107 protein-coding genes and 2 pseudogenes (1 of these 109 cut by a window edge) are annotated in these 115343 nt (G+C 37.0%); 66 read left to right on the top strand and 43 right to left on the bottom strand.

What is annotated here, in order from left to right; all coding sequences use genetic code 11:
• From ABC371_RS18280 to glnA, 36 genes and pseudogenes are all read left to right on the top strand, one after another.
• A protein-coding gene (locus ABC371_RS18280; protein ID WP_412898101.1) for a DNA translocase FtsK crosses the window boundary here: on the top strand, positions 1–2277 show its 3' portion. 54 nt of this gene lie to the left of the window's left edge; only the last 2277 of its 2331 coding nucleotides appear in the window; the start codon falls outside the window, past its left edge; it ends in the stop codon at positions 2275–2277.
• A 169-nt stretch (positions 2278–2446) separates the two neighbouring features.
• The gene (locus ABC371_RS18275; RefSeq protein WP_412898100.1) at positions 2447–3172 is read left to right on the top strand and encodes a GntR family transcriptional regulator; all 726 of its coding nucleotides are present in this window, start codon (positions 2447–2449) and stop codon (positions 3170–3172) included.
• A gap of 107 nt (positions 3173–3279) precedes the next feature.
• Positions 3280–4383 (top strand): BMP family lipoprotein, encoded by a 1104-nt coding sequence (locus tag ABC371_RS18270; RefSeq protein WP_412898099.1) that lies wholly within the window; start codon positions 3280–3282, stop codon positions 4381–4383.
• A 147-nt stretch (positions 4384–4530) separates the two neighbouring features.
• The gene (locus tag ABC371_RS18265) at positions 4531–6057 is read left to right on the top strand and encodes an ABC transporter ATP-binding protein (RefSeq protein ID WP_412898098.1); all 1527 of its coding nucleotides are present in this window, start codon (positions 4531–4533) and stop codon (positions 6055–6057) included.
• On the top strand, positions 6054–7124 hold the full coding sequence (locus ABC371_RS18260; RefSeq protein WP_412898097.1) for an ABC transporter permease: 1071 nt from the start codon (positions 6054–6056) through the stop codon (positions 7122–7124). The genes ABC371_RS18265 and ABC371_RS18260 overlap by 4 nt, the downstream gene beginning before the upstream one ends.
• 1 nt (position 7125) lies before the next feature.
• On the top strand, positions 7126–8079 hold the full coding sequence (locus ABC371_RS18255; RefSeq protein WP_412898096.1) for an ABC transporter permease: 954 nt from the start codon (positions 7126–7128) through the stop codon (positions 8077–8079).
• 179 nt (positions 8080–8258) lie between these two features.
• Positions 8259–9539, top strand: a complete 1281-nt coding sequence (gene yfmF, locus ABC371_RS18250) for an EF-P 5-aminopentanol modification-associated protein YfmF (RefSeq protein WP_412898095.1) — start codon at positions 8259–8261, stop codon at positions 9537–9539.
• The gene (gene yfmH / locus ABC371_RS18245; RefSeq protein ID WP_412898094.1) at positions 9539–10828 is read left to right on the top strand and encodes an EF-P 5-aminopentanol modification-associated protein YfmH; all 1290 of its coding nucleotides are present in this window, start codon (positions 9539–9541) and stop codon (positions 10826–10828) included. The genes yfmF and yfmH overlap by 1 nt, the downstream gene beginning before the upstream one ends.
• 52 nt (positions 10829–10880) lie before the next feature.
• Positions 10881–11606: an elongation factor P 5-aminopentanone reductase gene (gene ymfI / locus ABC371_RS18240; RefSeq protein WP_412898093.1), complete on the top strand. Its 726-nt coding sequence runs from the start codon at positions 10881–10883 to the stop codon at positions 11604–11606.
• An 86-nt stretch (positions 11607–11692) separates the two neighbouring features.
• Positions 11693–11935 (top strand): DUF3243 domain-containing protein, encoded by a 243-nt coding sequence (locus ABC371_RS18235; RefSeq protein ID WP_136378404.1) that lies wholly within the window; start codon positions 11693–11695, stop codon positions 11933–11935.
• A 153-nt stretch (positions 11936–12088) separates the two neighbouring features.
• Positions 12089–12874 (top strand): YmfK family protein, encoded by a 786-nt coding sequence (locus tag ABC371_RS18230; RefSeq protein WP_412898092.1) that lies wholly within the window; start codon positions 12089–12091, stop codon positions 12872–12874.
• A 106-nt stretch (positions 12875–12980) separates the two neighbouring features.
• Positions 12981–13889: a helix-turn-helix domain-containing protein gene (locus tag ABC371_RS18225; protein WP_412898091.1), complete on the top strand. Its 909-nt coding sequence runs from the start codon at positions 12981–12983 to the stop codon at positions 13887–13889.
• Positions 13890–13978: 89 nt separating this feature from the next.
• Entirely contained in the window at positions 13979–14557 is a 579-nt protein-coding gene (gene pgsA, locus ABC371_RS18220; protein ID WP_412898090.1) for a CDP-diacylglycerol--glycerol-3-phosphate 3-phosphatidyltransferase, read from the top strand.
• 17 nt (positions 14558–14574) lie between these two features.
• Positions 14575–15813: a competence/damage-inducible protein A gene (locus tag ABC371_RS18215; protein WP_412898089.1), complete on the top strand. Its 1239-nt coding sequence runs from the start codon at positions 14575–14577 to the stop codon at positions 15811–15813.
• Between the two features lie 147 nt (positions 15814–15960).
• Positions 15961–16415, top strand: a pseudogene (locus ABC371_RS18210) (GNAT family N-acetyltransferase).
• An 86-nt stretch (positions 16416–16501) separates the two neighbouring features.
• Positions 16502–17416 carry a VOC family protein gene (locus ABC371_RS18205; RefSeq protein WP_412898088.1) on the top strand — a complete coding sequence of 305 codons (915 nt, stop codon included), beginning with the start codon at positions 16502–16504 and terminating at the stop codon, positions 17414–17416.
• Between the two features lie 86 nt (positions 17417–17502).
• Positions 17503–17685 (top strand): hypothetical protein, encoded by a 183-nt coding sequence (locus ABC371_RS18200; RefSeq protein ID WP_116350514.1) that lies wholly within the window; start codon positions 17503–17505, stop codon positions 17683–17685.
• Between the two features lie 272 nt (positions 17686–17957).
• Complete coding sequence (recA, locus tag ABC371_RS18195) at positions 17958–18998, top strand: recombinase RecA (RefSeq protein WP_412898087.1); 1041 nt, start codon at positions 17958–17960, stop codon at positions 18996–18998.
• Positions 18999–19530: 532 nt separating this feature from the next.
• Positions 19531–21093 (top strand): ribonuclease Y, encoded by a 1563-nt coding sequence (gene rny / locus ABC371_RS18190; protein WP_136380332.1) that lies wholly within the window; start codon positions 19531–19533, stop codon positions 21091–21093.
• Between the two features lie 138 nt (positions 21094–21231).
• A complete protein-coding gene (locus ABC371_RS18185; protein WP_412898086.1) occupies positions 21232–22026 on the top strand; it encodes a TIGR00282 family metallophosphoesterase in 795 nt (264 codons plus the stop codon).
• A 315-nt stretch (positions 22027–22341) separates the two neighbouring features.
• Positions 22342–22602, top strand: a complete 261-nt coding sequence (gene spoVS / locus ABC371_RS18180; RefSeq protein WP_003181955.1) for a stage V sporulation protein SpoVS — start codon at positions 22342–22344, stop codon at positions 22600–22602.
• Positions 22603–22711: 109 nt separating this feature from the next.
• Entirely contained in the window at positions 22712–23635 is a 924-nt protein-coding gene (locus ABC371_RS18175) for a dipeptidase (RefSeq protein ID WP_412898085.1), read from the top strand.
• 328 nt (positions 23636–23963) lie between these two features.
• Complete coding sequence (locus ABC371_RS18170; protein WP_412898084.1) at positions 23964–25700, top strand: 2-oxoacid:acceptor oxidoreductase subunit alpha; 1737 nt, start codon at positions 23964–23966, stop codon at positions 25698–25700.
• A 1-nt stretch (position 25701) separates the two neighbouring features.
• A complete protein-coding gene (locus ABC371_RS18165) occupies positions 25702–26568 on the top strand; it encodes a 2-oxoacid:ferredoxin oxidoreductase subunit beta (RefSeq protein ID WP_412898083.1) in 867 nt (288 codons plus the stop codon).
• 252 nt (positions 26569–26820) lie between these two features.
• Positions 26821–28350, top strand: a complete 1530-nt coding sequence (gene miaB, locus ABC371_RS18160; protein WP_412898082.1) for a tRNA (N6-isopentenyl adenosine(37)-C2)-methylthiotransferase MiaB — start codon at positions 26821–26823, stop codon at positions 28348–28350.
• A gap of 1 nt (position 28351) precedes the next feature.
• Positions 28352–28783 (top strand): regulatory iron-sulfur-containing complex subunit RicA, encoded by a 432-nt coding sequence (gene ricA, locus ABC371_RS18155; RefSeq protein ID WP_412898081.1) that lies wholly within the window; start codon positions 28352–28354, stop codon positions 28781–28783.
• Between the two features lie 341 nt (positions 28784–29124).
• Positions 29125–29667 carry an outer spore coat protein CotE gene (locus ABC371_RS18150; RefSeq protein WP_412898080.1) on the top strand — a complete coding sequence of 181 codons (543 nt, stop codon included), beginning with the start codon at positions 29125–29127 and terminating at the stop codon, positions 29665–29667.
• Between the two features lie 121 nt (positions 29668–29788).
• Positions 29789–32386: a DNA mismatch repair protein MutS gene (gene mutS, locus ABC371_RS18145; RefSeq protein WP_412898079.1), complete on the top strand. Its 2598-nt coding sequence runs from the start codon at positions 29789–29791 to the stop codon at positions 32384–32386.
• Positions 32387–32414: 28 nt separating this feature from the next.
• The gene (mutL, locus tag ABC371_RS18140; protein ID WP_412898078.1) at positions 32415–34310 is read left to right on the top strand and encodes a DNA mismatch repair endonuclease MutL; all 1896 of its coding nucleotides are present in this window, start codon (positions 32415–32417) and stop codon (positions 34308–34310) included.
• Between the two features lie 192 nt (positions 34311–34502).
• A complete protein-coding gene (miaA, locus tag ABC371_RS18135; protein WP_412898077.1) occupies positions 34503–35450 on the top strand; it encodes a tRNA (adenosine(37)-N6)-dimethylallyltransferase MiaA in 948 nt (315 codons plus the stop codon).
• Between the two features lie 92 nt (positions 35451–35542).
• Positions 35543–35770 (top strand): RNA chaperone Hfq, encoded by a 228-nt coding sequence (gene hfq / locus ABC371_RS18130; protein ID WP_412898076.1) that lies wholly within the window; start codon positions 35543–35545, stop codon positions 35768–35770.
• 416 nt (positions 35771–36186) lie between these two features.
• A complete protein-coding gene (gene spoVK, locus ABC371_RS18125; protein ID WP_412899389.1) occupies positions 36187–37113 on the top strand; it encodes a stage V sporulation protein K in 927 nt (308 codons plus the stop codon).
• A 242-nt stretch (positions 37114–37355) separates the two neighbouring features.
• Positions 37356–38621: a GTPase HflX gene (gene hflX / locus ABC371_RS18120; RefSeq protein ID WP_412898075.1), complete on the top strand. Its 1266-nt coding sequence runs from the start codon at positions 37356–37358 to the stop codon at positions 38619–38621.
• A 15-nt stretch (positions 38622–38636) separates the two neighbouring features.
• A complete protein-coding gene (locus ABC371_RS18115; RefSeq protein ID WP_412898074.1) occupies positions 38637–39917 on the top strand; it encodes a methionine gamma-lyase family protein in 1281 nt (426 codons plus the stop codon).
• Positions 39918–40024: 107 nt separating this feature from the next.
• On the top strand, positions 40025–40426 hold the full coding sequence (locus ABC371_RS18110; RefSeq protein WP_412898073.1) for a MerR family transcriptional regulator: 402 nt from the start codon (positions 40025–40027) through the stop codon (positions 40424–40426).
• Between the two features lie 53 nt (positions 40427–40479).
• Positions 40480–41814 (top strand): type I glutamate--ammonia ligase, encoded by a 1335-nt coding sequence (gene glnA / locus ABC371_RS18105; protein ID WP_412898072.1) that lies wholly within the window; start codon positions 40480–40482, stop codon positions 41812–41814.
• Positions 41815–41897: 83 nt separating this feature from the next.
• Here the strand turns inward: glnA and lexA are convergent, their stop codons facing one another.
• Entirely contained in the window at positions 41898–42524 is a 627-nt protein-coding gene (gene lexA, locus ABC371_RS18100; RefSeq protein ID WP_412898071.1) for a transcriptional repressor LexA, read from the bottom strand.
• 408 nt (positions 42525–42932) lie between these two features.
• On the opposite strand from lexA, the gene ABC371_RS18095 reads away from it, so the two are divergent.
• The 4 genes from ABC371_RS18095 to ABC371_RS18080 all read left to right on the top strand — a co-directional run bounded on the left by ABC371_RS18095 (position 42933) and on the right by ABC371_RS18080 (position 46152).
• Positions 42933–43163 carry a DUF896 domain-containing protein gene (locus tag ABC371_RS18095; RefSeq protein ID WP_412898070.1) on the top strand — a complete coding sequence of 77 codons (231 nt, stop codon included), beginning with the start codon at positions 42933–42935 and terminating at the stop codon, positions 43161–43163.
• An 87-nt stretch (positions 43164–43250) separates the two neighbouring features.
• Positions 43251–45254, top strand: coding sequence for a transketolase (gene tkt, locus ABC371_RS18090; protein WP_412898069.1), 2004 nt, complete (start codon positions 43251–43253; stop codon positions 45252–45254).
• Between the two features lie 145 nt (positions 45255–45399).
• Positions 45400–45840, top strand: a complete 441-nt coding sequence (gene sirA / locus ABC371_RS18085) for a sporulation inhibitor of replication protein SirA (protein ID WP_412898068.1) — start codon at positions 45400–45402, stop codon at positions 45838–45840.
• Between the two features lie 90 nt (positions 45841–45930).
• Positions 45931–46152, top strand: coding sequence for a YneF family protein (locus ABC371_RS18080; protein ID WP_412899388.1), 222 nt, complete (start codon positions 45931–45933; stop codon positions 46150–46152).
• A gap of 90 nt (positions 46153–46242) precedes the next feature.
• Here the strand turns inward: ABC371_RS18080 and ABC371_RS18075 are convergent, their stop codons facing one another.
• The gene (locus ABC371_RS18075; RefSeq protein WP_412899387.1) at positions 46243–46632 is read right to left on the bottom strand and encodes a VOC family protein; all 390 of its coding nucleotides are present in this window, start codon (positions 46630–46632) and stop codon (positions 46243–46245) included.
• 167 nt (positions 46633–46799) lie between these two features.
• Between ABC371_RS18075 and ABC371_RS18070 the strand changes: the two genes are divergently transcribed.
• Together ABC371_RS18070 and ABC371_RS18065 are read left to right on the top strand one after the other, a co-directional pair.
• Positions 46800–48548 carry an ABC transporter transmembrane domain-containing protein gene (locus ABC371_RS18070; protein WP_412898067.1) on the top strand — a complete coding sequence of 583 codons (1749 nt, stop codon included), beginning with the start codon at positions 46800–46802 and terminating at the stop codon, positions 48546–48548.
• A 3-nt stretch (positions 48549–48551) separates the two neighbouring features.
• Positions 48552–50336, top strand: coding sequence for an ABC transporter ATP-binding protein (locus ABC371_RS18065; RefSeq protein ID WP_412898066.1), 1785 nt, complete (start codon positions 48552–48554; stop codon positions 50334–50336).
• Positions 50337–50347: 11 nt separating this feature from the next.
• Here ABC371_RS18065 and ABC371_RS18060 read toward each other — a convergent pair whose 3' ends face one another.
• Positions 50348–50518 carry a Spo0E family sporulation regulatory protein-aspartic acid phosphatase gene (locus tag ABC371_RS18060; protein WP_412898065.1) on the bottom strand — a complete coding sequence of 57 codons (171 nt, stop codon included), beginning with the start codon at positions 50516–50518 and terminating at the stop codon, positions 50348–50350.
• Positions 50519–50727: 209 nt separating this feature from the next.
• On the opposite strand from ABC371_RS18060, the gene ABC371_RS18055 reads away from it, so the two are divergent.
• The 3 genes from ABC371_RS18055 to ABC371_RS18045 all read left to right on the top strand — a co-directional run bounded on the left by ABC371_RS18055 (position 50728) and on the right by ABC371_RS18045 (position 52381).
• Positions 50728–51435, top strand: coding sequence for a cytochrome c biogenesis CcdA family protein (locus ABC371_RS18055; RefSeq protein ID WP_412898064.1), 708 nt, complete (start codon positions 50728–50730; stop codon positions 51433–51435).
• 44 nt (positions 51436–51479) lie between these two features.
• Positions 51480–51839 (top strand): response regulator, encoded by a 360-nt coding sequence (locus ABC371_RS18050; protein WP_412898063.1) that lies wholly within the window; start codon positions 51480–51482, stop codon positions 51837–51839.
• A gap of 77 nt (positions 51840–51916) precedes the next feature.
• Positions 51917–52381 carry a CcdC family protein gene (locus ABC371_RS18045; RefSeq protein WP_412899386.1) on the top strand — a complete coding sequence of 155 codons (465 nt, stop codon included), beginning with the start codon at positions 51917–51919 and terminating at the stop codon, positions 52379–52381.
• A 27-nt stretch (positions 52382–52408) separates the two neighbouring features.
• On the opposite strand, the gene ABC371_RS18040 is transcribed toward ABC371_RS18045, so the two are convergent.
• A complete protein-coding gene (locus tag ABC371_RS18040) occupies positions 52409–52840 on the bottom strand; it encodes a DUF2621 domain-containing protein (RefSeq protein WP_412898062.1) in 432 nt (143 codons plus the stop codon).
• A 121-nt stretch (positions 52841–52961) separates the two neighbouring features.
• Between ABC371_RS18040 and ABC371_RS18035 the strand changes: the two genes are divergently transcribed.
• Positions 52962–54227 (top strand): SpoIID/LytB domain-containing protein, encoded by a 1266-nt coding sequence (locus ABC371_RS18035; protein WP_412898061.1) that lies wholly within the window; start codon positions 52962–52964, stop codon positions 54225–54227.
• 17 nt (positions 54228–54244) lie between these two features.
• Here the strand turns inward: ABC371_RS18035 and ABC371_RS18030 are convergent, their stop codons facing one another.
• Positions 54245–54640 carry an Hsp20/alpha crystallin family protein gene (locus ABC371_RS18030; protein WP_412898060.1) on the bottom strand — a complete coding sequence of 132 codons (396 nt, stop codon included), beginning with the start codon at positions 54638–54640 and terminating at the stop codon, positions 54245–54247.
• Positions 54641–54789: 149 nt separating this feature from the next.
• On the opposite strand from ABC371_RS18030, the gene selA reads away from it, so the two are divergent.
• The gene (gene selA, locus ABC371_RS18025) at positions 54790–56190 is read left to right on the top strand and encodes an L-seryl-tRNA(Sec) selenium transferase (RefSeq protein WP_412898059.1); all 1401 of its coding nucleotides are present in this window, start codon (positions 54790–54792) and stop codon (positions 56188–56190) included.
• A 44-nt stretch (positions 56191–56234) separates the two neighbouring features.
• Here the strand turns inward: selA and ABC371_RS18020 are convergent, their stop codons facing one another.
• Positions 56235–56378 carry a small acid-soluble spore protein P gene (locus ABC371_RS18020; RefSeq protein WP_412898058.1) on the bottom strand — a complete coding sequence of 48 codons (144 nt, stop codon included), beginning with the start codon at positions 56376–56378 and terminating at the stop codon, positions 56235–56237.
• A 124-nt stretch (positions 56379–56502) separates the two neighbouring features.
• Here ABC371_RS18020 and ABC371_RS18015 point away from each other — a divergent pair, with 124 nt between their 5' ends.
• A complete protein-coding gene (locus ABC371_RS18015; protein ID WP_412898057.1) occupies positions 56503–56757 on the top strand; it encodes a hypothetical protein in 255 nt (84 codons plus the stop codon).
• Positions 56758–56796: 39 nt separating this feature from the next.
• Here the strand turns inward: ABC371_RS18015 and sspO are convergent, their stop codons facing one another.
• The gene (gene sspO / locus ABC371_RS18010) at positions 56797–56946 is read right to left on the bottom strand and encodes a small acid-soluble spore protein SspO (RefSeq protein WP_412898056.1); all 150 of its coding nucleotides are present in this window, start codon (positions 56944–56946) and stop codon (positions 56797–56799) included.
• A gap of 221 nt (positions 56947–57167) precedes the next feature.
• On the opposite strand from sspO, the gene acnA reads away from it, so the two are divergent.
• The 6 genes from acnA to ABC371_RS17980 all read left to right on the top strand — a co-directional run bounded on the left by acnA (position 57168) and on the right by ABC371_RS17980 (position 62014).
• The gene (acnA, locus tag ABC371_RS18005; protein ID WP_412898055.1) at positions 57168–59876 is read left to right on the top strand and encodes an aconitate hydratase AcnA; all 2709 of its coding nucleotides are present in this window, start codon (positions 57168–57170) and stop codon (positions 59874–59876) included.
• A gap of 137 nt (positions 59877–60013) precedes the next feature.
• Positions 60014–60535 carry a TlpA family protein disulfide reductase gene (locus ABC371_RS18000; RefSeq protein WP_412898054.1) on the top strand — a complete coding sequence of 174 codons (522 nt, stop codon included), beginning with the start codon at positions 60014–60016 and terminating at the stop codon, positions 60533–60535.
• Between the two features lie 161 nt (positions 60536–60696).
• Positions 60697–60828 carry an FbpB family small basic protein gene (locus ABC371_RS17995; protein WP_116350479.1) on the top strand — a complete coding sequence of 44 codons (132 nt, stop codon included), beginning with the start codon at positions 60697–60699 and terminating at the stop codon, positions 60826–60828.
• 100 nt (positions 60829–60928) lie between these two features.
• Positions 60929–61066 (top strand): acid-soluble spore protein N, encoded by a 138-nt coding sequence (locus tag ABC371_RS17990; protein WP_335369401.1) that lies wholly within the window; start codon positions 60929–60931, stop codon positions 61064–61066.
• Between the two features lie 158 nt (positions 61067–61224).
• Positions 61225–61458 (top strand): small acid-soluble spore protein Tlp, encoded by a 234-nt coding sequence (gene tlp, locus ABC371_RS17985; protein ID WP_412898053.1) that lies wholly within the window; start codon positions 61225–61227, stop codon positions 61456–61458.
• Between the two features lie 130 nt (positions 61459–61588).
• Entirely contained in the window at positions 61589–62014 is a 426-nt protein-coding gene (locus ABC371_RS17980) for an acyl-CoA thioesterase (protein ID WP_412898052.1), read from the top strand.
• Between the two features lie 40 nt (positions 62015–62054).
• Here ABC371_RS17980 and ABC371_RS17975 read toward each other — a convergent pair whose 3' ends face one another.
• On the bottom strand, positions 62055–63242 hold the full coding sequence (locus tag ABC371_RS17975; protein ID WP_412898051.1) for a CapA family protein: 1188 nt from the start codon (positions 63240–63242) through the stop codon (positions 62055–62057).
• Between the two features lie 103 nt (positions 63243–63345).
• On the opposite strand from ABC371_RS17975, the pseudogene ABC371_RS17970 reads away from it, so the two are divergent.
• Positions 63346–63531, top strand: a pseudogene (locus tag ABC371_RS17970) (alpha/beta hydrolase family protein); the annotation flags it as partial.
• A gap of 43 nt (positions 63532–63574) precedes the next feature.
• Here ABC371_RS17970 and plsY read toward each other — a convergent pair.
• Positions 63575–64186: a glycerol-3-phosphate 1-O-acyltransferase PlsY gene (plsY, locus tag ABC371_RS17965; RefSeq protein ID WP_412898050.1), complete on the bottom strand. Its 612-nt coding sequence runs from the start codon at positions 64184–64186 to the stop codon at positions 63575–63577.
• 317 nt (positions 64187–64503) lie between these two features.
• Between plsY and ABC371_RS17960 the strand changes: the two genes are divergently transcribed.
• The 4 genes from ABC371_RS17960 (at position 64504) to ytvI (ending at position 70787) form a co-directional block, all read left to right on the top strand.
• Positions 64504–64917, top strand: a complete 414-nt coding sequence (locus tag ABC371_RS17960; RefSeq protein WP_412898049.1) for a CoA-binding protein — start codon at positions 64504–64506, stop codon at positions 64915–64917.
• Between the two features lie 219 nt (positions 64918–65136).
• Complete coding sequence (gene parE / locus ABC371_RS17955) at positions 65137–67119, top strand: DNA topoisomerase IV subunit B (RefSeq protein ID WP_412898048.1); 1983 nt, start codon at positions 65137–65139, stop codon at positions 67117–67119.
• Positions 67120–67126: 7 nt separating this feature from the next.
• Positions 67127–69571, top strand: a complete 2445-nt coding sequence (gene parC, locus ABC371_RS17950) for a DNA topoisomerase IV subunit A (protein WP_412898047.1) — start codon at positions 67127–67129, stop codon at positions 69569–69571.
• A gap of 160 nt (positions 69572–69731) precedes the next feature.
• Positions 69732–70787 (top strand): sporulation integral membrane protein YtvI, encoded by a 1056-nt coding sequence (gene ytvI / locus ABC371_RS17945; protein ID WP_412898046.1) that lies wholly within the window; start codon positions 69732–69734, stop codon positions 70785–70787.
• A gap of 30 nt (positions 70788–70817) precedes the next feature.
• On the opposite strand, the gene ABC371_RS17940 is transcribed toward ytvI, so the two are convergent.
• Positions 70818–71999: an alanyl-tRNA editing protein gene (locus tag ABC371_RS17940; RefSeq protein ID WP_412898045.1), complete on the bottom strand. Its 1182-nt coding sequence runs from the start codon at positions 71997–71999 to the stop codon at positions 70818–70820.
• Positions 72000–72126: 127 nt separating this feature from the next.
• Here ABC371_RS17940 and ABC371_RS17935 point away from each other — a divergent pair, with 127 nt between their 5' ends.
• The gene (locus ABC371_RS17935) at positions 72127–72384 is read left to right on the top strand and encodes a hypothetical protein (RefSeq protein WP_412898044.1); all 258 of its coding nucleotides are present in this window, start codon (positions 72127–72129) and stop codon (positions 72382–72384) included.
• A gap of 86 nt (positions 72385–72470) precedes the next feature.
• Here ABC371_RS17935 and ABC371_RS17930 read toward each other — a convergent pair whose 3' ends face one another.
• From ABC371_RS17930 to ABC371_RS17915, 4 genes are all read right to left on the bottom strand, one after another.
• Positions 72471–72815 (bottom strand): hypothetical protein, encoded by a 345-nt coding sequence (locus ABC371_RS17930; protein ID WP_412898043.1) that lies wholly within the window; start codon positions 72813–72815, stop codon positions 72471–72473.
• Positions 72816–73695: 880 nt separating this feature from the next.
• Positions 73696–74547: a pirin family protein gene (locus ABC371_RS17925; protein WP_412898042.1), complete on the bottom strand. Its 852-nt coding sequence runs from the start codon at positions 74545–74547 to the stop codon at positions 73696–73698.
• An 86-nt stretch (positions 74548–74633) separates the two neighbouring features.
• Positions 74634–75200: an NADPH-dependent FMN reductase gene (locus ABC371_RS17920; RefSeq protein WP_412898041.1), complete on the bottom strand. Its 567-nt coding sequence runs from the start codon at positions 75198–75200 to the stop codon at positions 74634–74636.
• A gap of 4 nt (positions 75201–75204) precedes the next feature.
• A complete protein-coding gene (locus ABC371_RS17915; RefSeq protein ID WP_412898040.1) occupies positions 75205–76272 on the bottom strand; it encodes an LLM class flavin-dependent oxidoreductase in 1068 nt (355 codons plus the stop codon).
• A 506-nt stretch (positions 76273–76778) separates the two neighbouring features.
• Between ABC371_RS17915 and ABC371_RS17910 the strand changes: the two genes are divergently transcribed.
• On the top strand, positions 76779–77126 hold the full coding sequence (locus tag ABC371_RS17910) for a winged helix-turn-helix transcriptional regulator (protein ID WP_412898039.1): 348 nt from the start codon (positions 76779–76781) through the stop codon (positions 77124–77126).
• 321 nt (positions 77127–77447) lie between these two features.
• On the opposite strand, the gene ABC371_RS17905 is transcribed toward ABC371_RS17910, so the two are convergent.
• Together ABC371_RS17905 and ABC371_RS17900 are read right to left on the bottom strand one after the other, a co-directional pair.
• Positions 77448–78227 (bottom strand): SDR family NAD(P)-dependent oxidoreductase, encoded by a 780-nt coding sequence (locus ABC371_RS17905; protein ID WP_412898038.1) that lies wholly within the window; start codon positions 78225–78227, stop codon positions 77448–77450.
• Positions 78228–78500: 273 nt separating this feature from the next.
• Positions 78501–79208: an HAD family hydrolase gene (locus ABC371_RS17900; RefSeq protein ID WP_412898037.1), complete on the bottom strand. Its 708-nt coding sequence runs from the start codon at positions 79206–79208 to the stop codon at positions 78501–78503.
• Positions 79209–79436: 228 nt separating this feature from the next.
• Here ABC371_RS17900 and ABC371_RS17895 point away from each other — a divergent pair, with 228 nt between their 5' ends.
• Entirely contained in the window at positions 79437–80453 is a 1017-nt protein-coding gene (locus tag ABC371_RS17895; protein ID WP_412898036.1) for a TIGR00341 family protein, read from the top strand.
• 100 nt (positions 80454–80553) lie between these two features.
• On the opposite strand, the gene ABC371_RS17890 is transcribed toward ABC371_RS17895, so the two are convergent.
• The 11 genes from ABC371_RS17890 to ABC371_RS17840 form a co-directional block, all read right to left on the bottom strand.
• Positions 80554–82089 carry a carboxypeptidase M32 gene (locus ABC371_RS17890; protein ID WP_412898035.1) on the bottom strand — a complete coding sequence of 512 codons (1536 nt, stop codon included), beginning with the start codon at positions 82087–82089 and terminating at the stop codon, positions 80554–80556.
• Positions 82090–82486: 397 nt separating this feature from the next.
• Positions 82487–83317, bottom strand: coding sequence for a TPM domain-containing protein (locus ABC371_RS17885; RefSeq protein WP_412898034.1), 831 nt, complete (start codon positions 83315–83317; stop codon positions 82487–82489).
• Positions 83311–84390 carry a TFIIB-type zinc ribbon-containing protein gene (locus ABC371_RS17880; protein WP_412898033.1) on the bottom strand — a complete coding sequence of 360 codons (1080 nt, stop codon included), beginning with the start codon at positions 84388–84390 and terminating at the stop codon, positions 83311–83313. Before ABC371_RS17880 ends, ABC371_RS17885 begins: the two co-directional genes overlap by 7 nt.
• Positions 84391–84425: 35 nt before the next feature.
• Positions 84426–85715, bottom strand: a complete 1290-nt coding sequence (locus tag ABC371_RS17875) for an SPFH domain-containing protein (RefSeq protein WP_412898032.1) — start codon at positions 85713–85715, stop codon at positions 84426–84428.
• A 217-nt stretch (positions 85716–85932) separates the two neighbouring features.
• Positions 85933–87098 (bottom strand): IS3 family transposase gene (locus tag ABC371_RS17870; protein WP_412896705.1). Its coding sequence is split into 2 segments (ribosomal slippage): positions 85933–86816 and positions 86816–87098, totalling 1167 coding nucleotides; the frame shifts between segments, so codons are not numbered across the junction.
• Positions 87099–87202: 104 nt separating this feature from the next.
• Positions 87203–88018 carry an alpha/beta hydrolase gene (locus ABC371_RS17865; protein ID WP_412898031.1) on the bottom strand — a complete coding sequence of 272 codons (816 nt, stop codon included), beginning with the start codon at positions 88016–88018 and terminating at the stop codon, positions 87203–87205.
• 96 nt (positions 88019–88114) lie between these two features.
• On the bottom strand, positions 88115–88567 hold the full coding sequence (locus ABC371_RS17860) for a CBS domain-containing protein (protein WP_412898030.1): 453 nt from the start codon (positions 88565–88567) through the stop codon (positions 88115–88117).
• A 91-nt stretch (positions 88568–88658) separates the two neighbouring features.
• Positions 88659–89870 carry an ABC transporter permease gene (locus tag ABC371_RS17855; protein ID WP_412898029.1) on the bottom strand — a complete coding sequence of 404 codons (1212 nt, stop codon included), beginning with the start codon at positions 89868–89870 and terminating at the stop codon, positions 88659–88661.
• Positions 89867–90547, bottom strand: coding sequence for an ABC transporter ATP-binding protein (locus tag ABC371_RS17850; protein ID WP_412898028.1), 681 nt, complete (start codon positions 90545–90547; stop codon positions 89867–89869). The genes ABC371_RS17855 and ABC371_RS17850 overlap by 4 nt, the downstream gene beginning before the upstream one ends.
• Positions 90531–91793 (bottom strand): biotin/lipoyl-binding protein, encoded by a 1263-nt coding sequence (locus tag ABC371_RS17845; protein WP_412898027.1) that lies wholly within the window; start codon positions 91791–91793, stop codon positions 90531–90533. Before ABC371_RS17845 ends, ABC371_RS17850 begins: the two co-directional genes overlap by 17 nt.
• A 218-nt stretch (positions 91794–92011) precedes the next feature.
• Positions 92012–94507, bottom strand: coding sequence for a DEAD/DEAH box helicase (locus ABC371_RS17840; RefSeq protein WP_412898026.1), 2496 nt, complete (start codon positions 94505–94507; stop codon positions 92012–92014).
• Positions 94508–94654: 147 nt separating this feature from the next.
• Here ABC371_RS17840 and ABC371_RS17835 point away from each other — a divergent pair, with 147 nt between their 5' ends.
• Together ABC371_RS17835 and ABC371_RS17830 are read left to right on the top strand one after the other, a co-directional pair.
• Positions 94655–95806: a glycosyl hydrolase family 18 protein gene (locus tag ABC371_RS17835; RefSeq protein WP_412898025.1), complete on the top strand. Its 1152-nt coding sequence runs from the start codon at positions 94655–94657 to the stop codon at positions 95804–95806.
• A 55-nt stretch (positions 95807–95861) separates the two neighbouring features.
• Positions 95862–95996 (top strand): hypothetical protein, encoded by a 135-nt coding sequence (locus ABC371_RS17830; protein ID WP_412898024.1) that lies wholly within the window; start codon positions 95862–95864, stop codon positions 95994–95996.
• Between the two features lie 33 nt (positions 95997–96029).
• Here ABC371_RS17830 and ABC371_RS17825 read toward each other — a convergent pair whose 3' ends face one another.
• Positions 96030–96947, bottom strand: a complete 918-nt coding sequence (locus ABC371_RS17825) for an SDR family oxidoreductase (protein WP_412898023.1) — start codon at positions 96945–96947, stop codon at positions 96030–96032.
• Between the two features lie 129 nt (positions 96948–97076).
• Here ABC371_RS17825 and ABC371_RS17820 point away from each other — a divergent pair, with 129 nt between their 5' ends.
• A complete protein-coding gene (locus tag ABC371_RS17820; RefSeq protein ID WP_412898022.1) occupies positions 97077–97241 on the top strand; it encodes a hypothetical protein in 165 nt (54 codons plus the stop codon).
• Between the two features lie 44 nt (positions 97242–97285).
• Positions 97286–97429: a hypothetical protein gene (locus ABC371_RS17815; protein ID WP_412898021.1), complete on the top strand. Its 144-nt coding sequence runs from the start codon at positions 97286–97288 to the stop codon at positions 97427–97429.
• A gap of 36 nt (positions 97430–97465) precedes the next feature.
• Here ABC371_RS17815 and glgA read toward each other — a convergent pair whose 3' ends face one another.
• From glgA to gndA, 15 genes are all read right to left on the bottom strand, one after another.
• The gene (glgA, locus tag ABC371_RS17810) at positions 97466–98902 is read right to left on the bottom strand and encodes a glycogen synthase GlgA (protein ID WP_412898020.1); all 1437 of its coding nucleotides are present in this window, start codon (positions 98900–98902) and stop codon (positions 97466–97468) included.
• 12 nt (positions 98903–98914) lie between these two features.
• Positions 98915–100021, bottom strand: a complete 1107-nt coding sequence (glgD, locus tag ABC371_RS17805) for a glucose-1-phosphate adenylyltransferase subunit GlgD (protein ID WP_412898019.1) — start codon at positions 100019–100021, stop codon at positions 98915–98917.
• Positions 100022–100045: 24 nt separating this feature from the next.
• Entirely contained in the window at positions 100046–101203 is a 1158-nt protein-coding gene (locus ABC371_RS17800) for a glucose-1-phosphate adenylyltransferase (protein WP_412898018.1), read from the bottom strand.
• Complete coding sequence (glgB, locus tag ABC371_RS17795; RefSeq protein WP_412898017.1) at positions 101200–103143, bottom strand: 1,4-alpha-glucan branching protein GlgB; 1944 nt, start codon at positions 103141–103143, stop codon at positions 101200–101202. The genes ABC371_RS17800 and glgB overlap by 4 nt, the downstream gene beginning before the upstream one ends.
• A gap of 422 nt (positions 103144–103565) precedes the next feature.
• Entirely contained in the window at positions 103566–104579 is a 1014-nt protein-coding gene (locus ABC371_RS17790; RefSeq protein ID WP_412898016.1) for a glycoside hydrolase family 15 protein, read from the bottom strand.
• A gap of 289 nt (positions 104580–104868) precedes the next feature.
• On the bottom strand, positions 104869–105396 hold the full coding sequence (locus ABC371_RS17785) for a hypothetical protein (RefSeq protein ID WP_412898015.1): 528 nt from the start codon (positions 105394–105396) through the stop codon (positions 104869–104871).
• Complete coding sequence (locus ABC371_RS17780; RefSeq protein ID WP_412898014.1) at positions 105386–105769, bottom strand: hypothetical protein; 384 nt, start codon at positions 105767–105769, stop codon at positions 105386–105388. The genes ABC371_RS17785 and ABC371_RS17780 overlap by 11 nt, the downstream gene beginning before the upstream one ends.
• Positions 105770–106024: 255 nt before the next feature.
• Complete coding sequence (locus ABC371_RS17775) at positions 106025–107002, bottom strand: ring-cleaving dioxygenase (RefSeq protein ID WP_412899385.1); 978 nt, start codon at positions 107000–107002, stop codon at positions 106025–106027.
• A gap of 188 nt (positions 107003–107190) precedes the next feature.
• Entirely contained in the window at positions 107191–108102 is a 912-nt protein-coding gene (gene larC, locus ABC371_RS17770) for a nickel pincer cofactor biosynthesis protein LarC (protein WP_412898013.1), read from the bottom strand.
• Entirely contained in the window at positions 108103–108858 is a 756-nt protein-coding gene (gene larB, locus ABC371_RS17765) for a nickel pincer cofactor biosynthesis protein LarB (protein ID WP_412898012.1), read from the bottom strand.
• Positions 108859–108932: 74 nt separating this feature from the next.
• The gene (locus ABC371_RS17760; RefSeq protein ID WP_412898011.1) at positions 108933–110405 is read right to left on the bottom strand and encodes a gluconokinase; all 1473 of its coding nucleotides are present in this window, start codon (positions 110403–110405) and stop codon (positions 108933–108935) included.
• Positions 110406–110520: 115 nt separating this feature from the next.
• Positions 110521–111321 carry an ATP-dependent sacrificial sulfur transferase LarE gene (gene larE, locus ABC371_RS17755; RefSeq protein ID WP_412898010.1) on the bottom strand — a complete coding sequence of 267 codons (801 nt, stop codon included), beginning with the start codon at positions 111319–111321 and terminating at the stop codon, positions 110521–110523.
• Positions 111322–111400: 79 nt separating this feature from the next.
• Positions 111401–112171 (bottom strand): SDR family oxidoreductase, encoded by a 771-nt coding sequence (locus ABC371_RS17750; RefSeq protein WP_412898009.1) that lies wholly within the window; start codon positions 112169–112171, stop codon positions 111401–111403.
• Positions 112172–112256: 85 nt separating this feature from the next.
• Positions 112257–113525, bottom strand: a complete 1269-nt coding sequence (locus ABC371_RS17745) for a nickel pincer cofactor-dependent isomerase, group 22 (RefSeq protein ID WP_412898008.1) — start codon at positions 113523–113525, stop codon at positions 112257–112259.
• Positions 113526–113708: 183 nt separating this feature from the next.
• Positions 113709–115121 carry an NADP-dependent phosphogluconate dehydrogenase gene (gene gndA / locus ABC371_RS17740; RefSeq protein ID WP_412898007.1) on the bottom strand — a complete coding sequence of 471 codons (1413 nt, stop codon included), beginning with the start codon at positions 115119–115121 and terminating at the stop codon, positions 113709–113711.
• Positions 115122–115343: the final 222 nt, after the last annotated feature.

The following is a 115343-nucleotide window of genomic DNA, read 5'->3' as shown; positions in this document are numbered from 1 at the left end:
CTAAAATATGAATTGCTAGGCTTATTATTGCTAGCTCTAGCATGTATTGGTTTAGCTAGACTTGGAACAGTGGGGACAGGATTAGTCTATTTATTTCGATTTTTCCTTGGTAACTGGGATATTCTTGGATTAATCGGGCTTTTACTCGTTTCAATTTATATCATTTGGAACCGAACATGGCCGCAAATGATAACTCGGCAATTGATTGGAGTCTACTTAATCATTAGTGCATTGCTCCTTTTAAGTCATATTCCATTATTTAATTTGCAAACAAATGAAGGTAAATTCACGGATCCTAGTGTTATCAAAAATACATGGAGTATGTTTTGGGCGGTTGTTAATGGAAATACGAGCACAACAGATTTAGGGGGAGGCATGATTGGTTCAATCCTCTTTGCTGCCTCGTATTTTCTATTTGATGAAGCGGGTACGAAGATAATTTCCGTCTTTTTGATTGTGATTGGTGGTGTGCTTGTTACCGGTAAATCGCTCCACGATACCATTGCGAAAATGTTTGGTCCTGTTTTTACATTTTTTAAGAATCAATGGATTGCATTTGTGGACGATATCAAAAATTGGTCACAGCAACGAAAAAATCAGCCTAAAAAAGAAAAACGAAAAAAGAAAAAAGAGACTCAAAAACGAGATGTTCATGCTTCACAGGAAGAGCAGGTTGAAGATGAACCGGTCGAAATCCCAATTGAGCCGATTATCTCGAACTTTGCAGATAAGGCATATACAAAAGACCAAGAGATTCAACACGATAAACATGAGCAAAAACATCATGCAAGCGAAGATGACCATGATGAGAAAATGCCAATTACCTTTACTGAAGGTGAACTGGAGAATGTAGATTATGAATTACCACCTATTGAACTTCTTCATCCACCAAAACAAACCAGTCAAAGTGCGGAGCATGAAAATATATATGAAAATGCTAGAAAACTAGAAAAAACATTTCATAGCTTTGGTGTAAAAGCAAAGGTGACAAAGGTTCACCTCGGCCCCGCCGTAACAAAATATGAGGTATACCCTGATGTTGGGGTAAAAGTAAGTAAAATTGTTAATTTAAGTGATGACCTAGCACTAGCATTAGCTGCAAAAGACATTCGGATTGAGGCACCAATCCCTGGTAAATCGGCTGTAGGAATTGAGGTACCTAATTCCGAAATAGCAGTAGTATCACTTCGTGAGGTGTTAGAGGATATTGAACCTCAGCGCTCAGATTCTAAGTTGTTGATTGGGCTAGGACGTGATATCTCAGGTGAGGCTAAATTTGCTGAACTTAATAAAATGCCTCACTTACTAGTTGCAGGTGCTACGGGTAGTGGTAAGAGTGTATGTATTAATGGCATTATAACAAGTGTACTAATGAGGGCTAAACCACATGAAGTGAAAATGATGATGATTGATCCGAAAATGGTTGAATTAAATGTGTACAACGGAATCCCTCATTTACTAGCACCAGTTGTGACAGATCCCAAAAAGGCTTCACAAGCACTTAAAAAAGTTGTAAATGAAATGGAACGTAGATATGAGTTATTTGCGCATACCCATACGAGAAATATTGAGGGCTACAATGAATATGTCCGTCGTCACAATATGGAAGAGGAAGCGAAACAACCAACTCTTCCTTACATTATCGTGATTGTAGATGAGTTAGCAGATTTAATGATGGTAGCTTCATCAGATGTTGAGGATTCTATCACACGATTAGCACAAATGGCTCGTGCTGCTGGAATTCATTTAATTATCGCAACACAGCGACCTTCAGTTGACGTAATCACAGGGGTTATTAAAGCTAATATTCCCTCACGAATTGCATTTAGTGTTTCTTCCTCAACCGACTCTAGAACAATTCTAGATATGGGTGGAGCGGAAAAACTATTAGGACGAGGAGATATGCTATTTCTACCTGTAGGAGCCTCAAAGCCTGTGCGTGTACAAGGTGCGTTCTTATCAGATGATGAGGTAGAAGAGGTCGTAAATTTTGTTATTTCTCAACAAAAGGCTCAGTATCAAGAAGAGATGATTCCTACAGACACAGTTGAAACGACTGAGGAAGTTGATGATGAATTATATGACGATGCTGTTCAACTTGTTATTGAAATGCAAACAGCGTCAGTATCGATGCTTCAAAGAAGGTTTCGAATTGGATATACGAGAGCCGCTAGACTGATCGATGCAATGGAACTTAGGGGTGTTGTTGGTCCATATGAAGGTAGCAAACCAAGAACGGTCCTTGTTACAGCAAAAAATGAAGATGTTGGAAGTTAACTCTATTTAATTGAACTTCCAAAAAAGAAGGGCAATTGCTCTTCTTTTTTTTCGACAAATTTGGCAATTGTTATTTATTTCTTTCAAAAAAAATGATATAGTTATCTCGGATTAATATCGGTCTAACATCAGAGGTCTGATGACTTTACATAAAATGGAGGAACTGCAGATGACTATCAAGTTAGATAATCGACCGTTGTATTTGCAAGTGATAGATCAGATTAGACTTGATATCGATAACGGAGTCTACAAAGAAAAGGAAAAGCTACCATCAGAGTTTCTCCTAGCAAAACAATTAGGTGTTAGCAGAGCAACTTTAAGAGAAGCATTACGAATTCTTGAAGAAGAGAATGTCATTATTAGAAGGCATGGCGTTGGAACTTTTGTTAATGCAAAGCCTCTTTTTAATTCTGGAATTGAGCAAATTAGTAGTATTACAGATATGATTATTCAAGCCGGAATGTCACCTGGTACTATCTTTTTGTCTAAAACGGTCAAAGGACCGACTGATGGTGATATTAAGGGATTTAGTTGTTTGGAAAATGAAGAAATAACTGTGATTGAACGGGTACGTACAGCAAACAATGAGCCTGTTGTGTATTGTATTGATAAAATACTTAGTAGAAATTTACCGTCTAGCTATTCACATGAAGAATCTATCTTTGATTTATTAGAGAAAAAAGCAGGAAGAAAAATCACATATGCTGTGACTCATATTGAACCGATTGGGTACCATGAGACCATTTCTCCTATTTTAAATTGTGATCCGGAAACTGCCCTTTTGTTATTAAAACAAATGCATTACGACGAAAATGATAAACCTGTATTATTTTCACAAAATTATTTTAGAGCTGACAAATTTTCCTTCCATGTTGTTAGAAAGCGTGTATTATAAAGGTGATAGAAATGCACTTTTTAAGGAGGTGAATAAGTAGTCCGTTACTAACAAATATACTAAAGTAAGAATTTGTTTTAATTAAAATTTTTTTAGGGGGTTAAATCATGTTTAAAAAGAAAGCAGGTCTAGGTCTTGCATTTCTTCTTGCAGCTGGAACATTACTAGGTGCATGTGGAAGCGCAGATGAAGAAGGTACAAGTAAAGGAAATGGCAAAGGTGCTGACCTAAAAGTAGGTATGGTTACGGATGCTGGTACAATTGATGATAAATCCTTTAACCAAGGTACATGGGAAGGAATCTTGGCTGCGGAAGATGAGCTTGGCATTCAAACAAAATATCTTAAGCCAGCTGGTACTACTGAAGCAGAATACTTAAAGGAAATGGGTAATCTTTACGATGCAGGTTATAAATTTATTGTAGCACCTGGGTTCAAATTTGAAACCGCTATATTCCAAGCGCAATCAAAATATGAAGATGCTAAATTTGTAATTCTAGATGGTAACCCACATAGTGGTGACTTTAATCCTGCTGTCGCTGACAACACTGTGGCTGTATTTTTTGCTGAACATGAATCCGGTTTCTTAGCTGGTGTAGCTACTGCTCTTGAGTTAAAAGAAGGAGAAGCAGGATTTATCGGTGGTATGGAAATTCCAGCTGTGCAAAAGTTTAACTGGGGATTCCAACAAGGTTTAGCTTATGCAAATGAAAACTTAGGAACAAATTTCACAATCAAATCAGACAACGTAGTATATCAAGGTTCATTTGATAACTCAGCGGCTGGTCAGCAAATTGCTGCACAAATGTTTGATCGTGGTGTAAACGTAATCTTTGCTGCTGCTGGTGGTGTTGGTGTTGGTGCCTTTACTGAAGCTAAGAACCGTGCAAAAGCAGGAGAAGAAGTATGGATGGTTGGTGTTGACGTAGACCAATATTCTGAAGGAATCTATGAAGGTGAAAAATCAATTACTTTAACTTCTGCCATGAAGAAGCTTGCTCACGCAACTCAAGAACTAATTGAAAAAGAGTTAAATGGAGAATTCCCTGGTGGAGAAACGTTAACCTACGATGCAAAAAATGATGGTGTAGGTATTCCAGATGAAAATCCAAACTTAAGTGAGGAAACAGTTAAGCAAGTTAAAGATATTTTTGAAAAGATTAAATCAGGTGATATTAAAGTCTCAGGTGAACAAGGCGATTTAATCAAGTAAGTTTAGTTTAAGAAGAGACGGTTTTTATCCGTCTCTTTTGTATATAACCTACAAGGTGAACGAAATACATCTTTCTACATTTTTCAGATGTGGAAAGGGGACTCCTAATAAAAAGGATATGAGTCTAGAAAAAAGGTGAGTGCTACTATGGAATATGTTGTAGAAATGCTGAATATTAGGAAGGAATTTCCCGGTATTGTAGCAAATGATAATATCACTCTCACTTTAAAAAAGGGAGAGATACACGCTCTGCTTGGTGAAAATGGGGCAGGAAAGTCCACGCTTATGGGTGTTTTATTTGGTATGTATCAGCCTGAGCAAGGAATTATTAAAGTAAATGGGGAACAAGTGCATATTAATAACCCTAATGTGGCAAACCGTCTCGGTATTGGAATGGTGCATCAACACTTTAAACTAGTAGATAATTTTACGGTTACTGAAAATATCATTTTAGGAAGCGAACCAATTAAGAATGGCGTCGTTCTTGATATTAATAGTGCCGCAAAACGGATTGAAGAACTATCTAAATATTACGGACTAAATGTAGACCCTCATGCTAAAATAGAAGACATTTCTGTTGGGATGCAGCAGCGGGTTGAGATTATGAAAATGCTTTTCCGTGAAGCAGATGTGCTCATATTTGATGAGCCTACAGCTGTATTAACACCAAACGAAATAGATGAATTAATGAAAATTATGCGTAATTTGATTAAAGAAGGAAAATCTATCATCATCATTACACATAAATTGAAGGAAATAAAAGCTGTCGCAGACCGCTGTACAGTTATTCGTCGTGGAAAATACATTGGAACAGTGAATGTGGCCGAAACAAGTGAAGCAAGCTTAGCAGAAATGATGGTAGGTCGTCATGTTTCCTTTAATGTAGATAAAGAAGAAAGTAAACCAGGTGAAGTGGTTTTAGAAATAGATTCTCTTTCTGTAAAAAATAATCGAAAAGTTTTAGGATTAAAGAACTTTTCTCTATCCGTACAAAAAGGAGAAATTGTCGGAATCGCTGGTGTAGAGGGAAATGGTCAATCGGAGCTAGTTGAAGCGATAACAGGTCTTCGTAAGGCTGAATCAGGTAGAGTTTTATTAAATGGAGAAGATATTACGTCTCTATCGGTTCGTAAAAGGATTGATAAAGGGATTGCCCATATTCCTGAAGATCGACAAAAACGTGGCCTTGTTTTAGATTACACGCTCCAATCCAATATGGTCTTAGAGGTTTATAATAAACCACCATTTTCAAAGCATGGTCTATTAAAATTTTCTGCAATGAAAGAATATGCAAAGAAAATCTTAGAAAATTTTGATGTGCGTTCAGGTGAAGGCGAAGTTTCTATAGCAAGAACCTTATCTGGCGGTAACCAACAAAAAGCAATTATTGGACGTGAACTTGAATTAGATCCTGACTTGCTTGTTGCAGTCCAACCAACCCGCGGCCTTGATGTAGGGTCAATTGAATATATCCATAAACGGTTGATTGAGCACCGTGATAAAGGTAAAGCAGTACTTTTAATTTCACTGGAACTAGATGAAGTATTGCAGTTATCTGATCGCATTGCCATCATAAATAATGGGGAGCTCATTGGGGTTGTCAATGCCTCTGAAACAAATGAAAATGAGGTTGGCCTTATGATGGCTGGTGTAGGTAAGGAGAGAAGTGTATGAGAACCACAATTGTTTCATTGATTGCCGTGCTTTTAGGTTTAATCGCTGGCGGAATCTTAATGCTTTTCATTGGAAGCAATCCCTTTGAAGGGTATGGTTACTTGTTCCAGGGAGGTTTAAAAAACATCTCGAGAATAGGTGATACTTTAGCTACAGCATCACCCTTAATCTTTACTGGTTTATCAGTTGCTTTTGCATTCCGTACAGGTTTATTTAATATCGGAGCTTCTGGCCAGATGCTAATTGGTGGCCTTGTTGCGACTGCTATTGGTTTAACATTTGACTGGTCAAGACCAATTCTCCTACTCGTTATGATTTTATGCGGTTTTCTTGGTGGAGCTCTTTGGGCGTTTATTCCTGGATTGCTTAAAGCCAGATTTAATGTACATGAGGTTGTTTCAACAATCATGATGAACTGGGTTGCTTATTGGACTGTGTATTATGTTGTACCTGGATATTTTAAAGGTGAATTTCTAGAAACAGAATCTAGAAAATTAGCAGATGAAGCAACATTACGCGTACCATTTTTAACTGAAATGTTCCAAGGCTCCTATATTAATCTTGGTTTGTTCTTAGGTATTATTGCGGTTATTATTGTTAGTTTTATCATTAATAAAACAACTTTAGGTTTTGAATTAAAAGCGGTAGGGTTTAACCGCCATGCTGCTGAATTTGCAGGGATGCGAGTAAATTCAAATATTGTATTATCCATGCTCATTTCAGGTGGATTAGCAGGACTAGCAGGTGTTGCGATGTACACAGGAAATGCAACGAGCATGCAAATTGGAATTTTACCGTCCCAAGGCTTTGATGGAATTGCTGTAGCTTTATTAGGAGCTAACAATCCGATTGGTGTATTCTTTGCTGCTGTATTCTTTGGAATCCTTTATTCTGGAACAGGTTTTATGAATGCGATGACAGAAATTCCACCAGAAATTGCAAACACAATTATTGCGATTATTATTTATTTCGCTGCTACTAGTATTTTAATCGAACGTTTATTGAATAAATTCATGAAGCGCCGAAATAATTCAAAAAGTAAAGCTGTAAAAAAGGAGGAAGCGTAATATGTGGGCTATAATTGAACAGATCTTTCCATATGCAATCGTATTTACAATCCCTCTTCTTATTACAGCGCTTGGAGGATTATTTAGTGAACGAAGTGGTGTTGTCAACATCGGGTTAGACGGTCTAATGATTTTTGGCGCTTTTGCTGGTTCACTCACCATTTATTATCTTCAAGGAGTAATAGCAAATCATAGTTTAGTATTATGGATTGGCTTACTCGCAGCAGTCGTTGTAGGGATCCTCTTTTCTCTATTACATGCATTCGCAAGTATTAACTTAAATGCCGATCAAATTATTAGTGGTACTGCAATTAATATGATAGCCGGTGCATTAACGGTATTCTTAGCAAGAAATATTACAGGTAGTGGAAATATCCGTATTACTAGTGGTTTTGCCCCATTTGATGTTCCTGGCCTGGCTTCAATTCCTGTTATCGGGGATTTGTTTTTCACAAAAACATATGCAACAACTTGGTTTATCTTGCTAGTTCTATTATTTAGTGCATTTGTATTATTTAAAACAAAAATAGGCCTTCGGTTACGTTCTTGTGGCGAATTTCCACAAGCTGCAGAAGCTGCAGGTGTTAATGTAAAAGGTATCCGCTACCTTGGAGTTATACTTTCAGGCGCCTTCTCAGGTTTAGGTGGAGGACTTATTATTGTGACATATGCAGGTGAATTTACTGGAAACGTATCTGGTTTGGGATTCTTGGCCTTAGCGTCATTAATCTTCGGACAATGGAAGCCACTTGGCATTTTAGGAGCGACCTTGTTCTTTGGTTTCGCAAGTACTGTTGCCAACGTTTCACAGGTTATTCCAGAGCTTGCAGTAGTTCCACCAATTCTCTTAAAGATTTTCCCTTATGTGGTTACTTTAATTGCATTGGTTCTATTTTCTAAATCTTCACAAGCACCTAAGGCTGCTGGAGAACCATTTGATTCAGGTAAACGATAATATTATTTCTAAAAGGAATGGCTGAAAAGCCATTCCTTTTTTTGTAGGAAATTTTTGGACCAAAACTTGAAATTATTGCTAATATGAGGTTATAGTGATTTTAAGACTAATTAAATGGTTTTAGTTGAAAAATAGCCATATATGGTTTTGTTATGACTTAAAAAGGAGGCTATGTTTACATGTTTTTATTGGACGAATCTGAACATAAATTAAATGGTTTGACACTCCACACAATTAAAACAGATAAATTTAAAACGAATACCATTGTATTAAGAATGAAAGCCCCGCTTCTGGAGGAATACGTAACCCAGAGGGCATTGCTCCCGTATGTCTTACAAAGTGAAACACCTAGCTATCCCTCAACAACTAGTTTACGCTCTTATTTAGATGAATTATATGGAGCTGTATTGTATGTGGATTTAGCTAAAAAAGGTGAAAATCACATTATTACATTTTTTGTTGAAATTGCGAATGAAATATTCTTAAAAGATCAAACACCACTCCTTGATAAAGCGATTGCATTGTTACAAGAGATTGTCCTTTCTCCTGTCACTGAAAATGGAGCTTTTAAGAGTGGAATCGTGGAAAAAGAGAAACGTAGCCTTAAGCAACGTATTCAAGCCGTTAATGATGATAAAATGAGGTATTCAAACTTACGCTTAGTTGAAGAAATGTGTAAGGATGAACCTTATCATCTTCACGTAAACGGAAGAATTGAAGACATTGATCAAATTTCAGCACAATCCTTATACGATTATTATCAAAAAGTAATCGAAGAAGATGAGATGGACTTATATATCATTGGTAATATTGAACCCGATAAGGTAAAGGAAGCTGTTTCTTCAGCGTTTGTATTTACGGATCGAAACAAGCGTCCATATACAGAAAAGGAAGCAAAACAGGTCGTAAAAGTCAATGAAGTCATTGAAAAACAAGATGTTAAACAAGGGAAGCTAAATATTGGCTATCGAACAAATACAACCTATAGTGATCCTGATTATGATGCCCTTCAAGTATTCAACGGGATATTTGGTGGATTTTCGCATTCAAAGTTATTTATTAATGTACGTGAAAAAGAAAGCTTGGCCTATTATGCTGCATCAAGGGTAGAAAGTCACAAAGGTTTATTAATGGTGATGTCTGGAATCGATGTTTCTAATTTTGATCGTGCTGTAACCATTATAAAGGAACAAATGCAAGCGATGATCGATGGTGATTTCACAGATGAAATTATGACTCAAACAAAAGCTGTCATCAAGAATCAACTGCTTGAAACCATTGATACGTCTCGAGGAATTGCGGAGGTCCTGTATCATAATGTTGTTTCTCCAAAACCAAGAAAGCTTGACGATTGGATTTCTGGAATTGAAGCTGTAACGAAGGAGGAAGTAGTCAATGTGGCAAAAAAAATTGAACTTGATACCATCTACTTCCTTACAGGATTGGAGGGAGGCAGGTAATGGAAAAAATCGCATTTGATCAACTTCAAGAGGTTCTTTTTCATGAGAAGCTTGAAAATGGGCTAAATGTCTATATCCTTCCTAAAAAGGGATTTAACAAAACTTATGCTACATTCACTACAAATTACGGTTCAGTGGATAATCAATTTGTACCATTAGGTAAGGATGAGTTTGTTCATGTACCTGATGGAATTGCTCATTTTTTGGAGCATAAGCTTTTTGAAAAAGAAGATGGCGATGTATTCCAAGATTTTAGTAAACAGGGTGCATCGGCCAATGCGTTTACTTCATTTACCAGAACTGCTTATCTTTTTTCAAGCACATCCAATGTCGAATTGAATCTTAAGACATTGATTGACTTTGTTCAAAGTCCTTATTTTACTGAAAAAACGGTAGAAAAAGAAAAGGGAATTATTGGTCAAGAAATTACAATGTACGATGACAATCCTGATTGGCGACTATATTTTGGTGTCATTGAAAATATGTATAAAAATCATCCGGTACGAATCGACATTGCAGGAACAATTGATTCCATCGCCAAAATAACAAAAGATATGCTTTATGAATGTTACGAAACCTTCTATCACCCGAGCAATATGGTTTTATTTGTTGTTGGTTCAATTAATCCGGAAAAAATAATGGATCAAATTCGTTCAAACCAAGCACAAAAGGATTACAAGGATCAGCCAGAAATTAAGCGCCATTTTGAAGATGAACCAATTGAAGTTAATGAAAAGAAAAAAGTACTAAAAATGAATGTTCAATCCTCCAAATGCATGGTGGGTGTAAAAGCTTTAAATCCGTCACGTAAGAGCGATCAATTACTTAAACAAGAATTATCTTTAACAATTATACTGGATTGGCTGTTTGGCAAAAGCTCGAAGCATTATCAGGAATTATATGATGAGGGCTTAATTGATGACACATTTACGTATGATTATACGGAAGAACAAGGGTTTGGTTTTGCAGTCGTTGGTGGTGATACACCTAACCCTGATGAATTATCATCCAAAATTAGAAATATTATGTATTCCAGTAAAAACGAAGGAATCACATCAGAAGAACTGGAACGTGTCAAAAAGAAAAAGATTGGGGCGTTTTTACGCTCTTTAAATTCACCTGATTATATTGCAAATCAATTTACAAGGTATGCATTTAATGAAATGAATTTATTCGATGTCGTTCCAATGATGGAAAATTTAACAGTCGATGATATAACAAACACGGTAAACGAATTCTTTGATGAAATTCGAATGACTGAGTGCCAGGTTGTACCTAAAAATACGTAAGCACAAAAAAGCATCCTTTTGTGAAGGATGCTTTTTTAAGGGGAAATGAGTAATGAAAAAATATGCATTAGTGACAGGTGCGAGTGGGGGAATTGGAAGTGCCATTGCAAAAGAAATTGCCGGTCTTGGCTATTCGTTATACCTTCACTACCATGAAAATGAACAATCTATAAAAAAAAGTGCAGAGGAATTAGCTTCCAAAGGTGTGGAAACATTCCTGATTCAGGCAGATTTAAGTTTGCCAAACGGTGTGAACCATTTAGTTAACCAAATTCAACATCCAATTGATGCAATTATTCATAATTCCGGTAAGAGTGTGTTTGGACTTATGACTGATTTTGACGAAAAGACAGTAGAACAAATGGTACAGCTTCATGTGAGTACACCGTATATGTTAACAAGAGCATTACTTCCAAACATGATCACAAAAAAAAGTGGAAATATCATCGTCGTATCCTCGATTTGGGGGATCACGGGTGCCTCCTGTGAAGTGCTTTATTCTATGGTAAAGGGTGGGCAAATCTCATTTGTAAAAGCTTTAGCAAAGGAAGTTGCGCTTAGTGGCATTAGAGTTAATGCTGTTGCACCAGGCGCGATTGATACAAACATGCTTAAGGAATTTACTCCAGAAGATATCGAAGGCATTAGCGAAGAAATTCCGATGGGTAGAATTGGAGAACCAAGTGAGGTCGCAAATGCGGTTGCTTTTCTACTTTCGAATAAAGCTTCTTATATTACTGGTCAAGTGTTGTCCGTCAATGGTGGTTGGCATTGTTAACTTTATTTTAGCATTCATTATTTACGAATAAATAACACAACAAACGACAAACTAACATTGTAATAACCTAATAAGGAGGGTCACTTATGTCAGTACTAGACAATTTTGAGGATTGGAAAAATTTTTTAGGTGATCGCTTGCAGCATGCTAAATCTGAGGGAATGGATCAAAATGTGATCAATGATATGGCTCATCAACTAGGTGATTACCTTGCAAGTGAAGTAGAGCCGAAAAATGCTCAAGAAAAAGTATTAAGAGACCTTTGGACAGTTGCTTCTGAAGAGGAGCAACAAGCAATTGCCAACGTAATGGTGAAGCTTGTTCAATAGGTTACGCAGTGTTTTTAAAATGAGAGAGGACTTTCCTCTCTTTTTTATTTTTTTACCCCTCTATAAAATGTGAATTGATTAGTTTATAATAAAAGTGATGCACAGTTTCACAATTGGAAATGATAAACACCAAGCGAGGGGCTGGGATATATTTTGGAGAAAAAAGAGTGGTATTTGGAATATGAAATTGCAAAAAATCGCCCAGGACTACTTGGGGATATATCTTCTTTATTAGGAATGCTTTCGATAAATATTGTCACAATAAATGGTGTAGACGATCGTAGAAGGGGAATGCTTTTATTAAGTGATAATAAAGAGCAAATTGAAAGACTTGAATCAATTTTACATACAATGGACACGATAACCGTTACAAAGCTTAGGGAACCTAAGCTTCGTGATAAGCTTGCGGTAAGACATGGACGATATATACAGCGCGATGCAGATGATAAGAAAACATTCCGGTTTACTCGGGATGAATTAGGGCTTCTTGTTGATTTCATGGCCGAGCTCTTTAAGCAGGAGGGGCATAAGCTGATTGGAATACGTGGAATGCCAAGAGTAGGTAAAACCGAATCTGTCGTGGCTGCAAGTGTTTGTGCGCATAAAAAATGGTTGTTTGTATCCTCGACTTTATTAAAGCAAACAATGAGGAATGAGTTAATTCATGATGAGTATAACGTCGATAATCTTTTTATAATCGATGGTATAGTTTCTACAAAGCGTGCAACTGAAAAACATTTACAGTTAGTTAGGGAGATCATGAGACTTCCTGCAGTTAAATTGGTGGAGCATCCTGATATATTTGTCCGTAATACCGAGTATACATTAAAGGATTTTGATTATATCATTGAACTTCGAAATGAACCTGAAGAAGAAATTACATATGATATGGAATACCAACAGTTTTCTGAGACTAATTTTTCAGGTTTTGATTTTTAATTTTTATGTAAATATACTAGCAATACCTTTACTGTGAAGGATAAAAATGCTAGTATTATGAACGCGAATATGTGAATAGGTATCCGAGAGTTGGTAGGTGAATAAAATGACTGAATTAGGTTCTCGACTTAAAGAAGCAAGAGAACAAAAAAGTTTAAGTTTGGATGATTTACAGCAAATAACGAAAATCCAAAAAAGATATTTGGTTGGTATTGAAGAGGGAAATTACTCCGTCATGCCAGGTAAATTCTACGTCCGTGCATTCATTAAACAATATGCAGAAGCAGTCGGGCTAAATCCTGAGCAATTATTTGAGGAATTTAAGTCGGAAATTCCTGGTACATATAATGATGATATTCCTGAACAAATTTCTAGAGTGCAATCGAGAAAACAAATTTCTACGACAAGTTCAAAAATCATAGATAAGGTGCCAATCATTATATTAGCTCTTTTCCTACTTGGTGGAGCGATGACGATCTATTGGTTTGTATCCAAAAAAGATGTTGCTGAGGAACCGGAGACAAAACTTGAGAGTCAGGAAACCGAATATGATGAATCAAAAGATCCACCTCCTGTTCAGGATGAGAAAAATGAAAAACCGAACGAAGAAGAACAGGTAGCCGGTGAAACGGATAATGCCCCTGCCCAAGAAGAGACACCAGTCGAAGAGACTCCAGCGCAAGAGCTAGTCGAAATTGAAAAACGCAATAGTACCGCAACTTATGAGTTGAAGAATACGGATTCATTTAAGGTTAAAGTTACTGCTACCGAAGCTGGCCAATCATGGGTAACGTTGCAAAATCCTCAAAATGAAAGGTTTATATACGAAACAATTGCAAATGGTGCAACAAAAGAGGTTGATTTAACAAATCAATCAGAAGTGATTTTAACAGTTGGTAGGTCTTCGGATCTCACAGTAGAAATTAATGGTGAACCTTTTACGTACCCATTTGACACCGGACAAATTGTTCGTCAAATCATTACGTTAAAGTACACTCCAGGAACCGAGGAATAACAAAAAGTCATCATTATGATGGCTTTTTGTTTCGTATAAGTGTTATTATCACTATTATAGATATTTAGTACATGTTGGAGGTATGAATTTTGAATTTACCAAATAAAATTACAGTGGCAAGAATTTGTCTAATTCCATTATTTTTAATTATTATGTTTGTTCCGTTTGGATGGGGCGATGTTTCGATCGGCTCAATGTCCATTCCCGTTTCACATTTAGTCGGTGCAATTATTTTTATTGTGGCTTCTAGTACAGATTGGATTGATGGTCACTTAGCAAGGAAGCATAATTTAGTAACAAACCTTGGAAAGTTTTTAGACCCACTTGCAGACAAGCTTCTAGTATCCGCAGCGTTGGTCAGTTTAGTCGAGTTTGGCTTAGCACCAGCCTGGATGGTTGTTATTATCATAAGTAGAGAGTTCGCGGTTACTGGCTTACGTCTTTTATTAGCAGAGGGTGGAGAGGTTTCAGCTGCGAAAATGCTAGGAAAGATAAAAATGTGGGCTCAAGTTGTAGCTGTTTCTGCATTATTGTTACATAATTGGCCGTTTGAATTTCTATCCATTCCTTTTGATATGATTGCGCTCTGGGTTGCCGTCATATTTACGATTGTTTCAGGATGGGATTACTTCGCGAAAAATAAAGGGGTTTTTGCAAACTCCAAATAGGATGGTGAGATTCTTAAATGAATGCTGAAATAATTGCTGTAGGCTCTGAACTCCTTTTGGGTCAAATTGCAAATACCAATGCACAATTTCTCTCCAAACAGCTTGCTGAGCTTGGAATTAATGTTTACTTCCACACAGTTGTTGGTGACAATTCCGAACGTTTAGAGAAAGTGATTAAAATAGCACAATCACGTTCCGATTTAATTATTTTTACCGGCGGATTGGGTCCAACAAAGGATGATTTAACAAAAGAAACGATTGCAAGGGTTTTAGGAAGACAGCTTGTATTTGATGAAACAGCCCTACGTAGTATTGAAGATTTCTTTAAGAAAACAAATCGCCATATGACTGAGAATAATAAAAAGCAAGCTCTTGTCCTCGAGGGCTCTGAAATCCTTCCTAACGATCATGGAATGGCACCTGGAATGGGACTAGAAGTCGATAAAATCACGTACATGCTTTTTCCAGGTCCCCCTAAAGAGCTTAATCCAATGTTCCTTACATACGGTGCACCTTTCTTATTAAAAGCATTAGGTGTTGTTGAACGAATTGAATCTAGAGTTTTGCGTTTCTTTGGTATTGGGGAATCGCAGCTTGAAACAGAGATTGAAGATTTAATTGATAAACAAACAAACCCTACGATTGCACCATTGGCAAGTGATGGCGAAGTTACCCTTCGTTTAACAGCTAAGCACAGCTCTCTTGACGTTGCAAATAGATTATTAGATGATACCGAGGCACAAATCCTGAAGCGAGTAGGCAAGTTCTTATATGGCTATAACTCGACTTCACTAGTAAATGAACTTATGAATAAACTAAAAGCGTCTGGGCTAACGATAGCGAGTGCTGAAAGTTTAACAGGTGGCTTGTTCGCGGAAGAATTAACTAATTTAGCCGGCTCTTCAGCAGTTGTGAAGGGTGGAGTTGTTTGCTATACAAATGAAGTGAAGGAACATGTGCTACATGTGAAGAAGGAAACTCTTGATACCGAAGGGGCTGTTAGTCGTTCAACAGCCCTACAGCTTGCTGAGAACGTGAGGAAGCTCCTAAATTCCGATATAGGGATAAGTTTTACTGGTGTAGCGGGACCAAGTGAATCGGAAGGGAAACCGGTAGGTACGGTATATATCGGGATCTCCTATTTAGACCAACCTACAGAGGTATATCCATTACAATTAGCTGGTTCACGTCAAGGAATCAGAACTAGAACCATTAAATATGGGTTCTATTATTTGCTCCAATTATTAAACAAATAAGGAAACTAGTTTTTTCACAAAAGGCGATCTTGATAGATCGTCTTTTTTTATGGGAATAGAAGGAAAATACTCAATTTAGTTGAACTATTAAGTATTTATACTAAAGTGTGTTATATCTTAGATTTTTTAAAATGGGGGGTGTTTGAGGTGTATCAGTATTTTAATGGTTTCATAATTAAGGAAGGTACAGAAGGTGTTCCTGCAGACAATGTTGAAGCCCTTTTTAAGATGCCGGATGGGTGAAAAATACTCCAAATTGGCAAAAAGAAAAATTTTCGTTGATATTTCGAAACTCTACATGGGCATTTACAGTGTGGGATCAGGAACAAATGATTGGTATGGTTCGTGTCATTTCAGACAAAATAATGGCAGCTACTATTATGGATTTAGTTGTTTTATCGGATTATCGTGGAAGAGGAATAGGTAAGAAGCTGGTTGAACTTTGTGTTCAAAAACTCCCACATGGGGATTGGTTTGCTCACACTTCAGCTACTAATTTTAGTTTCTATCAAAAATGTGGATTCGAGGTTAAAGACCCTACTATGAATGGTACCTGTGCTTTTTATGGATATAAACAAGCACGAATAGATGGGCATAGGTAATAACGGTGTTAGTTTTTAACAAAATACAAGGAAAACCAAAGTGATATGGGTAGAATAAATAATAAATACAAAAGGGGTGCAATGAAATGACAAAAACGAATCAAAACATCGTTCCGCATTTATGGTATGACAAGGAGGCGAAAGAAGCGGCAGAGTTTTATACTTCCGTTTTTCCGAACTCGAGCATTACGAATGTAACCACACTCCACGATACGCCATCCGGAGATGCCGATTTAGTCTCATTTGAATTGTGGGGACAAAAGTTCATGGCAATTAGTGCGGGTCCTTATTTTAAATTTAATCCATCCCTATCTTTCTTCGTAAATTTTGACCCTTCAAGAGATAAAGATGCGAGCGACAAACTGAATGAGGTTTGGAGCAAATTAGCCGAGGGCGGCACAGTACTTATGCCACTTGATAAATATCCATTTAGTGGGAGGTATGGTTGGATTCAAGATAAGTATGGCTTGTCTTGGCAGTTAATCCTTACAAATCCAGATGGTGAAGAGCGGCCAACGATTATACCGTCATTCATGTTTACTGGAGATAAATGCGGTAAAACAGAGGAAGCTCTAAATTTTTATTTATCTGTATTTAAGAATTCAAAACAGGGCAATTTGGTCCGTTACTCTAAGGGTATGGAACCGAACAAAGAAGGAACAATTATGTTTTCTGATTTTAGACTAGAAAATCATTGGTTTGTAGCAATGGATAGTGCTGAGGACCATGAATTTAATTTTAACGAGGCCATTTCATTTATGGTATATTGCGACACACAAGAAGAGATTGATTTCTATTGGGATAAGCTGTCTGCCGTTCCTGAAGCCGAACAATGTGGCTGGCTGAAAGATATGTATGGAGTGTCTTGGCAGATTGTGCCACGAGAAATGGATGAGATGATGAACAATGGCACTCCAGAACAAATTGAACGCGTTAATAAGGCTGTTCTAAAAATGAAAAAGTTTGATCTTGCCGAAATACAGAAATTATACAAGGGATAATGCCAATACGGCCGAAGTTAAATTATTAGAAAACAAGGGGAATATCATATAAAATGATCATAATGAAACAACGAGGAGGAAAATCGATGGTAGATGACAAGCAAACTAAATCAACAACATCTTCAACAGATGGCTATGGAGCGTTGAAAGAACTAAATGGTGTAAAAAAATTAAAAAGCTTGGACATTGACAGTTCCTCAGGATTTGTCTGCGATGTCAACACTGGGATATGTGGTCCGATAAAACCAAAGGAAGAAGATAAAAAATAGTCCTTTTACCGATTGGATGAAATAAATAGATAATGGGCGTAAGTTGCATATGCTTACGTTTTTTATGGTTATTATAATTTTATTTGAAAGACTAAAATTAAAATTTGATGGTCTTTATAACTTTGAAAATATAATTTTCAACTATTAATAATTGGATTTAAGGGAAAAAACTATTAATAAAAATAAGCGAATAAATGTTCGACTTTTTGCTTGGCAAATCGAACAAAACATTGTATAGTAATAGTAGTTTCACGAATAAAGGAGGAAAAATAGTGAGTGATCGTCAAGCGGCCTTAGAAATGGCACTGAAGCAGATAGAGAAACAGTTTGGTAAGGGCTCAATCATGAAGCTCGGAGAACAAACAGATCGTAGAATTTCCACTATATCTAGTGGTTCACTAGCAGTAGATGTAGCATTAGGTGTTGGAGGATATCCAAGAGGACGGATAATTGAAATATATGGACCAGAAAGCTCTGGTAAAACAACTGTGGCACTTCATGCAATTGCTGAAGTACAAAAAACTGGCGGACAAGCAGCGTTTATTGACGCGGAACATGCGCTTGATCCAGCATATGCACAAAAATTAGGTGTAAACATTGATGAACTATTATTATCTCAGCCTGACACTGGTGAACAAGCATTAGAAATTGCTGAAGCATTAGTGCGAAGTGGCGCAGTCGATATTTTAGTAGTTGACTCTGTTGCAGCACTTGTTCCAAAAGCAGAAATTGAAGGTGAAATGGGAGATTCCCATATGGGTCTACAAGCCCGCTTAATGTCACAAGCATTACGTAAGCTTTCAGGTGCAATTAATAAATCAAATACAATTGCAATTTTCATTAACCAGGTCCGTGAAAAAATTGGGGTAATGTTCGGAAACCCAGAAACAACTCCAGGCGGACGTGCGCTTAAATTCTATTCTTCTGTAAGACTAGAGGTTCGTCGTGCGGAACAATTAAAACAAGGTAATGAACTTGTTGGTAATAGAACAAAAGTGAAGGTTGTTAAGAATAAAGTAGCACCACCATTTAAAACAGCTGAAGTAGACATTATGTACGGAGAAGGAATTTCAATTGAGGGCGAAATCATTGATATCGGTTCGGAACTTGATATCGTCCAAAAGAGCGGTTCTTGGTATTCTTATAAGGAAGAGCGCGTTGGTCAAGGGCGTGAAAATGCAAAACAATTCTTAAAAGAAAACCCTGAGGTACGTGATGAAATTCTTCAACAAATTAGAAATCATTATGGTCTTGATGGTGTTGTAGTAGCACCTGCAGATGAAGAGCAAGAAGAATTTGATTTACAAGACTAAGGAGGATGGAGACACAGCATTTGTGTCTCTTCTTCAATTTCTCCATCATCTCATCTCACTCAAATTTTGAACCCAAAAGAAACCCCGTCTTAGCTTCATAGAACGCGAATATAGACAATTCTGCTACACAAAATTTCCATTTTCATGCAACACTATTTTTGACAGCTCTTGACAATAAAAATTCACACATTTACAATTAAAATGTATATTTTACATTTTGTTAGAATTAAAACGTTAGAAGCAAAACTCGGTTTGAGCTTTTGCTATTCAGACCCGGAGTAGTTTAAACTGCTTTCGGATCGTAACCTAAGACTCTGAATTAGCTTAAAAAGCCTTTGCGCTGTATGTTATCTAACTTTATTCAGCACAGGATAATCCATGCTTAATAAAGGTAAAGGCTCTGGCGTATATATGCAATTTTTTGAGTTAGCTCGAAAAACAGGGTGCAAATACGCAGGGTGCGTTTGATTAATGTACATGCCGACATTTTGATCTAGCAAGAAAAAGTTCATAGCAAGAGGAGGTGAAGAAGATGGATCCCATTTCTATAATCATCTCCGCTTTGTTTGGCCTTATCGTCGGTGCGATTGTTGGCTTTTATGTTCGTAAATCTATTGCCGAAACAAAAATTGCAGGAGCAAAAAGTGTTGCCGAACAAATTATTGAAGATGCCAATAGAGAAGCAGATTCAGTAAAGAAGGAAGCACTGTTAGAGGCAAAAGATGAAATTCACAAACTTCGCACAGAGGCAGAAAAAGAAATCCGTGATCGAAGAAACGAACTACAAAAACAAGAAAATCGTTTATTGCAAAAAGAAGAGAACCTTGATCGCAAGGATGAAACCTTAGATAAACGTGAATCCATGTTAGAAAAGAAAGAGGATTCTCTCGCTCAAAGACAACAGCATATTGAAGAGATGGAAAGCAAAGTGGAAGAGATGGTGCATAAACAACAAGTTGAACTTGAGCGCATTTCTAGCTTAACACGTGAAGAAGCAAAGCAAATCATCCTTGAACGTATTGAAAATGAACTTTCCCATGATATAGCGATGATGGTGAAAGAGGCAGAAAATCGTGCAAAGGAAGAATCTGATAAAAAGGCTAAAGAAATACTTTCGCTAGCTATTCAAAGATGTGCCGCTGATCATGTCGCAGAAACTACAGTATCTGTAGTTAACTTGCCTAATGATGAGATGAAAGGTCGTATTATTGGTAGAGAAGGACGAAACATCCGTACACTTGAAACATTAACGGGTATTGACCTCATTATTGATGATACACCAGAGGCAGTTATTTTATCTGGCTTTGATCCAATTCGCCGTGAAACAGCGAGAATCGCACTTGAAAAACTTGTTCAAGACGGACGTATTCATCCAGCACGAATTGAAGAGATGGTTGATAAATCAAGACGTGAAGTTGATGAATATATTCGTGAAGTGGGTGAACAAACAACCTTTGAGGTTGGTGTTCATGGACTCCATCCTGATTTAATTAAGATTTTAGGTCGCTTGAAGTATCGTACAAGCTATGGCCAAAACGTCTTAAAGCACTCAATGGAAGTATCATTCTTAGCAGGCTTAATGGCTGCTGAGTTAGGTGAAGATGAAACACTTGCTCGTCGTGCTGGGCTATTACACGATATCGGTAAAGCTATTGACCATGAAGTAGAAGGTAGCCACGTTGAAATCGGTGTAGAATTAGCTACGAAGTATAAAGAGCATCCAATTGTAATCAATAGTATTGCTTCCCACCATGGTGATACGGAACCAACATCTATCATTGCTGTCTTAGTTGCAGCAGCTGATGCTTTATCTGCCGCAAGACCTGGTGCTAGAAGCGAGACACTTGAAAACTATATACGTCGCCTTGAAAAGCTAGAGGAGATTTCTGAATCATATGATGGTGTTGAAAAATCCTTTGCTATACAAGCTGGACGTGAAGTTCGAATTATCGTAAAACCTGATGCAATCGATGACTTAAATGCTCATCGATTAGCCCGCGATATCCGTAAGCGAATCGAAGAAGAGTTGGATTATCCGGGTCATATCAAGGTAACCGTTATTCGTGAAACAAGAGCGGTTGAATACGCAAAATAAAGTGGTCTTTTTGACCACTTTATTTTTTTGCTCAAAACTTTTAGAAAAGTTACAACTGGCAAATACTCTAAAAAAGTGGCCTTTGACATTGAGATTTTTCGCTTTTTGTGCTTCACTTGATATGAAAGGGGCTTTTACATGAAGATTTTATTTATTGGTGATGTCGTCGGCTCACCAGGAAGAGATATGATCCGTGAATATCTCCCAAAACTAAAGGCAAAATTCCATCCAACACTTACCATCGTGAATGGTGAAAATGCAGCATCGGGACGTGGGATTACCAAAAAAATATACAATCAATTTCTAGAAAACGGTGCCCAAGCTATCACTCTGGGTAATCATACATGGGACAACAAAGACATTTTCGAGTTTATTGATACAGCTAAAAATATGATTCGTCCAGCTAATTTCCCCGAAGGAACTCCTGGTCAAGGAATCATGTATAGTAAAGTGAATGGACAAGAGGTTGCGATTATTAATTTGCAAGGGCGAACATTTCTCCCGGCTATTGACGATCCATTTAAAAAATGCGACGAATTAATTGAACAAGCCAAAAAGCGAACTTCCATCATTTTTGTTGACTTTCATGCGGAAGCTACTAGTGAGAAAATTGCAATGGGCTGGTATCTTGATGGACGGGTTACTGCTGTCGTTGGTACACATACACATGTGCAAACAGCGGACAATCGAGTTTTACCACAAGGCACTGCATTTATCACTGATGTCGGTATGACGGGGCCATACGATGGTATTTTAGGTATGGATAAAGAGGCTGTCATTCATAAATTTAAAACGGCTTTACCTACACGATTTGAAGTCGTTCAAGGAAGAACCCAATTAAATGGAGTTCTCGTAGATGTAGACCAAAAGAGTGGAAAGGCAAAAGGGATTCAACGAATTCTCATTAATGACGATCACCCATTTTTTGACTAAATGTTTTTAACCAAGATATTTATATATCTTGGTTTCTTTATGTATTGAACAAGTTTTTGAATTTTTAGAAAAAACTTAGAAACAAGCAGGAATACTGGTAGTTTCTAGTGAATATAGTAGTTATGGGATCATTATTCGTTGTTCAACAGGACTTGGGAATCCTGGTTGAATAAAGACAGCCACTGGTAAGTCCAACGATCATGTTAGAATCTTAGAGATATACTCAAAGATCGCAAATTTATCAGTCGTTATTAGTTTGTATGGTTCTACCGGTCACTCAGGGAAACATTGTAAAGAACAAGGAGGAAAGTAGAAATGGAAATATTAAAAGTTTCAGCAAAATCTAATCCTAACTCTGTAGCTGGAGCCCTTGCAGGTGTATTGCGCGAAAGAGGAGCTGCAGAAATCCAAGCGATTGGTGCAGGTGCATTAAATCAGGCAGTGAAAGCAGTAGCGATAGCCAGAGGGTTTGTAGCACCGAGTGGAGTGGACCTAATTTGTATTCCGGCATTTACAGATATTCAAATTGATGGTGAAGAAAGAACTGCTATAAAATTAATCGTTGAACCACGATAATCGTATGTCCTTTAGTATAAAGTGGTCAAGTGACGGATAGTAGCCTGTTTGTCTTAAAAGACAAACAGGTATTTTTGTGTAAAATAGAAAGAAAAGGGAGTTGATTAATTTGAAAATATTTGATGCGCATTCCGATGTTTTATATAAAATGTGGATGGATCCTACCATTGATTTTGCCGACTCGCCGAAATTACATATTACATATAATCAATTAAGAGCAACAGGCGGCAAAGTGCAATGCTTTGCGATCTACATTCCTGAAGAAGTAAGACCGGAAAGTCGGTTTGAAACAGCGTTAGAAATGGTAGAAATTTTTTATAAGAGAGTAATTGCCCCTTCCCCGTTATTAAAAGCGGTACGAACAAGAGAGGACATATTGGCCTTGAAAGAGAATGAGATAGGCGCTTTCTTAACGCTAGAAGGATGTGACGCAATTGATCAAAGTATAGTAAAGCTTCAAACGCTAATAAGGCTTGGTGTGTCATCTGTTGGGTTAACATGGAATTACGCTAATTTTGTTGCGGATGGCATAGGAGAACCTCGTGGAGGCGGGCTATCAAGCTTTGGGAAAGAGGTTGTGAAGGAGCAAAATGAGGCTTTAATTTGGACAGATGTATCCCATTTATCAGTCAAAGGGTTTTGGGATGTCATGGAAGTAGCGGATTATCCGATTGCCTCTCATTCAAATGCAATTGCAATTTGCAATCACCGACGGAATCTTCAGGATGATCAAATACGCGCACTTATACAAAAGAACGGCATGATTGGAATCACGTTTGTCCCGCAATTTTTAAGAAATCAGGGAAATGCATCTATAGATGATGTATTAAAGCATCTTGACTATATTTGTTCATTAGGTGGGGAAAACCATGTAGGATTTGGATCTGATTTTGATGGTATAACAGAAACAACCTTTGGACTTGAATCCTTCAAAGGGTACGATGTTCTTGTAAATAACTTGTTAAAACATTACACAGAGACCCAGGTGAAAAAATTCTTATACCATAATTTTATAGAGCATTTACCTGTGTAATATTAACCCATATTCAAACTGAATAAAATGAAATTAATTGAAAAATAACAAAATATACATTTTTCTTCATAATTTGCTTACTAAGGGTTGCTTTTTTTCGTTGATAGGTCTAGAATGAAAGCGTTTAGTACATATCCAACATTATAAATTTAGACAGTTTTTTTCAATTCAATTTTGGTGATTTACTCCCAATTTTGTGGTTGGAAAAGGCCCTGTTTCGAATCGCGAGAATTCACATAAAAAATCAACTACAGCAGAGTTGGAAAGTGCTTTACACTTAAACCTATAAAAAATCTTATATAGAACGTATTCCAAAGGGGTGTAAGTCATGATCAATCAACTTTCGTGGAAAGTTGGCGGACAACAAGGGGAAGGAATCGAGAGTACAGGGGAAATCTTTTCCATTGCTTTAAATCGTTTAGGCTACTATTTATACGGTTATCGCCACTTTTCATCACGTATTAAAGGTGGTCATACGAATAACAAAATTCGCGTAAGTACAACTCAAGTTCGTTCAATTTCAGACGATCTTGATATTTTAGTAGCCTTTGACCAGGAAACAATTGATTTTAATTTTCATGAATTACGAGACGGGGGAGTTGTGTTGGCAGATGCGAAATTCGGACCAACCATTCCTGAAAACACCAATGTTCATTTGTATTCTGTTCCTTTTACTCAAATTGCAACTGAACTTGGAACGTCGCTTATGAAAAACATGGTTGCAATTGGTGCAACTAGTTCATTATTAGACCTCGATTTAAATGTATATTTAAATGTGGTAGAAGAAATCTTTGGTCGAAAAGGTCAGCAGGTTGTAGAAAAGAACATGGAAGCAATCAAAGCAGGCGCTGAATTCCTACAGGATCAACTCAGCGAAGACGTAAAAATGAAGTTAGAAAAAGCGGACGGAAAGCAGCGCATGTTCATGATTGGTAATGACGCAATTGCTTTGGGTGCTCTAGCCGGTGGGGCAAGATTTATGCCTGCATACCCAATTACCCCAGCTTCTGAAATCATGGAATACTTAATTAGTAAACTACCTGAATTTGGTGGAACAGTGATCCAAACTGAGGACGAAATTGCTGCTTGTACAATGGCAATTGGCTCTAACTACGCTGGTGTTCGTGCATTTACAGCATCTGCTGGACCAGGTTTATCATTAATGATGGAGTCAATCGGTTTATCAGGTATTACTGAAACACCACTTGTTATAATTGATACACAACGTGGAGGTCCTAGTACGGGTCTGCCAACAAAGCAAGAACAATCTGATTTAATGGCAATGATTTACGGTACGCACGGAGAAATTCCTAAGATTGTCATGGCTCCTAGTACAGTACAGGAAGCATTTTATGACATAATCGAAGCATTTAACCTAGCTGAGGAATATCAATGCCCGGTTATTTTTCTAACAGACTTACAACTTTCACTTGGTAAGCAATCAGTTGAACCACTTGATTATTCACAGATTGAAGTAAGACGTGGAAATCTACTTCTTGATGATGAATTACCAGAATTAGAGAATAAGGAATATTTTAAGCGTTATGAAGTGACAGAGAGTGGAGTATCTCCACGTGTAGTACCAGGTGTGAAAAATGGAATCCACCATGTAACGGGTGTTGAACATAATGAACAAGGTAAACCATCCGAGGTTGCAAGCAACCGTAAGGATCAAATGGAAAAACGCCTTAGAAAGATTAAAAACATTCAATTCAAGACTCCTGTTCATAAAAATGTGAAACATGAAGAGGCGGACCTTTTAGTTGTTGGTTTTAACTCAACGCGCGGTGCGATTGAAGAAGCAATGACACGCCTTGAGAATGATGGTATTAAAGTAAACCATGCACAGATTCGTTTAATTCATCCATTCCCAACTGATGAAATGTTACCTTTAGTACAATCAGCTAAAAAAGTATTAGTGGTTGAGAATAACGCTACAGGTCAGCTCGCAAACATTATGAAAATGAATGTAGGACATGCGGACAAGATTACTAATTTCTTAAAATATGATGGTAATCCGTTCCTACCTCATGAAGTTCACACAAAATGTAAGGAGTTGTTCTAATATGGCAACATTTAAAGACTTTCGTAATAATGTAAAACCTAACTGGTGTCCAGGATGTGGCGACTTCTCCGTACAGGCGGCAATTCAGCGTGCGGCTGCAAATGTTGGACTTGAGCCTGAACAATTGGCTGTTATTTCAGGGATTGGGTGCTCAGGACGTATTTCAGGATATATCAATGCCTATGGATTGCACGGTATTCATGGACGTTCACTACCGATTGCTCAAGGGGTAAAAATGGCTAACCGTGATTTAACCGTTATTGCTTCAGGTGGAGACGGTGATGGATATGCAATTGGAATGAGCCATACAATCCATGCGATTCGTCGGAATATCGACATCACATATATCGTTATGGATAACCAAATTTATGGTTTAACAAAAGGTCAAACTTCACCAAGAAGTGAAATGGGCTTTAAAACAAAAAGTACGCCACAAGGCTCAATTGAATCTGCACTTTCCGTTATGGAAATGGCACTAACTGCAGGGGCAACCTTTGTTGCGCAAAGCTTCTCAACAGACCTTAAAGATTTGACAGCACTAATTGAGGCAGGCATTAAGCACAAAGGGTTCTCATTAATTAACGTATTTAGCCCATGTGTTACTTATAACAAGGTGAACACATATGATTGGTTTAAAGAAAACCTAACAAAACTAGCAGATGTTGAAGGATATGATCCATCTGATCGTTCTGTGGCGATGCAGACATTAATGAAGCATAATAGTCTTGTAACAGGGCTTATCTATCAGAATACAGAAAAGCCTTCCTATCAAGAACTTGTGCATGGATATAATGAAACTCCACTCGTGCATGCTGATTTGAATTTAAATGAAGAAAAATTCAATAAGCTTGTTGCAGAATTTATGTAATTTGACTATAACCCTACTAAGGATTTTTGTCTTAGTAGGGTTTTTGCTTTAACCTTTACTCACTGTTTTTTGAATGATAAAATAGGTATGTATGTCTTGACTATGAAGTATGTACAAATTTCTACATTTTCTATGGTTTTATTGTATTAAAACTTGTTAAACCTTATACTAGTAAAATGTGTAGGTTTATAGTGTTAAAGAAATTAAAAACTTTACAACAGATCGTTTTTGTAAAAAGGAAGGAGATACCACATGAACGAAAAACAACGTCTTGAAAGTACTCAAGTAAAACCTGCGGACAAAAAATCCGAAAAGGATTACAGTAAGTATTTTCAATCTGTTTATCAACCACCTTCATTAAAAGATGCGAAAAAACGTGGTAAAGAACAAGTTAATTACTTAAAAGAGTTTTCAATCCCTGAGGATATGAAAAATGCAGGAAAAGGAAAACGCTTTTTAATTCGTACGTATGGCTGCCAAATGAATGAGCATGACACGGAAGTAATGGCCGGTATTTTTATGGAAATGGGCTATGAGCCTACAGAAAATACCGAAGATGCAGACATTATTTTACTTAATACATGTGCGATTCGTGAAAACGCAGAAAACAAAGTATTTGGTGAAATCGGACACCTTAAACCATTAAAACTTGAAAATCCAAATCTTTTAATTGGTGTTTGTGGATGTATGTCCCAAGAAGAATCAGTGGTTAATAAAATTCTCGAAAAACATCATTTTATTGATATGATTTTTGGTACTCATAATATTCACCGCCTTCCTCAAATTGTAAAAGAGGCAACGTTCAGTAAAGAAATGGTTATTGAAGTGTGGTCTAAGGAAGGTGACATTATTGAAAACCTTCCAAAAGTACGTAAAGGTAATATCAAGGGTTGGGTCAATATAATGTATGGGTGTGACAAATTCTGTACTTACTGTATTGTGCCTTATACACGTGGTAAGGAACGAAGCCGTCGCCCAGAGGACATTATTGAAGAGGTAAGACATTTAGCAAGACAAGGATATAAAGAAATTACCTTACTTGGTCAAAACGTAAATGCTTATGGTAAGGATTTTACAGATATCAAATATGGTTTAGGTGACTTAATGGACGAGCTACGTACGATTGATATCCCGCGTATTCGATTCACAACAAGTCATCCACGTGATTTTAATGATCATTTAATTGAAGTACTTGCAAAAGGTGGAAACCTGATGGAGCACATCCACCTACCAGTACAATCCGGAAGTTCTCAAGTATTAAAACTAATGTCTCGTAAATATACAAGAGAATCATATTTAGAATTAGTACGCAAAATGAAGGAAAGAATCCCGAATGCTTCCTTTACAACAGATATCATTGTAGGGTTCCCGAATGAAACAGATGAACAATTTGAAGAAACTCTTTCTTTATATAGAGAAGTAGAATTTGATTCTGCCTATACCTTCATTTATTCACCACGTGAAGGAACACCAGCTGCAAAAATGGAAGATAACATTCCAATGGAAGTGAAGAAGGAAAGACTTCAGCGTCTTAATGCACTTGTAAATGAAATTTCTGCAAAGAAAAATCTTGCATACCAAGATCAAATTGTTGAAGTTCTTGTTGAAGGTGAGAGTAAAAACAATCCAGATGTTTTAGCGGGATATACAAGTAAGAATAAGCTGGTCAACTTCAAAGCTCCAAAATCAGCAATTGGAAAAATTGTAAAAGTAAAAATTATAAAAGCAAAAACTTGGTCATTAGATGGTGAAATGATCGAAGAAGCGGTAGAGGTGAACTAAGATGGCACAATACACAAAAGAGCAAATCGTTGACAGAGCAACAGAGCTTGCAAAAATGATTGCAGAAACAGAAGAGGTTGATTTCTTTAAACGTGCAGAAGCACAAATCAATGAGAACAAAAAGGTTCAAGAAATTATTGAGACAATTAAAAGCTTGCAAAAACAGGCAGTTAATTTCCAACACTATGGTAAGTCTGAAGCATTAAAGCAAGTTGAAGAAAAAATTGATAATCTACAAGCAGAGCTCGACAGTATTCCAGTTGTAGAAGAATTCAAAAACTCACAACTTGAAGTGAATGATCTTTTACAGCTTGTAGCACATACGATTTCAAACAATGTAACAAATGAAATCATTACGTCTACTGGTGGCGACTTATTAGCAGGTGAAACTGGTTCAAAGTTGAATAACAAAAGTGGCTGTAGCTGCCATTAATAAATTGAGGCAAAAGCGTAAAGCTTTTGCCTTATTTTTTTTGCTTGCTCACCTCAAGTATTTATTTTTGCTTGTACAGCTTTGAAAAAAAGGTACATAAATGGGCGAACGCGCATACAATGAACTATACGGTAATCGTAAGGTTGATGTATAAAGAGAAGGACATTGCGTTTTTTTTAAAAGTACTTATTTTGAATGGTTTATTCAACTTTTTTTCATGTACTTACAAGTAAGATATCGAAGTACTGCAAAAAGTTTTGAAAAAGAAATCAGTCTTTATCACACTAGTCAAATGTCCCGCATAGGATGAATTGAAGATTGATTGAGGAGGGTTTGTTCGAATGTCTGAATACAGAGAGATTATCACAAAAGCTGTTGTAGGAAAAGGACGTAAGTTTTCGCAGTCTACTTATACAATTTCACCACCACACCACCCATCCAACATTTTAGGATGCTGGATCATTAACCATCAGTATGAAGCGGAGAAAAAAGGGAATACGGTAGAAGTAAGCGGCAGATTCGATGTCAATACATGGTATTCTTTTGGTAACAATACAAAAACAGAGGTTGTTACGGAAACACTTTCATACAAAGATTGCATCAAACTCAAGTATAGAGATGAGAATTTCTTAGGTGATGACTGTGACGTGATTGTTGAAGTGTTGCAACAGCCAAATTGCCTAGAATGCACAATTTCACCTAATGGGAACAAAATTCTTGTAGAGGTAGAAAGAGAGCTTCTTGCAGAAGTAATTGGCGAAACAAAGGTATGCGTCCACGTAAATCCAGATGGTTGCTATGACGACATCAAAGATTGGGATGTAGATGACGAAGAATTTGAGGATTTAAATCCTGACTTTTTAGTAGGGGATTTAGAAGAATAATTGAAACTAGGAGGCACGACTTCCTAGTTTTTTTTCATTTAATGGAAGACAAGTCTCCCCCACCCTATTTTTAAATTATGTTATAATATGAACAGAACTACTGTTGTTGGGGGATTAATAAATGGCAGAATATACGCCGATGATAAAGCAATATTTAGCGATAAAGGCAGATTATCAAGATGCCTTTTTATTTTTTCGACTTGGAGATTTTTATGAAATGTTTTTTGAAGATGCCATAAATGCATCCCAGATTTTAGAAATAACCTTAACGGCTAGAGATGGTGGAGTAAATGAAAAAATCCCGATGTGTGGGGTTCCTTATCACTCAGCCGCTGGATATATTGAACAATTAGTTAATCAAGGATATAAAGTGGCCATTTGTGAGCAAACGGAAGATCCGAAACAAGCAAAAGGTGTCGTCAGACGTGAGGTTATTCAATTAGTCACTCCTGGTACTGTGATGGAAGGAAAGAACCTTTTAGATAAAGAGAATAACTTTTTAGCTTCTATTACCAGTTTTTCAGAGGGTCATTTTGGTTTTGCATTAACTGACTTATCGACCGGTGAAAATAGGGTATCCTTATTGTCTTCAAATTTTGAAGATGTTATTGGAGAAATTTATGCAAATGGTGCTAAAGAGGTAGTTGTTCCATCTGATTTAGAGGAAATGTATAAAAAAGCGTTGATCGAACGCTGTCAGGTTACAATTTCACATGAAGATAATTGTGAAGTAGCAGATCATTTACAACAGCTAACGAATTGCCTTAATGATGAAAAGTTAGTCTTCACGTTTGGAAGATTATTAAATTATTTAATGAAAACACAAAAACGATCACTTGATCATTTGCAGCAGGTTCAGGTCTATTATACAAATCAATTTATGAAAATCGATCTTTATTCTAAGCGTAACTTGGAATTGACTGAAACGATTCGAAGTAAAGGAAAGAAAGGTTCTTTATTGTGGCTTTTAGATCAAACAGTTACAGCGATGGGTGGTCGTTTGTTAAAACAGTGGATTGACCGACCTTTATTAAATAAAAACGAAATTGAAGCACGTCTAAATATGGTTCAAACCTTCATTGAACAATACTTTGAGAGGTTAGAATTAAGGGATTTATTAAAGGAAGTCTATGACTTAGAACGTCTTGCTGGACGAGTAGCCTATGGGAATGTCAACGCAAGGGACCTGTTACAGTTGAAAAAATCGCTCGAACAAGTACCAGGAATTTATAATCTTGTGACCAAGCTAGAGCATCCATATGCAGACAATCTCGAAAATCAAATGGATCTTTGTGAATCACTCACTGATCTGTTACAGAGGTCTATTAAAGAATCACCTCCAATGACGATTAAGGAAGGAGATATTATCAAGGATGGTTTCAATGACATTCTTGATCAATATCGTGATGCAAGTCGTAATGGAAAAACATGGATTGCAGCCTTAGAAAAACAGGAACGAGAAAAAACTGGAATCAAGTCATTAAAAATTGGATATAACCGCGTATTTGGCTATTATATTGAAGTAACTAAGGCAAACTTGCAGTTTTTGCCGGAAGGTATGTACGAAAGAAAACAAACATTAACAAATGCGGAACGTTTTATCACCCCTGAGCTTAAAGAAAAAGAAACATTAATTCTTGAAGCAGAGGAAAAGATTGTCCAGTTAGAATATGATATTTTCCTTACTATTCGTGAACAAGTAAAAGAATATATCCCAAGACTTCAGTCATTAGCTAAGGTGATTAGTGAACTGGATGTCCTTCAATGCTTCGCAACAATTAGTGAGGAGCGCCACTATTGTATGCCTCATTTTTCGGAGGACAAGCTCATTATTAAAGATGGACGTCATCCTGTTGTGGAAAAAGTGATGCAAGCACAGGAATATGTTCCAAATGACTGTGTAATGGAGCAGGGGCATTCATTACTACTTATCACAGGCCCAAATATGTCTGGTAAGAGTACGTTCATGAGACAAATTGCCCTTACTTCAATATTGGCCCAAATCGGTTGTTTTGTTCCGGCAAGTGAGGCGGTACTTCCAATCTATGATCAAGTGTTCACAAGAATTGGAGCTGCGGATGATTTGATTTCAGGGCAAAGTACATTTATGGTGGAAATGCTCGAGGCCAAAAATGCGATTGTGAATGCAACATCTAAGAGCTTATTATTGTTTGATGAAATTGGACGCGGGACATCCACTTATGATGGGATGGCATTAGCTCAAGCAATTATTGAGTATATTCATGAAAATATTGGAGCTCATACTCTATTTTCCACACATTATCATGAATTGACAGATTTGGAAGCAGCACTTGAAAATTTAGTCAATGTTCATGTTAGTGCAATTGAGGAAAATGATAATGTTGTTTTCCTTCATAAGATCAAAGAAGGAGCTGCAGATAAAAGCTATGGGATTCATGTTGCGAAACTTGCGGAGCTTCCAGACAACTTGATTGAACGTGCGAAAGAAATTTTGAATCAGCTTGAACAAGGTGAAAAGCAAGTCGTAGCAACAAGGGAAGATTCGATTGATCTTTCTAATAATCTGCAACTTTCATTTTTTGAGGAAACAAAGGCTAGCTACCAAAAAGAAGAAAAGCCAATCTCTTCAAAAGAAAAGGATATATTGAAAGACATTAAAGAGATGGACATTATAGGTCTTACACCACTAGAAGCCATCAATCGTTTATATGAAATTCAAAAGCAACTTAAAGCATAAAAATAAGCTAAGACAATGAGGTGATGGCATGGGGAAAATCATCCAATTAGATGACCTTCTTTCAAATAAAATAGCAGCAGGGGAGGTAGTCGAGCGCCCAGCCTCTGTTGTGAAGGAATTAGTCGAGAATGCCATTGACGCAAATAGCACAATAATCGAAATTGAAATAGAAGAGGCAGGTCTTTCCAAAATTCGAATTATTGATAATGGAGACGGGATGGATAGCGAGGATTGCGTAAATTCCTTTCATCGACATGCGACAAGTAAAATTAAGGATGAAAATGATTTATTTCGAATCCGTACGTTAGGTTTTAGAGGTGAGGCGCTCCCTAGTATTGCCTCCGTTTCCGAATTGGAAATGAAAACAAGCACTGGGGATAATTCTGGTACTCATATTTTAATTAAGGGCGGACAGTTTGTCTGGCAAAAGGCAACGAATAGTCGAAAAGGTACGGATATTACGGTTTCAAATCTCTTTTTTAATACTCCTGCTCGTTTAAAATATGTAAAAACGATTCATACCGAGTTGGGGAATATTACCGATGCTGTAAATCGAATCGCACTATCACATCCAGAAATTTCATTTCGTTTACTTCATAATGGGAAACGACTTTTATATACAAGTGGAAATGGCGATGTTAGGCAGGTACTCGCAGCCATATATGGTTTAGGAATTGCAAAGCAAATGGTGCCTATACATTTAGAATCCTTAGACTTTACAGTCGAAGGCTTTGTATCTATGCCAGAGGTAACAAGAGCTTCGAGAAACTATATTTCAACTATTATTAATGGGAGATATATTAGAAACTATGCACTTGTTAAAGCTATTCAACAAGGCTATCATACTCTTTTACCTATTGGAAGATTTCCAATTGTATTACTTGATATTAAGATGGACCCATTATTAGTAGATGTAAATGTTCATCCAGCAAAACTGGAAGTCAGGATTAGTAAAGAATCTGAACTTAATCAATTAATTGATGAAGGAATCAAAGAAGTTTTTAAACATAAACAATTAATCCCAGATGCAGCATATCCGAAGAAAAAAGAAGTGCAGAAATCAGAGCAACAAGAATTTGTGTTTCAACATTCGATAAAAACGGAACCCCAAGAGCAGAAACGATATCTTCCTACATTTACGAAGACGATCGACGAGATTCCTATGAAAGCAGAAACGATATCAGAAACACAACCGCATATAAGTCAACCTTCATATGTGAATAAATCTGCTGAATTGGAACACTTAGTGATTGCTGAAAATAAGGATGGGATGGATGTTGCATCGGAAAAAATTGAAGAAACAGAATTCGAAAATTCTGAAGCAACCATAAATCTGGATGAACGTGTGCCGGTCATGTACCCAATTGGACAAATGCATGGAACTTATATCCTTGCTCAAAATGAAAAGGGATTATATATCATTGACCAGCATGCTGCTCAAGAGCGAATCAAATATGAATATTTCAGAGAAAAAGTAGGCGAAAATATTTCGGATCTCCAGGAATTGCTTATCCCTATTACTCTAGAGTACTCGACAGATGAATGTATAAATATAAATGCACACACGCAGGACTTGGAGAAAGTCGGGATTTTCCTCGAACCCTTTGGACATAACAGTTACATCGTTCGGTCACACCCACAATGGTTTCCGAAAGGGGAGGAAAAAGAGGTTATCGAAGAAATAATTGAGCAAGTGCTAAATGATAAGAAAATAGAGATTAAGAAATTGAGAGAAGCAGCAGCGATTATGATGAGCTGTAAAGCATCGATTAAGGCAAATCATCATTTACGGAATGACGAAATATTTGCCTTACTTGAAACTCTTCGTAAAACAAGTGATCCATTTACATGCCCACACGGTCGACCGATCATCATACACCATTCGACCTATGAAATGGAGAAAATGTTCAAACGTGTTATGTAGCGATACGATGATAAGGGTTGAAAACTCGCTGAATTGGCGAGTTTTTACCGTATAAGTCAAAAGTTGTATAAAGTTATGTTAAAATTAGAAATAAATGTTATTTTCTTTGCTGTTTTGGTTATAATAATTTAGTATTCGTCTAATTATCTATGTTACGATAATAGTATGAATTGAAGTAAAGGTAGTGATTGATTGGAAGAATCGAAAAAAGAAAAACTTGTCGTTCTAATTGGTCCAACCGCTGTTGGTAAGACAAAATTAAGTATAGAGCTTGCGAAGAAGCTAAATGCCGAAATCATTAGTGGAGATTCCATGCAAATTTACAAAGGAATGGATATCGGCACAGCGAAAATTTCAATTGACGAAATGGAGGGGATTCCACATCATCTCATTGATATAAAGGAACCCCATGAAAATTTTTCGGTTGCAGAGTTTCAAGCCGCTGTTAGAAAATTAATTTCAGACATACATAGTCGTGGTAAATTACCGATGATAGTTGGCGGGACTGGGCTTTATATTCAATCTGTTATTTATGATTATCAGTTTACAGATGATGCATCAAATCCCGAGTACCGAAAAACGCTCGAACAACAAGCTAATGACAATGGTGTGGATTCACTTTATCAGGAACTAAAAGAGATTGATCCAGAAAGTGCTGAGCGAATTCATCCTAATAATATCAGAAGAGTCATCCGTGCTTTGGAGATTTTTAAATCAACAGGAAAAACGATGACGGAATATATGAAAGAACAGAAGCAAGAGCTAATATATGACGTTGCCCTTGTTGGATTAACAATGGACCGAGACAAATTGTATGACCGAATAAACGATCGAGTTGACCTGATGATCGAATCAGGGCTGCTTGAAGAGGTCTCAACTTTTCATTCTCAAGGTTTACGTGAGTGCCAATCGATCCAGGCTATTGGTTATAAAGAACTTTATCGTTATTTAGAAGGCTTATTATCCCTAGAAGAGGCAATCAGTGAGTTAAAGCAAAATACCCGGAGATATGCGAAACGTCAATTAACTTGGTTTCGAAATAAAATGGATGTAAAATGGTTTGATATGACAGGGAAAAATGGGTTTGAAGAAAAATTTAATGAAATTTATAAATATATAGCAGGAAAGCTGGGAATTTAGGAGAATAGATTATAATATGATTATTCGTTTTGTCCAAAAAAGGGCAATGACCGCTCCAGCATATTGCGGGAAGATTTAGAGGAGGACAGTTCATGAAACAAGCTATTAATATTCAAGATCAGATTTTAAACCAACTGCGTAAGGATGGAACATTTGTAACTGTATTCTTATTAAATGGATACCAATTACGAGGATTAGTAAAAGGGTTTGATAATTTTACAGTGTTATTAGAGACAGAAGGAAAGCAACAGCTTATTTATAAGCATGCGATTTCTACTTTTGCCCCACAAAAAAATATTAAGCTTGAGCTCGAAAGCTAACAAAAAACAACCTTACTTTTAAAGTAGGGTTGTTTTTTTCATCTTGTCTATTTTTTCTTCAAGATTTGAAAAGTGCCTCATATATATATAGTGTTATGGAATATTTTCTGGGAAAGCGCAATCTTTGACAAAAAACAAGAGTCTTTTGTCATAAAAGTGAAAAAAATGTTGAAATAAAAAGGGAAATTTAGTTTGCAATCTAGGTCTAGCTCCAGGCGCCATCGGCTCGAGGTCATAAGCCAATCGCTTCGGAAGGTAAAAAGCACCTTCTGTCAGTGCTCGTCTTATGCTTGTACCGATAGGCGGGCGCGCTTAGCGCTTTTCATATTTCCTTGGGCTTTTGTCACGAAGTGAACCCAGCAGCGTATAATGTACTACAAAATGAGAGGTGAGAGCTCTTGGTTCAACCTATTACAATGAAGAACAATGGACAAATAAATGTTGTTTTAAATGGTGAAAAAAAGAAATTAAAGGTACTTCATTCAACTTCAAAAGAAGCAACTATAATGAAAGTCCAAACAAAGCATGCGGCTCTTGTGGAAATAGAAGAAGAAATGAGCACTCTTGTTGGTATGGAAGAAATGAAGAAAGTGGTAAAAGAAATATATGCGTGGATATACATTAATAAAAAACGTGAAGAACAGGGGTTAAAGGTAGGAAAGCAAGCATTACACATGATGTTTAAAGGAAATCCTGGAACAGGTAAGACCACGGTCGCTCGCTTGCTAGGAAAATTATTTTTGCAAATGAATGTTCTCTCAAAGGGTCATTTGATTGAAGCAGAAAGAGCCGATCTAGTTGGTGAATACATTGGTCATACTGCCCAAAAAACAAGAGACTTAGTTAAAAAGGCAATTGGTGGCATTTTATTTATTGACGAGGCTTATTCTTTAGCAAGAGGTGGAGAAAAAGATTTTGGAAAGGAAGCTATTGATACATTAGTAAAGCATATGGAAGATAAACAACACGAATTTGTTTTAATATTAGCTGGATATTCAAAAGAAATGGATCATTTCCTCTCTTTAAATCCTGGATTGTATTCACGTTTTCCATTAGTCATTGATTTTCCGGATTATTCGGTTGATCAGTTAATGGAAATCGCAGCGAAAATGATGGTGGAGCGGGAATATACCTTTAGTCCTGAAGCAGAGAGGAAATTACGTGATCATTTAATAGCTGTAAAAATGGAAGCTTACCCTGGTAAATTTAGCAATGGACGCTATGTCAGGAATGTAATTGAAAAATCAATACGTTCACAAGCAATGAGATTACTAATCGATGATTCTTACAATAAACAGGAACTTCAAACAATCAGAACACAGGATTTAGTTTTCAAGGAATAAACTTGCCGCCTACCTAACTAGGCGGATTTTTTTATTTCGAATTGGTGTCGTTTCAATATATTTGATATGATAGCTTAAGGATAAGGCGGATGCCACGATTTTTCAAAGGTTCGAGCATAAGATCAAAGACTAAGAACGCCACTTCCTGTGGTAACGTCTTTGTGACCCACCTCGTGTGGGCCTAAAAAAATCGGGCGCAAATACGCCAAGGCGCATTTGATTGTAGAAAGTAGGTAAATTGAATGGCAAACGAACAAAAGAAAGAATTAGAAAAAGCCATACTTGTAGGATGTCAGATTCAAACCGAAGATGAAAATAGGTTTCAATATTCGCTTGAAGAATTACAATCATTAACGAAGACAGCTAAGGGTCAAGTTTTAATGACTGTAACCCAGAAGCGGGAACGTGTCCATTCGGCAACGTATATTGGTAAAGGAAAAGTGGAGGAACTTATTAATCTTGAAGCAGAAATAGAACCGGACGTCATTATTTTTAATGACGAATTATCACCAAGTCAGGTTAGGAATTTATCCTCCAAGCTCGAAGCGAGAGTAATTGACCGAACCCAGCTTATCCTTGATATCTTTGCCTCTAGAGCAAATTCCAAAGAAGGTAAGTTACAAGTAGAATTAGCCCAGCTCCAATACCTACTTCCTCGACTAACTGGTAAAGGGATTGAATTATCAAGACTGGGTGGAGGAATAGGGACAAGAGGACCAGGTGAAACGAAATTAGAAACGGACAGACGTCATATTCATAAACGGATTGATGATATTAAAAATCAATTATCGGTCATTGTGCAACACCGTGAACGATATCGTGAACGGAGAAAGAAAAACAATACATATCAAATCGCATTAGTAGGTTATACAAATGCGGGAAAATCAACATTATTTAATCGGTTAACTGAGGCAGATTCATTTGAGGAAAATTTATTGTTTGCTACATTAGACCCAATGACTCGAAAAATGATTCTACCATGTGGGTTAACAACTCTTCTAACGGATACCGTTGGATTTATTCAGGATTTGCCAACATCACTTATCGCAGCCTTTCGTTCAACTTTGGAGGAAGTGAAGGAAGCCGATTTAATTGTCCATGTAGTCGATTCGTCTAATCCAGATTATTTTAATCATGAAAAAACAGTTTTAAAGCTTTTGGATGAATTAGGTGTAGAATCAATTCCGGTCTTAACCCTTTATAATAAAAAAGATAAAGTCCATTCCGATTTTGTACCGTCATCAACATCTAAGTCTATTTTGGTTAGTGCGTTTGATAAAAGTGATTTAGTGGTGATAAAGACAAAAGTGGAGGATTCCATGATTGAGAATATGGAAGAATACAAGGTTTCATTACCTAGCTCCGAAGGTAGAATATTAGCACATTTAAAACAAGAAACAATCTTAAAAGAACTGCGTTACAATGAGGATTCGGAAAAATACGATTGCACAGGATTTATTTTTCCTAGCCATTCTTTAATGGGACAACTCAGAGATTTCTATTCATAAAGAGGGGAACAAGACATGTTTACAGAATTAGATTATGGTAAACTAATTTCAAATTTAGTAGAAGAGACAGAACAACAAATTAAAGAAGTTCATCAAAAAATAGAAAAAAATATCGATTATAACCAGTATCGTGTACTTAAAAGTTTTCAAAACAATCGAGTGAGTGATTCTCATTTTATCCCATCAACCGGGTATGGCTATGATGATATCGGACGAGATACACTAGAAGCGGTGTACGCTGAACTTTTCGGCGGGGAGGCAGCGCTTGTTCGCCCACAAATTATTTCAGGGACACATGCTATCTCAATCGCACTTTTTGGGATTTTACGTCCAAATGATGAATTGCTTTATATTACGGGGAATCCATATGATACATTGGAAGAAATTGTGGGTATTCGTGGTTCTGGAAATGGGTCACTAAAGGAATTTAATATTGGATATAATACTGTTGACTTAACCGCAGAAGGAAGACCTGATTTTACAGCAATTAAACATGCAATACATGAACATACAAAAATGATTGGGATCCAGCGTTCAAAAGGATATGCAACAAGACCATCCTTTACGATTGCAGAAATAAAAGAAATGGTTGAATTTGTGAAGGAAATCAAGCCTGATGTGGTTGTGTTTGTAGATAATTGCTATGGTGAATTTGTTGAACGCGAAGAGCCTTGCCATGTTGGGGCCGATTTAATTGCCGGCTCACTTATTAAAAATCCTGGTGGAGGACTTGCAAAAACCGGTGGTTATTTAGTTGGGAAAAAAGAGTACGTTGAATCCTGTTCATACCGTATGACATCTCCTGGAATTGGAGCGGAAGCTGGAGCATCTCTTTATACTCTCCAGGAAATGTATCAAGGATTGTTCCTAGCTCCACATACTGTAGGACAAGCATTAAAAGGGGCTGTCTTTACGTCTGCTATTTTAGAAAAAATTGGCCTAAAGACTGAGCCGAGCTGGGATAGTGAACGAACCGATTTAATTCAATCTGTTCAATTTAATGATAAAGACATGATGGTGGCTTTTTGTCAGGCTATCCAGTTCGCTTCACCAATCAATTCTCATGTCACTCCTTATCCAAGTTATATGCCGGGATATGAGGACGATGTGATCATGGCGGCGGGAACATTTATTCAAGGTGCTAGCATCGAGCTAACTGCTGACGGACCAACTCGTCCACCATATGTTGCATATGTTCAGGGTGGCCTTACTTATTCGCATGTGAAAATTGCCATTTGCTTGGCTTTAAACCAACTATTAGTAAAACAGCTTATATCCCTAAAAACAGAGGAGTAATACCTCTGTTTTTTTAAAAATTATCATGTTAGGTTTTCTAACATGAACTTGACAGATAATCTAACATCAATTAAAATCAAAATATTCATTGCAAAGGAGGAGCCCATATGAGTGACGAAATACGACGTTCCATGCCACTCTTTCCGATTGGAATTGTTATGCAATTAACTGAATTATCTGCCCGGCAAATCCGGTATTATGAGGAAAATGGTCTGATTTCTCCTGCAAGAACTGAAACAAATCGAAGACTATATTCATTTAATGACGTTGATCGATTACTTGAAATCAAAAGCTTGATCGAACAAAAAGTCAACCTAGCTGGAATTAAACAATTATTCGCAGTTCAAAACCACCGATCAGAAATCGAAGAAAAACCGGTCGAGCCTGTGAAACATGAAATAACGAATTCTGAGCTTAGAAGATTATTGAGGAATGAATTGCTTCAAGCAGGTCGATTTAAAAAGCAATCTGGTCCTCATCATAGTGATATGTCGAGATTTTTTCATTAATTATGAACATGTAAAAAACTATACTTACAACAAGGTTTGGGGAGGAAGACTTAATGTCCAAATATACGAAAGATGATATTTTTCGTTTAGCAAATGAAGAGAATGTAAAATTTGTTCGTTTACAATTTACAGACATTCTTGGAACAATTAAAAATGTTGAAATTCCTGTAAGTCAGTTAGAAAAAGCATTGAGTAATAAAATGATGTTTGATGGTTCTTCAATCGAAGGCTTTGTACGTATTGAGGAATCAGATATGTACCTTTACCCTGACCTAAACACATGGGTAGTATTCCCGTGGACTGCTGAAAAGGGAAAGGTAGCTCGATTAATTTGTGACATCCATAATGCGGATGGTACTCCATTTGAAGGTGACCCTCGTAATAACTTAAAGAGAGTCTTAAGAGAAATGGAAGAGTTAGGATTTACAAATTTCAACCTTGGACCTGAGCCTGAATTTTTCCTATTTAAATTAGATCAAAAAGGTGAACCTACTCTTGAGTTAAATGATAATGGAGGATACTTTGACTTAGCGCCAACAGACCTTGGTGAAAACTGTCGTCGAGATATCGTGTTAGAACTTGAGGAAATGGGCTTTGAAATTGAAGCTTCCCATCATGAGGTAGCACCTGGTCAGCATGAAATAGATTTTAAATATGAAGATGCTCTTACAGCTTGTGATGAAATTCAAACGTTTAAACTAGTTGTAAAAACAATTGCCCGTAAACACGGTTTACACGCAACTTTTATGCCAAAACCATTGTTTGGTGTAGCCGGCTCCGGAATGCACTGTAACCTTTCATTATTTAAAGGTGGAGAAAATGCATTTTTCGATCCAAACGCAGACCTACAATTAAGTGAGAATGCTAGACATTTCATTGCAGGTGTTTTAAAACATGCACCTAATTTTACAGCCGTTACAAATCCAACTGTAAACTCATATAAACGTTTAGTGCCTGGATATGAAGCACCTTGTTATGTAGCTTGGTCTGCTCAAAATAGAAGTCCACTTGTTCGTATCCCTGCTTCACGTGGTCTAAGCACACGTGTTGAGGTGCGTTCAGTGGACCCATCAGCAAACCCTTATATGGCAATGGCTGTATTACTGGCTGCGGGCTTAGATGGTATTAAGAACAAGCTTACACCACCAGGACCTGTTGATCGAAATATTTATGTTATGAACAAAGAAGAGCGTAATGAAGCGGGAATTGTGGATTTACCATCAACTTTAGCACTTGCTTTAGAAAAGTTAAAACAAGATGAAGTGTTAATTAAAGCCTTAGGCGGACATTTGTTCGAACACTTTATCGAAGCGAAAGAGATCGAATGGGATATGTTTAGAACACAAGTACACCCTTGGGAACGTGAGCAATATATGACGATGTATTAATAAAGAGACCCTTAACACATTTGTTAAGGGTCTTTCATTATGAAAAAAAGACCATTTCAATGAAGAAATGGTCCTTTACATATTTAATGGATAGTACGGTATACACCGATGACTTTTCCAAGAATGGATACATTTTTTAAAATAATCGGTTCAAGCATTGAGTTTTCTGGTTGGAGTCGAATATGGTCTTTTTCTTTGAAGAAGCGTTTTACAGTTGCTTCATCTTCTTCTGTCATGGCAACAACAATATCCCCATTGTTTGCTGAATGCTGTTGCTTAACGATTACGTAGTCTCCATCAAGAATACCCGCTTCAATCATACTGTCACCCATAATTTCAAGCATGAAGATTTGATCATCGTGCGCAGCAAATCGATCAGGTAGTGGAAAATACTCTTCAATATTTTCAATGGCTGTGATTGGTTGACCCGCTGTAACCTTACCAATGACAGGGACATTTACAACATTTGCAGTTGGAATTGTTTCATTTGTATCAGCCTGTAATATTTCAATGGCACGAGGCTTTGTTGGATCTCTTCTTATCAAACCTTTACTTTCCAGTCTGGACAAATGGCCATGAACGGTTGAACTCGATGCTAACCCAACAGCCTCTCCGATTTCCCTTACTGAAGGTGGGTAACCCTTATCTTTTACTTCCTGTTTAATGTAATTCAATATGTCCTGCTGTCTTTTTGAAAGCTTTGTCGTCATCTACACTCATCCCCTTATCTTTATTTTTCTATGTATTAAATTCTCGTTCATCATTCATGATCGGTTTTTAAGTATGTGTCTGTCCGACAAAAACCTAAATTCTTAAGTAGAGTATAGCATGTTTTATTTGATTATACAAACATAAGTTCGAATTTTTGTTGACACAAAACATTTGTTCGGTATATAATAAAAATATAAAATACGAACAAACATTCTGTAGGGGTGGAAATGAACATGTTGAAAAAATTACAAAGTGGATTTATCTATTATGTCTTATTTATTTTATTAAGCATGGGAATGGTTTTTATCACTGCTAGCTAAGTTAAGCAAAGTGGAATACTTGTAAAAAATCTTTTCATTTAGTACTATGAACTATGATTTAGAAAAGATGACACAAGGAGAAATACGATGCTTTCAAAAGATAAACTTAATCGGATCAATGCTCTTGCCAAAAAAGCAAAGTCTGTTGGTCTTACAGATAAAGAAAAAGAAGAACAACAAGAGTTAAGACAAGAGTATTTACGTGTTTTTAGAAATTCAATGACAAATACCTTACATTCGGTAACGGTGGTAGACCCAGAGGGTAATGATGTAACTCCCGAAAAATTAAAAGAGAGCAAACGGAAAAGATTGCATTAACAAAGAATACATAGATTTCTATGTATTCTTTTCTTTTTGTGCATACTACATAAGAACCAACTAATTATTTGAAAGGATGTTTGTTTTATGACAAATTCAATTACGGACTTGTCGATTGCGTCGATTCGAACACTTTCGATCGATGCTGTTGAAAAAGCAAATTCAGGTCACCCGGGGATGCCAATGGGAGCAGCTCCAATGACATATGCTCTATGGACTAGACATATGAAGCACAATCCAAAAAATCCAAAATGGTTTAATCGGGACCGCTTTGTGCTATCAGCGGGACATGGATCGGCACTATTGTACAGTATGCTTCACCTATCAGGCTATGACTTAACAATCGATGACTTAAAGCAATTTCGTCAATGGGGCAGCAAAACTCCTGGACATCCTGAATATGGGCATACAGCGGGAGTTGATGCAACAACAGGTCCTCTCGGGCAAGGTATCGCCATGGCTGTTGGGATGGCGATGGCCGAACGTCATTTAGCTGGTGTATACAATAAAGACTCATTTGAAATAGTAAACCATTTTACATATGCCATCTGTGGAGATGGTGACTTGATGGAGGGTGTTTCAGGGGAAGCTTCATCATTAGCAGCTCACTTAAAATTAGGACGTTTAATTGTTTTATATGATTCAAATGATATTTCTCTAGACGGTGACCTGGATCAGGCTTTTTCAGAATCAATTGAACAACGCTATAAAGCCTATGGTTGGCAGTATCTACGTGTGGAAGATGGAAATGATGTTGATGCGATTGATAAGGCGATTGAGGAAGCGAAAGGAGATTTAACCCATCCTACACTCATCGAGGTTCGAACAACAATTGGCTACGGTTCTCCGAATCGTGCAGGTAAATCAAAAGCACATGGCGAACCATTAGGTGCTGATGAATTAAAATTAACAAAAGAAGCATATAATTGGACATTTGAAAATGACTTTCATGTACCAAGTGAGGTCTATGCACATTTTGAAGAAACCGTGAAAAAGGTCGGCGAACAAAGTGAGCAAGAATGGAATCAATTATTTAACAATTATAAAGAAAGCAATACAGAGCTAGGAAAACAGCTAGAGATGGCGATAGATTGTAGGCTGCCTGAGGGTTGGGAAAAGACGTTGCCAGTCTATGAAGTAGGTAAGAAGCTCGCAACACGTGCATCATCCGGTGAGGCATTAAATGCAATCGCAAATAGTGTGCCACAATTCTTTGGTGGTTCTGCCGATTTAGCTGGTTCAAATAAAACAATGATAAAAGATGCTGCTGATTTTATGCCTAATGATTATAGTGGGCGCAATATTTGGTTTGGAGTTCGTGAATTTGCAATGGGTGCTGCCTTAAACGGCATGGCTCTCCATGGTGGATTAAAAGTATTTGGTGGAACATTCTTTGTTTTCTCAGATTATTTACGACCAGCGATTAGACTTGCTGCATTAATGAAAGTACCAGTCACATATGTGTTTACACATGACAGTATTGCAGTTGGTGAAGATGGACCCACACATGAGCCTGTTGAACAACTACCGGCATTAAGAGCGATGCCAATTTTATCAGTGATACGACCTGCTGATGGAAATGAAACCGCCGCAGCATGGAGACTAGCTATAGAATCAAAAGATATTCCTACTGCACTTATTTTAACAAGACAGAACTTACCGACTCTAGAAGGAACAGCTGAAAAAGCGTATGAAGGTGTATCAAAAGGCGCATATGTGGTATCGCCTGCAAAATCTGGACCACCGGCAGCTCTACTTTTAGCAACAGGTTCTGAAGTAAGTCTTGCTGTAGAAGCACAAAATCAACTCGCAAACGAAAATATTGAGGTATCCGTAGTCAGTATGCCATCATGGGATCGTTTTGAGGCACAATCAAATGAGTATAAGGAATCCGTTATTCCTAAAAACGTAAAAAAACGATTGGCCATTGAAATGGCAACACCACTTGGGTGGGAGAGATACACTGGAGATGAGGGAGATATCCTCGGTATCCACGAATTCGGCGCTTCTGCACCTGGTGAAATTGTGATGAAAGAATATGGGTTCTCAGTGGAAAATGTCGTGAATCGAGTGAAGCAATTACTTCAATAGCGTGAGAAAGGGGTCGAATCCGACCCCTTTTCTTATAAAACACCAATTTCGACAAAACTAGACGATTCTTACTCCAGTTTCAGACAAAAAACACAGACTCTTTCGAATATACTATTCAATATCGATAGTATTGGGAGGAAAGAGTATGAGAGAGTATTACATCTATTTAATAGAAGAAGAATTTGCCACTCATTACTTTGGGCGTGAATCACTAATCTATCATTTGTTTTTAGAATATAATCAATCAAAACAAGAGCGGAAACAAATTTTATATAAACAAATAGAGTTCATTACGAGGTCAATTCCAACAATCCGCATCCAACAAAAAATTGAATCAAGCCTTGCTCATTATTCCTATTATCATCGTCAAAGTCATATGCATACGATAGAATGGAATGAATTTAATAGCTATGCAAAACTAACCATACATAATGATTACATCCATCTACAGTCAACTGGAAGCTTTGAGGCAGAAACGGCCTTTTTTGAAATCCTTCGCAAATATGACCGATGTTTTTTAGCGATGGATTTTTCTGCCAATAAATATGGGTGGTTAAATCCAATAAAGGAAAGAAAGTTTGTCTAAAGACTAGGAAAACATAAAACAAATATTGTATAATTGCTATTGGTTTAGTACACTGTAATGAGACAACATGAAGGAGGAAGTTTTTGTATGATGCAAATATGGTTAGCTATCTTACTAATCGTGGTAGCTTTACTTGGTGGCGTTGCATTAGGATTTTTTATTGCACGTAAATACATGATGACTTATTTAAAGAAAAATCCACCAATCAATGAGCAAATGCTAAAAGTAATGATGATGCAAATGGGTATGAAACCAAGTCAAAAGAAGATCAATCAAATGCTAAAAGCAATGAACGGTCAAATGGACAAGTAATAAAAGTTGGACAAGCTTAGTTTCAACTTCCATAAAAAGCCACTTTATTAGTAAATTTTCACTAATAGAGTGGCTTTTTTGTATTCTTGCCTATAAATCCCGTTGATCCACATTTAATTCGATTAAATTTCCATCCGGGTCCGCACAAAAAATCTGCGCAAAACCACTGATACTATCCGGCTTTTCAAGCACGGTTACATTGTGCATGGAGAGCCAATTTAGCGTGTCATAATAGTTTTCCACTCTTAATGCAAAATGACCTTCACGGCTGCTTAAGCTTTTATCCTTTCGAATCGTTTGAGATTCAGGTAGGACAATTAAATGCAGTTGTTGATTCCCGACCGAATACCAAGCACCAGGGAAATCGAAATTTGGACGTTCAATTTCTTGTAAACAGAGAATATTGCTGTAAAAATCTTTCGCTTTTTCAAGATTCGTTACCGTTAAACTTACATGGTGAAGCTCCTTGTAGCTAATCATCATCATTCACCTCAATTTATGATCTAGAATCAATTATAATAGAAATTTTGAATAAATATAATTCTTTTCACTTATACATCATGAAAAGCTTGGTTACCATCTTCCTACTATTATAAAAATTTGGTAAACTATAAAGACACTTATTTCGTCTTTCGGAGGATTAGTAGATGAAAATCTTTACGGATTTAATGTGGTTTTTTAAGCAGGAGAAAAAATCCTATTTAACGGGTATTTTCTTATTGCTGATTGTTGCTTTGCTGGAGCTAGTTCCACCCAAAGTAATTGGCCTAATCGTTGATTTTATTGCACAAGGAACTCTAACGAAAGAAACCTTATTTAAATGGCTGGCTGTTTTATTGGTAACAGCATGTACCGTTTATATCGTTCGGTTCTTTTGGCGAATCATGATATTTGGTTCATCTGTAAAACTAGCAAGATTATTAAGGAATAGTCTATATGAGCATTTTACGAAAATGTCACAAAGCTTTTTCCAGAAGAGAAGAATAGGTGACTTAATGGCTCATTCGACAAATGATTTACAGGCGATACAACAAACTGCTGGTTCAGGTGTATTAACATTAGTCGACTCACTCGCTACAGGCGGATTTGTTCTATTAACAATGGCCATTACAATAAATTGGAAGCTAACGTTAATCTGTCTGATTCCATTGCCATTTATGGCTCTATCTACGAATTATTATGGGACACTATTACATAGATATTTTCACAAAGCACAGGAAGCATTCTCTAGCCTCAATGATAAGGTACAGGAAAGTGTAAGTGGAATTAAGGTCATAAAAACGTTTGGGCAAGAAGAGGAGGATATTGAATCATTTCGGAAACAGTCAGATGATGTGGTCCAAAAAAATCTTTCTGTAGCAAAGGTTGATGCTCTATATGACCCAACGATTTCATTAATAGTGGGAATTTCCTTCTTTCTAGCCGTTGTGTTTGGTTCTAGGTATGTCCTTGCGGGGGAAATGACGCTAGGGGAATTGGTTACTTTTACGACTTATTTAGGGTTGCTCATATGGCCACTGCTCGCTTTTGGTTGGCTTTTTAATATTGTGGAGCGGGGAAGAGCTTCCTATGACCGTGTCTCAAATCTTCTTGCTGAACCAATGGAAATAACAGATTACGAGAATGCTAGTGAAATGACACCAACAGGTGATATTACGTATTCCATTTCTCAATTTTCCTTTCCAGGAGAGACAAAGCAAACGCTTAAAGAGATCCATTTTAACCTAAAACGTGGCCATACACTTGGAATAGTTGGGAAGACGGGCGCTGGTAAAACAACATTGTTAAAACTGTTCATTCGTGAAATAGAAGGTTATAAAGGCGAAATTATGATTGGCGAAAAAGAAATTAAAGCTTATACATTAGATGCGCTACGTAAGGGAATTGGTTATGTTCCACAGGATCACTTTCTCTTTTCTGCAACAGTTGCCGATAATATTGCGTTTGCTAAACCCGATGCATCAATGACAGAAATTATCGAAGCTGCGAAGCTTGCCAATATTCATGAGGATATTTTACAGTTTACAGATGGTTATGAGACGGTCGTTGGTGAACGAGGAGTTTCATTATCAGGGGGACAAAAGCAACGTATTTCAATTGCAAGGGCACTCATAATGAACCCTGAAATTTTGATTCTTGATGATTCGTTATCCGCAGTAGATGCTAAGACGGAAGAGGAAATCTTACGTGCCTTACGCGAGAATAGAGAAGGAAAAACAACATTTATTACATCACATCGATTAAGCGCGATTCAGCATGCAAACCAAATTCTTGCCATAGAAAATGGCGAAATTGCTCAGCGTGGTACACATGATGAGCTAATGGGAGAAGAAGGCTGGTATCGTGATATGTATCATCGGCAACAGTTGGAGTCTCTTGTTGAGCATGGAGGGTAAAGCATGAACATAATGTCAAAAAAAGAACAAAGACGCACATTAATACGGCTCCTTTCTTACACAAAGTCACATACGAAGGAATTTGCATTTGCATTTGCTTTACTATTATTTGCTACCCTTATGGACATCGTTGGTCCAATCTTAATTAAAATTTTTATTGATGACTATTTAACACCACGTCATCTGCCAGTTAAACCATTAGTTTATCTAGGGGCAATTTATCTTTTTATTCATTTTTCAAAGGTTATCCTTCAATATTTTCAGCTCGTTAAATTTCAGGAAATTGCCCTAAAAATTATTCGTGAAATGAGAGTAGAGGTATTTTCAAAGGTTCACAAGCTCGGGTTGAAATATTTTGATAAGACACCAGGAGGAAGTATAGTATCTAGGGTTACAAATGACACAGAGGCAATCAAGGATATGTTTGTCGAGGTTGTTGCCACGTTTGTACAAAATGGTGTGTTTTTAATCGGTGTTTTTATTGCGATGTTTTATCTAAATGTGCAACTTGCACTGTTTTGTTTGGTAATCCTACCGATTTTATTTATGTTGATGCAAACATATCGAAAATTCAGTTCAAAATATTACCATGATATGAGGGAACGACTTAGTCAACTGAATGCTAAACTCAATGAATCCCTTCAAGGTATGGCAATCATCCAGGTATTTCGTCAGGAAAAACGATTGCTACGTGAATTCGCTGAAATCAATGATGCCCATTATCAAGCGGGAATTAAAAATATAAAGCTTGATGGGCTTTTATTAAGACCAGCAGTTAATTTTATTTATATCGTGACGATTATTTTGGTATTAAGCTTTTTTGGAATCTCTGCACTTGAGAGTCCGATTGAGATAGGTGTCCTTTATGCGTTTGTGAATTATCTTGAACGTTTTTTCGAGCCGGTTAACCATATGATGATGCGTTTATCGCTCCTGCAGCAAGCAGTGGTCGCTTCACAACGGGTATTCGAACTTCTTGATCATGATGAGTTAGCACCTCAAACGGTTGGAAATGAGAACCCATCGATTATAAAGGGTGAAATTGAATTTAAAAATGTTAGCTTTTCATATGATGGAAAGCGAGATGTTTTAAAAAATATCTCCTTTGCAGCAAAAAAAGGAGAAACGGTTGCTCTCGTTGGCCATACGGGAAGTGGAAAAAGTTCAATTATCAATTTGTTAATGAGATTTTATGAGGTTGAACGTGGAGATATATTAATAGACGGGCATTCAATTAAATCCTATGAAAATAATGAACTACGTCAAGAAATAGGTCTCGTTCTTCAGGATCCATTTTTATTTGTGGGAACCATTAGGGAAAACCTTCGTTTAAATAATTCGGATATTACGGACAAAGATATTGAGGATGCAGCTAAATTCGTTCAAGTGGATCAGTTTATTAGAAAACTAGAAGATGGATATGATTATCAGGTTGTTGAACGTGGTTCAACCTTCTCAAGTGGTCAAAGGCAACTATTGGCATTTGCGAGGACAATCGTCAATAATCCGAAAATTTTGGTCCTTGATGAAGCCACTGCGAATATCGATACAGAAACAGAGCACGAAATTCAAAAGGCTCTCGAAAAAATGAGGCAGGGTCGAACGACGATTGCAATTGCCCATCGTTTGTCTACAATTCAAGATGCCAATTTAATTTTAGTATTACATCAAGGAGAAATCGTTGAAAGAGGATCACATCAGGAGTTATTAGCCCTAAAAGGATTATATTACAAAATGTTTTTACTACAGAATGGTAGTGTTGATCACGTTGAAAATGCAGTCATGTAAAAAGCCTCTCATCAATTTGAGAGGCTTTTCTGTGGTCTTCCTGTATTATATTGATTTAAAAGATGATCTAAATCTTGGCTTACTTTAATGGTGGCCGTAGCGGTAAAACCGTGCTTCAAGACAATTTCAACCAGTTCGGTTCTCTTTTGTTCAATTTTAAGTAGAAGTTGTTCTTTAGACACAAGGTAAAACCCTTTCTTTTGTTTTTAAGGTTCTTCATGGACAAGTTATATTATAGTATAACATATAATGGTAATTAGTTAATAAAACTTTTTTGGAAATATATTCAACATACGAAAGTGGAATGACACAAAACGTTCATATTAAAAATTATGAATACGAATGTATTTTTGCTAGAATGGTAATGAACATGAAAATAGGAGTTGTTAAAATGGCAGATGTTAATGTGTTCCTTGCTTTTGGTGCTGGATTTTTATCCTTTATCTCACCATGTTGTTTACCGTTATATCCAGCATTTTTATCGTATATAACAGGAGCATCTGTTAGCGAATTAAAATCAGAAAATGCAATGCTGCAAAAACGGAGTATTTTACATACAATTTTCTTTTTAGTTGGTTTTTCGATTATTTTTGTGATGCTTGGCTTTGGAACATCTTACGTCGGTCAAATTTTTAGCGATTATAAAGATTTAATTCGGCAAATTGGAGCCATTTTCATTATTTTCTTTGGTCTTTTTGTACTTGGCATTATTAAACCAAAGTTTTTAATGAAGGATCGCAAAATTGAATTCAAACATCGTCCAGCAGGATATATTGGGTCCGTTTTTATCGGAATGGCATTTGCTGCAGGCTGGACACCATGTATGGGACCTATCTTAATGTCTGTTATCGCACTTGCGGGAACAAATCCAGATTCTGCAATGCTTTATATGGTCATGTATTCATTAGGATTTTCAATTCCATTTCTTATCCTTTCATTTTTTATTGGACGCTTACAATGGATTCGGAGAAACAGTTTAAAGATAGTAAAAATTGGTGGATATGCAATGATTATCATGGGAGTTATACTGTATTTTGACTGGATGACAAAAATAATTGCATATGCGACTGCACTCTTTGGAGGATTTACAGGTTTTTAGTCGAATAAGTTACAAGATAAGTGTTTTCAAGGAGGACCAGTACAGTGGCTAGAATCTTAGTAGTTGATGATGCGAAATTTATGAGACTTACACTCACAGACATATTAGTTAAAGCGGATCATGAAGTGGTTTCAGAGGCTGAGAACGGTCTTGAAGCCGTTGAAAAATACAAAGAGACAAATCCGGATCTTGTTACTATGGACATTACAATGCCTGAAATGAATGGCATTGAAGCTGTTAAAATGATTAAAGAATTTGACCCGAAGGCTCGAATTATCATGTGTTCTGCTATGGGTCAGCAAAAAATGGTTGTCGATGCAATCTCAGCTGGAGCAAAGGATTATATTGTAAAGCCTTTCGACGAAAGCAGGGTTGTTGAAGCAATTAATAGAGTGTTAAATTAAGTGTAAACCCATTTAAGAAAAACATCTTAAATGGGTTTCATTTGGCTATATCAATTCATTTTATGACGATTAAAGGAATGATTCTTTTGGTTATTGCATCTTCAATTGTCGCAATTATGATGGCAATCTTTGTAACCTTTTTAAGAACAAAATCTTCGCAAAAACCTGCATCTGTTAAAAAGATCATTTTGCCACCAGTTTTTATGAGCACTGGAGCATTCATGTTTATCGTGCCGATGTTTCGTGTCACTCCGCTTGAAATTTTAGAGGCCGTCGTCGTTGGGATGCTCTTTTCTATCCTTCTAATTAAAACATCATCATTTGAAATTAGGGACAATGACATCTATATGAAACGGTCTAAGGCGTTTATTTATATTCTAGTAGGTTTATTAGTAGTTCGGATTGTTTTGAAATCTGTATTAAGTACAACGATTGATTTTGGAGCATTAAGTGGGATGTTCTGGATTCTAGCATTTTCAATGATTGTCCCATGGCGGATTGCCATGTATGTAAAGTATAAAAGACTTGCTTCAGAGCTTTAAAAAACTCGGCATCTATGCCGAGTTTTTTTAGAATAGGTCATTATATGGCGTAACGTCTATTTGCTTTTCTTTTAATGTTTTTAATAAGAATTTATGGTCACGTTTCGGTGTGGCTATGATATAACCTCGAACAACTAGATCCTGCGTAATTTCATTTGCTTTTTCGGCTATTGCAAGTTCCCCTATTTTTCCAGCGATTTTTTGTCTTGCCACATCACGGAAGAGCTCTGGAACCGGCTTTACTAAATCTTCTAATAATGCCTTCTGTTCACTTGGCCACATATGAAGTGTTTGTTCTATGTAATAATCTTGCCAATCTATATCTGACATCCCATCTTCCTTTGGAAGTTTCTTTAAAAACTTTCGAAACATAAAAAAGCCGCCAATTCCAAGAATTGTAATAAAAAAGATTACCCATATTAAAATAAACCATAAAAACCATCCAGATAGCTGCTGCATGAAATTGTTCACCTCATTGGTTCATTATACCTTATTCTGCAATCGTTTGGTAACAGGAAAAGGGTAAATTATATCAAAAATAGACCATTATATATTTTTATTGATTGGGCAATATACGGATATGAAAAAGATTCTATTTTTTACGTTTATACTTATTTTTACATTTGATTTAACACATGGGGATGCAGAAGAACTAGTGCGTGTTCGACTTGAAAATTTTGTGGGGGATGCACAAGAGATTCAGATGAAATTTACAGGAGATTATTTCACTTTAGATCCTACCTTATCATTGCAAGAAGGAGTGAACTATCGGTTATATATAAAAAATGGAAGTCTGTATCTGAAAGGAGGAGAAGTTAACCAACAAGTGGAAAGTAGCTTTTTATTAATCCCCCGTAGTTATAATGAGAAGCACCATGTTTACATCGATGAACGTCCATATCTAGGTGCAATGGAGTTTCAAGTAGAAAATAATCATTTTGTACGTCCTGTTAATCAACTTCCGTTAGAGGATTATTTAAAAGGAGTAGTCCCACTTGAGGTATTTCCCTCTTGGAATATCGAGGCTCTTAAGGCACAGGCACTTGCTGCAAGAACGTATGCTGTCTCCCATCTAAAAGAAGATATGGATGATACAACCTTTTATCAAGTGTATGGGGGATATGCTTGGAATGCACGGACAACAAAGGCGGTTGATGCTACAAAGGGACAGGTCATTACATATATAAATAAGTTAATTGATGCTTTTTATTCGGCAAGTAATGGTGGAATGACAGAGAATAATAAAAATGTGTGGGGAGGGCACACAAGGTCATTTTACCCAATCAAAGAAGATCCATTTGATCCAATCCATCCTTGGGAATTTACACTATCTAAAACACAAATAAATCTTGAAGAAATCGATTGGCAGTTAGTTGATGCATGGGACTCACTCCAAGAAAAGGACAAGGAAATCACAGCTTTTATGAAAAGATCCATAAATCGCCAAGGGTTCCCAGGGGATATTGCCATTCTTTCTATACCTAAATTTGAAGTAAATCATAAGAGATATAAATCGCGCCGCTCCATTACAGGTTCGATTAAAGTTGAATTTTTACAACGATTAATTGATGGGACGGTTCTATTAGGAAATATTTCGCTCGAAGATGTGAATTTAAATCGAATTCGACCGATGATAGGTGGTACCATTTTTAAAAGCTATTATATTGACTCACTTGATTCTGATGATCGTAATTATGTGATGAAGGGAAGGGGATATGGGCATGGAGTTGGGATGAGTCAATGGGGAGCAAGTATAATGGGAGATAAAGGGAAAAAGTATGAAGAGATTATTCAATTTTATTTTCCCGGAACAACGATAAAAAATTTTGAAAAAGTATCAAATTAGAAAGAGTCCTGTAGCTTTTACAGGACTTTTATTTTGATTTTACTTTTCTTCTTTTTACGTTTGCTATTTTTTTTGATGTATATTTCAAGAATTTCATTTCTAAATAGCGCCTCTATTTTCTTATTTTCTAATTCGAAAGGAAGGGTAACAATTCTTTCGGTTAAAATTGTATCGTTTGGAGGTTTTTCGCAGTCTGCCACCTTGATAAGGATGGAGTCGTCTTTGACATTTAGCTGGATTTGCTCTGGCGTATATCCTGATAATTCAGCCTCAATAATGTATTCATTTTGTGTTTCAAACAAATCAATTCGAAATTGATAATCGTCTAATAGGTACGGGTCTTCAAGGAATTGTTTCATCCAGTCCTCTAATCCATGTATGGAGAGAGGATTTGAATCATCGAAATTATTCATGTTATGAACCTCCATGTCATTCTATATTTAGGGTATTCAAGATGAAGGCAGTTCGTGATAATGAAAACGTAGAATAGGTACAAACTGTTGGAATGTCCAGTGAGATTATGTAAGAATAGAAATATGTAAGCTTATGTGGAGGAATCGGCATGAATAATAAAATAAAACTACTTCCGGCCATACATGATCTACAAGCCCATCCATCCTTCGAACAATTTGAGAATCTTCATCAAGTGGAAAAGGATTATTTGACGAGCGTGTTACGGGATGTAGTCACAGAGATTCGAAATGATATCATTCATGAAAAGTGGGATAAACAGATTTCATCAAGAGAAGAAATGATGGCAATTATCTTCAAAGAAGGGGAAAAAGAGCTAATAAACAGAACGAAATACTACTTAACCAAAACAATCAATGCTACTGGAACCGTTTTACATACAAATTTAGGACGAGCTAGGCTTAGTGACCAAGCCATCCAACATGTTGTAGATATCTCAAAAGGCTATTCCAATTTAGAGTATGACATTAGTGAGGGGAAGCGAGGCTCACGCCATTCAATTGTGGAATCCCTTCTTAAGGAGTTAACAGGTGCCGAGAGCGCGATGGTGGTAAACAATAACGCAGCGGCTGTCTTTATTGTTTTGCGTGCTTTAGCTAAAAACCAAGAGGTAATTGTTTCCCGAGGACAACTAGTAGAAATAGGTGGATCGTTTCGCATATCCGCAATTATGCAGGAAAGTGGTGCGAGGCTAGTTGAGGTCGGCACAACCAATAAAACACATCTAGAAGATTATGAGGATGCGATAACTGAGAATACAGCCATGATTCTTAAAGTACACACGAGTAATTTTAAGACAATCGGGTTTACAAAAACAGTTGAGGCTTCAGAATTGGTTACACTAAAAGAAGAAAAAGCCGATCTGGTTATTTATGAAGATCTTGGAAGTGGCGTCCTATACGATTTTAAGCAGCATGGAATAGGTGATGAGCCTGTCATAAGTGAAATTCTACAACAAGGTGTTGATCTTGTATCATTCAGTGGGGATAAGCTTCTTGGTGGCCCACAGGCAGGCATAATCGTTGGGAAAAAGGAATTAATTAATCAATTAAAAAAACATCAACTTGCTCGGGTTTTACGTGTTGATAAGATGACATATGCAGCTCTTGAAGCAACTTTATTTTCCTATTTGAAAGGAAGATTTTCAGATGTACCTACAATAAGAGACATCATAGTTCCGAAAGAGGAAATCATGGACCGCTGTCAGTTTTTTAATCGTTTATTATTAGAAAAAACGGATCAATTTTCCATCCAATTAAAAGAAGATGGATCGCCAATCGGTGGCGGAACCATGCCAGGAGTTGAGGTACCTACTCATGTAGTTTGTTTAACACACTCCGAAAAGTCAGCAGAGGATGTTGCAAAACAGCTACGTCAGCACTCCACTCCAATTATTGTAAGAATTAAAAATAACGAAGTCGTCCTAGATTTTCGGACGATTAGAAAAGAAGAAATCAATGAAATTGTAAAAGCTTTTACCCTTATAGGATAAAAAGCCGCTGACTGTTATGCGGCTTTTTATCTAGACATATCCTTTTACATATCGTGTCCTTGGTTATGTTTTTGTCTTGTATGGTTACGATTTTTTACTTTTTTTGAACCACTCAGTGGTTGTGGCTGACTTCCGGTACTTTGCCCACCGTTTGCTCTAATATCCTTGAATGTATTTTTTTCACCCATGTTTTATCCCCCCTTATGTAATAGGATTGTATTTTTCCACTTTTTTATGCGATTGTGTTCCGAATGATTTTTTGGAAAAAAGGTAAGCTATAATTGCACGAATTACCTTAAGGGAGTTGAAAAAATGCCGTATCATAAGGATAAACAACAAGCGTTCCAAGCTGCACAGCAAGGGACAGAGCAAGCAAAAGATGTTTATGCGAATATCGTCAACAATGATCCTGACTATGGTACTCATCTAAAACGATTGAAAAATGAGGTAACTGAAGCCTATCAACAAATAGAAAATGCGTTGGAAGTGGCATCAGAGCACCAAAAATCTCAGCTTCAGCAGTTTCAACAGGATTTACAATCTATCATGAATGAAGTAAATGAATAAAAACAAGCCCGCTAAAGCGGGCTTTCATTTTTAAACAATTTATTGATTTTTCTTTCGCTTTTTATTGTTTTGACGTTGTTCCGCTGTTAATGGCTCGTTTGCAAATTCTTCATTATATCCCGCTCCAACACCTTGTGCTCTTGCATCATTCATTCCAGGTCGAACATGATTTGCTTTACGTTTCGACATTCCTTTCACCTCCGACCTTATTTTATACTCTTTTCTTACAAATTATCCTTCAAAATGATAAGCAAAACTTATGGAGTATAATAACAATCTTGTTATTTACTTATGTATATAGTTATATTAATATATGTATTGCAAGGGATTTCATATGAGAGTTTTAAATTCTCTTGAATTTCGACAATTGTGTAAAATTGCGTTATTATTATAACAAAGGGGGTATACATATGGCAAAGCATGATGTATTTAATGCCCGTTCTTCATTTGAAGCAAACGGCAAAAAATATAACTATTATAGCTTACAAGCACTAGAAGATGCGAAAATTGGTAACGTTTCAAAATTGCCATATTCCATTAAGGTTCTGTTAGAATCTGTATTACGCCAAGTTGATGGAAGAGTAATTACAAAAGAACATGTTGAGAACTTAGCAAAATGGGGAACTGATGAATTACAAGAGGTTGATGTTCCATTCAAACCTTCACGTGTTATTCTTCAAGATTTCACTGGGGTACCTGCTGTAGTTGATTTAGCTTCACTACGTAAGGCAATGGCTGACATGGGTGGAGATCCACAAAAAATCAACCCGGAAATCCCGGTAGACCTAGTTATCGACCACTCTGTACAAGTTGACAGAGCGGGTACACTTGATGCTTTAAAATTCAATATGGAATTAGAATTCGAACGTAACGCTGAGCGTTATAAGTTCTTAAGTTGGGCTCAAAAATCATTTGACAACTACCGTGCAGTACCACCAGCAACAGGTATCGTTCACCAAGTAAACCTTGAATATTTAGCGAATGTTGTTCATGCAGTTGAAGGGGAAAACGGTGAATTCGAAACTTTCCCAGATACACTTGTAGGTACTGACTCACATACTACAATGATCAATGGTATTGGTGTACTTGGTTGGGGCGTTGGAGGAATTGAAGCAGAAGCTGGAATGCTTGGACAGCCATCCTATTTCCCAGTACCTGAAGTAATTGGTGTTAAACTAGTTGGTACATTACCTAATGGTACAACAGCAACTGACTTAGCACTTAAAGTAACTCAAGTATTACGTCAAAAAGGCGTTGTTGGTAAATTTGTTGAATTCTTCGGTCCTGGTGTTTCTCAACTTCCACTTGCTGACCGTGCGACAATTTCTAACATGGCTCCAGAATATGGTGCTACTTGTGGATTCTTCCCTGTTGACGAAGAAGCATTAGAATATCTTCGTTTAACTGGTCGTGATGAAGAGCAAGTTAAAGTTGTAGAAGAATACTGCAAAGCTAACGGCTTATTCTATACAGCAGATGCAGAAGATCCAAATTTCACAGACGTTGTTGAAATTAATCTATCTGAAATTGAAGCAAACCTTTCTGGTCCTAAGCGTCCACAAGATTTAATTCCACTTTCAAAAATGAAAGAAGCTTACCACACTGCATTAACTGCGACTGGTAACCAAGGCTACGGTTTAACTCCTGAAGAAATCAAAAAGGAAATTACCGTAAAATACAATGATGGTGAAGAAGTACAAATGAAGACAGGTGATATTGCAATTGCTGCGATCACAAGCTGTACAAATACTTCAAACCCATATGTAATGTTAGGTGCGGGTCTCGTTGCGAAGAAAGCAGTTGAAAAAGGTCTAGAAGTACCGAAATATGTTAAAACATCTTTAGCACCAGGTTCTAAGGTAGTTACAGGCTATTTAGAAGATTCTGGTCTACTACCATACCTTGAAAAACTTGGATTTAGCACAGTTGGTTATGGTTGTACAACTTGTATCGGTAACTCAGGTCCATTAGCACCAGAAATTGAAAAAGCAGTTGCTGAAAATGATTTAGTCATTACATCAGTACTTTCTGGTAACCGTAACTTTGAAGGACGTATTCACCCACTAGTTAAAGGTAACTACCTTGCATCACCACCACTTGTAGTGGCATATGCATTAGCTGGTACTGTTGATATCGATCTTCAAAAAGAACCTATCGGTAAAGATAAAGATGGCAATGATGTGTTCTTCAATGACATCTGGCCAACTGCAGAAGAGGTTAAAGCAGAAGTTAAAAAGACTGTTACACCTGAGCTATTCAGAAAAGAATACAAGCGTGTATTTGATGATAACGAACGTTGGAACGCAATTGAAAGTACGGATGAAGCACTTTATGTGTGGGATGAAGACTCCACATATATTCAAAATCCACCATTCTTTGAAGGGTTATCTAAGGAACCAGGTGAAGTTAAACCACTTAATGGTTTACGAGTAGTTGGAAAATTCGGTGATTCCGTAACAACTGACCACATTTCACCAGCAGGTTCTATTGGTAAAGATACGCCAGCAGGTAAATACCTACAAGAAAAAGGTGTAACACCTCGTGACTTCAACTCATATGGTTCACGTCGTGGTAATGACCGTGTAATGACAAGAGGAACTTTCGCGAATATTCGGATTCGCAACCAAATTGCTCCTGGAACAGAAGGTGGATGGACTACTTACTGGCCAACTGGAGAAGTTATGTCTATCTACGATGCATGTATGAAATACAAGCAAGATGAAACTGGCTTAGTTGTTATCGCTGGTAACGATTACGGTATGGGTTCATCACGTGACTGGGCTGCGAAAGGTACAAACCTACTTGGCATTAAAACAGTTATTGCTGAAAGCTTCGAGCGTATTCACCGTAGCAACCTAGTATTAATGGGTGTATTACCATTACAATTCAAAAAAGGTGAAAATGCAGAAACTCTTGGCTTAACTGGTAAAGAAACAATTGAAGTTCAAATCGATGAAAATGTAAAACCACGTGACTATGTGAAAGTTACGGCTATTGACGAAGAAGGAAATAAGAAAGAATTTGAAGTATTAGTTCGTTTCGACAGTGAAGTTGAAATTGATTACTACCGTCACGGTGGTATTCTTCAAATGGTTCTTCGTGACAAAATGAAGGGTTAATATCTATTATTTCTAGGGCAGTTTTGTGGAGTTCACAAAACTGCCTTTTAATTTTATTCTTTAGTATGGTTTAATAGATATAATGAAAATAGGAATAATACTTGATATTTGTGGAAATTTTACGGAGGATTCAAATCGTGAAAAAAATTGTGATTGCACTTGTTCTGATAGGGCTAGTAGGATATGCTGTTTTTGAATTTGTTCAAGATCAAAAAAGCGGAGTAACGGGAATTGAAATCGGAAATATGGCGCCTGATTTTGAACTCCAACTAATAAATGATAAAAATGAGACAATTCGCTTATCCGATTTTAAAGGAAAAAAGGTTGTAGTAAACTTTTGGGCTTCATGGTGTAAGCCATGTCGGGAAGAAATGCCTGAAATTCAAACATTTTATGAAAATAAAAACGATGACATTGAAGTGTTAGCAGTCAACATGACAGCTTCCGAAGTAAAGGCAGAAAATGCACATAAATTTGTGGAAGGTAAAGGATACACATTTCCACTTTTAATAGATCCTAAAAACCAAGCAAGTAGTGATTATAAGGTTTTAGGTTTACCTGAAACATTTTTCATTAACTCTGATGGCACGATTAATGATTATATAAAAGGTCAAATGGACCTAGAAATGCTTGAAAGCAAAGTCAATAAATTAAAGTAATCAAAAAGAACCAATATAAGAATTGGTTCTTTTTTTGCCTTTTTTATAACAAAATCCGACCTTTTTGAAATTTTTAAATAAATTTTCGAAAATTTGTAATAATTTCAGTCGTTTTTGGAGATTATTACTATTACAATAGTTGTTAGAGGAAGGTGAGAAAATTGAGAAAAGTTAGAAAGGTATCGTTTGCAGACTTGGTCAAAGAAAACAAACAACAATTGCTAAAAGACCAAGAAGCAATGGATCGAATTGAGGCAAGACTAGAGCAAAAGAGATTAGAAAAAGCAGAGTAAATTTCCATCAAAATCCTTTACTGAATATAATCTCCACTCTTCTTTTTACATGAGAACTCCCTTTCCGGGTGATAATGAAAAGGAGGAGGGAGAATAAATAATGCCACAAAAAGACCATGAAAAATTCAAACCTAACCAAATTGGAACACAACCACGTGGATTTGGTGGAAATAAAGGGAAAAAGATGCAGGATAAATCTGGGAAGCATGCTCAGGTTATGCAAACAAAAGGTGAATAATATTGTATACAAAGGATAAAAGGGCGTTCTGAACAACGTCCTTTTATTTTTGCGTAAAATATCCTTTATTTACATGAGAATCTGCTTTCTTTTTGAAAATAAATTCTTTAGTTATGAAGCAAAATAGAGATGTACTACATTACATAGGAGGATTAAAGATGAGACACAACAAACCGAAACCAGACGATCGTAGTGATAATGTAGAAAAACTACAAGACATGGTTCAAAACACAATCGAGAACATCGAGGAAGCACAAGAGTCTATGGAGTTCTCAAATGAACAAGAACGCCAACGAATTCAGGATAAGAACGAACGTCGTGAAGAATCAATTGCAGCAATGAGAGAAGAGATTAAAGACGAAGCGTCAGATCGTGAAAATGGCTATCAATAACAGTCTGGAGTATGCCTGGATTTATGGCATACTCTTTTTTATATTCATTTCTTTTTTGAGAGCTTTTCCATTTATGATACTATATTTGTATAAACAACACGTTTAAAATAAGAGTAGGGAGAGGACCGAATTGCTTATTTCAAAGAAGGAAGTCGAAGTACGTTACGCAGAAACAGACCAAATGGGTGTCGTTTACCATGCGAATTATTTAGTTTGGATGGAATTAGGAAGAACCCAGTTAATTAACGATCTAGGTTTTAATTATGCAGCTATGGAAAGCGATGGCATCATTTCACCTGTAATTGATCTGCAGGTTTCTTACAAAAAACCGTTGAGATATGGAGAAACGGCATTAGTGAAGACATGGATTGAACATTATGATGGTCTTCGCGTTGTTTATGGATATCAAATTGAAAGGCCAGGTGGAGAGGTGTCAGTGAACGCAACCTCATCACATGTTTGTGTAAAAAAAGACTCATTTCGGCCAATATCGATTCGAAAACACTATCCTGACTGGCATGAGGCGTACGAAAATGCCAAAAAGAAAGAGGAATAAAGGTAACAAGGCATATCGGAGGATATGCCTTGTGTGTAATCTATTGTTTTGAATCGAGCCATTGATTCATATGATGGGTCATTTCTTCATATTTACTTGACGCATTGCTTAGCCCAAAATTGTTTGCATCTTGGAGTGGTACGACTTTAAAGCTTCTATAGTTACTATTTGACACAAATGTTGGTGCGAATTGTGGATTTTGAACACGAATGATGGTTTCATCCTTTGATTTTACCTCTTTGACAATTTCAACCTGTAAAACCCCGCCAATATCTTTATAATCCCACATCTGTCCAGATAAGAAATTTCCTAGTGAGTAGACAACAAATGTTTGATTACCATTTTTACCTGTTATCCAATCCATTGGCTGTAAGACGTGGGGATGGTGACCAATAATGATGTCAACACCCTCATCTGCTAGCTGTTGAGCCAGTTGTTTTTGATAATCATTCGGGTATAGTTGATATTCATTTCCCCAGTGCATGCTAACTGAAACAACATCGGCTACTTCTTTTGCAGCTTTTATTTCCTTTTTGATCAATTCCATATCAATTAAATTAACGAGATAGTCTTTTCCATTTGGTACGGGAATGCCATTTGTTCCATATGTGTAGGAAAGGAATGCAATGCTGATTCCATTTCGATTTAACACACGAATTTTACTTTTATCTTCAGGATTCTGATAGCCACCTGTATATTCCATTCCAATTTTATTTAAATAATTAGTGGCGCTTATAATCGCCTTTTCACCCCGGTCAAGCGTATGGTTATTTGCAATAGAAACAATATCAACACCAGCATCCTTAAATGCATCAGCAACCTCAAAAGGGCTATTAAAGCTCGGGTAGGTTGATAAACCTATTTCAGTTCCACCAACGATTGTTTCTTGATTGGCGATCGTAAGGTCAGCATTTTCTAGCAATCCCTTAACATTTGCAATCATTGGTTTGAAATCATAACCATTGCCTGTTTTCGCATCATCATAAACGATTGAATGGATTAATATGTCTCCAATTGCTGCAAGTGTCATTGATGTTGTAAATGGCTTAAATTCCTGCTCCGTCTTTTTATAATCGTGATTATGGGCAATGAAATTTTTAGTCACTGAATTAGCTTTCACACTATTGAGTGTAAAATAAACCCCTAAAGGAATAAGCAATAAAATTAGTAGACTAATAAGATATTTAGTGATGCTTGTTTTTTTTTGATTCCTTCTACTTCTCCTCATATGACACTGCACCCCGTAATGTATGATAACTCTACTATAATACAAAACTATGATAAAATGTTAGCAATTTATCGAATATTGTCTATAAACTTTTGTGTCTTTCATACGTGGGGCAAATGATCCTCGAGTTGTAAAGGCAGAATCTGATAAAATCGTACAGGCTTTGCAAGATAAAGGTAGGGAAGTCGAATATCTAGTTCTTGAGGATGAAGGACATGGATTTTCAAAGAAAGAAAATGAAATCAAGGTAAACCGTAAAATCCTCGAATTTTTTGATCGATTTATCTAAAAAAATGAAAGACGTGTGAACCCAACAGGCTCACACGTCTAATTTATAACCATTTAATTTTCGGTTCCGTCTTGTTTTTAATGCGGGAGATGTTTGCACGGTGACGATAAAATACAAATGCCGCCAGTAATGAAACAACGATGATTAAAGGATAATCTGTTTTAATAAAAATACTATACACAATACTGAATGTGATACAATAAAGGGCAACTAGCATCGAAGATAAGGAAACCATTTTCGTCAATTTTAAGAAAATAAAAAAGCATAATAAGGTCGTTATAAACAGGATAGGATTATAGCCCAACAGAACCCCACCAGAGGTTGCGACTGCTTTTCCGCCTTTAAAGCCTGCAAAAATTGGATACATATGGCCGACAACTGCCACCATACCAACTAATAAAGGGAAATAATCTGGAAAAGTGTCACCCATTAATAGAGAAGGAAGCAAAGTTGCCAAGGTTCCTTTTAAAATATCAGCGCTTGTTACAATCAAACCGGCTTTTTTACCAAGCGTCCGGAAAGTATTTGTCCCACCTAAATTTCCGCTGCCATGCTCCCTAATATCAATACCATAGCCAACCTTCCCAACGATTAACCCAGATGGGATTGATCCAAGAAGATAAGCAAGGAGAATAATAACAAGTTCTAGTACCATACACATAACTCCTTTAAAAAAATTAAAATTAGTGCTTGTGTGCACCTTTGTACAATTTTGAACATAGATTTCAATCTCTAGTTTTGCTGGAATGTTCATTTCTTATAATAACATGCTTGTACAAGTATTCTCATTATACTAGAAATTTTTCCTTACAATGATTTTTTTTATAAATTTCAACAAAAAATAGGTAAATATCATATAGAAACAATCATTAGCGATCAAAAATCAAAATATATGAAGGAATATCTATGCTTGGGACCGAAATACTATGAGAGATATCAAATTGTCTACTATTTAAAAAAGGGGATTCAAATATGACAATGGAAATTCCAACTCGTTCTGAACTTGGTAAAATTTTAAAGAAAAGTAAAAGGATTGCTGTTGTAGGTTTATCTGATAACCCTGAAAGAACTTCCAATATGGTGAGTAAGGCTATGCAGGACGCTGGATATGAAATCATTCCTGTAAACCCAACAATTGATGAGACTCTAGGTGTAAAAGCTGTTAAGTCACTTAAAGAAATTGAAGGACATATTGATATTGTCAATGTTTTTCGCCGCTCAGAATATTTAATGGATGTTGCGAAAGATTTTGTTGAAATTGATGCAGATGTATTTTGGTCACAGCTTGGTTGTGTTAATGAGGATGCATACAATTTCTTAAAGGATCGTGGATATACCGTTGTCATGGATCGCTGTATCAAGGTGGAGCATGCGCTGACAAAATAACAAATCACGAGACAAAAATCCTTGTTTTTACACAAGGATTTTCGCCTTTTTTCGAGAAACGGTTTGCCAAATCTGGATAAAGATATAAAATAAAAGATAGGGCATCAAAAAACAAAACATTTGTTCTGTTAAGTAAGAAATACTTCTAATAGTACTACTTATATAGAGAGAGGCTAATTTTTAGCTATATGCTTGGGGGATCTCCCAAGTGTTTTGTATATGAAAGGGGTATGTTTTTTGGCAAAGCAACAATTTGATTACAATGATGATGCAATACAGGTTCTAGAAGGACTTGAAGCTGTAAGAAAAAGACCTGGTATGTATATTGGAAGCACAGATAGCAAAGGTCTTCACCACCTTGTTTATGAAATTGTAGACAACTCTGTGGATGAGGCACTATCTGGTTATGGAAATCACATCATCGTTAAAATCCATAAAGATAATAGTATTAGCGTTCAGGATAAAGGACGCGGTATGCCAACGGGAATGCATAAAATGGGTAAGCCAACACCTGAAGTTATTTTCACAGTCCTACACGCAGGTGGAAAATTTGGACAAGGCGGCTACAAAGCAAGTGGTGGTCTCCATGGGGTTGGAGCTTCTGTTGTTAATGCATTATCTGAATGGCTAACAGTTACGATCAAGCGTAATGGATTTGTCTATGAGCAGCGCTTTGAAAACGGCGGAAAACCTGCCACTACACTTGAAAACATTGGGAAGACGAATCAATCAGGGACAACGATTCATTTCAAACCAGACACAACGATTTTTAGTACAACTACTTTTAATTTTGAAATACTTAGTGAACGCTTGAGAGAATCAGCCTTTTTATTAAAAGGGCTAAAAATAGAAATCATTGATGAGCGAAATGATGTTCAGGAAGTTTATCATTATGAAAATGGTCTAGAAGCGTTTGTAGATTACTTGAACGAGGAAAAAGATACCTTACATCCTGTTGTATCTTTTGAAGGTATTCAGAACCGAATGGAAGTAGATTTTGCATTCCAATTTAATGATGGTTATTCCGAAAATATCTTATCCTTTGTAAATAATGTTAGAACAAAGGATGGAGGGACTCATGAAGTTGGCTCAAAGACGGCATTAACACGTGCGTTTAATGAATATGCTCGTAAAATCGGCCAATTAAAAGAGAAAGATAAAAATCTGGATGGCTCTGATATTCGTGAAGGATTAACGGCAATTGTGTCTGTTCGTATACCTGAAGAGCTTCTCCAATTTGAAGGACAAACAAAAGGTAAGCTTGGCACAAGTGAAGCACGTTCAGCTGTAGATTCAGTTGTATCTGAAAACCTTGCTTATTTCCTTGAGGAAAATCCAGATGTCAGTACCCTTCTTGTAAAAAAAGCGATTAAAGCTTCCCAAGCAAGAGAGGCTGCGAGAAAAGCAAGAGAAGAAGCTAGAAGTGGAAAAAAGAGAAAGAAATCCGAAACACTATTAAGTGGTAAGCTAACTCCTGCTCAATCTCGAAACCCTGAAAAAAATGAACTTTACTTAGTTGAGGGAGATTCCGCTGGAGGTTCAGCCAAACAAGGACGGGACCGTCGTTTCCAAGCCGTTCTTCCATTAAGAGGTAAGGTTATCAATACGGAAAAGGCAAAGCTTGCTGATATTTTTAAAAATGAAGAAATCAATACGATTATCCATACAATTGGCGGCGGAGTAGGCGCGGACTTTACTGTTGAGGATATCAATTATGACAAAATCGTGATTATGACGGATGCCGACACGGATGGGGCGCATATTCAAGTCTTGCTCTTAACGTTCTTTTATCGTTATATGAAGCCTTTAATTGAAGCTGGTAAGGTTTATATTGCTCTACCACCCCTTTATAAGGTTAGCAAAGGAACTGGTAAGAAGGAAGTCATTGAATATGCATGGAGTGATGACGAGTTAAAGGATGCAATTAGCAAAATAGGAAAAGGTTATATCATTCAGCGCTATAAAGGTCTAGGAGAAATGAATGCTGACCAACTATGGGATACAACCATGAACCCTGAAACGAGAACGCTAATTCGAGTCCGAATCGATGATGGAGCAAGAGCCGAGCGTAGAGTAACAACACTTATGGGCGATAAAGTAGAGCCACGTCGTAAGTGGATTGAATCCAATGTTGCCTTTGGTCTTGAGGATGATTCGAATATTTTGGACAATGAAAATTTATCGGTCGTAGAAGGGGAGTAACAGATAGATGGTACAAGCAGAAAAATTTCGCGATCTGCCTCTTGAGGAGGTAATTGGTGATCGCTTCGGTAGATACAGTAAATATATAATTCAAGATCGTGCATTACCAGATGCAAGGGACGGCCTAAAGCCAGTTCAAAGACGTATTTTATATGCAATGCATGTTGAGGGAAATACGTCTGAGAAGGGTTTCCGGAAATCAGCTAAAACAGTAGGTAATGTAATTGGTAACTATCATCCACATGGTGATACTTCTGTATATGACGCGATGGTTCGTTTGAGTCAGGACTGGAAGGTTCGAAATGTTTTAGTTGAAATGCACGGAAATAACGGTAGTAATGATGGTGACCCACCAGCAGCAATGCGTTATACGGAAGCACGTCTTTCCAGTCTTGCTTCCGAGCTTTTACGTGATATTGAGAAGAATACAGTCGAATTTATACCAAACTTTGATGATACAAGTAAGGAACCAGTTGTATTACCAGCTAGTTTTCCTAATTTGCTTGTAAATGGTTCGACTGGAATCTCAGCGGGATATGCAACAGATATTCCTCCTCATAATCTTGCTGAGGTCATTGATGGTGTCATTAAGAGAATTGAAAATCCAAATTCAACTGTCGATGAACTTATGCAAGTGATTAAAGGCCCTGATTTTCCGACTGGTGGAATTATTCAAGGAATTGAAGGCATTAAAAAAGCTTATGAAACCGGAAAAGGAAAAATCATTGTGCGTGGGAAAGCGGACATCGAGGATCTTCGTGGTGGAAAACAGCAAATTGTCGTAACGGAAATTCCATATGAAGTGAATAAAGCGAATATGGTTAAAAAGATTGACGAGATTCGTTTAGACCGAAAAGTGGAAGGTATAAGCGAAGTCCGTGATGAAACCGACCGAACAGGTTTGAGAGTGGTCATTGAACTAAAAAAGGACGCAGATGCACTGGGAGTGCTGCACTTCCTCTATAAAAATACTGATCTTCAAATAACCTATAACTTTAATATGGTTGCGATTTTAGATAGAAGACCAGTATTAATGAGCTTGCCAAAAATTTTAGATGCGTATATTAACCATCAAAAAGAAGTCATTACCAACCGTTCTCAATTTGAATTGGAAAAAGCCCGTGATCGACAGCATGTCGTAGAAGGACTTATTAAGGCTTTATCCATTTTGGATGAGGTCATTGCAACCATTCGTGCTTCAAAAGATAAAAAGGATGCGAAAAATAACTTAATCGCTAAATTTGATTTTACGGAACCTCAGTCAGAAGCGATTGTTTCCTTGCAATTATATCGTTTAACAAATACAGACATTACAGCACTTCAGCAGGAATTTGAAGAATTAAACAAAAAGATTGCGGAATTGGTAGAAATTCTTCAAAATGAACGCAAGCTGTTACAAGTCATTAAAACAGATTTAAAACGCGTGAAAAAGACATATGCCGATAATCGCCGTTCAAAAATCGAAGACGAGATTGAAGAGATTAAAATTAATCTTGAGGTCATGATTCCATCAGAGGATGTCATTGTAACAGTGACCCAGGATGGCTATGTAAAACGAACCAGTCCTCGATCGTATGCCGCATCAAATGGTCTTGATTTCGGTATGAAGGATACGGATCGATTGTTACGCCAATTCGAAATTAATACAACGGACACATTATTACTCTTTACAAATAAAGGGAACTACCTATATGTTCCGGTACATGAACTTCCTGATATAAGATGGAAAGACCTTGGCCAGCATGTGGCTAATATAATCAGTATTGACCGCGATGAGTCCATAATCGAAGCATTCCCGGTTACAAATTTTGAACTGCCGGAATATCTTCTTTTCATCACGAAAAATGGAATGGTTAAAAAATCTGAGCTTTCATTATATAAAGCACAGCGATATTCAAAACCTCTTGTTGCGGTTAACTTGAAAAATGATGATGAAGTCGTAAATGTTCACATCACAAATGGAAATATGGACGTCTTCTTAATTACACATCTAGGCTATGGATTATGGTTCGGGGAAGAAGAAGTCAACGTTGTAGGACAAAGAGCCGCAGGGGTTAAAGGGATTAACCTAAAAGACGACGATTATGTTGTCGCTGGATACGTTGTACCACCATCCACACCAGCTGAATTAAGTATTGTAACTCAACGTGGTGCAGTGAAGAAAATGAAAATCACGGAATTTGAAAAAGCAACCCGTGCAAAACGTGGTTTAGTCATGCTTCGTGAGTTAAAGAATCATCCACACCGCATTGCAGGGGCACATTTTATTACAGATGCAGATCAAATTTTCCTTAAAACCCAAAAAGGTAAAATTGAATCAGTCGATCCAACTTCTTTACGTCCAAATGATCGCTATAGCAATGGTTCGTTTGTAGTTGATACAGATGAAGCGGGTGATGTAATCGATACATGGATTGTCAGCCAAGAAGAAACAAATGACGAAACAAAATAATAAAACGAGAAACAGCTACTAACTGGTAGCTGTTTTTTGATAATGAGAAATTGTCAAACCAAATGTCTTAATTTCGAAAAATATTTATATTTTAAATATCTCTGCTTTACTGTACAATAATTTTATAAGCTTTAAGTAGAGAGTAGGTAATATTGCAAAAATGGTAAAAAAATATATTAATAAAAGAAATATTCTCCTTATCATCGCGTTAATTGCTTTATTGTATTTATTACCAATGTCAATTTCATTAATTTTAGCGTTTTTAACGGCTCTTTTATTGGAGCCAGTTGTTAATGTATTAATCACAAATTACCGAATCAAACGAATCTATTCTGTTACAATAACCTTTGTTGTCTTCATGGTATTTGTACTGTTTTTGGGTTATTTATTAGTCAATGTCATTATTAATCAATTGATTACGATTGTAAAAAATATACCGTTCTATGTCTCAAGTATTGATACGGACCAAATCATTGCAACCTTTCAAAAATTTGAAACCTATTTTGAAGATTTACCAAAGGAAGTCTTGGATTCAATCATGAATACCTTGTATTCATTCCAGGATTTATTGATTGTGGTAGCGAGGAATATTACAGAAGGGACGTTTGGTTTTGTTTCAAGTCTTCCACAACTATTGTTAGAGCTAATTGTGTATTTAGTTGCAGCTTTCCTTTTCATGAACGATCTTCCAGGAATTAAAAACAGGCTTAAGGATATGTTGCAGGAGAGTTCAATTGAAAAGGTGAAAATTGTAACCACTCAATTGAAAAAGATATTTGTAGGATTTTTAAAAGCACAAATCGTACTTAGTGGTGTTACATTTATCATCACTTATATTGGACTTTGGATTTTAGATGTTAAGTATCTGTTAATACTTTCATTGCTCATTGTTCTTGTCGATTTACTACCAATCCTAGGAACTGGATCCTTTATTGTACCGTGGGCCGTTTTTGTGTTAATTAACGGTAACACCAAACTTGGAGTTGGATTATTAATTCTATTTGTACTCATTACAGTGATTCGAAAAATTATCGAACCAAAAGTATATTCGCAAAGCTTTGGTATAAGCGCCTTAGCAGCTCTAATTAGTATGTATTTAGGATTTAAAATAATTGGGATTGTTGGTTTATTGCTTGGACCACTTCTCGTCATCCTATACGATTCATTAACAAAAGCTGGAGTAATCAACCTCAGCTTTAAATCGGATAAAATATAAGAAAGCTACCTCAAAGGGTAGCTTTTTCACTTATATTGCTTCTTTTATTTTTGTTTCTAAAAAGGTTTTAAATGCTTCTAGGTCTCCTACGTTATCAAAAGCAGCTTGAGCAGTTGAATTGTTGCCGCCACCTTTACCGTGGTAATTTTTTAATTCTTGTTTGAACAATTGACCACATTGAACTGGGACTGAACCATTGTGTGAGATAAGCAACTTATTTTCCAGTGAAGTAGTAAAAATCACACATTTATTTGAGGATTCATTGATCTGTTTTGCAATGCCTTGAAGTTCTTTTAACGATTTATCTTCAAAGTTCTGGATAATGATAGGTTCGTTATGAGTTTGAATCAGTTTCTGAGCTAAAAATTCATTTATTTTTCCTTTTAACTCCTCAATTTCCCTTTGATATTGTTTGTTTTCTGTCTCGATTTTGCTGATTTTTTCAATAAGTCCCTCACGATTCGTACTGTACTTATTGCCTAAGGTTGTTAAAACCGAATGTGTTGCCTGGTAATCTTTAAGAGCTCGACCACCGAAAATAAAGTAAACACGTGTATTTCCTTTACTTTTTTCCGTTTTTAATAGCTTCATTAATCCTAATTCGCCAGTTCTAGACACATGTGTACCCGCACATGCTGATGTATCATATCCTTCAATCTCAACAATCCGCATTTCATTTCCTTCAACATCAGGCATTTTTCGAAGCGGAAGGGTGCCAGCTTGTTCCTTAGAAACAAAATATGTTTTAATTTGCTGGTTTTCATAGATAGCTTTATTCACCTTATTTTCAATATGTAATAGCTGATCATCACTAAATTCCGGTACACTCAAATCAATTGAGACGGTATCTTTTCCTAAATGGAAGCTTGATGTATGTGCATCATATTCATCGATACAAATTGCAGACAGCAAATGCTGACCCGTATGTTGCTGCATATGATCATATCTAAGTTCCCAATCAATCTGACAATCAACTACCTTGTTTTCTGGGGGATGGGGGAGTTTATGATAGACTTCACAAGCTTCCTGAAAAACTTCCATCACTATCATGTTGTCAATCAAGCCAGTGTCTGAAGGTTGTCCGCCGCCTTCAGGATAAAAAGCAGTTTCCTTAAGGGTAATAAGGCAGTGATCATCTTTTGTGATCATATTGGTAACTTCCGTTGTCCAGTTTGTTAAGTATGGATTTTCATAATATAACTTTTTTGTCATCTAGTATTCGATCCTTTCGACTTTAGATATTAAAAACATACTAGAAAAATAAAAAAGATTCAATTATGAGTTGTAATAAATAGAAGGGAGGAGGAGCAATTTAAGAGTAGATAAGGAGGCAATTGATATGGAAGAGAACGGTCTAATTAGTGGAGAAATTGAAGAAAATGCATTTGTTTTAACCCAATTTAAGCATTTGAAAACGCAATCTGTCATAAGTAGAGAAAGGCTTGAGGCAATTTGTGATTATTTAATGAAAAAGGTAGAAAGTGGGGAACAGGAGCATTTCATCACCTTAAATGATCAGATGCCAGTTAGGATTAATCATTCTGAGATGGAGGAGCTTCTGCAAGAATTGAACGATATTCGTGGGAGGTTGATTTAAGATTAAATTCCTTTTAGAAAAAGCAATAGTTTATCATAATTATATTATGTAAACTAAAATAAGAAAAATCAAAGGGAGGGTTGGAATTACAAATTCCGATATTTATCGATGATAAATTCCATCCCAATTTCGATTAAAGTATTTGTGTGTGTATGAAGTCTTCGTGCACGATCTTTTAGCATTTCATATTGAACATGACTAAATGTTGTGCCCATTTGAATTCGATCCTTAGGTCTAACTGGAGCTTTAAATTCCTTAGGTTTCTTATAAGCTTTTAATACATAATCAATTCCTTCAGCCAGTAACTGATTAAACGGAACTTGCATGTGACTTGCAATTTCTTTAATTTGATTGAGCAACTCCCGGCTAATTGTTGTATTTTTAGTTACACGGTCAGCATTATGCGGTCTAATTTTGCTTTCGTAAGGCATATGTAGATCAACCTCCTGATTTAAATTGAAAATTAGCGTACGTGCTTTAAATGCAGTTAAACAAATAGATATAGGTAACCATGAGTTAGGATTTAAAGAAATTCATTAGTTAACTGTAATTAAGTTAATTATAACATTGATTTGCTGTATTTTGGTTAATTTTAACTAAGTTCTGAGAATAGATATTATGTAAACTAAAATAAAAGTTAGATAGTTAGGTAAATTAGTTATCTACCTTTTTGTTTGACGAGTGACACGAAAGTACTAAAAGAAAAGACACAAAAGTGCTTATCTTCTCTTCTACTATTTTTCCGGATTTAAAATGACACAAAACTCCTAATAGAAAAGGATATTTTTGTGCTTGTTAAAAATAATTATTGCTTTAAAAATTTGTTTTTTAAGGTTGTGTTAAAGGTAACTATGGATAATTATACAAAATTAAACGCTTAGAATTATTAAGCGTTTAATTTTGTTAACTGCTTAGTAAGTGGAACGGATTTACAGTGGAAGCAGCATTTTGACTATTCTTTTTTAGCGTTTAATGTACCTATATTCGAGTGTCTCTTCTCTCTCATTATATTCAACATACAAATCATGTCCGTCAAAGAACCAAAGATCACTTTCTTCTACAAAAAATAGAATTCCATCTTCTTTTGTACTTGCAGCTATATTAATTGGATTATCCTTGGAAAATGCAAGAGAATACCCACCTTGAATTGGACTAGTCCCATATTATTGCACATAGAATTTTATCTGCTCTCCATTAATTACACCTATCTATTCCTTAAACCATCTAACAGCTTCTTCGCTAAGCTTTATATACATCATATTTCCTCCAAGCGTTACGTTTAATTAGCCATTTTTTGTACTTCCTTAATAATTATTTATTTGGGGTTAGAAACTTCCACTTTCGATAATCGGCATACGCTTGTTCAATTTCTTCCTCAGTATTCATAACAAATGGTCCTCTTGCAACTACAGGCTCATTAAGAGGTTCTCCCGCGAATAAGATGAATCGTAAATTTTCATTTGCTGCAACTTCAATATAACTCATGTCAAAATTATCAGCCGTTTCTAGCCATAAGGCTTGTCCTTTAGAAGCCTGGACTTGATTCTTTCCGAACATACCACTGCCTTCTAAGATATATATAAAACCATTGTAATTTCCAGGTAGGTCTTGACGAACTAAGGCTTCACCTTCAGCAATAACCTCTAAAAAAGTAACAGGTACATAGTTAAGAGTTTTTGAAACCACTGGACCTGATGAACCAGAATAAACACGAATGAGCGCTCCCTCTTCTTGACGAACTGGAGCAGCTATCTTAGGAAGATTTTGATATCGCGGCTCTACCATTTTATACTTTCTTGGTAGGTTAACCCATAATTGAAGGAGGTGAACACTTTCCCCTTCATCTGGAGATTCATTATGAACAACACCACGTCCAGCGGTCATAAATTGAAAATCACCACTCTTCAGTTTTCCACCTTCTCCTGTTACACTATCATAGTGATTAATTGAACCATCTATTACAAATGTGATTGTCTCCATTCCACGATGCGGGTGGATATCAAAAGCCCCTTTTTCAAATCTATCATCCATTAGTAATAAAAACGGATCGTAATCCTCCCAACATCCAGGTTCTAAAACAGCCCCGGCTCGATGGACCCCGCTAACTTTTCTTTCATGAACTGTCCAAACTTTTTTTATACTACGGGCACTTTCAATTTTCATCTGTATACCTCCTGTTTTGAAACAATGTGTCAAGCAGATACTAGATTTTCTGTTTTACATTAGCCTAAACTAGGTTACACAAACAATTAAAAATCGTATTTTGCTTCTTTTTCTTCACGAATCTTTGTATACGTATCTGTTAATAGCGTGGTATCCTCAACTAAGCGAGCAATACGGAAGAATACATCATCATTAATAATTTCTTTCCGATGGAAATCTTTTTCTTCAATAAATACATACGTTTGAACAATTTGTGCTTTCATGTAGGCTAAAATAGGTTTTAATTGTTGTTCAGCAATCAGGTAATGTTTTGATGAACCTGCTGTAACAAGCATACTTACAATCTTATCCCTAAAAGCATTTACAGGTAGTAGATCAAAGATATTTTTTAGTGTCGCAGGAATCGATGCCTGGAATATAGGGGTACCGATGATAATTGCATCAGCCTCCATTATCGTTTTTGTGACGTAGCCTGTGTCACCTTCATATTCCAAATAGTTACGTCCATCACTAAACTGTAGGTTATAATCCGCCAAATCTAGTAAAGTCCATTCTACATTGGGATATTTCTCTGATATTTCTTTCGCTACATTTTCCATTGCAGTTCGTGTTTTTGAACCAACTATTGAACCTGACAATCCAACGATTTTCATCCTTCTACTCCTCCTCTTTTTTAGCTGTATATTTTTTTATGGCTGGTAAGATTTCATTGCCTATTAACTCAATATTTTTACGTAAATTTTCAAAAGGAATACCACCAAAATCCATTTGTGCTATATATCTCTGATGTCCAAAAACTTCATGTTGATAGAGAATTTTTTCAATGATTTGCTGTGGGCTACCAACATTCATTACATCGCGTGTATCTGCACCTTGTGCAAAATGCTGCTTTGGATAGCCTCTACCATTAACCAACATCATACCTTGGTTTACGTGAGGATAGATTTCTCTTTGTGCTTGTTGAGTTGTTTCGGCCGTATAGAAAAAACCAGCTGTTGCAATAGGTAGATCTGAAGGATCATATCCATTTTGTTTTGCTGCCTCACGGTATGCATCAACAGAAATCTTAAAACTTGAAGCAGGTCCACCTAATGTTGCTAGAAACATCGGAACTCCTGCAAATCCTGCTTTAATTGCACTAGCTGGTGGCCCACCAACCGCACGCCATATAGGTAATGTTCCTTCCATTGGGCGTGGAATTACAGTTGCATTGCGTAATGGTGCTCGGAATTTTCCACTCCAATTGACAACTTCTTCGTTATTGATTTTTAATAACAAATCGAACTTTTCTTCGAATAATTCTTCATAATCGCGAACATTATAGCCTAATAAATCAAACAACCCGATTCTAGAAGCTCGACCCGCTATAATCTCAGTTCGGCCATTTGAAATTAAATCGATTGTTGCAAAATCCTCATACACACGAACGGGATCTGAAGTACTGATAATCGTAGAAGAACTTCCAATCTTAATTTTTTCTGTTGCTTGAGCGATTGCTGCTAAAACAACAGAGTGTGCCTGAGTTGTAAAATACTCCTGATGACTTTCACCCACGCTAAAAAAGTCAATACCTGCTTGCTCAGCAAGCTTTGCTATTTCAATAATTTCATGAATGCGCTGTTGTGACGAAATTCGTTCTCCAGTGTGAGGATTAGGAATATGGTCACCCAATGTATAAATTCCAAACTCTAAACCTTTATTTTGATCAATCCGATATTTTTTCACTAATATCACCCTTTACTGAAGTTGATTTTGAAAACTCTCTATAGTATTAGTATTACTCATAAATGCATTTTGAAAAAGTACGCACTTAAAAGTGGTATAGTATACAAAATGATACTATTGACTTGTAAAGTATTAGTTTACTCTTTTAAGAAGAGTATCCTCACGTCATTTTCTAGCATCGAGCATTAATGGAAGGTGATTTTTTAAATGGAAAACACAACCGATAGTTAGTCGGTTGTGTTTCGCATTGGAATGTATTCATGGATAAGATTAGTAACAACGATTGTTATTATTTCGCTACTAAAGCACTATCAACTGGTAATTTTGAAAAACTATAACTTTGTTTAAGGAAATTGAAATTTCCCTTTCCGTGTTATAATGTTCCTTCATGTATATTCTTCTTCCATATTCTACTTTGTATGTTATTATTAATCTAACTTCTAAAACTGCTAGTACAGTCTACTAAGTATAATAGTATACAAAAAGAAACTATAGGAGGATTTGTGATGAATATTGAGCCAGAACTTTGTCGTGTTGAGGATACATTAGATATTTTAGTAGGAAAATGGAAACCAATTATTCTACTGTACCTATTAAAGAACGGAACGATGAGATTTAACGAATTAAAAAGAAGCATCCCTGATATAACCCAAAAAATGTTAACTAAGCAGTTAAGGGAATTAGAAGACGAAGAAATAATTAAAAGAGTTGTTTATCCTCAAGTTCCTCCAAAGGTCGAATATTCAATTACTGAATATGGAAAGGAATTGGAACCCATTTTGCATGCCATGCATGAATGGAGTACAAAACATATTACGCATAAGCAGAAAAAATCAAATCAAAAAAGTAGCTAAAAAGATGAACCTTGTTCATCTTTTTTATTTATGGACGATGATAAATGGATTTAAGATTAACTGATATTACCTCACTGTTAGTCACCTAATTATATGTATCAAACTAGCCCCCATCTAAAGTTTCAGAGATACCTCAATAACATCAACATGTTTTATCTCAACTCCCCCCTTTCCTTATAAATTTAACTCTATAGAAAACTTGTAGCAATGAAAGGTATCATCTTGTATACAAAACCACTTTATTGTGCGTACATTTCACAAAGGGAATTATGAATAATAATTACAGTTTTCTGATTTCTAAATACTTTGGTCCCAACAGCTTTATTTTGTCACGATGGAAACTCCACCATCAACAATGATATTTTGACCTGTTACAAAGGAAGATTCTCTAGAAAATAACCAGGTTACCACATCTGCCGCTTCGGAAGAGGTCCCCATTCTTCCTAGGGCATTCAGGCTGTTGTACTTTTCTTCTAACCATTCTGATTGCTCTTCAGTCAAGTTTTCAAATTTTCTTTCCATCATCGGAGTCCTGATTGCACCAGGTGTAATGGCATTTACTCGAATTCCTTTATTTCCATATTCTTGAGCGACTCCGCGGGTTAATGCCAGAATTCCACTTTTCCCCGCTGCATATGCTGTCGTGTAAGCTGAACAAATTAAGGCATCCAGGGATGATGTATTAACGATTGAACCACCACCATTTTCAATCATAGCTTGCAGCTCATACTTCATACACAACCAAACTCCTTTGATTGTTGACCCCATCATATGATCGAAGTCTTCTTCACTGAATTCATGTGTCAATGCAGGCGTACCTTCCGCATTTCCCGCATTATTAAATGCAAAGTCGATTCTTCCAAATGTGTTCACTGTTTCTTTTACCATCTGTTCTACTTCTATTCCTTTGCTTACATCAATTGATAGAAAAAGAACATGTGGACTAATCTGTTTCAGGTTTTCTAGGGCTGAGTTTCCGCGTTCCTTATTACGGCCTACTATGACAACTTTTCCCCCCTCATGAAGTAATCGTTCTGCTACGGCTAGCCCAATTCCAGAAGTCCCCCCGGTAATAAGCGCCACTTGATTTTCAAATTTCACAACATCCACCCCTTATAGTTAGAACTATCTAAATTTTAACACAATGGGGATTTGACAAGGAACTTTTATTTAATGGAATGCACATTAAAATAAAGGCCCTGTGACGGACTTTTTAGGGCTGTCATACTTTGGTTTGGTTGACAGTTCTTTTAAAACTAATCCTTCCGTTTTGATTAAAAACCCGCTCATTGCTATTCATTAAACCAATAAGAAGTTTTCAATGAAAACTAAATAGGAACCAGGATGAAAATCACTGATTCCTCCCATAACGAACTAAGCCTTTTTCGCAAATAATTCTAATAACTCCTTGGCACTATGTACTTCTTTATCTGGTTTATAGGTAGCATTAGTCGGTAAATTTTTCTTACGATGATTCATCCAGATCGCTTGCCAGCCTGCTTGTTTTGCTCCGATAATATCTTTTTCAAAATTATCCCCGATATACACGGTTTTCGTTTGGTCAAGGTCCAGTTTCTGTTCAATAAAATCAAACACTTCTCTTTTCGGTTTTGCATGACCAATCGCACCAGAAATAAACGTCATCTCTACCGGAATCCACCGACTAAGACTGAGCTGTTTAATTTTCATTGCTTGATGTTTTTCTTCACCATTTGTAAGAATCCCAAGCTGTTTCCCTTCTTTGTAAAGTATATTTAGTAGTTCTTCGACTTCCGGAAATAAGGTAATGTTTTTCTGTTCGGTCACATACGTTTCGTGAAAGATAGTCGCTTTTTCCGTATCTATAGGGATGTTAAAATCCTTACAGGCAGCCATGATTCGTCCGGTTTGCCATTCAAATTGGGATATTTCACCTGCTTCACTTTGATCAAATAAAATCTCGCTATACTTACGACTAGCTTTATATAATTGATTGATTTCTTCGTCTGAACATGGCTCTTGAAAAAGCTTCCTCACCGTTTTATGAAAAGATTGTGCTTGATCATATAATGTATCATCGACATCAAAAATTATCGTATCCATTCTCATAGCCTCCTTATATTATGATGATATCACTTATTTTCAACTAGAGAAAACAGAGAGCCCACTGACTACTCCCTTCATCTAACCAAACAAATAAGCAACAGCACCTATCCCAACGAGTAGGAAAGGTGCTGTTGCTAGTTATTATTTATTGATTGTAATTCTACTCGCTTTTGTTTATGGAAATACTAGTATGGATTTACTTGCTATCTTATGGGAGATGAAACGATGGATTTACAACTTATTGAAGCATATGTTCCAGATAAGTTTTTCAATAAAGTGGATGAATCCTTGAGGGAGTTTCCTCATGTGTCATATTGGATATCTATAGAATCGAAAGATCGAACCCTTATTCGTGTTCTTGTAAAAACAACTGATACGGAAGAAATATTGAACTATCTGGAAGGTATGGCAAATGTAATTGAAGGATTTGATGTTCTTCTTTTCCCTGTTCAAACGTACTTAACTCGATTAACTAAAGAGGAAGAAGAACAGAGACGCAATGAAACGGAAGAAGACGCGAATAAGCTTCAAAGGGCCAGTCGACAGGAGTTATTAGGAACGATTACAAAGGCCAGCCATATTACCCTTACCTATACCCTATTGATCATAATATCTGCTATTGTCGTAACAATTGGCTTTATTCAAAATAGCCAAGCCGTAATTATTGGAGCAATGGTCATTGCTCCAATGCTTGGACCTGTAATATCAATCGCATTTTCAGCTATTTTAGGTGATTTTCGGTTACTTAGAAGCTCAACGGTTACTTTATTATACGCGGTTTTCATTGTAATTGGGATATCTATCGGTTTTACTTTATTTTTCCCTGTTCCTCTAGAGAGTAGCGAGTTTGCTTTAAGAACTCATGTAAATATTGTGGATATGGTTTTAGCATTTGCTACAGGGATTGCTGGTGCGTTATCAATCCTTAATCGCTTACCCGGATCATTAGTAGGGGTAATGGTTGCTGTGGCCCTTATACCACCCAATGTTGTGCTGGGAATGTCGATTGGTTCAGCGATGTGGCAAGAGGCATATGGTTCGATGCTTTTACTTGTGGGCAACATTACCTCTGTTATCTTGGCCGGAATCATCGTGTTTTCCTTAAGCGGCATTCGACCAGTAAAATGGGACGAAGTGAACAAAGCAAAAACGTCTCGAAAACTATCTATTCTGTTTGTAAGTCTGGTTATTATCCTGTTAATTATCGTAATCCTCTTCAGTAACAGTGTCGATTTAGTATAACCCTAACTTATATTCGGTTAGGAATATCCTGTTTAAATGCAACTAACCCCGTCCAAGTTAAGAACGGGGTGTTTTCTTTCTGTTTTAAAAGAAATTTCGCTTATAGCTGATAAACCTTCGAATATTTCTCTTCTAAATAGTTCACTAGATAGGTAGCATTTAAGCTTTCACCAGTGACTTTCTTGATTAATTCATCAGGTGTATAAATACCACCGTATTGGTGAATTTTTTCCTTAAGCCAGGCTTGGAGGACGCTAAACTCTCCTCTTTCAATATAACCGTAGAAATCAGGGAGTTCCTTCTTGATGGTATTCAAAATTTGGGCAGCATATAAGTTTCCAAGTGAGTAAGATGGAAAGTATCCTAGACCGCCAAATGACCAATGAACATCTTGAAGCACACCTAATGTGTCAGTTGGAGGAACGATCCCCAAATACTCATTCATTTTCTCATTCCATACCTTTGGAAGGTCCTTTACTGCAATATCCCCACTGATAAGTCCTTTTTCAATTTCGTAACGAAGCATGATATGTAGGTTATATGTTAATTCGTTTGCCTCAACTCGAATATAAGATGGCTCCACAATATTAATTGCTCGATAAAAATCTTTTACATCTAGTTTTCCTAATTGGTCAGGGAAATGCTCCTGTAGATCTCGGTAGAAGAAATTCCAGAATTCTTCACTACGTCCCACCATATTCTCTAGAAATCTTGATTGTGATTCATGAATTCCAAAAGATGCCCCACTGCAGATTGATGTACCTTCTAATTCAGGGTTAATATTTTGCTCATAAATACCATGTCCCGCTTCATGGATTGTACCAAAGATTGCAGAACGAACATTATCTTCAAGATAACGAGTTGTGATTCGGACATCGCCTGTATTAATGGTTTGAGCAAATGGATGTACTGTCTCATCTAGTCGTCCGGCATTCATGTCAAATCCAATTAACGGGAGTATGAATTTATTAAACTCTTTCTGAACTTCAGGATTGTAAAGCTTTTCAAAAATGTCGCCATTTGGTTTAGAAGAGGATAATTTGATACGATTTAACAATTCGATACTGCTTCTACGTAATTCTTCAAAAAGCGGATCCAGTTTTTCAACTGTTAATCCAGGTTCAAAATCATTTAATAAGGCATTATATGGATGCCCTTCATACCCATAATACTCCGTAAATTGCTTTTTGATTTCAACTATTCGTTCAAGATAAGGTAGATAAACTTCAAAATTATTGGTTTCTCTAGCTTCCTCCCATGCATTATTCGCATTTGCAGTCAACACGATATATTCATTGTAAAGTTCCGTTGGAATGCTTTTTGATTGTTTATAGAAGTTATTTCGTTCACGTACAATTGCTTTAGTAACGTCATCTAGTTGCTCAAATAGATCTTCAGCTGTCAAAACCTTTAATAGCTCTCCCATTTCCTTCGAGATCGATAACTTAAATATCTCGGTTGATAGTGTTCCAATTGCATTTGCAAACAAGGAACGCCCTTTTTTAGGAGCCATAACTTTTTGATCCCAATCTGCAAGAGCTAATACGCTATTTAGATGCGCAATTTTTTCGTCTAATTTTTTAAATTGATTTACCTTTTCCTGAAGTTCAGCATTTAAAGCTTGTTGATCAGACATATTACTCCCCCTTTTCGAGATTCAACTCGAAAATAAAATCGACTGTATAGTCTATATCACCTATTATAAATAAAAATTTCGAAAATTAATAATAAAAAATAACCTTTTATTAAAATATAAGTCTAGATAAAAATCAGCATAATACCCTATCAAAAGTTTCGAAATTGTGCAAATCTACATAGGCCATAGAAAAAATTCTTTGCGGTTCCTTTTCAAAACAGAGAAGTGCAAATATTTTTTGCTCCAAAACCCAATTTGAGCGCTTTTGATAAAATCTGCTAAAATAACTCTGGGAAATAAATTATTCTTCTCTAATTCAAGTGTTATCGTAAAATAACAACGGTATTTCATCCCTTATCACATAAAAAAGCATGAGGACATCATCTCCTCATGCTTCCTAGAATCCTCTTCCCCCACCGCCAGATCTGCCGCCTCCGCCGCCGGAAAAAGAGCCTCCCCCATTATTTGTGTTACGCTGAATTTTTTGCTGTGTAATGCTCGTGTTGTAATGTCGGTCCATTTTATTTGTTACAGTAAAAGAATTAGACTCTAAATAAGTACTGGCAGTTGTTGTGGAGCGACCTCTGTTGTACATAGCCATTACTCCAACCGAAATCACACCAACCCCGATCGCGATCGCAAAATAGATTAAGAGTTCTTTAACTAATTCTCCTTGTGATGTACCTGAAGAAGATGAATAAGAAGGCTCTGTTTGTGCGTACCCTCCATCTCCAGTGGAGGTTGAACCTTCTGGAATTCCAGCATTCATCGTTGCTTCTAAATCGGACAAGAAGGCTTTCGCACTTTCGCCAAATGCATCCTCTGTTAGATATGGATAGACGTGGTCAAGAATTTCCTCAACGGTATAGTCCGGAAAGTAATCAACAATTCGGTCTCTCGTAAAGATATACACTTCACGGTTATCCATATCAATTAAGTATAAAATTCCGTCCTCCGTCTCACCGTAACCGAATCCGTGACTGTCATAAAAATCACTTGCATATTGTCTTGCTGATTTTCCTTCACTGTCATTGGTGGTGACAATCCGGATATCCATCCGAAATTGTTCGGTTAAACTACTAGCTTGTTCCTGTAATTCTACGATCTCTGTTTCTGAAAATAAATTTGCTTGGTCAAAAACATACTCAGTGTTAGCGAATGCAGCAGTCGCAAAGGTTAACATGATCAGAAGGAAAAATGGTAGAATGATAACTTTTTTCTTTACCATAAAAATAACCCTCCTACTGACAAGACTGCAAAAACACTTGCTGAGATCATCCCAAACCACTTACTCGCTCTTCCGATACTAATAGGCAAGTTCCCAGCAATTTTTCCAGTTTGACCATTCATCGCAAAGACATAGGTCTTTCCTTTAAATTGATACGTAAACATCCAAACTGGTAATAATACGTATCTAGCTTTAACGCCTGAAAGCGTTACATTTGTATTATGAACGGAAACCGAGCTGTACCCATGAATGGTCCCCTGGAGTAGCGTTCCTAGATTTTCACGGAGGAGACTAGAAATCCTACCGTAAACGTCATTTTGATTCATATCATACTTTTCTGCAAAGAAGCCAGACAAATAGGACATCGAAAAATCGGTTAAATCTTTATAATCATAGGGTTCAAGGATGGTCATCAGTTCATCATCCATTTTCTTCGACCCGTCAGCAGGTACATCGTGGAATTTTGCTTTTCCTTCCCGCATGACCTTATAATACTTTGTTTCGGTATACCTTGTATCCCCTCTAGTGTAGGTTCTGACTCTTCTAGCTTCACCTTCAACTTTTCCAGAAGTGTTACTATCAAACAACCAAAATGGAACATAGATCCCTGATAATTTTTCTAGCTGTGAATTTGAAGTGAAAAACTTAGGGAGTAGTGGTTTCCCTTTACACCATTTTACAAATAATTCTTCCGCTTTTTTACGATCAATTTTAAAAGGAATGACCTTTTCAGGACGGAATTCTCCTTCTAACTGCCTAGGGATAATCGTTGGATTATGGCAATAATAACAAAAAGTTGCAGCAGTGGTGTCATCAGTTACGATTTCTGCTCCACAACTGCTACACGTATAGCCTGTTGCTTTCTCTTTGAATTCTTGATCTAATTCCTTAGCTTGGTGTAAAGCATCATCACTTGATTCCGCTTCTTCATCAGCCTTTTCGTTCTCAACAAAATTTTTGACATCTTCTTCTGTGAATTCGCTTAAGCAATAATCACAGGTCCAGTTTTGGGTGTCCGCCTTAAATGCTAATGGTCCTCCACAGTTTATACATTTATATACTACAACCCCCAACCACTATCACCTCTTCTTCTATTGTATATGGTTGATTAATTCTCAAAACGCGTTCCACATTCTGGGCAGAATTTTGCGTTCTGATTAGACGGTTTGAACCCACAATTTTGACATGTTCGTTCTTCAGGCTTTTTACTGCCACAGTTTGAACAGAACTTCCCGCTATTTTCTTGTCCGCATTGGCATTTCCATGTGTCTTTTTTAGCTTCCTGTTTTGGTGAACCACATTCTGAACAGAAGTTGCCCGTATTTGTATGTCCACATGAGCATTTCCATTGATTTGAATTTACCGTCGTTTGTTGATTTTGCTGTTGCTGTGCTTGTTGCTGCATTTGCTGACGATTGGTTTCAGAAGCAGCACCCATAAAACCGCTACTACCTTGCATTCCCATACCCATGCCTAAAAATCCTTGCATAGAACCACCTTCATTGGATCCAGCGGCTTCCAATCCTCTTGCAATCGCACCTTGAACATACCCTTCACGAACGGATGCGTCCTGAAGCATAGCCCCTTGGTTTCTCATGTTGATGAGCTTTTGTGATTCCTGATCATACGTAATACTGTTGATGCCGACAGATTCGATCTGCATTCCGCGCATTCGGGTCCAATCTTCATCAAGGACTTCTGCCATGTATTTCGCAAGCTCCATCCCTTTTGAAGTAACATGTGAGATTCGAATGCCATCTGCGGACATTTTATTGATAGCAGTTTGTAAGGCATTCATATATTCAGATAAGTATTGACTATTAATGTCATTGATATCGACGTTCAATTTATTTCGTGGAATGGCTTCCATGTAAAATTTAATAGGGTCAACAATTTTAATTGAATAGGTTCCATGGGCACGCAAAAATAATTCTGCATTATAAAAATTATCAAAGTAATTGATAGGGTTACGCGTACCAAATTTGATTCCCTTGATTTCCTGAAGATTGATAAAATATACCTTTTGTGATGTAGATGGCACACCGCCAAATTTAAAACGATTGAAGGTTTCGTGTAATGCTTCTTCAAATTGTCCATTGAATAAGGACGGTTGTGAAGAGTTTACAACTTGGTAATAGCCTTCTTCTGCTGTATAATCAATAATTTTTCCACTATCAACTAAAATCATAAATTGATTTGGGTACACGTGAATGATCGAACCATTGGTAATTGTTGAATCTGTCCCTTTAAAATTTTGATTTCGACGATCTTTTGCGCGAACTTTTACACCAACCGACATAACGGTTGTATCACTCATTTCCTGAGGTTCAATTACCTCAAGCCACTGATCCGCTAAGTTTCCTGTTACTGCACCAACTGCTGCTTTAATAATTCCCATTGATAACCCCTCCTGCGAAAAGCTAAAATCTTGTAACGATATATACTCATGATATCAGTTTATAGTTCTACTGTAATGTGCCAGTTACTAATGTAATACGATTTTAATAGGCAAATGGTTTCAATTTTTTGGTTCTTTGTGACAGTGGGAAAAGTTTACAAAGAAAAACTGGGTGGGAATGAACTGACCTAGTGATTTGAGACAACAGAAAAAACACCTAAGCTACCTGTTTCCTATATTCAATTGGGGACAGGTAGTTTAATTTTGCCTGAAGTCGGATTTGATTGTAATAATAGATGAAATTCTCTACTTTTTCCACTACAATAGGATTTGTAAGGTACTCTCGTGGCTGAGAGTAGAATTCTTCCGACTTTAATGTGGAATGGAAGGATTCAATGACGGCGTTATCCAAGCAGTTGCCTTTCCGAGACATGCTTGTGATAATGCCTTTTTCTTTGGCTAAATTCTGGAATGCATAGGACGTATACTGTGCCCCTTGATCACTATGTAGTATTACTCCTTCTACGTTCTGATTCTTAACAGCGTCTCTTAAAGTGTCTAGTACAAGGGTTACATCTTGGTTCAAACTAATTCGGTAAGCAATTATCTCATTGTTGTAAAGGTCCATGATGCTCGAAAGGTACATCATTGATTGTCCAAATGGAAGATATGTTATATCTGTCACCCATTTTTCATTCGGCTTAGATGCTTTAAAATCACGCTCCAAACGATTAGGAACAACTATGTTGCTTTCACCTGCAAACTTTACTTTTCTCTTTGGTTTTACTCTACATTGGAGATTATATTTCTGCATTATTCTTTGTACAGTATTTCGGTTAACTTTTACATTATAATCTTTTTTAAGCCAAGCTTTAACAGTTCGATATCCAACTCGAAACTTATGATTATTACAAATTTCTATGATTTGAAGATCTAATTCTCTGATTTTACGGGCTCCTTGTTTTTTCCAGCGGTAATAGGTGGCACGTGGAACCCCTATATAATCACAAATGGTAGAAATGGTATATTTACTTTTTAATTCCTCCACAAGTTCTAAAACAACCTCTGGTACCAACTCCTTTCGATCTCCTTGTACTTTTTTAAAATTTCGAGGTGAATCTGCAAATGCTGGTTTTCTCTTCTTAGCTGCTCCATTTCGGTTAATTCCTCTGGGCCTTTCCCAAAGCTATACTGTTTGCCGATTGGTTGTGAAAAGCGATACATTTCCCCTTTTCTGTACCACATCATCCATATCCTTATCTGAGAGTCATTTACAATACCCAATTCCTCCATAATTTCACGATTCGAATATTGTCCTGACATTTTCATTTCAATTGCTTTCATTTTTGTCTCATATGAGTAAAAATTCTTAGTTCTCCCCATAAGAAAAACACCTCCTACATGTCATATTTATAAATACGACTTGAGGGGTGTTTTTTCCTTTGTCTCATTTAATTAGGTCTCTCCAGGAACTCCCAGCCAGTTTTTTATATTCCTTTTATCCATCTTCCCGCCATCTCAATCCAATTCTCTATCTCTGGTTGGATATGGTCAGTTCGTCCATTTGATTGTGTTTCGATTGTCCCCAGAGATAATCCGTGGACACCTTCCGGATAAATATGCATTTCGATCGGGACTTTGTGTTTCAATAAGCTTTGTGCAAATAACATACTATTTTCCACTGGGACAGCAGCGTCTGAAACCGTATGCCATAAAAAAGTCGGTGGAGTTTCGTTTGATACTTGGTTTTCCAAGGATAAAAAGTCTCGACTATATTGATCTTCGAATTTAGCTCCTAATAATGCTTTGAAGCTACCTTCATGTGCATGAGGGCCTGAAGAAATAACAGGATAGCTTAAAATTAATCCATTTGGTTTAATTTGCTCTTTTGAATACGTGAGTTGTTCCGTTAGAAAATCTCTATTCCAGAAAACGCCTAAACTTGCTGTTAAATGCCCACCAGCCGAGAATCCCATGACAATGATTTTATCGGAATCTACGTTCCAGTTTTCAGCCTGATCGCGAATTAAGCCAATCGCCCTTGCCAATTGACCCAAGGATGTTGGAAAAACGGCTGGTTCTACACTATACCTAAGAATGCTTGCGTGAAACCCTTTACCGAGCATTTGTATAGCAACCGGTTCCGCTTCACGGTCAGATGTATGGACATAGCCACCACCGGGGCAGATGACAATCATGGGCCTTTTACGGTCTGGGTCAATACTTGGTGAATTATCTAGGATATACGTGTATAACTCCGCTTTTTCGCCGTTATGTAGTATTTCATACGTTTCATGAATCATTCTTCTCTCACCTCTTATGAATGTTCTACCTATAAAAGTTCGACATTTTTTGTTAACTTCCTTTAGGTAAAATAAAAAAGAAGAGGTCGCCTTTATTTACAACAAACTTTTGAATGATTCTCTAATGACGTCTCCACGGCTAATAATTCCAACTAACTTTCCATCTCTTTCAACAGGCAGTTTTTTGATATGTTTTTTCCCAAGTATAGCTGCAATATCTTCCACTTTTTCGTTATATGGTATCTTTAAAACGGATTTTTTGGCAACCTCCATCACGTTTAACTCAAGTATTTTCTGTACACGTTCATCATATTCTTCTTGCTCTTTAAAGATGGTGACATAGCTATAAATGTTAATTGTGATATCCTTATGCTTTCCTATAAAACGCATGATGTCACCGTCACTTATGTACCCGATTATATGATTATGATCGTCAATGACAGGAAGTCCACTGATTCCATGTTGAATAAATTTCTCGATGACGGCTTTAACTTTGTCCGTATTCTTTACGGTGATTACATCCCGTTTCATAATATGTTGTGCCTGCAAATGAATCCTCCTCTTGGTACTATTATCCAATCTTAGTTTACCAGATATATTCATTTTTATTTAAAAATAAAAAAAGGCTGGAAATCCAGCCTTATTCATAGCGTAATGCATCGATTGGACTAAGTTTGGAAGCTTTGTTTGCAGGTAAGATACCAAAGATGATACCAATAAATGCGGAAAAGCCAACACCAATTATTACAATAAGTGGACTAACGCTCGCAGAAATGGGTGAATAAATCGAAACGAGAATGGTTCCTAGTGCTGCAAGTCCAATTCCGAGAAGACCTCCTAACGAGGTTAAGGTCATCGATTCAATTAAAAATTGAAGTAAAATACGTCCCCGTGTTGCACCAAGTGCTTTTCGCAAACCAATTTCCCTTGTTCGTTCAGTAACAGAAACGAGCATAATGTTCATCACGCCGATTCCACCTACTAATAAGGAAATCCCTGCAATACTTCCGATTACCAAGGTCATAATGGTTAGGACTGTATCCACTTCTTGTTCATATTCTGAGAAATCGTTTACTGTGTACATCCCGTCTTCGAGCTTTTTGGCTCTTGTTAATGCATCGGCGGCAAAGCGTCCGATTTCAGATATTCGTTCTGGATCATCTGCAATAATAGCTAAGCGCTCGATTTCTCGATTTCCAAACATCATTGAAATAACTCCTCTTGGCATAAGCATTTCGCCTGATTCATTGTAACGATATTGTTCAGGGATCGGCGATTCATAGACACCAACCAACTTATATGGGTTCCCATTAAGATCGACAATTTCACCGATAACATCTTCTTTGTCTTTAAAGAATTTTTCCCTTGCAACTGTATCAATCATTACGACACGATTTCTTCCATCGTTGTCGCGAGCATTGATTGGTCGACCTTCTACAATTTGAATATCACGAGCTGTAAAGAATTCAGGTCCAACTCCAGTAATTTCCATTTCACCCTGTTTATCATTATAGGTTAACGGACCCCAGCCTTGGTTTGTAGCAATAACTGCTTTTACACCAGGAACTTGGGAAAGAGTATTAACATCTTCAGAAGTCAATTCAGGTTCGACCCAGAACATTTCTGATTCTTCTTCTCCCTCTTTAGGCATCGGCTGATACCAAATATCTACCGCATTTTTTTCTAGGCTAAATAGTTCCTCTGTCATTTTCGTTTTGGCACCTTGTCCAATTGCCACAATAATAATAACAGCCGCTACACCTATGATAATCCCGAGCATCGTTAAAACAGACCGAACCTTATGATTCCATATCGAGGATAATGCTACTTTGAAGCTTTCTACTAGGCTCATACAATTCTCCTCTGGTCATCCGTTATCAGCCCGTCCTTTAAGGTGATAACCCTATTTGCATATGCTGCCACTTCTTCTTCGTGCGTGACGATGATGACGGTTCTACCTTCTTTGTTTAGTTGAACCATTAGTTCCATGATTTGTTCACTTGTTTTAGAGTCAAGAGCACCAGTTGGTTCATCTGCTAACACAATTGAAGGATTATTTACAAGAGCTCTTGCAATCGCCACCCTTTGTTTTTGACCACCTGAAAGCTGGTTTGGTAAATGTTTTATCCGGTCCCCAAGCCCAACCTTGTCTAACATTTGTTTAGCTCTTTCGGTTCGTTCCCGCTTAGGTACTCCTGCATAAATAAGTGGAGATTCGACATTTTTCAGCGCATTATGCCTTGGCAACAAAAAGAATTGTTGAAAAACGAAACCGACATGCTCGTTTCGTAATTTTGCAAGCTTGTTATCTTTGACCAGACCAATTTTCTCCTCATTTAATTCGAACGTACCTGAAGTTGGGGAGTCTAGAAATCCAATAATATTCATTAAAGTGGATTTTCCTGAACCTGATGGTCCCATAATGGCAATGAATTCCCCATCTTCAATTGTTAAATCAATTCCGTGTAAAACCGGCACTTCAAGTGCACCATTTCCATATATTTTTGTAATCTTACTCAACTTCATCAAAGGAGGTCACTTCCATTCCGTCGTACATTCCTTCGTATGGTGTTAAAACAACAAGTTCATCCTTTGCAACACCTTCTGTCACTTGGATAAATTCATCATTCATCGTACCAGTTTGAACTTCTCGTCTTTGTAAGAGTCCGTCGGCTAACACATATACAACGGCTACTCCACCTTCGTCTAAAATAGCGGTATGTGGGATAACAGGAAGAATTTCCGTTCCAGGAATTCGTACCTCAAGTGAAACATGAAATCCTTGACGTAGTTCAGATGTGTCGTCTGTTATTCCTACCTTGAAAGGGTACATCGTGACATTTCCACCACCACCCATTCCATAAAACTCACCTTCTCCGCCACCGCCATTATCATTTGGAAAATGGGAAACGGATTCGACAACACCTTTCCATTCGCGATCCTTATAAACCTTTGGACGAACAATAACTTCTTGTTCTTGTTGGATTTTAACTGCATCAAACTCACTCATTGTCCCAATAACTTTATAAGGTTTATTAGAAATGATATGTATAACAGGCTCATTAGCACCCGCTTCGGTAGCGGCCACATTTTTATTGACTTTAACAATGATGCCGTCAATTTTACTGACAGCGGTCATTTCTTTTTTCTGATTAGTAATTTCTGTAATTCGTTCATTCGCTGCTGTAATTTCGGATTTCGTATTTTCATATTGTAGCTCCATTTGTACCTTTTCACTTGTAAGCTGGTTCACATCTTCAACTGGAACTTCTACTGCTTGTTCTGGTTCTGCGCCTTCTCCAGTTTCAGTTTTTGGTTTGTTTTTTTGAGCGGCAAGAGCTTTTTTCGCTTCTTCAATGCGTTTATTTAATGCCGCAATTTGGTTTTGTTCCGTTTTTGCCCTCGTTTGGATTAAGTCTCTCTCTCTTGTTGCACGAGCTAGCTCTGTATCTAGCTTTGAAGAATCATAAACAAATAGCGGGTCTCCAGCTTTTACAGTTTGGTTCTCCTCTACTTTATATTCGCTGATTTCTCCATGCTCTGGATTTAAGAAAACCTTCTGCTCGCCTTCAGGTACGATTTCACCCGTTACTAAAATCGTTTCGATAAGTTCTTGTTCCTTTGCTTTTTGTACGGTTACATTCACTTCTTCCATTTGATTTCCTACCGATGCAACGCTCCGTTCTTTCAGTAAGAAGGCAGCTGCTCCACCCGCGATTGCCAAGACACCCACAATCGACAAGATCCAAATTAAAACCTTCTTTTTCTTCACCATATTTCCCCCTATTGTTTTCATTTCCTTGGGTAAATTATGAATCTCTCTATCTACTAAATTCTTGTTTTTCAAAGCTGAATGTGATGAAAAAATATCAAATTTATCCCTAAACATTAAGACGGCAAGGATTGCCAAAAAGTTTCATTTTTTTACAAATATGATAAAAAGATTAAAAAAAGACCAACTAGATTATAGTAGTTGATCTTTCATGTGGAAAATTAGCGATAATGTCCTCTTCTTGGTCGGTCAAAATAGCATTCATTACATATAGCAAACGAAAATCCAATTGGAAGGTTTTTACCGCAACGCTTACATACTCTTTTAGTTGTCTGGATTCCCGATTTTAAGTTTTCATGAATTTTATTACTAATTTCTTCCCTAACTCTTTCCCAGTATTGAGCTTCAGTGTGCTTTCCTAATTTATAAAGGAATAACAAATGAAGACCCACCGCTTTATAAGAAAGTTCAAGTTCCTCAAGTCCAGATTCCTTTATAATTGGATCTGGTAAGGGTGCTCCCTCTACAATCGCCTCGAGAGTTTTCTTCCACTGTGCTCTTAATGAAGGTTCATTTGAGGAAAATGGCAAATGTAAAAAACCGTATAGATCCGGTAATGACAGCTTTGCCTCAATAATTGTATCTTCAACCAATTCATACAGCATTCGTTCCTCGTAAAGGCTTGCCTTTTTTGTACCCTCTGGACTTTTAAATTGATCCCAAAGGTAGAAGAACATTCTCATTTTTCGCGAGTATTTTTGGAAACGTTCCAGAACCGCATTCGTTGGTGCAATTGCAAAGCCTCGAAGTGGTTCATCCGCTTGCTCCAATAGACGTGTCATTGTCTTGATATCACTTGTAAACGCCACTTTCCCAATATCGTAAATTCCTCGTCTCCCTGCACGTCCTGCAATTTGCTTCACTTCTTGAGAGGTTAACAATCTTCTTCTTGTTCCGTCAAATTTATCATTTTCTAAAAAAACAATCCGTCGAATCGGTAAGTTTAATCCCATTCCGATTGCATCAGTAGCTACTATCACAGTTGTTTCACCGTTATTGAATCGTTCAATCTGCTTTTTCCTCGTTTCTGGAGGCATACTACCGTAGATCATACTTACCCGACGGCCACTTCTTTGCAACTCAGAAGCCGTTTCAAGCACTCTTCTTCTCGAAAAACAAACAAGTGCATCACCTTTTGTTGTTTGATTCAATCGAAATAACTGGGGCTCCACTTCTAATGGCACATCCCGATGGTATTCGTGCACCTCTACATTTGAGTTTCCAAGCAACTGAAGGATCATCCACTTTGCGTGAAAGCTACAAATAATATGAACCTCTTCTGCATTGGCATTTGTAATAGCTTTATACCACGAGAAGCCACGGTCTTTATCGGAAATCATTTGTGCCTCATCAATTACAACAATTTCGTAAAAGTCTTTTTCTCTTAGCATTTCAACCGTTGCTGAAAGATGATTTGCTTCCTCTACAACCTTTTCTTCTTCACCTGTTTTTAAATTACAAGGTACACCTTCATTGTTCAATTTCTCAAAAACTTCGAGTGCTAATAATCGTAATGGAGCTAAATAGATCCCGCTATTTGCTTCTTTCATTCTTTGAATGGCTTGAAAGGTCTTACCAGTGTTTGTTTCTCCAACATGTAGAACATATCGGATATTTCGTCCAGGAGATAAATGATAGGCCTGTCCGAAAATATTTTCAATCATCCTTTGCTCTTCTTCCTTCTGGCGTCTAAGTTCCTCTTTTTCCTTTTCAACTCGTTCTTTTCGCTCAGTAATATTCCGTTCAAATATTTCTTTATGAGTGTCCAAATCAAAAGGAATATCAATCAACTTCACAAGGTCAGACACATATTCCTCTAATATATCCTCAAATAAATCATCACGAACATCTAGAAAGTATTCATATGCCACTTCCTGCAAAAATGCATCAGATAATGGTTCTTGAAAGCTAATTTCACACTCTTCGAACAAGTGTTCTGGCAAGTGGGATTTTAACCAATTAGGACCGAAATCCATGAGTTGATGTAAAATGAGATCTTCGTATTGCTCGATCAAGTTTTCTTGGTAGAAATAACGGTTATGAGCAAGTTCCGTTTCTTTATATAAATAAGAAGCAAAGGTTATATCTTCTGAGGACAATACCATTCCTTTTTGATCAATTTCAATGGATAAATGACTACCAAGTAAATATCGAATTCTTAGGTATAGTTCCTCGTAGTTTTCACTTAGGATCTCGTTAAGATAAAAATTGAGCTTAAGAATGAATTTTCTCTTTTTTTCTCTTTCTTGTTGTTTCTTTATCCGAGCTTCATAGCCGGCTCTTGCAGATTGATATGTTTTGTTCCATTCTTTGTCTTGTTTTGCATATTTATCATCAAGCCATGAGAAAAAGTCAAAAGGCTCGATATCGCGAATCTCTGTTCGAAATAATTTATTTAGCAGTTTTTTAGCAACACCTTCTATATCAAAGCCGCGATCCTCTAAATAAGCTTTTTTTTCTGAAAGAGGTGCTTGCACCGCAGTATTCAGCCAAGCATTTAGCCAGAGTTGTTCGATAAAAGACCCGCGTTCACGTACATATTGTTCATAAGTAGGGATCGTCTCTTTTTGTTCTAAATAATGCTGGATATCATCGAGTATCATTTGTTTTGCGCGTTCGACTGCTTGATTATAGTACTGCTTAAGTTGAATGCTCATTAATTTGCTCCTTGCCAACATGACGTATTGTTTCTAGTTTATATAGGACTGTCAAAAAATATTATGTATATAGGATGATATTACCACATCCACAAGCATAAACAGTTTGATACAATTTTAAGGATAAAGCAACAGGAGGATAACATCTTGAAAAAACGATATATCATCCTACCTATTTTATTGGTTGTGGTATTTATTGGTGGGAATTTAATAGGTACAAAGCTATCAAACCAGGGTCAACATGAAAATAATATAATAAAGGAAGCACCTTATTCTTCCAAGACACCAACACCAAAAGCAATACCGAAATTAGATAAAACGCAGTCAAAGGTTTTAATGGGGTATGTCCAGGATTTTCGTGATCCGAATCAAATTGATTATTCGAAATTAACGCATATCATCTTTTCCTTTGTTCATCCAACTAAGGATGGTCAAATCCTTTTTACAGGCGATCACGCAGTAGACAATCTTAGAAGTATGGTAACAAATGCACATAAGCATCATACAAAGGCAATGCTTGCTGTTGGTGGTTGGTTCCATATGAATGGCGGCGAATCGTATGATTACTTTTCAGCTGCACTCTCAAATCCTGATTCCCAAACAAAGCTCGTCAATGAGTTAATTGGAGTAGTTGAACGAGATAATCTGGATGGTATTGATATTGATTTTGAGCACCCACGTACTGATGCGGATGCGAAGAATCTTCATCAGTTTATTAAAATTCTAGGTGATAAGCTTCATGCCAATAACAAGGAATTATCAATTGCTGTACACTCAAAAATTCATGGACAAACTTTAACAGAGCTTGGTTATGTAAAATATGAGCCGGCGATGTTTCAATATGTAGACCATGTCAACATTATGGCTTATGATGGCCAATGGGATGGCGGCTATCATGCCGAGAATCTATCCCCCTATCCATTTACAGAGAGTATTGTGGACTATTGGTCAACGTTGTTTAATTCCCACAAACTCCCTAAGAACAAACTTGTTTTAGGTGTTCCGTTTTATGGGCAACCTGCTGATTCAACTATTAAACCAGTTTCTTATGAAGCAATTATTGAAAATAATCCTGAAAATGCAAGTAAAGATACCGTCAATATGAATGGTACAACCTATTATTATAATGGCCAAACAATGATGACAAGAAAAACAGAGCTTGCCTTAAATCACGGGTTTGGCGGTATGATGATTTGGGAGCTTGGCTTAGATGCAAAAGGATCAAACAGTCTAACCAATTCACTATATGAGTCTATAGCAGCAACAAGCATAAAGAATTATTATTCGTTGAAGAAGTAAATAGATGTCATGTTATTTTGATTTTCAACCATCCTAAAAGATGGAGGTGAAAAACATGGCCAATCGTAATCCAGTTGAATTTACCGGTAAAGTGTTAGATAAACGGAATACCTTAACAGGTCCTGATGATGAACACAAAGTTGGACACCCAAAACGTCCGCAAAATGTTCCGATAAATAAACAAAAATAATGTCAAAAAGTGATTCGCTGAGAATCACTTTTTTTAGGATGAAGTAATTTGCCCACCGTTCACATGAATCGTTTGACCGGTAACAAAGCGGGAATCATCAGAAGCCAGATATACATAGGCTGGAGCTAGCTCAAAAGGCTGTCCTTGTCTATCCATTGGATTTCCTGCCAGCGTGACTTGGTCTGGAGAGAAACTTGATGGAATGAGTGGTGTCCAAACCCGGCCTGGTGCAACAGCGTTAACTCGTATCCCTTTTTTCACAAGATTGTTAGCAAGTGCTCGAGTAAATCCAACAATTGCTGCTTTCGTCATCGAATAATCAATCAGTTGGTCATTTCCGTAGTAGGCCACAACAGAAGCTGTATTAACGATCGAGCTTCCTGCTTTTAAATGCTTTAATGCAGCTCTGATGGTATAAAAATGGGAATAGACATTGACTTTAAACGTCTCATCAAACTGCTCATCCGAAATATCAAGCAGACTGAGTTGTTGGAATTGAATGCCAACATGGTTCACTAGAATATCAAGCTTACCAAAGGATTGGACTGTTTTTTCAACAATATCTACACATGTTTGCTTTTCTCGTAAGTCCCCAGGTAAAAGCAAACAACGCCGACCAACCTCCTCAATCCTTGCTTTTGTTCGATTTGCATCCTCGTGCTCATCTAAATACGAAATCGCCACATCTGCTCCCTCTTTTGCAAAAGCAATTGCACAAGCAGCACCAATTCCGCTATCTCCACCAGTGATTAATACCACTTTCCCTTTTAGCTTTCCGCTTCCTTTATACTGTGGATTTTCAATAATAGGCTGTGGTACCATTAGGCCTTCAACACCAGGCTGGCGATATTGTCGCTGCTCAGGTACTGTCAAGGCAACATCCTTGTACTCTGTAATTTTTCCATAATTCGGATGCATGGGGTAATTTTGATTCATTCTATAGCTAGACATAGGTAACCTCCTGAAAAATCAATTTGCTTTAGTCTATGAAGGTAGCGCGGAACAGTGATAAAAAGAGACGGGCTCAACTTTTAGAGAACCTGAATAGACTAACAACGAACCACCAAGGAGGTTAAACTGATGCGCTATTATTACAATCCGGAAGTGAAATTCTTACTCATGAATGAATCCAAAGAACGTGTTCAAGTACATTATTTAAACCAGAGCTATGAACTTCCTCAAATTGGAGTCAGGCCGCCCTATTACTATAACCCTCGTTATGAGCATCACTATCCGTTAATTTAAAAATTCCATAATTGGGGATATTAAAACTTTAAGGAGGGATCCCCATGATGGAAAACAACGATGGTTACCAGCATAACTTAATGAATGACAATCCCATACGTGAACGAATGAGAAAAAGGAATGCAACAGATTTTAGTAGTTCATCCTTAAGAAGAATTGCACTTGCTCAATTGAGTCGAAAACGCTAAAAAACGTTAGGGTCACAAAGCCCTAACGTTTTTAACTTATACGATTGCAAATTGTAGTTCTTCATACAATTTTATATATTCCGTTGATGATGCTTTCCAACTATAATCAAGCTCTAATGCTTTTTCTGATAACTCTTTCCATTTCTTTGGCTGAAAACGATATAACCAGATTGCACGTTCGATTGTAAATAACATGTCATGTGCATTGTAATTGGTGAAGCTAAAGCCATTACCATGACCGGTAAATTCATTGTATGGTTGGACCGTATCCTTTAGTCCGCCTGTCTCTCTTACAAGTGGCAGTGTACCGTAGCGAAAGGCAAGTAATTGACCGATTCCACACGGTTCAAATTGTGATGGCATTAAAAACAAATCGGAACCTGCATAAACTTTTCTGGAAAGTGCCTCATCAAAAAAGATATTCGCTGAAACTTTTGTTGGATATCGGTATGCTAATTCACGAAAGGCATCCTCATAATGGCTTTCCCCTGTCCCAAGTAGAATAAACTGTACATTTTGGCTTATGATTTCTTCAAATACATGCATAACAAGATCAATACCCTTTTGTTCAACAAGACGAGTAATCATGGAGATGACAGGGACTTCTTCCTTTACGGGAAGTCCAAGATGCTCCTGTAATGCTCGTTTATTTTCCATTTTTCCATCATACGAATTATAAAAGTGAAACAATGCTTTGTCAGAAGTGGGATTATAATTTTCAACATCGATCCCATTTACAATCCCTTGCAAGTCACCATTTCGTTTTCGTAAAAATCCATCCAGCTGCTCCCCGTAATAAGCTGTTTGAATTTCATTTGCATAGGTTGGACTTACGGTTGTAATTGCGTCAGCAAAAGCTAACCCAGCCTTCATATAACTGACATTCCCAAAAAACTCGACACCATCGATATGAAAATAGCGTTCACTTACATCTAGTAGTTCACCTAAAACGGATTTCGGAAAAACTCCTTGATAGCGCAAATTATGAATGGTAAATACCGTTTTAATCCCCTGATAATCAGGATGGGTTGAATAATGCGCGTGTAACAAGAGTGGAATTGGTCCTGCTTGCCAATCATGACAATGAATGATATCTGGCTTTCTATCTAGATAGGGGATTGCTTCCAACACCGCTCTAGAGAAAAAGGCAAACCGCTCTCCATCATCATAAAAACCATAGCTTCCATACCGTTTAAAATAATACTCATTATCTAAAAAATAATAGCTAATGCCGTTATGAACTAATTTTTCAATGCCACAATACTGTTTCCGCCATCCTAATGGCACCTCAATAATTCTCTCTAATACAAGCTGATCCTTGTATTTATCGGCTAAATCACCATATTTCGGAAGGATTACATTTACATGAATTCCTTCCTGTTGTAGAGCATTTGGTAAAGCCCCTATTACATCCCCTAGTCCGCCTGTTTTAATAAATGGAGCGCACTCTGATGCTGCGAATAATATGTTCATGACCTTCCCCCATTAAATAATCTCCGCTTTTTTTATGACAGTTGGAGCAAGTTCTCCAATAATTACTTTTTCAGATGTGACATTTACTTGTTTATCTGTTATCACATTTTCAAGATAGGTACCTTCGTCAATGACGCTTTTTTGCATGATAATGGAATTTTTGACAGTAGCCCCTTTACGAATTTTTACCCCTCGGAAAATAATACTATTTTCAACCGTTCCTTCAATATCACTACCGTTTGCAATCAACGAATTACTGACATTTGAGGTTGTAGCATATTTAACGGGAGGTTCATGTTTTGTTTTCGTGTAGATCTCCCAATTGTCAAAGAAAAATTCCTTTGTTACCTGTGGATTTAAGAATTCCATATTCGTTTTATAATAGCTTGAAATTGAATGAATAAATGGCATATAACCTTTAAAATGATAGCTGTTTACTTTAAGATGTTGTAAATTCGCTTTAACCACATCTCGAATAAAATCGTATTCCCCATTTTCATAGCACTTCGTAATAAGTTCAATTAACATTTTCTTTGAAAAAACAAAGGTTTCCGTACAAACAGGATCTCCCTGTTTTGGAGTTGTATAAAGTTCTAGGTTTTTCACTTTGTCATCAGCATCCAGAATGCATTTATGATAGATGGGTTTATCGACAGGCTCTCCATCATAATCCTTATAAACGACTGTAATCTCTGCACCACTTTCTCGATGACTTTTGATGACATCATTAAAATTAATTTTATAAACATGATGACCTGGAGATAAAATCACAGTGTCCTCATGGGATCGCTTGAAAAATTCAAGGTGATCATAAAATTGCTGGACATCACCAACTATGCTTTTATCCGGGTGGATTGGAGGTAGAATAAACAATCCTCCATTTCTTCGGTCGAGGTCCCACTCTTTTCCATTTCCGAGATGATCCATAATGGAACGATATTTATCCTTTGTGAATACGCCAACCTTTTTGACTTGGGCATTAATAAAATTTGACATTGTAAAATCAATTAGTCGATATCTTCCACCGAATGGTACAGCTGCCAAACAACGATGCTGGGTTAATTCTTTTAAATACTGTTTATCATTTACTAAGTTTATAACACCAATTACTCGTTCCAATCCCAATCGCTCCTCATGTGATATTTATTTACTTACGGTTAAGGGTCGTACCGTGCTTTCATCTCCAATTAACGTAATGGTCGCATTTGGGGCATCTGAACCAATATATGCTCCATCAGGAATGCATAAGTCACTAGCGATAATGGCTTTGTGAATGGTCACATTTTTGCCGATTTGAACATTCGGCATGATGACCGAGTCGCGAATAATCGAATTCTCTCCAACCTGTACGTTGTATGAGAGAACGGAGTGGTCAACCGCTCCTTGCACAATGCAACCTTCGTTGATTAATGACTGAGATATTTCCGCGGTTGGTGATATATATTGTGGTGGATGAGTCGCAATCCCAGTAAAAAATGGCCAACTTGGATCATGTAAATCAAAGCCAGGAGCATCATCATCTAATAAGTCCATATGTGCTTCCCATAGGCTCTCAATGGTTCCTACATCCTTCCAATAGCTATCAAACTTATAGGCGTATAACTGATTATTTTCGGCTAGTAATTTAGGAATAATGTCTTTCCCAAAATCATTGGAAGAATGATTATTTCCTTCATCTTCGATTAAATATTGTTTTAGTAACTTCCATTTGAACAAGTAAATCCCCATTGAGGCGAGATTGCTTTTAGGATTGGCAGGTTTTTCGTCAAATTCAACAATTTTCTTTTCATCATTTGTATTCATGATTCCAAAGCGACTTGCTTCGGCCCACGGAACTTCAATGACTGCAATTGTGGCAGCAGCATCTTTTTCAAGGTGGAAGCGAAGCATCTTACTATAATCCATTTTGTATATATGGTCACCAGATAATATAAGCACGTATTCTGGATCATATTGCTCGATATAATGAATATTTTGGTAGACTGCATTTGCTGTTCCTTTATACCAATCCCCACCATTCTTTCCAAGATAAGGCGGAAGGACTGTTACTCCCCCATTGTTCCGGTCTAAATCCCAAGGACGCCCATTGCTTACATAATTATTGAGCACATGTGGGCGATATTGAGTAATGACACCAACAGTATCAATACCAGAATGAGTACAATTACTTAAAGGAAAATCAATAATTCGGTATTTTCCACCAAATGGAACAGCGGGTTTGGCAAGGGTTGTTGTTAATTCTCCTAATCTTGACCCTTGACCGCCTGCTAAAACAACTGCAATCCATTTCTTTGACCTCATTTTTTGACGACACCTCTTTTTCTCTTTTTTGTCTCTTTTCTAAAGATACTTATTGCTAATGGTGGAACTTTTATAGTCATGCTGTATGGCTGATTATGTGCTGGCGTCTTTTCGACTGTTATAGCAGCAGTGTTTATCTGACCAGAACCTCCAAATTCAACTGAATCACTATTAAACATTTCTATATAACTCCCAGTTGATGGGACGCCAATACGATAATTTTCATAGACTTCTGAAGAAAAGTTGCAAACGATGATCGAGTAATCACCCTTGCGCTTTCCATGCCTTATGAATGTAATGACAGATTGATCATGGTTATCAGGGTCAATCCATTCGAAGCCCTCTTGTTCATGATCAAGTCTCCATAGACTTAAATTCATGCGATAAAAATGTTGGAGCTCTTTAAAATAGGATTGAAGCTTAGCGTGAGAATCATAGTCTAGAAGCATCCAGTCTAGTTCTTCAAGCTCTTTCCATTCGGAAAATTGGCCAAATTCTCCACCCATGAAAAGAAGTTTTTTTCCAGGATGGGTCATTAAGTATCCGTATAATAATCGCAAATTCGCAAACTTTTGCCAGTAGTCGCCTGGCATTTTATCTAAAAGGGACTTCTTACCGTGAACAACATCATCATGTGAAAATGGTAAAATAAAGTTTTCTGAAAACGCATAGAAGAAGGAAAAAGTTAATAAATTATGGTGATAACGTCTATCGGAAGGGTGTAGTTGCATGTATTTAAGGACATCGTTTACCCATCCCATATTCCATTTATAATTAAAGCCTAATCCACCTACTGAGGTGGGAGCAGTCACAAGAGGATAATCTGTCGCCTCTTCTGCAATCATCAATACTCCCGGATATCTTTTAAAAATAGCTTCATTTGCTTTTTTAATAAAATCGATTGCTTCAAGATTTTCTTCCCCGCCAAATTGATTAAATAGCTTTTCTTGTTGCGGATTGTCGTGATTGAGGTAAATTAATGAAGAAACGGCGTCAATTCGAAAGCCATCAATATGGTACACATCCATCCAAAAAGCAAGATTAGAAAGTAAGAAACTATGAATCTCTGGTTTTGTAAAATCAAAGCTGTACGTTCCCCATAATGGTCTGTCGGCACGCTTTGTTTCGGTATGCTCATAAAGAGGGGTTCCATCAAATCTTCCAAGGCCGTGGCTATCGCGGCAGAAATGAACGGGAACCCAATCAAGTATGACACCTATGCCTTTTTGATGGCATTGGTCCACAAAATACATGAAGTCTAATGGACTACCATGTCTGCTAGTTACAGAAAAGAAACCCGTTATTTGGTAGCCCCATGATAGGTCAAATGGATGTTCCATGATCGGCATTAATTCAATATGAGTAAATCCATGGTCCAGAACATAGTCAATGACTTCATCCGCTAGTTCACGGTATGTATAAAAAGTGCCATCTTCTTTCTTTTTCCAAGAACCAGTATGCAATTCGTAAATTACCATTGGGGTATTGTAAGAATCTGCTTTCTCACGATTTTTTAGCCATTTCTTATCATTCCAATTATATTGGTTGAGTCTGGTTATAATGGATGCAGTGTTCGGTCTTACTTCAGAATAGAATGCGTATGGATCAGCTTTTAATAACTTTTCATTGTTTGCCGTAGTGATTTCGTATTTGTAAAGGTCACCCTCTTTTAAACGTGGAATAAATCCTACCCATACACCAGAGTTTGGAATCAGTTCGAGGGGATTAGCATTGCCATTCCAGTTATTAAAATCCCCAACAACAGCCACGGACTTAGCATGTGGTGCCCATACAGAAAAACGCACACCGTCTATCCCTTTATGGGACATCACATGTGCTCCAAGCATGTTATAACCTTCTATTAGTGTCCCTTCGTGAAATAAATACAGGTCGAACTCACTTGGAAAAAGTTCAGCTTCATTTTCTAGCGTAGAATTCACTACCATATCCTCCTTTTGATATATGTTAATAGAAAGAAAGTAATACCGAAAATTTATGACATTTGTTATAAATTTAAATAAAAAATGATAAGACCTTCGTTTGGTAATAACTTTCTCTCTTTATTAATTTAATTCGTGGTGAGGGAGAATTATTCCTTTGGCGAATAATGTTTTGTTTTGTCAAATAAGGTAGAATAGTTAAAAAATTATTATTTTAGGTAGAATATTTTTTACACAAAATATGAAAACGTTTACAATAAATTGTTAATTTATGTGAGATTTTTACTTTTTTATGAAGAAATTTGATATTGTGAAATAATGTAAAAAAATCTGTGTTTTCGAGGATTTTGTTATCTTAGAATAATTTTTAGGCTTTGTGTGGCACGTAAAACGCTCCAAAAAAAAAGCCGCATAAGCAGCTTTTAAGATATCTTTTGTTGTGCGAGATCCTCCATTTTCGTGAGGAAAATATAGGACATCGCAACTGACCATGCCAATGGAGTGTTACCATTTGGTTTATTGGTTCCACCCACATAAAGCTCAGGAACCTCCCAATTATCTGGCACAATCCGTTTTGTTTTTTCTATATATTCACTTGCTTTGTGGAATTGTCCTAGTTCGAGGTAGCAAAGGCCAAGCCATGGGAAACCGAAGCACCATTCAGCCTCACTTCCTTCATTATAATACTGATCATTTTCATAGCGAATCACGCCGTACGAACGCTCCAATCTCGAGGAAACGGTTTCAACAATCTTAAGCGCATGATCACGGTCAACGACTCGGTACGGGAATACAAGGGATAGCAATGCTAAATCAGTTTCTTTTGTTTCGCTTTCACGGGGTAAAAGATTTCTGAGGGCAATTTCTCCCTTTTTAATTAAGTCTTCTTTAACATTAACAAGGATTTTTACAGCATTAAGTCCTGCTACACAGGCACCAATACTTGAAGCATGAACTTCCATATTCTCTTCCCACATGCCATTGTCCTTTGCTTGCCAATATTGAAGGCATTCTAAATAATCAACGAGCTTTTGGACGATTTCAATATCCTTTTTATCACGAATTACTTTTTGACCTAAGCGGTAGCCTTCACCAACGCCCCATAAAAATGCACCGATTGCATCATTTTGGGCATGCCCCCATTCGACTGGCATCTCCTTAAGGTCGGTAGAATACCGTGAATGGATGTATTCGAACAAGTAGATTGGTTTCTTTTTCCGATGGATATCAATTTTCCACTCATACGTCCTAAACATATCAAATAAAGCATGATAGGCATTTACATATCTATCAGACGGTTCATTGATAAATGGAAGAACAGTATATACGATATCTCGAATCCACACATAGCTATAATCATTTGATAAACTTGCTGTATAAGCACCATTTGATAAACGCATACGGTCAAGAACCTGAATTGCTTTATTGGTATACATTTCGTATCACCCCATTAGCTTATTTACTTCACATTCATTCTTGACAGAAATCATATCTATAAAACACATTATAGTCAATTGAGGTCAAATAATAAATTAATAATTTTTATTAATTTATATTCTATAATATGTAAGCACAGCGAAAATGATAACAATTGTCTCCTTTTTGTGTGAAATGCCTACATTTTCGTGCATGTCACCGCTCGATTTTTCTTGTTTCACAAAAAAAGTTTCACAGAAATGAAAAAGACCAAATCCCATATTAGTGGTTTTGGTCTTTTCTGTAGGTTTATTTTTTCTTAAAAATTGTTGAAATGATTTCGTCTGTTGTCATATTGCTGTTAATTTCAAATGTGCCAAGCTTTAAATATTTAGCTACACCTTTTTTCTCAACTAGGTTAGCAAAATCCCAAGCATCTCCACTAATGATTTGAGCTGAAATAAGCGCTTTTCCGACTTCATAGCTTGTCATACCTTCAGAGACAGTAATCACAGTTTTTTTGACCTCTGGTTCTGCAGGTTCTTCTTTAGGCTGTTCTTTAGGTTCTTCTTTTACCTCTTCTTTTACTTCCTCTTTAGGTTGTTCTTGGGCTTTTTCAACTGGATTCTTCGCTTCAGCAATTGCTTGATTCCATTCTTCTTCTGTATGGACAACATAACCTTCTTCAGTTAGAAGGCTTTTAAGCTCTTCAACTGTTGGTTTTTCTCCTGCCTTTGTAGTTGTTGCTTGTGTTGGTCCGAAAAAGTAAACAACCGCGCAAACCACTGCAGCAAGTAAAAGTCCAGAAGCGAAGCTAGTTAATGTTTTAGCGGTCATTTGCTACTTTTCTCCCTTCTGTTTGTTTCATAAAAGGAGATAGTAAACCTTGGACCTCGATTTCACTTAACTCTTTCTCAGTCGCAATGCTTTTTACGGAATAGCCTCTTTTATATAAATCAAGCGCATCACGAAGTAACTCACGTTGTTCCTTATTAGTTGTGTCAATCCCTGCCTGGTTTGCAAGAATTTCATTGTCTAATTCAAGGTTTCTCATTTGCTGTTGTAGCTTATTTATTTCTTCCATAAAACTTACTGAATATAATTCAAGCTCTCGCTGTTCGGCCTTTTTAGCTTTTTTCGTAAGTGTATAGGATAAAATAAGCAATACCGCAGCTACCCCAAATAATATGACTAACGCCCATTCCATCATTGGACATCATCCTTTCCAAGCTTTATATCTTACAACAGATAATTATACAATGAAATAAGACAAATTTCGATTGAATTCGATAAAATACTTCCATGGTCATTCATGATGGAAAAAATTAACGCGGAAAAAGCGTGGTTTTACGCCTTTTGGCCTATGTACAATAGGCAATTGGTAAATGTTTGATTTTACAAGCAACCAATTATTTTACACCTAAAAAAAATGCCCCATTTAAATATGGGACATCCTTAAATCAGATTATTCTTTTACAAATTCCTTTGTACTTCTAACGGTATCAATAGGTCGGACATAGCTCTCAATAGCTTCACGTTTTGACTCCAAGAATGGTGGTAAAGATAATTTTTCACCAAGTGTTTCGTATGGTTCATCTCCCATAAATCCTGGACCATCTGTAGCAAACTCAAATAGAATTCCAGGTGCCACTCTTGAATAAAGGGAACCGAAGAAGAATCGGTCAACAAAGCCAGACGTTTGGAAGCCGAATCCGCGTAAATGTTTGTCCCACTCATTAAGAACAGATTTATCCTCTACTCGAAAAGCAGCGTGGTGAACTGTTCCGAATCCTTGTTGTGATGGTGGAAGAACCGTGTTGTTTTCAACGACAACTCGCGCTCCATTTCCTCCCTCACCTACTTCAAATAAGTGCATTGAGCCTTCTGCTGCAATTTCTTTAAAGTGTAACACTTTTTCGAGCATTTCCTTAAAGAAGTCAAAATGCGCAGTTCGTACAAATAATGGACCTAAACCAGTGATGGCATATTCTAATGGGATGGGCCCTTTTTGCCATGGAGTTCCTGATGGAACACCTTTGTTATTTTCGTCAGAAACTAATTGATATTGTTGATCATCAAAATCAACGAATGATAATGTTTTTACCCCGAATTGCTCTTTTGCACCAAAGTGTTTAACATTGAGTCGATCAAAACGTTTTACCCAATAATCGATCGCAGCATCAGTTGGAACGCGGAAAGATGTTTTTGAGATCTCATTTGTCCCATGAATTCCTTTCGGGATTCCTGGAAAATCAAAGAAGGTCATATCTGTACCTGGACTACCCGTATCGTCTGCGAAAAACAAGTGATATGTTTGAATATCATCTTGGTTTACTGTTTTCTTTACGAGTCGCATACCTAGTACATAGGTGAAAAATTCATAGTTTTTTTCTGCACTGCTAGTGATCGCAGTGACATGGTGTATACCTTTTAATCCGTTCATCATTTATGCCTCCAATATAGTTACATGTATTTTAGTTTTTCCAAGCGATGTTAAATTACTATTTACAAAATATCTTAAAGTAATATATCTTTAATTCAAGATAATTATACTGCGTAATAATACTTGTGTCAATCAAGGGATAATAAAAAATGAAAAGTCCCCACTCCTTGGTGAGGACAAAAAATCATTTATTCTCCAATAATGACTCGAAGAACATTTGGGCGATCTTTAAACGTTTTTGTGCCAGCTCCGTAGCCTATTGCTGCTACCTTCATGGAAGGAAAACTGCAAAATTCATCTGTAAGTACGGATATAATTCCGGCTCCAGTTGGTGTAGTGAGTTCAAAACGGATATCACTTTGTTCAATTGGTACCCCTTTTAAAATTTCAAGGGTAGCAGGTGCAGGAACAGGATAAATTCCATGATCAATATGGATTTTTCCTGTTCCAACTGGTACAGATGACGATTTAACCGAGTTGATTTCTAATTGTTGTAGTAAAATAGCAGTTCCTACAATATCAATTATTGAATCAACCGCACCAACTTCATGAAAATGCACTTTTTCTAATGGAAGCCCATGGATTAGGCCTTCTGCTTCCCCAATTTTCTTGAAAATCTTTAGTGATACTTCCTTTACTTCAGGAGCCAATTCAGATTCCTCAATCATCTTCACAATATCTTTATACGCGCGATGTGAATGATGGTGATGATGGTCATGCTCATGGCTGTGATGATCGTGTCCATGACCGTGGTGATGCTCATGGCTATGTTCATGTGTATGTATATGTTCGTGTTCGTGGTAGTGAGTATGTTCATGATGGTGGTCATGAACATGATGATGTTGGTCCACATGGTCATCGTGGTCGTGATCATGATGATGTGTGTGCAATTTGATTTCATTTTTTAAAATGACATCAAATTTCGTTGATGTGATTCCGTTTTTCACGACCTTTTTCCATGTTAATTCGTATTCATCCTCAAAATGAAGTTTCTTTAATTCCTCAACAAGTTTTTGTGGGTCTCCACCTGCGTCAAGTAAAGCGCCAATTACCATATCCCCACTAATCCCTGAAAAACAATCAAAATACAGTGTTTTCATTTAATCTAGTTCTCCTTTTTGTGCAAGTTGATCAATTAAGACCGCATTATAAGCACCGCCGAAACCGTTGTCGATGTTCACTACACTGATTCCAGACGCACAGGAATTAAGCATCGTTAGCAAGGCTGATAAACCTTGAAAATTGGCCCCATATCCAATACTTGTTGGGACTGCAATAATTGGATGGGAAACAAGACCGCCAACCACACTTGGTAAAGCACCCTCCATACCTGCGACAACTACTGAAACATTTGCATTTCGGATTTCTTCAATATTATCAAATAAACGATGGATGCCAGCCACCCCGACGTCGTAGAAGCGACGAATGTTACTACCTAATACTTCTGCTGTAATAGCTGCTTCTTCAGCAACACGTAAGTCTGAGGTACCCGCACATACTATCGCTATATAGCCGTTCCTTTGTTTATTATCTCGTGTAACATCTTTCCAATATAGAACTTGAGCTGTTTCATTGTACACAAATTCAGAGTTTGATTGTAAAATAAAGTCAGCCTTTTCCTTTGAAATTCGTGTAACAAGAACATTGTCTCCGCGTTCCTTTATTACATTTATGATCGATAGAATTTGTTCCTTCGTCTTCCCCTCACCAAAAACAATTTCTGGGAAACCTTGTCTATTTTTTCGATGATGATCGATTTTGGCAAATCCTAAATTTTCGTAGGTTGCTAATTGTTTTTTTGCATCCTCAATAGTTAATGTTCCTTGTTTTACTTGCTTTAAAATTTCCTCTACCATGGTTCACACACCTTAATCGACTTTAGAATCGATGGATAGCTACAGCGTCAGCAACAAACTGACGCTGAATTTTTTTAAAAATGTTTGATAATATCTTTTCCAATTGCTTCGTATTTTGCGTATATTGCTTTGTATTTCTCATGGTTTTCTTTATTCGGTATAACGGGCTCTCCCATTGGGATATTATTCTTGATCTCTTCAAAGGAATTCACTTTACCGATGCCTACTAATGCTGTCCAAGCTGCCCCCCATGCTGCACTATGATGGGTCTCTGGGACATAAACTTCTTTACCAAACACATCAGCAAGCATTTGAAGCCACAATGGTGAACGCGCCAATCCACCGTTCACATAAAGCTTTTCAGTTTCTCCGGCTTGTTTTTCTAACGCTTGCCCGATTTGGTATAGATTAAAAGTAATTCCCTCTAATACGGCACGAACAAAGTGCTCCGTTTTATGGGTAACAGACATTCCAAAGAAGTTACCACGAGCTTGTTGGTTCCATAATGGAGCGCGTTCCCCATTTATATATGGATGGAAAAATAAGCCTTCAGCACCAGGTCCAACTTTTTTAGCTTCGGCAGTAAAATGATCAAAGCTTTCCTGGTAATTAAGTAGCTCTTTTAACCATTGGAGGGCTATACCCCCATTGTTTGTAGGACCGCCAACAATAAAATGTTCATCAGTAAAAGCATAACAAAAAGTTTCATGCTTTGTATTTGATTGGAATCCTTTCGTAAATTGGCGGATGGCTCCACTTGTGCCAGCTGTTACAGCCACTTCACCTGGAGAAATCGCTCCAATTCCTAAGTTAGCAAACTGACCATCCGCTGCTCCGATGATAAATGGCATTTCACTTGAGATGCCCATTTCATCTGCAATTGTTGGATTAATGTCGGTTAATTGATAAGTTGGTGGGACAATTTTTGAAAGCATGTCCTCTGTGATTCCCGCTTTATTAAGCACTTTAGGATCCCATTGAAATGTTTTTCCGTTAAACATTCCTGTAGCAGATGCCATTGAATAATCAATTACCCGTTGATTAAACCATTTTAAAAGTAAATATTCTTTAATTGATAAGAAATAGCTTGATTGGGTATAAGGAATATAGTCAATTTCCTTCATCCAAATGAGCTTTGCTAATGGTGACATTGGATGAATTGGCATACCAGTTCTAGAAAAAATTTCAAGTCCATCTGATTCCATAAGTTCATTTGCTTGTTTGGTGCTTCTACCGTCAGCCCAAATTAGTGCTTGAGAAAGAGCTTCGCCATTATCCGCCATACATATGATAGAATGCATAGCAGCTGAAATCCCTAAGCTTATGATATCTTCTTTATTTACTTGCGCTTGTTGAATGGCCATATTGATTGCTTTTACAGCGGATCGCTCAATTTCATCAGGGTCTTGCTCAACCCATCCTTGCTTCGGGTAGTAAGAGGTAACTAGATCCTCTGCTTCTGCAACTACCTTACCATTTAAGGTAAAGATTACTGCTTTTGCACTAGTTGTCCCAAGATCGAGACCAATGACATATTCGTGTGACATACCTACATCTTCCTTTGCACGTTCTATCGTTAATACTTAGTAGTTTGTGACTTTATGTTACCATATTATTCTTGACAAAGAAAAAGCTTTGGAAAGATTCCAAAGCATTCTCTACTTAAGAAAGTACTTTATTCATACTTCCACTCTTGTAACCTACTAAATCAAGTGTTATATATTTATAGCCGATTGCATTTAATTCCTTTGTTATGGCTTCATGGTTCTCTAAGACGATTTTCATATCGTTAGGTTCAACTTCTATCCTTGCAATGTCTTGATGGTTACGAACACGAACCTGACGAATTTGAAGAGATTTTAAGAATTCTTCTGCTCGTTCAACCTTTGTTAATTTTTCAATCGTGATTTTTTCACCATAAGCAATCCGTGATGAAAGACATGCAAATGATGGTTTGTTCCAAGTTGGCAAATCGAATTCACGGGATAATTCCCTAATTTCATCTTTAAACAAATTTGCCTCTTGCAATGGTCCACGAATTCCTTTTTCCTTTGCAGCCTTCATGCCTGGACGGAATTCATTCATATCATCAGCGATGACTCCATACACAACATTGTGATACCCTTCACGTTCCATAACTGGAATGAGATGATCAAATAGACTGCTCTTACAGAAATAACAACGATTTCGATCGTTTTCTGTATAGCCAGGAATGGATAACTCGGAAGTTTCAATCACACGATGGTTAGCCCCAATTTTTTTTGCAAGGACTTGAGCTTCTTTTAGCTCAGTTGAAGGATATGTTTCTGAATCAGCCGTTACTGCTAAAACATTGTCCTTTCCAAGTGTGTCGACAGCAACTTTGAGTAAAAAGGTACTGTCAACACCACCGGAAAAAGCTACGACAACTGATTCCATCTCGCGGAGAATTGACACAAGCTTTTGATACTTTTCCTCAATCATTGTCTTCTCCCCTTCTCTCCCGGTTGTAATTGTTCTCTTTCTATTTATATCATTTAAATTTCGTAACAGAAGTATTTTATTAGATGGTCATGCTTCCAAATCCGCCATCAACGCGAATGAAAGTACCAGTTACGAAGCTAGAAGCATTTTCTGAAGCTAAGAATACAGCTGCTCCTTTTAGTTCATCAGGGTTACCGAAACGATTCATTGGAGTGTGACCCATAATAGATGCTACACGCTCTTCGCTCAAGATTTTACGGTTTTGTTCAGCTGGGAAGAATCCTGGAATAATTGCATTTACACGAATTCCATTTGGTGCGAATTCTCTTGCCAAGAACTGAGTCATGCTATTTACACCAGCTTTTGATACTGAGTATGTAAATACTTTAGATAGTGGTGTAGTTGACGACACAGAAGAAATATTGATAATGCTTCCTTTGCGTCCTTTGTCAATCATTTTCTTCGCGAAAATTTGAGTTGCAACTACATAACCTTTAAGGTTTACATCCATGATTTTGTCATACTCATCCATTTCAAGCTCGAAGAAAGGAGTTGGGCTATTCATACCTGGTGCGTTAAGAAGGATGTCAATTCCGCCAGACCATGCTTCGATTTCTTTTGCAGCATTTTCAAGTGATTCACGAGAAAGAACGTCCGCTGTAAAAGCTTTTGCTACTCCACCCTCTGCTTCGATTTCTTTTACAACTGCTTCTGTTTTTTCAAGGTTTCGTCCAACGATAGCAACTTTTGCGCCATGTTCAGCGAATCCTTTACAGATAGAAGAGCCTAGAACACTATTTCCGCCAATAGCAACAGCTGTTTTTCCAGTTAAGTCAAATAATTTAGTCATGTCTATTCCCCACTTTTTTATGAAATTAGGTCTTATTTAGTTAAAATAATGATCCAGTGGGGGTTTGACCCCCTAACTGAATGAATTAAAATAGGTTTCCGTTTTCATCGAAGTCGAATTCGTAAAGGTCTGATGCCTGTTCAATATTTGGATGTTGCTTAATGTAATCTAATAAGGCTTCCGAAACTTCGATTTCACTTACATGTAATGTATCTTTGATACGTACCATTTTTACCTTTGTGAAATCTAGGATATTACAAGTTTTAATGGCTGCTTGGATTGCTTCTTTATCATTTGGAAGTGTTGTTGCAATTTTCGTTGGAGCAACCACTGTTGAAGTCAATCCATTTGCATATGTGAATTCAAGGTCCATTTTGTCAACTAATCGTTGTGTTGTAAAATCTGCAGTTCCAACACCATTCGCATTACCTTCTGTTTCTGGAGTTAGATTTAACACAACCATTTTGTTCACATCTGGACCACCATGTGCATATGGCGTTGGATAACGGCCCGTAATATTCGGATCCATTCCGTCCCCACTTATATTTTTACCTATTTGATCAATGACAAGAACGTCGATTTGGTCAAAGAATAGCTTTGGAAGTAACTGTTTTGCTTGCGCTTGAAGTTCAGGTTCTTTCTCAATGATTTCATTCGTAAGCATGACTTCAATTCTTGCTACTCTGTCAAACGCGTTTTCTACAGTTGCAACACCAAATAGAAATGGTGTCTTTTCCATAATCATTTGAGCCATTGCAGGAACATTTTCTGCCATATATTTAAAGCCTAATTGATGGCAAGCTTCAGCACCTTTTTGCTTTCCAAGACCAATGCTAATCATTTTTTGAATACCACTTTCAACAGAACCTCGGAAAGCTGTATGTGGTTTTACACGATTAATAACAACAATTCCGTCAGCTTGAGAAGCATATTTATCAATGTAAACAGGTAATCCATTTGGAAGTTCGCCTAGTTTTATAACTTCCATTGAAGAACGTATTTCGCAGCCAACACTTTCTTCTGTTACACCAAGATGCTTCAAAACATCACGTTGTCCTTCACCAGTTGCACCACCATGGCTACCCATGCTAGGTACGATAAAAGGTTTGCCGCCCATGTCTTTAATAAATTGAACAGTTGTTTTCGTAATATCAACTAAAGCGTCGATTCCACGACTTCCTACTGCAATTGCAATTTCCGCGCCTGGTTTAATGGTTTGTTTCACATCTTCTCGATGTAATTTGTTTGTTAGTTCTTCTACAATATTTTCAATTTTTGAATCATCAAAATGCTGTTTGACTTTGAGCATTTTTGGAACTGGAATATCCTTTAATAATTCTTGGAGTATACCCATGATTAGACTCCTTCCTTTTGAAACTAACATCTAAAAATAGTTTACGCATTTATTAAAGCGCTGTCTCTTTTTTTGCACTAAAAAATGAAGCCCTAACGATGTAGGTGAAATCCCTTACATCTGAATATGAGGCTTTTTACAAACAAAAGCCGGGGTTTCAATGTTGAAACCCCAACAATGTTATTATTCCATCCAATTTGTATGGAAGATTCCTTCTTTGTCAACGCGTTGGTATGTGTGAGCACCGAAGTAATCACGTTGTGCTTGAAGAAGGTTTGCAGGTAATGTTTCAGTACGGTAGCTATCATAGTATGCAATCGCACTAGAGAAACATGGAACAGGAATTCCTTTTTCTACAGCTACTGAAATAACTTTACGTAATGATGCTTGGTAACCTTCTGCAATTTCTTTAAAATAAGGATCTAATAATAGATTTGCTAATTGACCGTCACGATCATATGCATCTTTGATTTTTTGTAGGAATTGAGCACGAATGATACATCCGCCACGGAAAATCATTGCAATCTCGCCATAGTTTAAATTCCAATCATATTCTTCAGATGCTACACGCATTTGTGCGAAACCTTGAGCATAAGAAATGATTTTGCTTAAGTATAGAGCTTTACGTACTGCTTCAATAAGTTCTTGCTTGTCTCCATCAAATCCGTTTGCAGATGGTCCAGAAAGAACTTGGCTTGCTTTCACACGCTCATCCTTCATTGCTGAAATAAAACGAGCAAAAACAGATTCAGTAATAATTGGTAGTGGAACACCTAAATCAAGAGCGTTTTGACTAGTCCATTTACCAGTTCCTTTTTGGCCTGCAGTATCAAGGATTACATCAACAAGTGGTTTACCTGTCTCTTCGTCTTTTTTCTTGAAAATATCTGCAGTGATTTCAATTAAGTAACTATCTAGTTCGCCTTTGTTCCATTCAGCAAATACTTCATGTAGTTCGTCTGTGCTTAAACCTAGAACATTTTTAAGGATGAAGTATGCTTCACAGATTAATTGCATATCGCCATATTCGATACCATTGTGAACCATTTTCACGTAATGACCAGCACCATTTGGTCCAATATATGTACAACATGGATCACCAGATACTTTTGCAGAGATTGCTGTTAAGATTGGTTCAACAAGCTCGTAAGCTTCTTTTTGTCCACCAGGCATGATTGAAGGACCTTTTAAAGCTCCCTCTTCACCACCAGAAACGCCTGTTCCGATGAAGTGGATGCCAGTAGATTCTAATTCTTTGTTACGGCGAATTGTATCTTGGAAGAATGTATTACCACCATCAATTAGAATATCATTTTCTTCAAGATATGGCTTTAAAGATTCAATTGTTGCATCAGTTGCTGGTCCAGCTTTAACCATTAATAAGATTTTGCGTGGTTTTTCTAGGGAATTCACAAATTCCTCAATTGTTTTTGCACCAACAAAGTTTTTGCCAACTGCTTCATTTTGAAGGAACTCTTCTGTTTTTTCGTATGAACGGTTAAAAACAGCAACAGAATATCCTCTGCTCTCTATATTTAACGCTAAGTTTTTACCCATTACTGCTAAACCAACTACACCTATTTGTTGCTTAGACATTTACAATCAAACCTTTCTACTTATGTATTAAAGATAGAAAACAAATCATAATGTTATTTTGTGTATCTTTTAAAGCGATTATAACATTTAATTTTAAAAGATGATGGCTTCATCAAATAATTAATTTGTTTCCTAAACTAACTATTTATATTATAGAAGAATATACTGTTTTAATCAATGCGTCAACTGTTGAAATTTGTAGAATCTATAAGATTTTAATCT

The sequence above is a fragment of the Bacillus jepli genome, from assembly GCF_047238305.1.
GTDB lineage: Bacteria > Bacillota > Bacilli > Bacillales > Bacillaceae_L > Ferdinandcohnia.
This window is presented reverse-complemented; position numbering and strand designations above follow the sequence as displayed.

What these genes read in the sequence shown, in the direction of transcription:
- ABC371_RS18275 (WP_412898100.1), top strand. Translation starts at nt 2,447, where the DNA reads ATGACTATCAAGTTAGATAATCGACCGTTGTATTTGCAAGTGATAGAT.
- ABC371_RS18270 (WP_412898099.1), top strand. Translation starts at nt 3,280, where the DNA reads ATGTTTAAAAAGAAAGCAGGTCTAGGTCTTGCATTTCTTCTTGCAGCT.
- ABC371_RS18265 (WP_412898098.1), top strand. Translation starts at nt 4,531, where the DNA reads ATGGAATATGTTGTAGAAATGCTGAATATTAGGAAGGAATTTCCCGGT.
- ABC371_RS18260 (WP_412898097.1), top strand. Translation starts at nt 6,054, where the DNA reads ATGAGAACCACAATTGTTTCATTGATTGCCGTGCTTTTAGGTTTAATC.
- ABC371_RS18255 (WP_412898096.1), top strand. Translation starts at nt 7,126, where the DNA reads ATGTGGGCTATAATTGAACAGATCTTTCCATATGCAATCGTATTTACA.
- yfmF (WP_412898095.1), top strand. Translation starts at nt 8,259, where the DNA reads ATGTTTTTATTGGACGAATCTGAACATAAATTAAATGGTTTGACACTC.
- yfmH (WP_412898094.1), top strand. Translation starts at nt 9,539, where the DNA reads ATGGAAAAAATCGCATTTGATCAACTTCAAGAGGTTCTTTTTCATGAG.
- ymfI (WP_412898093.1), top strand. Translation starts at nt 10,881, where the DNA reads ATGAAAAAATATGCATTAGTGACAGGTGCGAGTGGGGGAATTGGAAGT.
- ABC371_RS18235 (WP_136378404.1), top strand. Translation starts at nt 11,693, where the DNA reads ATGTCAGTACTAGACAATTTTGAGGATTGGAAAAATTTTTTAGGTGAT.
- ABC371_RS18225 (WP_412898091.1), top strand. Translation starts at nt 12,981, where the DNA reads ATGACTGAATTAGGTTCTCGACTTAAAGAAGCAAGAGAACAAAAAAGT.
- ABC371_RS18215 (WP_412898089.1), top strand. Translation starts at nt 14,575, where the DNA reads ATGAATGCTGAAATAATTGCTGTAGGCTCTGAACTCCTTTTGGGTCAA.
- ABC371_RS18205 (WP_412898088.1), top strand. Translation starts at nt 16,502, where the DNA reads ATGACAAAAACGAATCAAAACATCGTTCCGCATTTATGGTATGACAAG.
- ABC371_RS18200 (WP_116350514.1), top strand. Translation starts at nt 17,503, where the DNA reads ATGGTAGATGACAAGCAAACTAAATCAACAACATCTTCAACAGATGGC.
- rny (WP_136380332.1), top strand. Translation starts at nt 19,531, where the DNA reads ATGGATCCCATTTCTATAATCATCTCCGCTTTGTTTGGCCTTATCGTC.
- ABC371_RS18185 (WP_412898086.1), top strand. Translation starts at nt 21,232, where the DNA reads ATGAAGATTTTATTTATTGGTGATGTCGTCGGCTCACCAGGAAGAGAT.
- spoVS (WP_003181955.1), top strand. Translation starts at nt 22,342, where the DNA reads ATGGAAATATTAAAAGTTTCAGCAAAATCTAATCCTAACTCTGTAGCT.
- ABC371_RS18170 (WP_412898084.1), top strand. Translation starts at nt 23,964, where the DNA reads ATGATCAATCAACTTTCGTGGAAAGTTGGCGGACAACAAGGGGAAGGA.
- ABC371_RS18165 (WP_412898083.1), top strand. Translation starts at nt 25,702, where the DNA reads ATGGCAACATTTAAAGACTTTCGTAATAATGTAAAACCTAACTGGTGT.
- miaB (WP_412898082.1), top strand. Translation starts at nt 26,821, where the DNA reads ATGAACGAAAAACAACGTCTTGAAAGTACTCAAGTAAAACCTGCGGAC.
- ricA (WP_412898081.1), top strand. Translation starts at nt 28,352, where the DNA reads ATGGCACAATACACAAAAGAGCAAATCGTTGACAGAGCAACAGAGCTT.
- ABC371_RS18150 (WP_412898080.1), top strand. Translation starts at nt 29,125, where the DNA reads ATGTCTGAATACAGAGAGATTATCACAAAAGCTGTTGTAGGAAAAGGA.
- mutS (WP_412898079.1), top strand. Translation starts at nt 29,789, where the DNA reads ATGGCAGAATATACGCCGATGATAAAGCAATATTTAGCGATAAAGGCA.
- mutL (WP_412898078.1), top strand. Translation starts at nt 32,415, where the DNA reads ATGGGGAAAATCATCCAATTAGATGACCTTCTTTCAAATAAAATAGCA.
- hfq (WP_412898076.1), top strand. Translation starts at nt 35,543, where the DNA reads ATGAAACAAGCTATTAATATTCAAGATCAGATTTTAAACCAACTGCGT.
- spoVK (WP_412899389.1), top strand. Translation starts at nt 36,187, where the DNA reads ATGAAGAACAATGGACAAATAAATGTTGTTTTAAATGGTGAAAAAAAG.
- hflX (WP_412898075.1), top strand. Translation starts at nt 37,356, where the DNA reads ATGGCAAACGAACAAAAGAAAGAATTAGAAAAAGCCATACTTGTAGGA.
- ABC371_RS18115 (WP_412898074.1), top strand. Translation starts at nt 38,637, where the DNA reads ATGTTTACAGAATTAGATTATGGTAAACTAATTTCAAATTTAGTAGAA.
- ABC371_RS18110 (WP_412898073.1), top strand. Translation starts at nt 40,025, where the DNA reads ATGAGTGACGAAATACGACGTTCCATGCCACTCTTTCCGATTGGAATT.
- glnA (WP_412898072.1), top strand. Translation starts at nt 40,480, where the DNA reads ATGTCCAAATATACGAAAGATGATATTTTTCGTTTAGCAAATGAAGAG.
- lexA (WP_412898071.1), bottom strand. Translation starts at nt 42,524, where the DNA reads ATGACGACAAAGCTTTCAAAAAGACAGCAGGACATATTGAATTACATT.
- ABC371_RS18095 (WP_412898070.1), top strand. Translation starts at nt 42,933, where the DNA reads ATGCTTTCAAAAGATAAACTTAATCGGATCAATGCTCTTGCCAAAAAA.
- tkt (WP_412898069.1), top strand. Translation starts at nt 43,251, where the DNA reads ATGACAAATTCAATTACGGACTTGTCGATTGCGTCGATTCGAACACTT.
- sirA (WP_412898068.1), top strand. Translation starts at nt 45,400, where the DNA reads ATGAGAGAGTATTACATCTATTTAATAGAAGAAGAATTTGCCACTCAT.
- ABC371_RS18080 (WP_412899388.1), top strand. Translation starts at nt 45,931, where the DNA reads ATGCAAATATGGTTAGCTATCTTACTAATCGTGGTAGCTTTACTTGGT.
- ABC371_RS18075 (WP_412899387.1), bottom strand. Translation starts at nt 46,632, where the DNA reads ATGATTAGCTACAAGGAGCTTCACCATGTAAGTTTAACGGTAACGAAT.
- ABC371_RS18070 (WP_412898067.1), top strand. Translation starts at nt 46,800, where the DNA reads ATGAAAATCTTTACGGATTTAATGTGGTTTTTTAAGCAGGAGAAAAAA.
- ABC371_RS18065 (WP_412898066.1), top strand. Translation starts at nt 48,552, where the DNA reads ATGAACATAATGTCAAAAAAAGAACAAAGACGCACATTAATACGGCTC.
- ABC371_RS18055 (WP_412898064.1), top strand. Translation starts at nt 50,728, where the DNA reads ATGGCAGATGTTAATGTGTTCCTTGCTTTTGGTGCTGGATTTTTATCC.
- ABC371_RS18045 (WP_412899386.1), top strand. Translation starts at nt 51,917, where the DNA reads ATGATTCTTTTGGTTATTGCATCTTCAATTGTCGCAATTATGATGGCA.
- ABC371_RS18040 (WP_412898062.1), bottom strand. Translation starts at nt 52,840, where the DNA reads ATGCAGCAGCTATCTGGATGGTTTTTATGGTTTATTTTAATATGGGTA.
- ABC371_RS18035 (WP_412898061.1), top strand. Translation starts at nt 52,962, where the DNA reads ATGAAAAAGATTCTATTTTTTACGTTTATACTTATTTTTACATTTGAT.
- ABC371_RS18030 (WP_412898060.1), bottom strand. Translation starts at nt 54,640, where the DNA reads ATGAATAATTTCGATGATTCAAATCCTCTCTCCATACATGGATTAGAG.
- selA (WP_412898059.1), top strand. Translation starts at nt 54,790, where the DNA reads ATGAATAATAAAATAAAACTACTTCCGGCCATACATGATCTACAAGCC.
- ABC371_RS18020 (WP_412898058.1), bottom strand. Translation starts at nt 56,378, where the DNA reads ATGGGTGAAAAAAATACATTCAAGGATATTAGAGCAAACGGTGGGCAA.
- ABC371_RS18015 (WP_412898057.1), top strand. Translation starts at nt 56,503, where the DNA reads ATGCCGTATCATAAGGATAAACAACAAGCGTTCCAAGCTGCACAGCAA.
- sspO (WP_412898056.1), bottom strand. Translation starts at nt 56,946, where the DNA reads ATGTCGAAACGTAAAGCAAATCATGTTCGACCTGGAATGAATGATGCA.
- acnA (WP_412898055.1), top strand. Translation starts at nt 57,168, where the DNA reads ATGGCAAAGCATGATGTATTTAATGCCCGTTCTTCATTTGAAGCAAAC.
- ABC371_RS17990 (WP_335369401.1), top strand. Translation starts at nt 60,929, where the DNA reads ATGCCACAAAAAGACCATGAAAAATTCAAACCTAACCAAATTGGAACA.
- tlp (WP_412898053.1), top strand. Translation starts at nt 61,225, where the DNA reads ATGAGACACAACAAACCGAAACCAGACGATCGTAGTGATAATGTAGAA.
- ABC371_RS17975 (WP_412898051.1), bottom strand. Translation starts at nt 63,242, where the DNA reads ATGAGGAGAAGTAGAAGGAATCAAAAAAAAACAAGCATCACTAAATAT.
- plsY (WP_412898050.1), bottom strand. Translation starts at nt 64,186, where the DNA reads ATGGTACTAGAACTTGTTATTATTCTCCTTGCTTATCTTCTTGGATCA.
- ABC371_RS17960 (WP_412898049.1), top strand. Translation starts at nt 64,504, where the DNA reads ATGACAATGGAAATTCCAACTCGTTCTGAACTTGGTAAAATTTTAAAG.
- parE (WP_412898048.1), top strand. Translation starts at nt 65,137, where the DNA reads ATGAAAGGGGTATGTTTTTTGGCAAAGCAACAATTTGATTACAATGAT.
- parC (WP_412898047.1), top strand. Translation starts at nt 67,127, where the DNA reads ATGGTACAAGCAGAAAAATTTCGCGATCTGCCTCTTGAGGAGGTAATT.
- ytvI (WP_412898046.1), top strand. Translation starts at nt 69,732, where the DNA reads ATGGTAAAAAAATATATTAATAAAAGAAATATTCTCCTTATCATCGCG.
- ABC371_RS17940 (WP_412898045.1), bottom strand. Translation starts at nt 71,999, where the DNA reads ATGACAAAAAAGTTATATTATGAAAATCCATACTTAACAAACTGGACA.
- ABC371_RS17935 (WP_412898044.1), top strand. Translation starts at nt 72,127, where the DNA reads ATGGAAGAGAACGGTCTAATTAGTGGAGAAATTGAAGAAAATGCATTT.
- ABC371_RS17930 (WP_412898043.1), bottom strand. Translation starts at nt 72,815, where the DNA reads ATGCCTTACGAAAGCAAAATTAGACCGCATAATGCTGACCGTGTAACT.
- ABC371_RS17925 (WP_412898042.1), bottom strand. Translation starts at nt 74,547, where the DNA reads ATGAAAATTGAAAGTGCCCGTAGTATAAAAAAAGTTTGGACAGTTCAT.
- ABC371_RS17920 (WP_412898041.1), bottom strand. Translation starts at nt 75,200, where the DNA reads ATGAAAATCGTTGGATTGTCAGGTTCAATAGTTGGTTCAAAAACACGA.
- ABC371_RS17910 (WP_412898039.1), top strand. Translation starts at nt 76,779, where the DNA reads ATGAATATTGAGCCAGAACTTTGTCGTGTTGAGGATACATTAGATATT.
- ABC371_RS17900 (WP_412898037.1), bottom strand. Translation starts at nt 79,208, where the DNA reads ATGGATACGATAATTTTTGATGTCGATGATACATTATATGATCAAGCA.
- ABC371_RS17895 (WP_412898036.1), top strand. Translation starts at nt 79,437, where the DNA reads ATGGATTTACAACTTATTGAAGCATATGTTCCAGATAAGTTTTTCAAT.
- ABC371_RS17890 (WP_412898035.1), bottom strand. Translation starts at nt 82,089, where the DNA reads ATGTCTGATCAACAAGCTTTAAATGCTGAACTTCAGGAAAAGGTAAAT.
- ABC371_RS17885 (WP_412898034.1), bottom strand. Translation starts at nt 83,317, where the DNA reads ATGGTAAAGAAAAAAGTTATCATTCTACCATTTTTCCTTCTGATCATG.
- ABC371_RS17875 (WP_412898032.1), bottom strand. Translation starts at nt 85,715, where the DNA reads ATGGGAATTATTAAAGCAGCAGTTGGTGCAGTAACAGGAAACTTAGCG.
- ABC371_RS17865 (WP_412898031.1), bottom strand. Translation starts at nt 88,018, where the DNA reads ATGATTCATGAAACGTATGAAATACTACATAACGGCGAAAAAGCGGAG.
- ABC371_RS17855 (WP_412898029.1), bottom strand. Translation starts at nt 89,870, where the DNA reads ATGAGCCTAGTAGAAAGCTTCAAAGTAGCATTATCCTCGATATGGAAT.
- ABC371_RS17845 (WP_412898027.1), bottom strand. Translation starts at nt 91,793, where the DNA reads ATGGTGAAGAAAAAGAAGGTTTTAATTTGGATCTTGTCGATTGTGGGT.
- ABC371_RS17840 (WP_412898026.1), bottom strand. Translation starts at nt 94,507, where the DNA reads ATGAGCATTCAACTTAAGCAGTACTATAATCAAGCAGTCGAACGCGCA.
- ABC371_RS17830 (WP_412898024.1), top strand. Translation starts at nt 95,862, where the DNA reads ATGGCCAATCGTAATCCAGTTGAATTTACCGGTAAAGTGTTAGATAAA.
- ABC371_RS17825 (WP_412898023.1), bottom strand. Translation starts at nt 96,947, where the DNA reads ATGTCTAGCTATAGAATGAATCAAAATTACCCCATGCATCCGAATTAT.
- ABC371_RS17820 (WP_412898022.1), top strand. Translation starts at nt 97,077, where the DNA reads ATGCGCTATTATTACAATCCGGAAGTGAAATTCTTACTCATGAATGAA.
- ABC371_RS17815 (WP_412898021.1), top strand. Translation starts at nt 97,286, where the DNA reads ATGATGGAAAACAACGATGGTTACCAGCATAACTTAATGAATGACAAT.
- glgA (WP_412898020.1), bottom strand. Translation starts at nt 98,902, where the DNA reads ATGAACATATTATTCGCAGCATCAGAGTGCGCTCCATTTATTAAAACA.
- ABC371_RS17800 (WP_412898018.1), bottom strand. Translation starts at nt 101,203, where the DNA reads ATGAGGTCAAAGAAATGGATTGCAGTTGTTTTAGCAGGCGGTCAAGGG.
- ABC371_RS17790 (WP_412898016.1), bottom strand. Translation starts at nt 104,579, where the DNA reads ATGTATACCAATAAAGCAATTCAGGTTCTTGACCGTATGCGTTTATCA.
- ABC371_RS17785 (WP_412898015.1), bottom strand. Translation starts at nt 105,396, where the DNA reads ATGACCGCTAAAACATTAACTAGCTTCGCTTCTGGACTTTTACTTGCT.
- ABC371_RS17780 (WP_412898014.1), bottom strand. Translation starts at nt 105,769, where the DNA reads ATGATGGAATGGGCGTTAGTCATATTATTTGGGGTAGCTGCGGTATTG.
- ABC371_RS17775 (WP_412899385.1), bottom strand. Translation starts at nt 107,002, where the DNA reads ATGAACGGATTAAAAGGTATACACCATGTCACTGCGATCACTAGCAGT.
- larC (WP_412898013.1), bottom strand. Translation starts at nt 108,102, where the DNA reads ATGAAAACACTGTATTTTGATTGTTTTTCAGGGATTAGTGGGGATATG.
- larB (WP_412898012.1), bottom strand. Translation starts at nt 108,858, where the DNA reads ATGGTAGAGGAAATTTTAAAGCAAGTAAAACAAGGAACATTAACTATT.
- ABC371_RS17760 (WP_412898011.1), bottom strand. Translation starts at nt 110,405, where the DNA reads ATGTCACACGAATATGTCATTGGTCTCGATCTTGGGACAACTAGTGCA.
- larE (WP_412898010.1), bottom strand. Translation starts at nt 111,321, where the DNA reads ATGATTGAGGAAAAGTATCAAAAGCTTGTGTCAATTCTCCGCGAGATG.
- ABC371_RS17750 (WP_412898009.1), bottom strand. Translation starts at nt 112,171, where the DNA reads ATGACTAAATTATTTGACTTAACTGGAAAAACAGCTGTTGCTATTGGC.
- ABC371_RS17745 (WP_412898008.1), bottom strand. Translation starts at nt 113,525, where the DNA reads ATGGGTATACTCCAAGAATTATTAAAGGATATTCCAGTTCCAAAAATG.
- gndA (WP_412898007.1), bottom strand. Translation starts at nt 115,121, where the DNA reads ATGTCTAAGCAACAAATAGGTGTAGTTGGTTTAGCAGTAATGGGTAAA.